General features: G+C 57.6%; 77 protein-coding genes and 5 tRNA genes. 21 read left to right on the top strand and 61 right to left on the bottom strand.

Translation table 11 applies throughout. From position 1 onward, the window contains the following. Positions 1–29 precede the first annotated feature (29 nt). Genes hemG through pepQ form a run of 4 tightly spaced genes read right to left on the bottom strand, consistent with a single transcriptional unit; the run spans position 30 to position 4,020 of the window. Entirely contained in the window at positions 30–572 is a 543-nt protein-coding gene (hemG, locus tag ACOI7D_RS25785) for a menaquinone-dependent protoporphyrinogen IX dehydrogenase (RefSeq protein WP_023291587.1), read from the bottom strand. Between the two features lie 11 nt (positions 573–583). Then, positions 584–2,035 carry a Trk system potassium transporter TrkH gene (gene trkH / locus ACOI7D_RS25780; RefSeq protein ID WP_004886724.1) on the bottom strand — a complete coding sequence of 484 codons (1,452 nt, stop codon included), beginning with the start codon at positions 2,033–2,035 and terminating at the stop codon, positions 584–586. A 39-nt stretch (positions 2,036–2,074) separates the two neighbouring features. Then, positions 2,075–2,689 carry an IMPACT family protein gene (locus ACOI7D_RS25775; RefSeq protein WP_109546759.1) on the bottom strand — a complete coding sequence of 205 codons (615 nt, stop codon included), beginning with the start codon at positions 2,687–2,689 and terminating at the stop codon, positions 2,075–2,077. Then, the gene (gene pepQ / locus ACOI7D_RS25770) at positions 2,689–4,020 is read right to left on the bottom strand and encodes a Xaa-Pro dipeptidase (protein WP_060591366.1); all 1,332 of its coding nucleotides are present in this window, start codon (positions 4,018–4,020) and stop codon (positions 2,689–2,691) included. Before pepQ ends, ACOI7D_RS25775 begins: the two co-directional genes overlap by 1 nt. Before the next feature lie 191 nt (positions 4,021–4,211). Here pepQ and fadB point away from each other — a divergent pair, with 191 nt between their 5' ends. Continuing rightward, a complete protein-coding gene (fadB, locus tag ACOI7D_RS25765) occupies positions 4,212–6,401 on the top strand; it encodes a fatty acid oxidation complex subunit alpha FadB (protein ID WP_023291585.1) in 2,190 nt (729 codons plus the stop codon). A gap of 9 nt (positions 6,402–6,410) precedes the next feature. Next, complete coding sequence (gene fadA / locus ACOI7D_RS25760; protein WP_004886733.1) at positions 6,411–7,574, top strand: acetyl-CoA C-acyltransferase FadA; 1,164 nt, start codon at positions 6,411–6,413, stop codon at positions 7,572–7,574. Positions 7,575–7,767: 193 nt separating this feature from the next. Here the strand turns inward: fadA and fre are convergent, their stop codons facing one another. Together fre and ubiD are read right to left on the bottom strand one after the other, a co-directional pair. Continuing rightward, positions 7,768–8,469: an NAD(P)H-flavin reductase gene (gene fre, locus ACOI7D_RS25755; protein ID WP_004886735.1), complete on the bottom strand. Its 702-nt coding sequence runs from the start codon at positions 8,467–8,469 to the stop codon at positions 7,768–7,770. A gap of 49 nt (positions 8,470–8,518) precedes the next feature. Then, positions 8,519–9,994: a 4-hydroxy-3-polyprenylbenzoate decarboxylase gene (ubiD, locus tag ACOI7D_RS25750; protein WP_064155687.1), complete on the bottom strand. Its 1,476-nt coding sequence runs from the start codon at positions 9,992–9,994 to the stop codon at positions 8,519–8,521. A gap of 178 nt (positions 9,995–10,172) precedes the next feature. Here ubiD and rfaH point away from each other — a divergent pair, with 178 nt between their 5' ends. Beyond that, complete coding sequence (gene rfaH, locus ACOI7D_RS25745; RefSeq protein ID WP_004886742.1) at positions 10,173–10,661, top strand: transcription/translation regulatory transformer protein RfaH; 489 nt, start codon at positions 10,173–10,175, stop codon at positions 10,659–10,661. On the opposite strand, the gene tatD is transcribed toward rfaH, so the two are convergent. The 9 genes from tatD to udp all read right to left on the bottom strand — a co-directional run bounded on the left by tatD (position 10,658) and on the right by udp (position 18,609). Then, on the bottom strand, positions 10,658–11,449 hold the full coding sequence (gene tatD, locus ACOI7D_RS25740) for a 3'-5' ssDNA/RNA exonuclease TatD (RefSeq protein WP_060591375.1): 792 nt from the start codon (positions 11,447–11,449) through the stop codon (positions 10,658–10,660). The genes rfaH and tatD overlap by 4 nt on opposite strands. Positions 11,450–11,492: 43 nt before the next feature. Beyond that, a complete protein-coding gene (gene tatC / locus ACOI7D_RS25735) occupies positions 11,493–12,272 on the bottom strand; it encodes a Sec-independent protein translocase subunit TatC (RefSeq protein ID WP_004886745.1) in 780 nt (259 codons plus the stop codon). A 2-nt stretch (positions 12,273–12,274) separates the two neighbouring features. Next, positions 12,275–12,799, bottom strand: coding sequence for a Sec-independent protein translocase protein TatB (gene tatB / locus ACOI7D_RS25730; protein WP_048296407.1), 525 nt, complete (start codon positions 12,797–12,799; stop codon positions 12,275–12,277). A gap of 3 nt (positions 12,800–12,802) precedes the next feature. Beyond that, a complete protein-coding gene (gene tatA, locus ACOI7D_RS25725; RefSeq protein ID WP_002883425.1) occupies positions 12,803–13,054 on the bottom strand; it encodes a Sec-independent protein translocase subunit TatA in 252 nt (83 codons plus the stop codon). A 129-nt stretch (positions 13,055–13,183) separates the two neighbouring features. Further along, positions 13,184–14,824 carry a ubiquinone biosynthesis regulatory protein kinase UbiB gene (ubiB, locus tag ACOI7D_RS25720; protein WP_032454523.1) on the bottom strand — a complete coding sequence of 547 codons (1,641 nt, stop codon included), beginning with the start codon at positions 14,822–14,824 and terminating at the stop codon, positions 13,184–13,186. After that, positions 14,821–15,426 carry a ubiquinone biosynthesis protein UbiJ gene (ubiJ, locus tag ACOI7D_RS25715; RefSeq protein WP_032454522.1) on the bottom strand — a complete coding sequence of 202 codons (606 nt, stop codon included), beginning with the start codon at positions 15,424–15,426 and terminating at the stop codon, positions 14,821–14,823. Before ubiJ ends, ubiB begins: the two co-directional genes overlap by 4 nt. 13 nt (positions 15,427–15,439) lie before the next feature. After that, positions 15,440–16,195, bottom strand: coding sequence for a bifunctional demethylmenaquinone methyltransferase/2-methoxy-6-polyprenyl-1,4-benzoquinol methylase UbiE (ubiE, locus tag ACOI7D_RS25710; RefSeq protein WP_023291579.1), 756 nt, complete (start codon positions 16,193–16,195; stop codon positions 15,440–15,442). A gap of 70 nt (positions 16,196–16,265) precedes the next feature. Beyond that, positions 16,266–17,714: a DNA recombination protein RmuC gene (gene rmuC / locus ACOI7D_RS25705; RefSeq protein WP_109546760.1), complete on the bottom strand. Its 1,449-nt coding sequence runs from the start codon at positions 17,712–17,714 to the stop codon at positions 16,266–16,268. Between the two features lie 133 nt (positions 17,715–17,847). After that, positions 17,848–18,609, bottom strand: a complete 762-nt coding sequence (gene udp, locus ACOI7D_RS25700; protein WP_002883419.1) for a uridine phosphorylase — start codon at positions 18,607–18,609, stop codon at positions 17,848–17,850. A 272-nt stretch (positions 18,610–18,881) separates the two neighbouring features. Between udp and ACOI7D_RS25695 the strand changes: the two genes are divergently transcribed. Then, the gene (locus tag ACOI7D_RS25695; protein ID WP_023291577.1) at positions 18,882–19,694 is read left to right on the top strand and encodes a dienelactone hydrolase family protein; all 813 of its coding nucleotides are present in this window, start codon (positions 18,882–18,884) and stop codon (positions 19,692–19,694) included. 59 nt (positions 19,695–19,753) lie between these two features. Here the strand turns inward: ACOI7D_RS25695 and metE are convergent, their stop codons facing one another. Next, the gene (gene metE, locus ACOI7D_RS25690; protein WP_109546761.1) at positions 19,754–22,018 is read right to left on the bottom strand and encodes a 5-methyltetrahydropteroyltriglutamate--homocysteine S-methyltransferase; all 2,265 of its coding nucleotides are present in this window, start codon (positions 22,016–22,018) and stop codon (positions 19,754–19,756) included. A gap of 231 nt (positions 22,019–22,249) precedes the next feature. Between metE and metR the strand changes: the two genes are divergently transcribed. After that, complete coding sequence (gene metR / locus ACOI7D_RS25685) at positions 22,250–23,203, top strand: HTH-type transcriptional regulator MetR (protein ID WP_032454519.1); 954 nt, start codon at positions 22,250–22,252, stop codon at positions 23,201–23,203. On the opposite strand, the gene ACOI7D_RS25680 is transcribed toward metR, so the two are convergent. From ACOI7D_RS25680 to pldB, 3 genes are all read right to left on the bottom strand, one after another. Further along, complete coding sequence (locus ACOI7D_RS25680; RefSeq protein WP_109546762.1) at positions 23,091–23,990, bottom strand: carboxylate/amino acid/amine transporter; 900 nt, start codon at positions 23,988–23,990, stop codon at positions 23,091–23,093. The two genes, metR and ACOI7D_RS25680, sit on opposite strands and share 113 nt — an antisense overlap. A gap of 88 nt (positions 23,991–24,078) precedes the next feature. Next, positions 24,079–24,879, bottom strand: coding sequence for a sugar/pyridoxal phosphate phosphatase YigL (yigL, locus tag ACOI7D_RS25675; RefSeq protein WP_017899394.1), 801 nt, complete (start codon positions 24,877–24,879; stop codon positions 24,079–24,081). A 44-nt stretch (positions 24,880–24,923) separates the two neighbouring features. After that, positions 24,924–25,916, bottom strand: coding sequence for a lysophospholipase L2 (gene pldB / locus ACOI7D_RS25670; protein WP_008807942.1), 993 nt, complete (start codon positions 25,914–25,916; stop codon positions 24,924–24,926). 109 nt (positions 25,917–26,025) lie between these two features. Here pldB and rhtB point away from each other — a divergent pair, with 109 nt between their 5' ends. Both rhtB and ACOI7D_RS25660 read left to right on the top strand, forming a co-directional pair. Next, positions 26,026–26,646 carry a homoserine/homoserine lactone efflux protein gene (rhtB, locus tag ACOI7D_RS25665; protein ID WP_002883411.1) on the top strand — a complete coding sequence of 207 codons (621 nt, stop codon included), beginning with the start codon at positions 26,026–26,028 and terminating at the stop codon, positions 26,644–26,646. A gap of 162 nt (positions 26,647–26,808) precedes the next feature. Beyond that, a complete protein-coding gene (locus tag ACOI7D_RS25660; RefSeq protein WP_023291573.1) occupies positions 26,809–27,741 on the top strand; it encodes an Rpn family recombination-promoting nuclease/putative transposase in 933 nt (310 codons plus the stop codon). A gap of 44 nt (positions 27,742–27,785) precedes the next feature. Here ACOI7D_RS25660 and rhtC read toward each other — a convergent pair whose 3' ends face one another. From rhtC to pldA, 3 genes are all read right to left on the bottom strand, one after another. Then, a complete protein-coding gene (rhtC, locus tag ACOI7D_RS25655; RefSeq protein ID WP_048336567.1) occupies positions 27,786–28,406 on the bottom strand; it encodes a threonine export protein RhtC in 621 nt (206 codons plus the stop codon). Between the two features lie 61 nt (positions 28,407–28,467). Beyond that, on the bottom strand, positions 28,468–30,294 hold the full coding sequence (gene recQ / locus ACOI7D_RS25650) for an ATP-dependent DNA helicase RecQ (protein ID WP_032454515.1): 1,827 nt from the start codon (positions 30,292–30,294) through the stop codon (positions 28,468–28,470). A gap of 67 nt (positions 30,295–30,361) precedes the next feature. Then, positions 30,362–31,222, bottom strand: coding sequence for a phospholipase A (pldA, locus tag ACOI7D_RS25645; protein WP_044521760.1), 861 nt, complete (start codon positions 31,220–31,222; stop codon positions 30,362–30,364). Positions 31,223–31,374: 152 nt separating this feature from the next. Between pldA and yigI the strand changes: the two genes are divergently transcribed. Both yigI and rarD read left to right on the top strand, forming a co-directional pair. Continuing rightward, positions 31,375–31,839 (top strand): acyl-CoA thioesterase YigI, encoded by a 465-nt coding sequence (gene yigI / locus ACOI7D_RS25640; RefSeq protein WP_002883404.1) that lies wholly within the window; start codon positions 31,375–31,377, stop codon positions 31,837–31,839. Positions 31,840–31,887: 48 nt separating this feature from the next. After that, positions 31,888–32,784, top strand: coding sequence for an EamA family transporter RarD (rarD, locus tag ACOI7D_RS25635; protein ID WP_023291570.1), 897 nt, complete (start codon positions 31,888–31,890; stop codon positions 32,782–32,784). A gap of 84 nt (positions 32,785–32,868) precedes the next feature. On the opposite strand, the gene corA is transcribed toward rarD, so the two are convergent. The 8 genes from corA to lptM form a co-directional block, all read right to left on the bottom strand. Further along, on the bottom strand, positions 32,869–33,819 hold the full coding sequence (corA, locus tag ACOI7D_RS25630; RefSeq protein WP_002883400.1) for a magnesium/cobalt transporter CorA: 951 nt from the start codon (positions 33,817–33,819) through the stop codon (positions 32,869–32,871). 150 nt (positions 33,820–33,969) lie between these two features. Next, entirely contained in the window at positions 33,970–34,026 is a 57-nt protein-coding gene (gene ysgD, locus ACOI7D_RS25625; RefSeq protein ID WP_349815745.1) for a YsgD/CorL family protein, read from the bottom strand. A gap of 148 nt (positions 34,027–34,174) precedes the next feature. Next, complete coding sequence (uvrD, locus tag ACOI7D_RS25620) at positions 34,175–36,337, bottom strand: DNA helicase II (RefSeq protein WP_004886784.1); 2,163 nt, start codon at positions 36,335–36,337, stop codon at positions 34,175–34,177. Between the two features lie 63 nt (positions 36,338–36,400). Then, positions 36,401–37,117 (bottom strand): 5-amino-6-(5-phospho-D-ribitylamino)uracil phosphatase YigB, encoded by a 717-nt coding sequence (yigB, locus tag ACOI7D_RS25615; protein ID WP_101976475.1) that lies wholly within the window; start codon positions 37,115–37,117, stop codon positions 36,401–36,403. Next, positions 37,117–38,019, bottom strand: a complete 903-nt coding sequence (xerC, locus tag ACOI7D_RS25610; RefSeq protein ID WP_101976474.1) for a tyrosine recombinase XerC — start codon at positions 38,017–38,019, stop codon at positions 37,117–37,119. Before xerC ends, yigB begins: the two co-directional genes overlap by 1 nt. After that, the gene (locus ACOI7D_RS25605; RefSeq protein ID WP_044521756.1) at positions 38,016–38,723 is read right to left on the bottom strand and encodes a DUF484 domain-containing protein; all 708 of its coding nucleotides are present in this window, start codon (positions 38,721–38,723) and stop codon (positions 38,016–38,018) included. The genes xerC and ACOI7D_RS25605 overlap by 4 nt, the downstream gene beginning before the upstream one ends. Then, positions 38,720–39,544: a diaminopimelate epimerase gene (gene dapF / locus ACOI7D_RS25600; RefSeq protein ID WP_002883394.1), complete on the bottom strand. Its 825-nt coding sequence runs from the start codon at positions 39,542–39,544 to the stop codon at positions 38,720–38,722. The genes ACOI7D_RS25605 and dapF overlap by 4 nt, the downstream gene beginning before the upstream one ends. A gap of 35 nt (positions 39,545–39,579) precedes the next feature. Next, positions 39,580–39,783 carry an LPS translocon maturation chaperone LptM gene (gene lptM / locus ACOI7D_RS25595; protein WP_004886794.1) on the bottom strand — a complete coding sequence of 68 codons (204 nt, stop codon included), beginning with the start codon at positions 39,781–39,783 and terminating at the stop codon, positions 39,580–39,582. Positions 39,784–39,921: 138 nt separating this feature from the next. Between lptM and cyaY the strand changes: the two genes are divergently transcribed. Then, positions 39,922–40,242: an iron donor protein CyaY gene (cyaY, locus tag ACOI7D_RS25590; protein ID WP_023291566.1), complete on the top strand. Its 321-nt coding sequence runs from the start codon at positions 39,922–39,924 to the stop codon at positions 40,240–40,242. Between the two features lie 133 nt (positions 40,243–40,375). On the opposite strand, the gene cyaA is transcribed toward cyaY, so the two are convergent. After that, positions 40,376–42,928, bottom strand: a complete 2,553-nt coding sequence (gene cyaA / locus ACOI7D_RS25585; RefSeq protein ID WP_002883383.1) for a class I adenylate cyclase — start codon at positions 42,926–42,928, stop codon at positions 40,376–40,378. A gap of 357 nt (positions 42,929–43,285) precedes the next feature. On the opposite strand from cyaA, the gene hemC reads away from it, so the two are divergent. From hemC to hemY, 4 genes are read left to right on the top strand one after another with little or no spacing between them, the layout of a single operon-like run. Then, positions 43,286–44,227 (top strand): hydroxymethylbilane synthase, encoded by a 942-nt coding sequence (gene hemC / locus ACOI7D_RS25580; protein ID WP_032454513.1) that lies wholly within the window; start codon positions 43,286–43,288, stop codon positions 44,225–44,227. Further along, positions 44,224–44,964 (top strand): uroporphyrinogen-III synthase, encoded by a 741-nt coding sequence (hemD, locus tag ACOI7D_RS25575; RefSeq protein ID WP_023291564.1) that lies wholly within the window; start codon positions 44,224–44,226, stop codon positions 44,962–44,964. The genes hemC and hemD overlap by 4 nt, the downstream gene beginning before the upstream one ends. A 21-nt stretch (positions 44,965–44,985) precedes the next feature. Then, entirely contained in the window at positions 44,986–46,167 is a 1,182-nt protein-coding gene (gene hemX / locus ACOI7D_RS25570) for a uroporphyrinogen-III C-methyltransferase (RefSeq protein ID WP_080901785.1), read from the top strand. Positions 46,168–46,170: 3 nt separating this feature from the next. After that, a complete protein-coding gene (gene hemY, locus ACOI7D_RS25565) occupies positions 46,171–47,367 on the top strand; it encodes a protoheme IX biogenesis protein HemY (RefSeq protein ID WP_023291562.1) in 1,197 nt (398 codons plus the stop codon). A gap of 462 nt (positions 47,368–47,829) precedes the next feature. Here hemY and ACOI7D_RS25560 read toward each other — a convergent pair. From ACOI7D_RS25560 to trxA, 19 genes are all read right to left on the bottom strand, one after another. Then, positions 47,830–47,906 (bottom strand) — tRNA-Pro (locus ACOI7D_RS25560). 42 nt (positions 47,907–47,948) lie between these two features. Beyond that, positions 47,949–48,035: transfer RNA gene (locus tag ACOI7D_RS25555), tRNA-Leu, on the bottom strand. A 23-nt stretch (positions 48,036–48,058) separates the two neighbouring features. Next, a tRNA-His gene (locus tag ACOI7D_RS25550) sits at positions 48,059–48,134 on the bottom strand. 55 nt (positions 48,135–48,189) lie between these two features. After that, positions 48,190–48,266, bottom strand: a tRNA-Arg gene (locus tag ACOI7D_RS25545). Positions 48,267–48,368: 102 nt separating this feature from the next. Next, positions 48,369–49,754 carry a bifunctional threonine/serine APC transporter ThrP gene (gene thrP / locus ACOI7D_RS25540; RefSeq protein ID WP_012969196.1) on the bottom strand — a complete coding sequence of 462 codons (1,386 nt, stop codon included), beginning with the start codon at positions 49,752–49,754 and terminating at the stop codon, positions 48,369–48,371. 205 nt (positions 49,755–49,959) lie between these two features. After that, a complete protein-coding gene (gene wecG / locus ACOI7D_RS25535) occupies positions 49,960–50,700 on the bottom strand; it encodes a lipopolysaccharide N-acetylmannosaminouronosyltransferase (protein WP_023291561.1) in 741 nt (246 codons plus the stop codon). An 11-nt stretch (positions 50,701–50,711) separates the two neighbouring features. Then, a complete protein-coding gene (gene wzyE / locus ACOI7D_RS25530) occupies positions 50,712–52,058 on the bottom strand; it encodes an ECA oligosaccharide polymerase (RefSeq protein WP_032454510.1) in 1,347 nt (448 codons plus the stop codon). Continuing rightward, on the bottom strand, positions 52,055–53,131 hold the full coding sequence (locus ACOI7D_RS25525; protein WP_109546763.1) for a TDP-N-acetylfucosamine:lipid II N-acetylfucosaminyltransferase: 1,077 nt from the start codon (positions 53,129–53,131) through the stop codon (positions 52,055–52,057). The genes wzyE and ACOI7D_RS25525 overlap by 4 nt, the downstream gene beginning before the upstream one ends. Beyond that, the gene (gene wzxE / locus ACOI7D_RS25520) at positions 53,128–54,378 is read right to left on the bottom strand and encodes a lipid III flippase WzxE (protein WP_032454508.1); all 1,251 of its coding nucleotides are present in this window, start codon (positions 54,376–54,378) and stop codon (positions 53,128–53,130) included. The genes ACOI7D_RS25525 and wzxE overlap by 4 nt, the downstream gene beginning before the upstream one ends. A gap of 1 nt (position 54,379) precedes the next feature. Continuing rightward, the gene (gene rffA, locus ACOI7D_RS25515) at positions 54,380–55,510 is read right to left on the bottom strand and encodes a dTDP-4-amino-4,6-dideoxygalactose transaminase (protein WP_109546764.1); all 1,131 of its coding nucleotides are present in this window, start codon (positions 55,508–55,510) and stop codon (positions 54,380–54,382) included. 4 nt (positions 55,511–55,514) lie between these two features. After that, complete coding sequence (rffC, locus tag ACOI7D_RS25510) at positions 55,515–56,189, bottom strand: dTDP-4-amino-4,6-dideoxy-D-galactose acyltransferase (RefSeq protein WP_023291556.1); 675 nt, start codon at positions 56,187–56,189, stop codon at positions 55,515–55,517. Then, a complete protein-coding gene (gene rfbA / locus ACOI7D_RS25505) occupies positions 56,167–57,048 on the bottom strand; it encodes a glucose-1-phosphate thymidylyltransferase RfbA (RefSeq protein ID WP_023291555.1) in 882 nt (293 codons plus the stop codon). The genes rffC and rfbA overlap by 23 nt, the downstream gene beginning before the upstream one ends. Positions 57,049–57,066: 18 nt before the next feature. Then, a complete protein-coding gene (gene rffG, locus ACOI7D_RS25500; protein WP_044521750.1) occupies positions 57,067–58,134 on the bottom strand; it encodes a dTDP-glucose 4,6-dehydratase in 1,068 nt (355 codons plus the stop codon). Beyond that, positions 58,131–59,393, bottom strand: a complete 1,263-nt coding sequence (gene wecC, locus ACOI7D_RS25495) for a UDP-N-acetyl-D-mannosamine dehydrogenase (RefSeq protein ID WP_064155694.1) — start codon at positions 59,391–59,393, stop codon at positions 58,131–58,133. The genes rffG and wecC overlap by 4 nt, the downstream gene beginning before the upstream one ends. Further along, positions 59,390–60,520: a non-hydrolyzing UDP-N-acetylglucosamine 2-epimerase gene (gene wecB, locus ACOI7D_RS25490; protein WP_071997580.1), complete on the bottom strand. Its 1,131-nt coding sequence runs from the start codon at positions 60,518–60,520 to the stop codon at positions 59,390–59,392. The genes wecC and wecB overlap by 4 nt, the downstream gene beginning before the upstream one ends. A gap of 56 nt (positions 60,521–60,576) precedes the next feature. Then, a complete protein-coding gene (gene wzzE, locus ACOI7D_RS25485) occupies positions 60,577–61,623 on the bottom strand; it encodes an ECA polysaccharide chain length modulation protein (RefSeq protein WP_032429045.1) in 1,047 nt (348 codons plus the stop codon). Positions 61,624–61,636: 13 nt separating this feature from the next. Beyond that, on the bottom strand, positions 61,637–62,740 hold the full coding sequence (gene wecA, locus ACOI7D_RS25480) for a UDP-N-acetylglucosamine--undecaprenyl-phosphate N-acetylglucosaminephosphotransferase (RefSeq protein ID WP_004886849.1): 1,104 nt from the start codon (positions 62,738–62,740) through the stop codon (positions 61,637–61,639). Positions 62,741–62,980: 240 nt separating this feature from the next. Then, positions 62,981–64,240 carry a transcription termination factor Rho gene (gene rho / locus ACOI7D_RS25475; RefSeq protein WP_002883293.1) on the bottom strand — a complete coding sequence of 420 codons (1,260 nt, stop codon included), beginning with the start codon at positions 64,238–64,240 and terminating at the stop codon, positions 62,981–62,983. A gap of 331 nt (positions 64,241–64,571) precedes the next feature. Continuing rightward, on the bottom strand, positions 64,572–64,901 hold the full coding sequence (trxA, locus tag ACOI7D_RS25470) for a thioredoxin TrxA (protein WP_002883224.1): 330 nt from the start codon (positions 64,899–64,901) through the stop codon (positions 64,572–64,574). A gap of 342 nt (positions 64,902–65,243) precedes the next feature. Here trxA and rhlB point away from each other — a divergent pair, with 342 nt between their 5' ends. Together rhlB and gppA are read left to right on the top strand one after the other, a co-directional pair. Next, positions 65,244–66,509 (top strand): ATP-dependent RNA helicase RhlB, encoded by a 1,266-nt coding sequence (gene rhlB / locus ACOI7D_RS25465; RefSeq protein ID WP_023291550.1) that lies wholly within the window; start codon positions 65,244–65,246, stop codon positions 66,507–66,509. 117 nt (positions 66,510–66,626) lie between these two features. Next, on the top strand, positions 66,627–68,117 hold the full coding sequence (gene gppA, locus ACOI7D_RS25460; RefSeq protein ID WP_162543102.1) for a guanosine-5'-triphosphate,3'-diphosphate diphosphatase: 1,491 nt from the start codon (positions 66,627–66,629) through the stop codon (positions 68,115–68,117). 51 nt (positions 68,118–68,168) lie between these two features. Here gppA and rep read toward each other — a convergent pair whose 3' ends face one another. Beyond that, on the bottom strand, positions 68,169–70,193 hold the full coding sequence (gene rep / locus ACOI7D_RS25455; protein WP_004886858.1) for a DNA helicase Rep: 2,025 nt from the start codon (positions 70,191–70,193) through the stop codon (positions 68,169–68,171). A gap of 112 nt (positions 70,194–70,305) precedes the next feature. Here rep and ppiC (ACOI7D_RS25450) point away from each other — a divergent pair, with 112 nt between their 5' ends. Both ppiC (ACOI7D_RS25450) and ppiC (ACOI7D_RS25445) read left to right on the top strand, forming a co-directional pair. After that, complete coding sequence (gene ppiC / locus ACOI7D_RS25450) at positions 70,306–70,587, top strand: peptidylprolyl isomerase PpiC (RefSeq protein WP_032454495.1); 282 nt, start codon at positions 70,306–70,308, stop codon at positions 70,585–70,587. 50 nt (positions 70,588–70,637) lie between these two features. Continuing rightward, a complete protein-coding gene (ppiC, locus tag ACOI7D_RS25445; protein ID WP_004886861.1) occupies positions 70,638–70,919 on the top strand; it encodes a peptidylprolyl isomerase PpiC in 282 nt (93 codons plus the stop codon). Positions 70,920–71,122: 203 nt separating this feature from the next. On the opposite strand, the gene ilvC is transcribed toward ppiC (ACOI7D_RS25445), so the two are convergent. Continuing rightward, positions 71,123–72,598, bottom strand: a complete 1,476-nt coding sequence (gene ilvC, locus ACOI7D_RS25440) for a ketol-acid reductoisomerase (RefSeq protein WP_023291546.1) — start codon at positions 72,596–72,598, stop codon at positions 71,123–71,125. A gap of 152 nt (positions 72,599–72,750) precedes the next feature. On the opposite strand from ilvC, the gene ilvY reads away from it, so the two are divergent. Then, a complete protein-coding gene (gene ilvY, locus ACOI7D_RS25435; RefSeq protein WP_012543253.1) occupies positions 72,751–73,641 on the top strand; it encodes an HTH-type transcriptional activator IlvY in 891 nt (296 codons plus the stop codon). Here ilvY and ilvA read toward each other — a convergent pair. The 7 genes from ilvA to ilvL all read right to left on the bottom strand — a co-directional run bounded on the left by ilvA (position 73,638) and on the right by ilvL (position 80,181). Further along, positions 73,638–75,182, bottom strand: a complete 1,545-nt coding sequence (gene ilvA, locus ACOI7D_RS25430; protein WP_017899412.1) for a threonine ammonia-lyase, biosynthetic — start codon at positions 75,180–75,182, stop codon at positions 73,638–73,640. The two genes, ilvY and ilvA, sit on opposite strands and share 4 nt — an antisense overlap. Before the next feature lie 2 nt (positions 75,183–75,184). Beyond that, on the bottom strand, positions 75,185–77,035 hold the full coding sequence (gene ilvD, locus ACOI7D_RS25425; RefSeq protein WP_023291545.1) for a dihydroxy-acid dehydratase: 1,851 nt from the start codon (positions 77,033–77,035) through the stop codon (positions 75,185–75,187). A 60-nt stretch (positions 77,036–77,095) separates the two neighbouring features. Then, positions 77,096–78,025: a branched-chain-amino-acid transaminase gene (ilvE, locus tag ACOI7D_RS25420; RefSeq protein WP_002883171.1), complete on the bottom strand. Its 930-nt coding sequence runs from the start codon at positions 78,023–78,025 to the stop codon at positions 77,096–77,098. 16 nt (positions 78,026–78,041) lie between these two features. Beyond that, the gene (gene ilvM, locus ACOI7D_RS25415; protein ID WP_004886870.1) at positions 78,042–78,299 is read right to left on the bottom strand and encodes an acetolactate synthase 2 small subunit; all 258 of its coding nucleotides are present in this window, start codon (positions 78,297–78,299) and stop codon (positions 78,042–78,044) included. Next, entirely contained in the window at positions 78,296–79,942 is a 1,647-nt protein-coding gene (gene ilvG / locus ACOI7D_RS25410) for an acetolactate synthase 2 catalytic subunit (RefSeq protein WP_023291544.1), read from the bottom strand. The genes ilvM and ilvG overlap by 4 nt, the downstream gene beginning before the upstream one ends. Positions 79,943–79,944: 2 nt before the next feature. Beyond that, a complete protein-coding gene (gene ilvX, locus ACOI7D_RS25405; protein ID WP_175426296.1) occupies positions 79,945–79,995 on the bottom strand; it encodes a peptide IlvX in 51 nt (16 codons plus the stop codon). An 87-nt stretch (positions 79,996–80,082) separates the two neighbouring features. Beyond that, positions 80,083–80,181, bottom strand: a complete 99-nt coding sequence (gene ilvL / locus ACOI7D_RS25400) for an ilv operon leader peptide (RefSeq protein WP_001311244.1) — start codon at positions 80,179–80,181, stop codon at positions 80,083–80,085. Positions 80,182–80,535: 354 nt separating this feature from the next. On the opposite strand from ilvL, the gene ACOI7D_RS25395 reads away from it, so the two are divergent. Next, entirely contained in the window at positions 80,536–82,056 is a 1,521-nt protein-coding gene (locus ACOI7D_RS25395) for a YifB family Mg chelatase-like AAA ATPase (protein ID WP_032454493.1), read from the top strand. Positions 82,057–82,080: 24 nt separating this feature from the next. Here the strand turns inward: ACOI7D_RS25395 and ACOI7D_RS25390 are convergent, their stop codons facing one another. Beyond that, positions 82,081–82,419: a DUF413 domain-containing protein gene (locus ACOI7D_RS25390; protein ID WP_004886877.1), complete on the bottom strand. Its 339-nt coding sequence runs from the start codon at positions 82,417–82,419 to the stop codon at positions 82,081–82,083. 118 nt (positions 82,420–82,537) lie between these two features. Here ACOI7D_RS25390 and hdfR point away from each other — a divergent pair, with 118 nt between their 5' ends. Beyond that, positions 82,538–83,359 (top strand): HTH-type transcriptional regulator HdfR, encoded by an 822-nt coding sequence (hdfR, locus tag ACOI7D_RS25385; protein ID WP_023291542.1) that lies wholly within the window; start codon positions 82,538–82,540, stop codon positions 83,357–83,359. Positions 83,360–83,468: 109 nt separating this feature from the next. On the opposite strand, the gene ACOI7D_RS25380 is transcribed toward hdfR, so the two are convergent. Then, positions 83,469–83,544: transfer RNA gene (locus ACOI7D_RS25380), tRNA-Trp, on the bottom strand. Positions 83,545–83,593 lie beyond the last annotated feature (49 nt).

Below are 83,593 nucleotides of genomic sequence, written 5' to 3'. Positions count from 1 at the left end.
GTTCGCTCGCTTTTCCATCAAGACGCTGTTTAAACGCCCTGTTTGCGGATCATTTGCGCGATTTCTCGGGCAAATCGGGAGACCTGTTGCCAGTCGGTATAGACCACTTCTTTACGGGTATCCGTTTCGCCCCCGGTCATTTTCATAATCAGGCGGATCATAAACCGATCGTACCAGCGGTAACGCGGGTAACGTAGCGCCCCGGCAAACACCGCGCAGCTCTGCGGCTGCCACGGCGAGTTGAGCAGAAACTTGCGCGTATAGCTGTTGGTCTGCGGCGTGCGCTTCTCGGGTTTGCGCGCAACCAGGTTCACCGAAAAGAATGCCCCCGGCAGCGCCTGCAATGCTGCAAGGTGCTTTTTCACAAAGCGGTCCACCGCCGGATGAAAGTGTCCGTAGCGAATCGACGCGCCAATCACCACGCGATCATAATGATGCCATTCCACGTCATCGGTACGGTTCAGATTCAGGGTGTCCGCATCGATACCCAGCTCTTTAAGCTCAGAGGCGAGAAACGAAGCGATTTCACGTGTCTGCCCGTCGCGGGTGGAAAAGAGAATTAAAGTTTTCACGAGCACTCCTGTTATTCGCGCCAGAAAGTGGGAGTAAAGAGCACCAGTAAGGTGAACACTTCCAGACGACCAAACAGCATATTAGCAATCAGGATCCATTTCGCGACCGGGTTCATGGTAGCAAAGTTGTCCGCGACGACGCCGAGCCCAGGCCCGAGGTTGTTCAATGTCGCCACCACAGAGGCGAAAGCGGAGAAGTCATCCACCCCGGTGGCGATAATAGCCAGCATACTAATGATAAAGACCAGCGCATAGGCAGAGAAGAATCCCCATACCGCTTCCAGAATACGTTCCGGCAGCGCGCGGTTACCTAATTTAATGCTATACACCGCATTCGGGTGAACCAGACGCTTAAGCTCACGGTTGCCCTGCTTGAACAGCAACAGGATACGGATAACCTTTAAGCCACCGCCCGTGGAGCCTGCGCAGCCGCCGATAAATGCGGAGCACAGCAGAAGCACCGGCAGGAACAGCGGCCAGCGCGCAATGCTATCGGTGGTGAATCCCGCGGTGGTCGCCATCGACACCACCTGGAAAAACGCCTGATTCAGCGTCGTCAGCACCGAGCCGTACACGTTATGAAGCCATAGCACCAGCGTACAGACGATGACCAGCGTCAACTGGACGCCAATGAACATTCGAAACTCAGGGTCGCGCCAGTACACCTTCAGGCTGCGCCCGCTCAACAACGAAAAATGCAGACCGTAGTTACAGCCGGAGATCAGCAGGAAGATGGCAATGATGGAGTTGATCATCGGGCTGTTGAAATAGCCGACGCTGGCATCGTGAGTCGAGAAACCGCCGATGGCGATGGTGGCGAAGCTGTGCCCTATCGCATCGAAGGCCGGCATACCGGCAAACCAGAGCGCCAATGCGCAGGCGACCGTCAGTAACACATAGATGAGCCACAATGTTTTTGCCGTCTCGGCGATGCGCGGGCGCATCTTGTTATCTTTCAGCGGGCCGGGCATTTCCGCACGGTAGAGCTGCATCCCCCCGACGCCGAGGATAGGCAGAATCGCCACCGCCAGCACAATGATCCCCATGCCGCCGAACCACTGCAGCATCTGCCGGTAAAAGAGGATAGCGTGCGGGAGCGAGTCCAGCCCCACCAGGGTGGTCGCCCCGGTCGTCGTCAGGCCGGAAAATGACTCGAAGAAGGCATCCGTCACCGTCAGGTTCGGCTGTTCGGCGAAAATAAAGGGCAAGGCCCCTACGCTACCCAGCACGGTCCAGAACAGCACCACGATGAGAAATCCTTCACGGGATTTCAGTTCGCCCTTTTGCTTACGGTTCGGCCACCACAGCATGGAGCCGATCGCCAGAGCGACAAAAAAAGTTTGAGTGAAGGCCCGTCCCGCGCCATCGCGATATATCAGGGCCACTAATCCCGGGACGATCATCGTCCCCGAAAACAAGATGACCAGCAGTCCAACGATTCGGGTTATGGCGCGAAAATGCATCTCTGGCGCTTCCTTTGATAGGCAAAAAAACAGAGGGGATTATTCGTTAATCTTCAGCAATTGCAATGAACCGCGACTAAAATCAGCCAGTTTTGCTGAAAAAGCCGCCACTTCAGCCTGGGGAAGCGCCACGCGCAGCCGAACCGACGCCAGATATTCGCTTTCAACGACGTTGCCGGAAAATTGGGCGAGCAGCGCTTCGACGCCGGCCAGTTGCCCATATTCACATTGCAAAGTATATGCCGTTAACGGCGTCTTGCGCAGTGTCGTCAACTGCGCCAGCGCCTGATGAACACCGCCGCCATAGGCTTTCACCAGGCCGCCGGTGCCCAGCAGGATACCACCGTAGTAACGCACGACGACAGCGGTTATCTCGCCGACGCCGCTTCCCATCAGCTGCGCCAGCATCGGTTTACCCGCCGTTCCCGCCGGTTCGCCATCATCAGAAAACCCAAGCTGTTGCGAATCATCAGGCGGTCCGGCGACCCACGCCACGCAGTGGTGACGGGCATCGGGGTGATCCGCTCTGACGGACTCGACAAAGGCTTTCGCCGCCGCCACGCCTTCGGTATGCGCCAACAACGTGATAAAACGGCTCTTTTTGATCTCCTCAACGACGGAAACGGGCGCCGCCGGGATTAACCAGCTCTCCATTAGGCCAGCTTCAGATCGCGCGTCATGTTTTCGATACTGTTTTCGTGAACCACCACATTATCTTCGATACGGATCCCGCCGAATGGCTTCATGGCGTCAATTTTTTGCCAGTTGAAGTGTTTGCTGAACGGGCCTTCACGCCACGGCGCCAGTAACGACTCGATAAAGTAGATGCCGGGTTCAATGGTCAACACCATACGCGGCTCGATAATACGGGTGCAGCGCAGATACGGGTATTTCGCTGGCGCCGCCAGATGCGTACCGGAGTCGTCTTGCATAAAGCCAGCAACATCATGCACCTGCAGACCCAGCGGATGACCAATCCCGTGCGGCATAAATGGCCCGGTCAGATCGTTTTCCACCATCGCCTCTTCGCTCATGTCAGTGACTAACTGGTGTTTACGCAGCAGCTTCGCAATACGCTGGTGGAACTGGATATGGTAATCGACATAGCGAGTCCCGGCTTTCATGGTGCTAATCAGCGCCAGCTGCTCGTCGTTAACGTCTTTAATCAGATGGGCGAAATCGTTATCGCTGTGTGCCGCCCAGGTCCGCGTCAGATCCGCAGCATAGCCGTTATATTCCGCACCGGCGTCGAGCAGGAAACTGCGCATTTCCGCCGGAGCGCGGTGGTCCAGTTTAGTGTAGTGCAGGACAGAAGCATGCTCGTTCAGCGCCACGATGTTACTGTAAGGCACGTCGGTATCGCGGTGTCCGGTTGCGGTAAGATAGGCCTGATTGATATCGAATTCGCTCATCCCGGACTGAAAAGCTTCATAGGCCGCACGATGACCATTCACCGCCGACTTCTGCGCTTCACGCATACAGGCCAGCTCGTAATCGGTTTTGTAAGCCCGGTAGTAATGCAGATAATCGATAACCCCTTTCGGGTTGATCTTATCCGCGGCGATTCCCAGACCCAGCGCGCGCTCCGGCACCGGCCCGATATAACCAATATTTCCGCGAGCGGCAGGCAGTTGGCTGCCGATGCCATCGGCCTTCGGCAGCGCGACCACATCGACCTCTTCGGTCCAGAACGAGGTCGGCAGAGGCTCAACGTTATGCCAGTAATCAACCGGCAGATAGAACCACAGCTTCGGTTTATTCACACCGTCCACCAGCAACCAGCAGTTAGGCACCTGAGTCACCGGCACCCAGGCTTTGAACTGCGGATTGACCTTGAACGGGTATGGATGGTCATCAAGGAAGACGTTAACCAGCTCGCCGGAGTGAATCAGCAGAGCATCCATCTGAAAATGGGACAGGACGTCGCGGGTACGTTCTTGTAGGGTAACAATATGATTTTTATAGAGCGCGGCCAGGGATTCCATCTTTTGTCCTTTGCTTTTATGGGATCGTGATACTCCGCATCTTAGCACATCGACCTGCGTGCGGGTGATTTCCACCGGATGTGATCCGACCAGCAATTATTTAAAGAGTAATTTGCAATTCTTTAACATAAATTCCACACTCCGTTTCATCTGGTATGACCAGATCATATTGCTGGATTCAGGAGACTGACATGCTCTACAAAGGCGACACCCTGTACCTCGACTGGCTGGAAGATGGCATCGCCGAACTGGTGTTCGATGCCCCAGGTTCGGTCAACAAGCTTGATACCGCAACCGTAGCCAGCCTCGGTCATGCGCTGGACGTACTGGAAAAACAAAACGATCTCAAAGGCCTGATGCTGCGCTCTGAAAAAGCGGCGTTTATCGTCGGCGCGGATATTACGGAATTCCTCTCACTGTTCCTGGTCCCTGAGGAGCAGTTAAGCCAATGGCTGCATTTTGCTAACAGCGTCTTCAACCGTCTGGAAGATCTTCCGGTCCCCACTGTCTCCGCCGTCAACGGTTACGCGCTGGGCGGCGGTTGTGAATGCGTCCTGGCGACCGATTATCGCCTGGCGACGCCGGATCTGCGCATTGGTCTGCCGGAAACCAAACTCGGCATTATGCCAGGCTTCGGCGGCTCAGTCCGTTTGCCGCGCCTGCTCGGCGCCGACAGCGCGCTGGAGATCATTGCTGCCGGGAAAGATGTCGGTGCCGATCAAGCGCTGAAAATCGGCCTGGTGGATGGCGTAGTTGCTGCCGACAAACTGCGCGACGGCGCGCTGGCGATCCTGCGCCAGGCGATTCAGGGCGACCTGGACTGGAAAGCGAAACGTCAACCGAAGCTGGAGCCGCTGAAGCTCAGCAAAATTGAAGCGACGATGAGTTTCACCATCGCCAAAGGCATGGTCGCGCAAACCGCCGGGAAGCATTATCCGGCGCCGATCACCGCGGTGAAAACCATTGAAGCCGCCGCGCGTCTTGGTCGTGAAGAGGCCCTGGTGCTGGAAAATAAAAGCTTTGTCCCGCTGGCTCATACCAATGAGGCCCGCGCGCTGGTCGGTATCTTCCTCAACGACCAGTACGTCAAAGCGAAAGCGAAAAAACTGACCAAAGATGTCGAAACGCCGAAGCAGGCCGCCGTCCTGGGCGCGGGCATTATGGGCGGCGGCATCGCTTATCAGTCGGCGTGGAAAGGCGTGCCGGTCATCATGAAGGACATCAACGATAAATCGCTGACGCTCGGCATGACCGAAGCGGCGAAGCTACTGAATAAACAGCTGGAACGCGGCAAAATCGACGGTCTGAAGCTGGCCGGAGTAATAAGCACCATTCAGCCAACGCTGGAGTATAGCGGTTTTGATCGCGTGGACGTGGTCGTTGAAGCGGTGGTGGAAAACCCGAAAGTGAAGAAAGCGGTGCTGGCGGAAACGGAAGATAAAATCCGCCCGGATACCGTGCTGGCGTCCAACACCTCAACGATCCCCATCAGCGAGCTGGCCAGCGTTCTGCAGCGCCCGGAAAACTTCTGCGGCATGCACTTCTTTAACCCGGTACATCGCATGCCGCTGGTAGAAGTGATCCGCGGCGAAAAAACCTCGGATAATACCATTGCCAAAGTCGTCGCCTGGGCCAGCAAAATGGGCAAGACGCCAATCGTGGTCAATGATTGTCCCGGTTTCTTCGTCAACCGCGTGCTGTTCCCCTACTTCGCCGGCTTCAGCCAGCTGCTGCGCGACGGGGCGGATTTCCGCAAAGTCGACAAAGTGATGGAGAAACAGTTTGGCTGGCCGATGGGCCCGGCCTATCTGCTGGACGTGGTCGGCATCGACACCGCGCACCATGCTCAGGCGGTCATGGCGGCGGGATTCCCGCAGCGGATGCAGAAAGATTATCGCGACGCCATCGACGCCCTGTTTGACGCCAACCGTTTCGGCCAGAAGAACGGCCTCGGCTTCTGGCGCTATAAAGACGACAGCAAAGGTAAGCCGAAGAAAGAAGAAGATGCCGCCGTCGACAGCCTGCTGGCCGACGTCAGCCAGCCGAAGCGCGATTTCAGCGATGAAGAGATTATCGCCCGCATGATGATCCCGATGGTTAACGAAGTCGTCCGCTGCCTGGAAGAAGGCATTATCGCCAGCCCGGCGGAAGCGGATATGGCGCTGGTATACGGCCTCGGCTTCCCTCCGTTCCACGGCGGCGCCTTCCGCTGGCTGGATACCATCGGCAGCGCGAAGTATCTCGATATGGCGCAGCAGTACCAGCACCTTGGGCCGCTGTATGAAGTCCCTGCCGGTCTGCGTGACAAAGCGCGCCATAACGAAGCGTATTATCCCCAGGTAGAGCCAGCCCGTCCGGTTGGCGCTCTGAAAACGGCTTAAGGAGTCACAATGGAACAGGTTGTCATTGTCGATGCTATTCGCACCCCGATGGGCCGTTCAAAGGGCGGCGCATTTCGCCACGTGCGCGCGGAAGACCTCTCCGCGCACCTGATGCGTAGCCTGCTGTCGCGCAACCCGTCGCTTGAGGCAAGCGCAATAGACGATATCTACTGGGGCTGCGTGCAGCAAACCCTCGAGCAGGGTTTTAACATCGCCCGTAACGCGGCGCTGCTGGCGGAGATCCCGCATTCGGTACCGGCAAACACGGTTAACCGTCTGTGCGGTTCTTCCATGCAGGCGCTGCACGATGCCGCACGCATGATCATGACCGGCGATGCCAGCGTTTGCCTGATTGGCGGCGTGGAGCACATGGGCCATGTGCCGATGAGCCACGGCGTCGATTTCCACCCGGGCCTGAGTCGCAACGTGGCGAAGGCGGCAGGGATGATGGGGCTGACCGCTGAAATGCTGGCGCGTCTGCACGGCATTAGCCGGGAAATGCAGGATCAGTTCGCCGCGCGCTCCCACGCCCGCGCCTGGGCTGCGACCCAGTCCGGCGCATTCAAAGCCGAGATTATCCCCACCGGCGGCCACGATGCCGATGGCGTACTGAAGTCCTTTAACTATGACGAAGTGATCCGCCCGGAAACCACCGTCGAGACGCTGTCTACCCTGAGGCCGGCGTTTGACCCGGTGACCGGTACGGTAACGGCGGGTACCTCTTCCGCCCTTTCCGATGGCGCGGCGGCGATGCTGCTGATGAGCGAAAGTCGCGCCCGCGAACTGGGGCTGAAGCCACGCGCCCGCGTCCGTTCGATGGCGGTGGTCGGCTGCGACCCGTCCATTATGGGCTATGGCCCGGTTCCCGCCTCGAAGCTGGCGCTGAAAAAAGCGGGCTTATCCACCAGCGATATCGACGTCTTTGAAATGAATGAGGCCTTTGCCGCGCAGATCCTGCCGTGCATTAAAGATCTGGGCCTGATGGAGCAGATCGATGAGAAGATCAACCTTAACGGCGGGGCGATCGCGCTCGGTCATCCGCTGGGTTGTTCCGGGGCGCGTATTAGCACCACGTTGATCAATCAGATGGAGCGTAAAGATGCCCAGTTCGGCCTCGCCACCATGTGCATTGGCCTGGGACAAGGGATCGCCACCGTGTTTGAGCGGGTGTAAATTTACAAAAGGGTATCTCACAGCCAATGGCGTCAGAACAAGGCGGCAAGCGAGCGAATCCCGATAAGCTTACTGAAGTAAGTGATTCGGGTGAGCGAGCGCAGCCGACGCAGTTATGACGTCATTGGCGAAGAGAGACAGTTTAGTTGCCGTTCTTCCCGCCTGTCAGGGGCGGGTTTTTTATTTGCAGATATCAGATAAAAGCAAACGCGTCGCCAAACAGGCGATCTTCGCGCGCGCCGCGTTCATTGCAGAACAGGTCGCGAGCAATCTTGGCCATCTCAAAACGCCCGGCAATATAGATATCGTGATCGGCCAGGGTACCGTAATCCTGCAGCACCGCGGTCAGCACGGTGCCGGAACGCCCACGCCAGCCCTCTTCCGGCTGCTCAACCACCGGCTCAATGCGCAGATTCGGATGTTTGACGCTCAAGGCTTCCAGCTCAGCCAGATCGTACAGATGTTTGGTCTCGCGGCCGCCCCAGTAAATCGCGATATCGCGCTGAGGATTGCGTGACAGCGCGGTCAGCAGAATAGAACGCACATAAGAGAAGCCGGTGCCGCCGGCAATCAAAATCAGCGGGCGGTCTTCATCTTCACGCAGCCAGGCTTCGCCATGCGGGATATCAACCTCAATTTCGCGCTCTTTCAGGATGCGATCCATGACCGCCATCGCGTACAGATTGAGCTCCGAGGCGCCGATATGCAGTTCGATAAATTCCTGTTCCGCCGGCGTGGAGGCCATGGAGAATGGGCGTTTGTCGCGCTCATCCATTACCACCATCAGATACTGGCCAGCGCGGAAAGAGAATGCCGCTTCCGGTACTAATCGAACACGATACACGGTATCGGTAATCGCCTCCACCGAGGTCACTTTACAGCTTAAGGTTGTCATGCGTCCCCTCTGTCGGGTCTATAGAGCAAAACAGCGGCGTTAGCCCCGCTTACTGTTGTTTAAAGATGGCCAGATCATCCCAGATGGCGTCAATGCGCGCCGTGACGGCAGGATCTTTTTTGATTGGGCGACCCCATTCACGCTGGGTTTCGCCAGGCCATTTATTGGTGGCATCCAGCCCCATTTTTGAACCCAGGCCGGAAACCGGCGAGGCAAAATCCAGATAATCAATTGGCGTATTCTCTACCAGTACCGTATCACGAGCCGGGTCCATACGGGTAGTGATCGCCCAAATCACATCGTTCCAGTCGCGGGCGTTGACATCGTCATCGCAGACAATCACGAATTTGGTGTACATAAACTGGCGCAGGAACGACCAGACGCCCATCATCACGCGCTTGGCATGGCCTGCATACTGTTTTTTCATCGTCACCACTGCCAGGCGGTAGGAGCACCCTTCCGGCGGCAGATAGAAATCGACGATTTCCGGAAACTGTTTTTGCAGGATCGGGACGAAGACTTCATTCAGCGCCACGCCCAGCACCGCAGGCTCATCCGGCGGACGGCCGGTATAGGTCGAATGATAAATGGCGTCTTCACGTTGGGTAATATGGGTGACCGTAAACACCGGGAACTGGTCTACTTCATTGTAGTAGCCGGTATGGTCGCCATACGGACCTTCCGGCGCCATCTCCCCGGCCTCGATATAACCTTCCAGCACAATCTCTGCGCTGGCAGGCACTTCAAGATCGTTCGAGACGCATTTCACCACTTCGGTTTTGGTACCGCGCAGCAGCCCGGCAAAGGCATATTCCGACAACGTATCCGGCACCGGGGTCACCGCGCCAAGAATGGTCGCTGGGTCGGCGCCGAGCGCCACAGAAACCGGGAAGCGTTCGCCCGGACGCGCCGCGCTCCACTCCTGGAAATCCAGTGCGCCGCCGCGATGAGACAGCCAGCGCATAATCAGTTTGTTTTTGCCAATCAGCTGCTGGCGATAAATCCCCAGGTTCTGCCGCTCTTTGTGCGGCCCGCGGGTCACCGTCAGCCCCCAGGTGATCAGCGGCGCGGCATCGTCCGGCCAGCAGGTCATAATCGGGATTTTCCTCAGGTCGACGTCATCGCCCTGGATGATTTTTTGCTGGCAGGGGGCGCCGCGCAGACGTTTGGTCGGCATATTCAGCACTTGCTTAAACTGCGGCAGCTTATCAAACAGATCGCGGAAACCTTTGGGCGGCTCAGGCTCTTTCAGAAAGGCTAACAGCTTACCCACCTCGCGCAGCGAACTGACGTCCTCCTGACCCATCCCCAGCGCCACGCGCCGCGGCGTGCCGAACAGGTTGCACAGCACCGGCATGCTATAGCCTTTCGGATTCTCAAACAGCAACGCCGGACCGCCAGCGCGCAGGGTGCGGTCGGCAATTTCGGTGATTTCCAGGTGGGGATCGACCGGCAGAGTGATACGTTTTAGTTCGCCCTGTTGTTCCAGGAGTGTCAGAAAGTCGCGAAGATCGTGATATTTCATGAAAGTGTTATTGACCTCTCTACAGGCGGCTAATTATACGGTGTTCAACGGCGAGATGCTGTAATTTTGTTAAATTAGCGTGAAAGAACGCTGAAATTTGGATTTCAATTATAATGGCTTTCGCGATTACACCAGCCATTTGTTATGCTTGCCGTTATTAGAAGTGGAATGAGTCATTATGCAAGCCTGGTACTTACTGTATTGCAAACGTGGGCAGCTACAACGAGCCCAGGAACATCTGGAACGTCAGTCAGTTAACTGCCTGATGCCGACGATTGCGCTGGAAAAAATCATTCGCGGTAAACGCACCATGGTCAGCGAACCGCTGTTTCCGAACTACCTGTTTATTGAGTTCGATCCAGAGGTGATTCATACCACCACCATCAGCGCCACACGCGGGGTTAACAACTTCGTGCGCTTTGGCGCCCTACCCGCTATCGTCCCTTCGGCGGTCATCCATCAGCTCTCTATCTATAAACCGGAAGGCATCACCGACCCGGAAACGCCGCATGAGGGCGATAGCGTACTGATCACCGACGGCGCGTTCGAAGGCTTACAGGCTATCTTTACCGAGCCGGACGGTGAAGCACGCTCTATGTTGCTGTTAAACCTGCTGAATAAGCAAGTCCTGCAGAGCGTAAAAAACACCGATTTCCAGAAAATCTAAGCGCCGATAACGTCGACGCCAAACAGCGCTCTGACGTTTGCGTCCGTTTGCGCCTCAAGCCACTGCGCCTCCTCGCCGCGCCAGGCCGCGACGCTGGCCAGGATATGCGGCAAATACGCGGGCTCGTTACGACGCGAGGTGGGTTTCGGCTTGAGGTCGCGCGGCAGCAGATAGGGCGCATCGGTCTCCAGCAGCAGACGTTCCGCCGGGATCGCCGGCAGTAGCTCTCGCAGCTCGAGCCCGCGCCGCTCATCGCACACCCAACCGGTAATGCCGATAAACAGCCCCAGATCCAGACATTCCTGCACCTCGCTGCGGCTGCCGGTAAAGCAGTGCAGCACCGCGCCCGGGATCTTCCCAAGCCAGGGTTTAAGTAGCGTCAGAAACCGGTCGTGGGCGTCGCGGCAGTGTAAAAACACCGGCATCGACAGCTCGGCGGCCAGCGCCAGTTGGGCGCTGAATGCCGCCTCCTGCTCCTGCGGCGTGGAGAAATTACGATTAAAATCCAGACCACATTCCCCTATCGCCACCACCTGCGGCTCGCGGGCAAGGACATAAATCGCCTCGGCGACCGCTGGCGTCCAGCTGCTGCCGTCATGGGGATGAACCCCCGCCGTGGACCAGCAGCCGGCGTAATGGCTCGCCATTCTCTGCGCCTGCTGGCTCTCCGGCAAATTTGTGCCGGTCAGCAGCATGCCGTGGACCCCCGCCGACCGGGCGCGCGCCACCACCTCATCATGGTCGCGGGCAAACTGCGAACTGGTCAGATTAACGCCGATATCAAACATGATCGCTCCATATGACAACCGCCCTGACGGGCGGTTGGCGGTATTACTCTTCTCTGTGCTCAGCGGCTTCAGCTTCGGCCGCGGCATCGTCATCGCGCGTCAGGCGCTTCCCGGTGTAGAAGCGGGCGAAGAACACCCCGACTTCAAACAGACAGTACATCGGAATGGCCAGCAGCGTCTGCGAGAACACGTCCGGCGGCGTCAGCAGCATGCCCACCACGAAGGCGCCCACCAGCACATACGGCCGTTTTTTGCGCAGCTCTTCCGGCGTAGTGACGCCCATCCAGCAGAGCAGCACAATGGCGACCGGCACCTCAAAAGAGACCCCGAACGCCATAAACAGCGCCATCACGAAGTCGAGATAGCTGCGGATATCGGTCGAGACCAGCACCCCCTCCGGGGCAGCATGGGTCAGAAAGCCGAACGCCAGCGGAAACACGACAAAATACGCGAAAGCCATGCCGATATAGAACAGCAGCGTGCTGGAGACCAGCAAGGGCACCACCAGCCGGCGCTCGTGCTTATACAGCGCCGGCGCGACGAAGGCCCATACCTGATACAGAATAATCGGCACCGACAGGATCACCGACACCATAAAGGTCAGCTTTATCGGCGTAAAGAAAGGTGAAGCGACATCGGTGGCGATCATCGTCGCGCCTACCGGCATCTTGCTGATAAGCGGGGCCGAGACCAGCTGATAGATATCATTGGCGAAATAGACCAGCGCCAGGAAGATCACCAGGATAGCAATGATGCTGTTGAGCAGACGCTTGCGCAGCTCAATCAGATGCGAAATTAGCGGTTGTGTATCGTCTACGCCCATGTTTACGGTTTATCACTCGATGCGGGGGAAGAATGGGGGGCAGCCGCCGTAGCGGATGTTTTCTCTGCCGGTGAAGCGGGTTGCTCGTCGGCCACGGGCTCTGGCGCATGAGCCGGAGCGCTGGCCTGATGTTCGGCCGTCGCCGGCGTGACGTCCTGCCGCTGCGCTTCGCTGCCTTTCACCACCGGATTATGGATGGTATTCGCTTCGTCGCTGGCCTTTTCCGGATCGTGGGCGCTATAGGAGCGCTTCATCGACTCCGCGGCCTCGCGCAGCTCGTCCATAGAGGCTTTCAGCTCCGGCGTCAGGTTATTCAGGCTGGCCTTTTCCACCTTCTTGAGGCTCTCCTGGAACTCCTGCAGTTTTAGCTCCTGAGCCAGCTCATTCTGCACCGTGGTCGCCAGCGACCGTAGCGTACGGATCCAGCCAACCACCGTTTTAACCGCGACGGGAAGCCGCTGTGGCCCCAGAACAATGAGGCCAATTACAAACACCAGCAGTAGTTCACTAAAACCAATATCGAACACGAGTTACACCTGCTCTTTGTCGTGGCGTTTTGTCTCGTCTTTTTTTGCATCATCCTGTTTGTCGGCGATAGTTTTCGCCGTGAAATCTGCGTCTGGCGCCGACTTTTCGGGTTTATCATCATCACTCATGGCTTTTTTAAAGCCTTTGATGGATGCCCCTAAGTCTGACCCCAGTGAGCTCAGCTTCTTCGTCCCGAAAAGCAGAACTACGATGACGACAACAATTAATAACTGCCAAATACTGATACCACCCATACACGTTCCCCTATGACAGATGATGAATTATGTGGACGCATTATACACGCCATCCTGCCAGCCGCCTCGCCGTCAGGCCACCGGCATGATTTTGCGCAAATAAGCCTGCGTCATGAAGTGGCGAACCGATCAGCGGGTTTTTCGCCAGCCAATCAGCCAGGTCACGACACCGCCGGCCATCAGCCAGCCGGGCATCATTCCCCACTCAGGGCGATGGATAAAGAGCAGCGTACCACTGAGCAATAAAACCGCGCCTATACCAAACAGATAACGGGATTGGCCCTGGCGCACATGACGCACATGCATATCCCGCACGATAGTATCGACGCTGGTCTGCAGCTGTTTGCTCTGCTGCAGGCTCTGATACACCAGCTCAGGTATTTCAGGCATTCTTTCGATCCAGAACGGCGCTTTGTCTTTAAACGCGCGCACCAGCGCCGGAATACCGACCTGATCTTTGATCCACGACTCAAGGAAAGGCTTCGCCGTTTTCCACAAGTCTAACTGAGGATAGAGCTGCCGGCCTACCCCTTCTACGTAAAGTAATGTCTTCTGTAGCAAAACAAGCTGCGGCTGGACTTCCATATTGAAGCGCCGCGCGGTGTTGAACAGATTAAGCAGCACGTGGCCGAAGGAGATCTCCGCCAGCGGCTTCTCAAAGATGGGCTCGCAGACCGTGCGGATCGCGAACTCAAACTCTTCGACATTGGTGTCCGGCGGAACCCAACCGGAGTCGACGTGCAGTTCGGCAACCTTACGATAATCGCGGTTGAAAAAGGCGATAAAGTTTTCCGCCAGATAGCGCTTATCTTCTTTGTTCAGCGAGCCGACAATGCCGCAATCGATGCCGATATACTGCGGATCTTCCGGGTGCTCGTAGCTGACGAATATGTTGCCAGGGTGCATATCAGCATGGAAAAAACTGTCGCGGAACACCTGGGTGAAGAAGACCTGCACGCCCCGCTCCGCCAGCAACTGCAGGTTGGTTCCCTGAGCCTCCAGCGCCTCGACGTCGGACACCGGAATGCCGTAGATGCGCTCCATCACCATCATGCTTTCGCTGCAGTAGTCGGGGTACACCTCCGGCACATACAGCATCGGGCTGTCTTCGAAATTACGCCGCAGCTGAATGGCGTTAGCGGATTCCCGCAGCAGGTTCAGCTCGTCCAGCAGCGTTTTTTCATACTCACGAACCACCTCCTGCGGGCGCAAACGGCGGCCGTCAGGCAGCAGACGCGGCACCCAGCGCGCCAGGCGGTAGATGAGCTTCATGTCCGCTTTAATGATCGGCAAAATATCCGGACGGATAACCTTGATCACCACCTCTTTGCCGTTCTCTTTCAGACGCGCGGTATGCACCTGGGCGATAGACGCCGAGGCTAACGGCTCAACGGAGAAATCATCAAACCAGGCCTCCACCGGCAGGCCACCCATCGCTTTCTCTATCTGCTGCTGCGCGAGCTTCCCGTCAAAGGGCGCCACGCGGTCCTGCAACAGCGCCAGCTGATCGGCAATATGCGGCGGAAAGAGATCCCGCCGCGTGGACAGCATCTGGCCGAATTTAATCCACACCGGCCCCAGCTCCTGAAGCGCCAGCCGCAGACGGGCGCCAAGGGGTTGATCCTGATGGCGGTTTGGCATCCAGAACAGCATCCGCCGCCAGATACGCAGCGGCAGCGTGATCCGCATTTTGGGGATGAGCTCATCGAGCCCGTAGCTCAAAAAGGTGTGGACGATGAAATACAGGCGCCGTAATTCTCCTGGCGTCATTTGCCCTCCAGCGTTTCCAGCCGTTTTTCCAGTGCGGCCAGCGCGCGTTCAATAGCCGTCGTCTCTTCAGCAAACCAGGCCAGCTCCAGCGGCCCCGGCGCCAGGCGCCACTCTTCAGTGATCGCTTCCGCGACATAGCGCTGCTGGCGCTGCGCCCCTTTCAGTAAAAACTGAGCGCCGCCGCGGAGGACTTTACCGACGCCTTCGGCCACGATGTCGCCGGTGTAAGGCGCCAGCAGTTCAGCGGGATCGAACTCCGCCAGATCGCACAGGGTGACCATGTTCTGCACCACCTGCAGATCGCCCTGCACTTCCAGCTCGCCGCTGCGGATAAGCGCCGTGAGCTGCTGACGGTTGCGCAGTTTTGGCAGTACGCTGAGCCGGGTAATCACGGTGCAGTCGGCCTCTCCCTCCCAGGCGCTCAGGACATCAACCTGGCGTTCGCTGAACACCAGCACCACGGGCGTGGAGAAGTCCTGCAGCTGTACCCGCAATACCTTGCCCAGCAGGCGCTGGCGGGCGGGTTTTAGCGCTTTGTCGCGCCAGAGGAAAGTATTCAGCGCCGTTTCAATGCCAGCGGTCACCAGGGGTGTGAAAGGCATAGCGTCCCTCCTGTCAGAACTTGTAACCGCGATGCAAAGCAACGATACCTGCCGTCAGGTTGTAGTAGTCCACGCTTTCGAAGCCTGCATCCTGCATCATCCCTTTCAGGGATTCCTGGTCCGGATGCATACGGATCGACTCCGCCAGGTAGCGATAGCTGTCGCCGTCTTTTGCCACCAGCTCGCCCACCTTCGGCAGGATATGGAAGGAGTAAGCGTCGTAGGCTTTGCTCAGCGGTTCAATAATGGGTTTAGAAAACTCCAGCACCAGCAGACGTCCGCCCGGCTTCAGCACGCGGTACATCGAACGCAGCGCTTTCTCTTTGTCGGTCACGTTACGCAGACCGAAAGAGATGGTGATACAGTCAAAGGTATTATCAGCAAACGGCAGGGCTTCCGCGTTGGCCTGAACATACTCAACGTTACCCACGATGCCGATATTGCGCAGCTTTTCGCGGCCCATTTTGAGCATTGAATCATTGATATCAGCAAGCATAACGCGGCCGGTTTCCCCTACCAGACGGGAAAACTTAGCCGTCAAATCACCGGTACCCCCCGCCAGATCCAGCACGGTCTGCCCGCGACGTACACCGCTGCAGTCGATGGTGAAACGCTTCCACAAACGATGGATACCAAACGACATTAAGTCATTCATCACATCATACTTTGCGGCGACAGAATGGAATACATGTGCCACCATGTCCGCTTTCTGCTCTTTAGCGACCGTCTGAAAGCCAAAGTGCGTCGTTTCTTGTGAATCCTCAACCATCTTTATGCCTGCTTGCTTTTCAAGAAAATGTTCACTGAGTGTATCAGACTCAGCGCATTTCCCATACGTTTCAGCGTGGCGGAGCCGCCTCCCGGCTGTGCACCGCCTCGGCAGAGTCGGGCGAAAATGCGTCATTTTCCGGCAGGTTATCCTCCTCTTCGAGACGATATTGATCGTCCTGAGCAGTGGCTTGTTCGACTAAATCAGGATTAATCCCGCGCTTGACCTCCACGCCCAACCCGCGAAAAGCCTCCGCCTGAGCCAGCAGATTACCGCGCCCGGAAGCGAGCTTTTTCATCGCCTGGCGATAGTTCTCTTGCGCTTTATCCAGACTCTGGCCGATAGCGGACATATCGTCCACAAACAGGCGCATTTTGTCGTAAAGGCGCCCCGCCCGCTCGGCGATCTTCTGCGCGTTGCGGCTCTGGTGCTCATAACGCCACAGATTGGCGATGGTGCGCAGGGCCACCAGCAGCGTCGTCGGGCTGACCAGCATAATATTATTTTGCAGCGCCTCGCTGATGAGCTCGGGTTGACGATCAATGGCCAGCAGAAATGCCGGCTCGACGGGAATAAACATCAGCACATAGTCGAGGGAGCGCAGGCCCGGCAGTTGCTGATAATCCTTGCGTCCCAGCAGGCGAATATGATTACGCACCGAGGCAAGGTGCTCCTGCAGCGCGACTTCGCGGGTGTAGTCGTCCTCGGCGTTGAAATAGCGCTCATAGGCGACAAGGGTCATTTTGGCGTCGATAACCACGTCTTTACCCTGCGGCAGGCGCACGATGACGTCCGGTTGCATCCGCGAGCGGTTGTCGGTCTCGATGCTGACCTGGGTCTGGTACTCATAGCCTTCCCGCAGGCCGGAGGCTTCCAGCACGCGGGTGAGAACCACTTCCCCCCAGTTGCCCTGAGTTTTGTTATCGCCCTTCAGCGCTTTGGTCAGGTTCAGCGCCTCCTGCGCCATCTGCGCGTTCAGCTGCTGCAGGTTGCGGATCTCATGCGCCAGGGTGTGCCTTTCCCGCGCCTCCTGGCCGAAGCTCTCCTGCACCTGGCGGCGGAACCCGTCCAGCTGTTCGCGCAGCGGTGTCAGCAGGCCATGCAGGCTCTGGCGATTTTGCTCATCGACGCGTCGGTTGCTGTGTTCGAAAATGCGGTTGGCGAGGTTTTCAAACTGCTCGCTCAGGCGCTGCTCGCTGTTCACCATCTGGCGGATCTTATCTTCCGCATGCAGCTGGGTGGATTCGAGCCGGGTGGTAACCTCCCGCAGATCGGCCTCCAGCGAGGTATTGATATCCCGCAGGCTGCGCAGCTCGTTGTTCAGCAGCTCGCACTCTTCACGCCAGTGGGCTTCCTGTACCAGCTGCTGACGGGCGGCGCTCAGCTCAATATCCAGCTCTCGCCGCTCCTCGATAAGATCGGCCCGAATTTGATCGGCGCGCGCTTTGGTCGCCAGCCAGCCGACGATTAATCCAGCGGCCAGTGCGATAACCGCGCTGATAATAATGGAGAGATCCACGACGCCCCCTGCGATAACCTGATGACACAAAATAGAATTGTGCTGTACAAACGTCCAGTTTAAAAGGAATTTCCTGCGAGAGGCGACGCAAAAAAAAGGCCGGAGGATCCGGCCTGACAGGGAAAGCGTTGAATTACAGCAGACGGCGCGCCGCCTCCACGACGATTTTCACCGCGTGGCTTTCGGTTTGCTTCATGGTTTCGGCGTTAGGGATCTCTTGCTGGGTACGGTTAACGATAACCCCGGCTACCATCCCGGCGCGCAGACCCTGGCTGGCGCACATGGTCAGCAGCGTAGCGGATTCCATTTCATAGTTCATCACGCCCATCGCCTGCCACTCTTCCATGGAGCCTTTGAAGCGGCTCACTACGCGGCCGGAGAAGGTGTCGTAACGCTCCTGTCCCGGGTAGAAGGTATCCGAGGAAGCAGTCACGCCGATATGGGTGGTGGCGCCAATGGATTTCGCTGCTTCCACCAGCGCGGTGGTGCAGGCGAAATCTGCGACGGCCGGGAATTCCATCGGCGCGAAGTGCAGGCTGGCGCCGTCCAGACGAACGGAAGCGGTAGTCACCAGCACATCGCCAACATTGATGTGCGGCTGAATGGCGCCGGTGGTGCCAATGCGCAGGAAGGTACGCACGCCAAGCTGCGCCAGCTCTTCCACAGCGATAGACGTAGACGGGCCGCCGATGCCGGTGGAGCAGACGATCACCGGTTTGCCGTCCAGTTCCGCGCGCCAGGAGGTAAATTCGCGGTGAGATGCCAGCTTAACCGGCTTATCCATCAGCGCGGCGATCTTTTCCACACGCTCCGGATCGCCAGGGACGATAGCCAGCGTAGCCCCTTGTAAATCGTTCTTGGTGAGGCCGAGATGAAAAACATCAGACTTGGACATAAAAAACTCCTCTGTGGGTCGAATTATCAGCAGAAGCAAAACGGTACTGTACAGAAGCCCCTGGCAACATTTTGTGATGTTAGTCACCAAGAACAATAATGATTGCAGTTGTTTTTCAGTAAATAGTGATAAACATCACATTAACAAGTTATATTCATCGTCACTGAACAAAAGATAGCCGCTTTCAGGCACTGTGCTTTATTACCGCCCGAACTAAAGGTAAAGGGTCTATAGTTACTGATGCGCTAATAAATAAGGGTACGGAGAATACCATGACCACCACCAAGCAACCTGGATTCGCACCTGCAGCCTCGCCGCATGCCGCAACCGCCGTTCATACGCCGGAAGAGCATATTGTCGCCGGAGAGACCTCTATTCCCTCTCAGGGGGAAAACATGCCGGCTTACCATGCCCGCCCGAAAAACGCCGATGGCCCATTGCCGATCGTCATCGTGGTGCAGGAAATCTTCGGCGTGCATGAGCATATTCGCGATCTTTGTCGTCGCCTGGCGCAGGAAGGCTATCTGGCTATCGCGCCTGAATTGTACTTCCGTCAGGGCGATCCGAATGAGTATCACGATATCCCGACCCTGTTTAAAGAGCTGGTTACGAAGGTGCCGGACGCGCAGGTGCTGGCGGATCTCGACCACGTCGCCAGCTGGGCGGCGCGCCATGGCGGCGATGCCCATCGTCTGCTGATCACCGGCTTCTGCTGGGGCGGACGTATCACCTGGCTATATGCTGCCCATAACCCGCAGTTGAAGGCGGCGGTAGCCTGGTACGGCAAACTGGTAGGAGAAAAATCGCTGAATTCGCCAAAACACCCGGTGGATATCGCCGTCGATCTCAACGCCCCGGTACTCGGCCTGTACGGCGCTAAAGACGCCAGCATTCCACAGGACACCGTCGAAACCATGCGTCAGGCGCTGCGGGCGGCCAACGCCACGGCGGAAATCGTGGTCTATCCTGAAGCCGATCACGCCTTTAACGCCGACTATCGCGCCAGCTATCACGAAGAGTCAGCCAAAGACGGCTGGCAGCGGATGCTCGACTGGTTTGCTCAATATGGCGGTAAAAAAGGGTAATCGTCCGAAGCAGGAAAAAAAGGAGGCAAATGCCTCCTTTTTGCTTTTTCGGGTGACGATCAGGCAGATTGACGCAGGTTACGCGCCGCTTGCACCATATTCGCCAGCGCGGCGCGAGTCTCCGGCCAGCCCCGGGTTTTCAGGCCGCAGTCCGGGTTAACCCACAGCCGCTCCGCCGGGATACGCTGCGCGGCTTTTTCCAGCAGCGCTTCGATCCACTCCACGCTCGGTACGTTTGGTGAGTGAATATCATATACCCCCGGCCCGATTTCATTGGGATACTCGAACACTTCGAACGACTCCAGCAGTTCCATGTCGGAACGCGAGGTTTCAATGGTGATCACGTCGGCGTCCAGCGCGGCGATGGAGTCCATGATGTCGTTGAACTCGCAATAGCACATGTGGGTATGGATCTGAGTGTCGTCTTTGGCCACCGCGGCGTTAAGGCGGAAGGCTTCCACACCCCACTGCAGATAGGCATCCCAATCGCTGCGCTTCAGCGGTAACCCTTCGCGCAAAGCAGGCTCATCAATCTGGATGATGCCGATACCGGCCGCTTCCAGATCCGCCACTTCATCACGCAGGGCCAGCGCAATCTGTTTCGCGATGGTTTCACGGCTGACGTCTTCCCGCGGGAAGGACCAGCACAGAATCGTCACCGGTCCAGTGAGCATCCCTTTCACCGGCTTGTCGGTCAGCGACTGTGCGTACTTCGCCCATTCGACGGTGATCGCCTGTGGACGGCTGACGTCGCCGATCACCACCGGCGGCTTCACGCAGCGGGAGCCATAGCTCTGCACCCAGCCGTTTTGCGTGAAGATGAAACCGTCCAGATGTTCACCGAAGTATTCCACCATATCGTTCCGCTCGGCTTCCCCGTGCACCAGTACGTCTAATCCTAACCGCTCCTGCTCGACGATCGCCTGCTTAATATGTTCCGCAATGCCGGTACGATAATGACTGGCGTCCAGATTGCCCTTTTTGAAGTCCAGGCGCAGGCCGCGGATCTCGGTCGTCTGCGGGAATGACCCGATAGTGGTGGTCGGCCACGCCGGCAGGTTAAAGCGTTGACGCTGCGCCTGAGCGCGAACCTCATAGGGGCTGGCGCGCTGGCTGTCCTGAGCGGTGATCGCCGCCAGCCGTTTTTCCACCGCCGGGTTATGTACGCGCGTCGAATGGCGACGGGCATGGACTGGCGCGCTCCACTCGGTAATCGCCGCGGTATCGCCGCTGTTCAGCGCATCCCGCAGCAGCGCCAGCTCACCGCATTTTTGCAGCGCGAAGGCAAACCAGCTCTTCACTTCCGCATCAAGGCGCGTCTCCACGCTCAGGTCGATCGGGCTGTGCAACAGAGAGCAGGATGTCGCGACCCACAGTTCGCGCTTACCGACGAGGTTTTTAATTTGCGCATATTTTTCGGCGAGATCGGCGCGCCAGACGTTACGCCCGTTGATCAGGCCGGCGGACAGCAGCCAGTCGGCAGGAAGACATTTATGCAGTTCGGCGACATAATCTTTACCGTGGACCAGATCGACGTGCAGCCCCTGGACCGGCAGCGCAGCAATGGTCGCGAGATTGTCGCTAACGCCTTCAAAATAGGTAGTCAGCAGCAGTTTGACCTGGCCCTGCAGGGCGTCATAAGCCGGTTTAAAGGCCTCCAGCCACGCTGGCGGCAGCTCCAGGACCAGCGCCGGTTCATCAATCTGCACCCACTCAATGCCGCGCTTCGCCAGTTCGGCCAGCACCTGCTGATAAACCGGCAGGATGTCATTCAGCAGGCTCAGACGGTCAAACGGTTCGCCTTTCACTTTGCCCAGCCACAGATAGGTCACCGGCCCCAGCAGCACGGGCTTGATCTTGTGGCCCAGCGCCAGCGCTTCGTCCACTTCATCCAGCAGTTGGGTCCAGGTCAGTTTGAACTGCTGGCCCTTCACGAACTCTGGCACCATGTAGTGATAGTTGGTGTTGAACCACTTGGTCATTTCCGCAGCGGCCGCTGGCTCGCCGGTGGGAGCGCGGCCGCGGCCAATGCGGAACAGGGTATCGATATCGACAGAGCCGTCTTTGTTCTGATGACGAGCCGGCACGTTGCCAAGCAGCAGGCTGGTGGTCAGAACATGGTCGTACCAGGCGAAATCGCCCACCGGCAGCAGGTCAATACCGGCCTGCTTCTGCTGCTCCCAGTGACGGGCGCGCAGTTCCCGGCCTACCGCCAGCAGCTCCTCACGAGTGGCATTGCCCGCCCAGTAGCTCTCTTGCGCTTTTTTCAGCTCGCGGCGCAGGCCAACGCGAGGAAAACCGAGGGTGTGGTTAATAATTGTCATTTTTTGAGCCTCATAATTGCAATCCGAAAGATTTCGGATTTAGGGAAGGCGGCAAACTTGCTCATCCCCAAGAGCTTACTGAAGTCCGTGACTGGGGTGAGGAAGTGCAGCCAACGCACCATAAATTCGAAAGATAAAGGATTTAGCCATCCAGATGTTTACACATCCATAATTGGCAGTTACTGTATATTCCTCAAGCGCAAATTGCTCATGGCGAAGTGAAGGACTTTCATGATCGAAATTAAACATCTGAAAACGCTACAAGCGTTGCGGAACAGCGGTTCACTGGCGGGCGCAGCGGCTGCCCTGCATCAGACCCAGTCCGCCTTGTCTCACCAGTTCAGCGATCTGGAACAGCGCCTCGGCTTTCGTCTCTTTGTGCGTAAGAGCCAGCCGCTGCGTTTTACTCCTCAAGGGGAGATCCTCTTACAGCTGGCCAACCAGGTGCTGCCGCAGATCGCTCGCGCCCTGCAGGACTGTAACGAACCACAACAGACCCGGCTGCGGCTGGCTATCGAATGCCACAGCTGTATTCAGTGGCTCACGCCGGCGCTGGAGAATTTCCGCGCCCGCTGGCCGCACGTGGAAGTCGACTTCCATTCCGGCGTCACCTTCGACCCGCAGCCTGCGCTGCAGCAGGGCGAACTGGATCTGGTCATGACCTCAGATATCCTGCCGCGCAGCGGTCTGCACTACTCGCCAATGTTTGATTATGAGGTGCGCCTGGTGCTGGCGCCTGAGCACCCGTTAGCCATGAAGACGCTGATTACGCCGGAGGATCTGGCCACGGAAACGCTGCTGATTTATCCCGTGCAGCGCGGACGCCTCGACATCTGGCGTCATTTCCTGCAGCCGGCCGGCATCAGTCCCCAGCTGAAAAGCGTCGATAACACGCTGTTGCTGATCCAGATGGTGGCAGCCCGGATGGGTATCGCCGCGCTGCCGCACTGGGTGGTGGAAAGTTTTGAACGCCAGGGTCTGGTGGTGACCAAAACCCTGGGCGAGGGATTATGGAGCCGGCTGTACGCGGCCGTTCGCGATGGCGAACAGCGTCAACCGGTCACCGAAGCGTTTATTCGCTCTGCGCGGAACCACGCGTGCGATCATCTGCCGTTTGTCCGGAGTGCGGAGCGACCCAGCGTCGATGGACCCACAGCGAGGCCAGGATCACCAACGCTCCGCTAATAAAGCTCGGCCAGTGCGGCTGCTCCTGCCAGATGGCAAGGTTAACCAACAGCCCGGCGGGGACATGGACGTTATTCATGATCCCCAGCGTGCCGGCATCCACCTGAGTGGCGCCATAGTTCCACATAAAGTAGCCCAGCCCGGAAGCCACGACGCCAAGCCACACCAGCACGCTCCACTGCAGCCTGGTGGTCGGCAGCTTCTGTGGGTTGCCCAGCATAAACCATGCCGCCACCGCCACGATAAAGGCCCCGACATAGAACCAGGCAAAGGCATTGTGCTGCGGCATCGGTCGCACCTCCATCAGGCGCTTGTAACCCACCATCCCGATGGCGAAGCAGAGGTTTGACAACTGCACCAGTAACAGCCCGGTCCAGAAATGATCGCTGACTTTGTCGTAACGGATAATCGCCGCCCCCAGCACCGCCAGCGCGGCGCTCAGCAGATAGCCCCAGCGTAGTTTACGTCCGCTGAGAAAATCGTAGATCAGCGTGATATACAACGGGGTAAACACGGTAAACAGCAGGAATTCCGAGACCGTCAGATAGAGATAGGCGCGAAAGGCCAGCAGGTACATGATGCCAAGCTGCATCGCGCCCACCAGCATATAGAGTACGATCGTGCGCGGAGACTGGCCGCGCGTCCGCAGGAAAGGCAGGAACACCAGCGCCGCCAGGCCCACGCGCATCAGCACCGAAAAATAGCTGTCGACGCTACCGGCCAGGTACTCGCCAATCAGGCTGAAAGAAAAGGCCCACAGGATAGTGGTGATAATTAACAGCGCCACAATGGTCGTCTCGTTGGATAAAGAACAGGCATTGTAGCGAAGAGTCAGGTTGACGACTGGACAGTTATTCGCCAGTCGTCAATCTTTTTCAGTCGAGGTACAGCTTACGCAGATAGTGCGGGACCGCATCGTCGGCGTTGCTGCCGATCACTTCCAGCTCCGGATGCAGATCCTTCAGCCGCTGGTGGGCGTTGGCCATAATGCAGCCTTTACCGGCCATCGACAGCATCTCGGCGTCGTTCATGCCGTCGCCGAAAGCGATGCAATCGGACAGACTGTAGCCGAGCATTTTCGCCACCGCCTCCAGCGCATGCCCCTTCGATACCCCGCCCGCCATCACCTCCAGGCAGGTTAAGGTGGAGAAGCTGACGTTCACGCGATCGCCCCAGCGGGCGTTCATCGCCTGCTCAAGCGGCAGTAGATGTTCGTGATCCTCACAGGTAAAGAACACCTTGCTGATCCCCTGCGGATCCAGTTCGCCCGGCTCATACAGCTTGTAGTTAAACACCGCCTCTTTGAAAAAGCGCATCTCTTCCGGGCGATGGCGGTTCATATACCACTCATCTTCCCGATAGACGTTAGTGACGATTTTCGGGTCGTTGCGCACGATTTCAAACAGGTCGGCGGCAATATCGCGGTCGAGGTTATGGGCGAAAATTTGCTGGCCATCGCTATCGTGAACGCGGGCGCCGTTAGAGGTGATCATGTACGACCGGATGCCGAGATTATCGCGGATCTGCCCGACGTCGATGTAGTGTCGGCCGGTGGCGAAGACGAAATTGATCCCACGGGCGGTAAGCAGCTTCAGCGTCTCTTTGGCATACGGGGTCAGGAAATGATCGGGGGAAAGCAGCGTGCCGTCTAAATCAGACGCAACAACCTGGTACATAAAAAAGTTAACCTCTAAGCAGGGCGACGAGCGTTATCGTCGGATTAAGTATGTCGATTGAAAAACTCGACGATGGCATTGAGCGCGACTGAGCGCATAGCGTCCTTTTCAAAAAGGATCTCATGGTATGCCCCTTCAATGACGAGCGGCTTTCCGCCCTCACAGGGATGGCCGGCGGCGGCCCGTAATTCACAATAGCGGTCGTGCATCAGATTATCGACCACCCGCTCCTCTTCCGCCTGCAGCAGCAGCGTCGGGGCCGTATCTTTCTCCACATTCGCCAGCACTTCGTCACCGGCCAGCATGCCTTCGCGCACCCAGTGCCAGGTCGGGCCGCCGACCTGCAGTCGCGGCTCGTCGGCATAGAAGCGCAGGTTACGACGATAGCGTTGTCGACTGTGCGTCAGCACGTTAACGGCAAAAGGCAGCGCCCGCCAGCGTCCGGTGCCGATGGCATACTCTTCGCGAATGCGCTGATGGCCCTCAGCCCAGTCGAGAATATGCCGCACCATCCAGTCCGGCAGCCGAATGATAATCCCGAACATCGGCGCGCAGAGCGCAATGGCATCGCAATGCGCCTGGTAGCGTTGCAGAAAAAGCGTGGCAATCGCCCCGCCCATAGAGTGAGCGAGGATAAACCGTTTTCGCCAGTGGCCCGGGACCACCTGCTGCTGCCAGAGCGCAGCCAGGTCATCAACATAATCGCTGAAGTTAACCACGTGCCCGCGGTGGGTATCAGAGAGCAGACGACCCGAGCGTCCCTGGCCGCGATGATCAATGATCATTACGTCAAAGCCGCTGTGAAAGAGATCGTAGGCCACTTCAGCATACTTCACGTAGCTTTCAATGCGCCCGGGGCAAATCAGCACCAGCCGATCGTTATTTTGCGCGCAAAAGCGAACAAAGCGTACCGGTACATCATCGACGCCTTTAAATTCAGCCTCTTCGCGCTGTCGCCAGAAATCCGTCAGCGGCCCCATGCTAAAGGCCGCAAACGCGTTTTCTCGTGTTTCCCAGTCCTTTTTCTGCCCAAACATCGGGTTTACACCCCTGTTAACCGCTGAAAATCGTTTTTTTGCCGTGTATCACACAATGCTGACACAATAGCGTATTGTGGCATAAAAACAGACAATCAGGGAGTTTCTCATGACCATTGAGTGGTGGTTCGCCTACCTGCTGACATCAATCATTCTCAGCCTGTCCCCGGGTTCTGGAGCGATTAATACCATGACCACCTCCATTAACCACGGTTACCGCGGCGCGGCGGCGTCGATTGCCGGTTTGCAGACCGGGCTGGCCATTCATATCGTGCTGGTCGGCGTCGGCCTCGGCACTCTCTTCTCTCGCTCGGTGCTGGCCTTTGAGGTGCTGAAATGGGCCGGCGCAGCCTACCTGATCTGGCTGGGTATCCAGCAATGGCGCGCGGCAGGGGCCATCGACCTGAATACGCTGGCGAAGGCGCAGACCCGCGGCAAACTGTTCCAGCGGGCGGTGTTCGTGAATCTCACCAATCCTAAAAGCATCGTTTTTCTGGCCGCCCTGTTTCCACAGTTTATCCTGCCCCACCAGCCCCAGGTGATGCAGTATCTCGTTCTGGGCGTCACCACCATCGTCGTCGATATCATTGTGATGATTGGCTATGCAACCCTCGCACAGCGCATTTCAGCATGGATTAAGGGGCCAAAGCAGATGAAGGCGCTGAACAAAGTCTTTGGTTCACTGTTTATGCTGGTTGGGGCGCTGCTCGCCTCCGCCCGTCACGCCTGAATGATGGAATCTCGCTCGCAAAGAGAGGTTCGCCTGGCTGGCGAAGCCATCTCTCTGCGCGAGCCGGCGCGCAAAGCGGGAAATTAATCTTTTTGCCCGCTGTCGACGCTGAGCCCGCCGTGCCAGGATGCCGCCAGAGACGTGATTCACGGATGAACGGCGATGGCAGAAACGGCGACCCCACATGATGCGGTATTTAAAACTTTTCTGTCGCGGGCTGAGACAGCGCGCGATTTTATCGAGATCCACCTGCCACCGTCGTTAACAGCGATCTGCAAACTGGATACCCTGCGTCTGGAATCCGGCAGCTTTCTTGAAGACGATCTCAGGCCCTACTACAGCGATATTCTCTATTCGCTGGAAACCACCCGCGGTAAAGGGTATGTCCATGTTCTGATCGAGCACCAGAGCGCCCCCGATAAACTGATGGCCTTTCGCTTAATGCGCTATGCCGTCGCCGCCATGCAGCGCCATCTGGAGAGCGGCCATAAAACGCTGCCTCTGGTTATTCCGGTCCTCTTCTATCAGGGACGACGCAGCCCCTATCCCTGGTCTATGAGCTGGCTGGATAATTTCGCCGATCCCGAGACCGCCCGCCAGCTCTATAGCGGGGCGTTTCCGCTGGTCGATATCACGGTGATCCCCGACGACGACATTATGCAGCACCGCAGCATGGCGGCCCTGACGCTGGTGCAAAAACACATCCGCCAGCGCGATATGGCGCAATTGCTGGATAAGTTGACCCAACTCTTAATGCTGGAGCAGATGAGCGGACAACAAATCACCGTATTGGTAAACTATATGGCTCAGGCAGGGGATGCCGAGGATACTCGGGCACTCTTATACGGGCTGGCACAGCGCGTGCCGCAGCATGGAGGATTACTGATGACGCTGGCGGAAACATGGCTCGCAGAAGGTATGGAAAAAGGCATCAGGAAAGGCGTACAGCAAGGCATAAAGGAAGGTATAAAGGAAGGCAAACATCAGGCCTTGCTGCAGGTTGCCGAAGCGATGCGCAAACGCGGGATTGATGACGAAGCGATTATGGAAATGACCGGTCTGTCTGAAGACGAGCTGCAGCGGCTTCGCTATTGACACTTTCTCCACCCGGATATAGCCGGGTGGAGCATCGCGCCAGGTTAACGCGAGATAATCAGGTGGATGCCGAAGCCCGCAAACAGCGTGCCGGCGATACCGTCGATCCACTTCGCCATCCGCTGATAGCCGCGGCGCATCCCCGGCAGGGCGAACAGGCTGGCAACCACCAAAAACCAGGCCAGCGTCTCCATGATAATCAGCAGAAAAATGCCCCAGCGCGCGCCGGCGCCAACGCTGTCACCGACGAACAGCGAGAACACCGAGCCGAAGTAGATAATCGCTTTCGGGTTCGCCAGATTGGTCAGCAATCCCTTCAGGAAGCTGCGTCCGCTGCGGGCCAGTTCAACCTGCGGTTCTGCCGGGGACACCGCCTCTTTTTTCAACGCGCCGCGCAACATCTGATAGCCCATCCAGCACAGGTACAAGCCACCGCCGATCATAATGATGTTGTGCAGCCATGCCATTCTGGCGAGGATCAGGTTCAGGCCGAGCAGCGCAACCCCCGCCCAGATCATCACGCCGCAGGTGATCCCCAGTACGCCCATCATCGCCTCTCTGCGCGAGCGGCTGATGGCCGTTTGTGAGACAAAGAAAAAATCCGGCCCCGGGCTCATTAGCGCAATGATATGCACCAGCGCCACGGTGAGGAAAAGCATCAGCATAGTTAACTCGCAGGAAAATAATGAAGAGGATAACTATTCTGGCACTTTTATAGCCAGCTGACTACTCATCGTCGCCATCGACATGCGACCGGATCAGCGCCATAAACGGCTTGCCGAAACGCTCGAGTTTACGTGTCCCTACGCCGTTGACGCTGAGCATTTCGCCAGCGGTTAGCGGCGACTGCTCCGCCATCTCAATCAGCGTCGCGTCGTTGAAGACCACGTACGGGGGAATGTTTTCTTCATCGGCAATCGCTTTACGTAACTTGCGCAGCTTGGCAAATAGCTTACGATCGTAATTACCGCCGAAGGATTTCTGCATCGCCTTCGGCTTCAGCGCCACGATACGCGGTACGGCAAGCTGCAGCGGAACGTCGCCGCGCAGCACCGGGCGTGCGGCTTCGGTCAGCTGCAGCGCGGAGTGCTGGGCGATATTCTGCGTCACCAGCCCAAGGTGAATCAGTTGGCGGATCACGCTCACCCAGTGCTCGTGACTCTGTTCCCGGCCGATGCCGTATACCGGGAGCTTATCGTGGCCCATCTCGCGGATGCGCTGATTGTTGGCGCCACGCAGGACTTCCACCACGTAACCCATCCCGAAGCGCTGGTTAACCCGATAAATAGTGGAGAGCGCCTTGCGGGCGTCCATTAAGCCATCATACTGCTTCGGCGGATCAAGACAGATATCGCAGTTACCGCACGGCTCCTGGCGTCCTTCGCCAAAGTAGTTCAGCAGCACCAGACGACGACAGGTCTGGGCTTCAGCAAACGCCCCCATCGCGTTCAGCTTATGCCGTTCGATATCCTGCAGCGGTCCGGCGGGCTTCTCTTCCAGACAGCGGCGCAGCCACGCCATGTCCGCCGGATCGTAAAACAGCATCGCTTCCGCCGGCAGGCCGTCACGCCCGGCGCGGCCGGTCTCCTGATAGTAGGATTCAATATTGCGCGGGATATCAAAATGCACCACAAAGCGGACGTTCGGCTTGTTGATGCCCATCCCAAAGGCCACTGTCGCCACCACAATCTGCAGATCGTCGCGCTGGAATTTCTCCTGCACGTCGGCGCGCACGTCGTTTTCCAGGCCGGCATGGTAAGCCGCCGCGCTGATGCCGCGGCTCTGCAGACGCGCGGCGGTATCTTCCACTTTCGAACGGCTGTTGCAGTAGATAATGCCCGATTTGCCTCGCTGATCCTGGACGTAGCGCATCAGCTGGTCGAGCGGCTTGAATTTCTCCATCAGCATATAGCGGATGTTCGGCCGGTCGAAGCTGCTGACCTGAATCAGCGGATCGTTAAGTCCCAGCAGACGGACGATATCGCGGCGGGTGGTGTCATCGGCGGTGGCGGTCAACGCCATAAACGGGATCTGCGGCATCCGCTGACGCAGCTGGCCCAGCGCGGCATATTCCGGGCGGAAGTCATGGCCCCACTGAGAGATGCAGTGCGCTTCGTCCACCGCCAGCATCGCCAGATTCCAGTTCGCCAGATGCTCAAGGAAGTTGTCGAGCATCAACCGTTCCGGGGCGATATACAGCAGACGAACCTGCCCGCTGCGGCAGCCGGCCATCACGTCCTGCTGCTGTTCGCGGCTCTGCGTCGAGTTCAAACAGGCCGCCGCCACGCCGTTGGCCAGCAGCTGATCGACCTGATCTTTCATCAGCGAGATCAGCGGCGAGACCACGACCGTCAGGCCGCCCATGACCAGCGCCGGTACCTGATAACACAGCGACTTGCCGCCACCGGTCGGCATAACCACCAGGCAATCACGGCCCTCGAGCGCCGTCTCGATAATCGTCTCCTGGCCAGGACGGAACTGCTGGTAGCCGAAGGTCTCTTGTAAAACCTGCTTAGCCAGCGATTCCTGATTTAATACTTCCGCCTGTGCCACGTTGACCCCATTTGCCTGAAAAGAAAACAGGCGCTATTTTCAGCGCCTGCGAGCCAGAGTGCAACGATTAAAACAGATCGTTAAGCATTAGCCCGACGCCGACGCGCGTTTGATTAAAGTTGTAGTCGATAAGCGATTCGCCGTAGCCGCTGTAGATCTGGGTGTAAGCGCGAACATGTTTGGTGATGGGATAGCTCACCCCAAGTTCCGCCCCGCCGTAGCCAGTATTCCAGTTGTATTGCCCCTGCGCGCTAAGGATCGCCTCGCCCAGCTGGTAGCCCACCTTCAGGCGGTAATAACCCATATATTTGGTGATGTCCGGGTTATCATCGGTGCTGCCCACCACATACCAGGGTTTCACTTCCACCAGCCAGTTGCCATTTTGCGCCATCAGGCGGGCATAAAGCCGGTTCCAGCTGCGCGAGGTGGGATCGGAACGGCCATTCGAGTCGTGGTTATATCCCATTTCGATATCGCGCAACGTCCAGCCGGCAAACTGATAGTCGGTCGCAAAACCAAGAAACAGCTGGGGTTCGTAGTTGGTTTCGCGAAACGGCGCCGACTCTTTGCTGTTGGAGAGCTGCCACCAGGATTTCTGGGTATAGGACGCGCCGAGCAGCGAATTATCCCCCAGGATGCCGCGCCACAGCGGGAAGGCGAGGCTCAGCTGAAACTTCACTTCATCTTTACGGGCATTTTCGGCCCAGTCATAGCTGCGAATCGCCTCTTTATTGAGATCGCTGGTCCACGTGTAGAGCAGATAGTTGCTTTCATAAGGGTAGAGCAGAAAAGGATTATCATGATCCTGTAGCAGGTTGGCGATAATACTGCCGCGCACTGCTGGTTTGTCGTGTACCGACGCATCCTGCGCCATAGCACCAGCCGGTAGCGCGCACAGCGCCGCCAGGCAGGCCAAAGAGATACGCATGCTGGTCTCCTGATAAATAGTTTTTATTTTTGTTTAACCTGAAGACATTCTACCTGTTTATTAATCCCCTGCCCCCTAATCCACTCCGAAAGTGGAAATCAATATTTTAGAAGCATAAAATCAACATTTTATTAACGAATGGAACCGGTGTTATGTCCGAACTTACTGCCGAAGCAGCTCTGAAACTGGTGGGGGAGATTTTCGTCTATCACATGCCGTTTAACCGCGCCCTCGGCCTCGAACTGGAGCGCTATGAAAAAGCGTTTGCCCAGCTCAGCTTTAATAATCAGCCGATGATGGTCGGCAACTGGGCGCAAAGCATTCTGCATGGCGGAGTGATCGCCTCCGCGCTGGACGTCGCCGCAGGGCTGGTCTGCGTTGGCAGCACCCTTACCCGCCATGACACTATCAACGAAGAAGAGCTGCGCCAGCGGCTTTCCCGCATGGGAACCATCGACCTGCGCGTGGACTACCTGCGTCCGGGCCGCGGCGAACGTTTTACCGCGACCAGCACCCTGCTGCGCGCCGGCAATAAAGTGGCGGTAGCCCGTGTGGAACTGCATAACGAAGCGCAGGTATATATTGCCAGCGCAACAGCGACCTATATGGTGGGTTGATTGGCCAAAATCGAGTAACATCACTCTCTTTGGCAATGGATTTTACCGATGGATGCGAAACAGACGCGGTTGGGGATTATTCTGGCCCTCGCCGCCTACTTTATCTGGGGTATCGCGCCGGCGTACTTCAAACTTATCTACTATGTTCCCGCCGATGAAATTCTGACCCATCGCGTGATCTGGTCTTTCTTCTTCATGGTGGCGCTCATCAGCGTCAGCCGCCAGTGGCCGCAGGTGAAAAAGCTGCTGAAGACGCCGCGCAAGATCTTCCTGCTGGCGCTCTCTGCAGTGCTGGTCGGCGGCAACTGGCTGCTGTTCATCTGGGCGGTGAATAACCACCATATGCTGGAAGCCAGTCTCGGCTACTTTATCAACCCGCTGGTGAACATTCTGTTAGGGATGATTTTCCTTGGCGAACGTTTCCGTCGCCTGCAGTGGCTGGCGATGATTCTCGCCTTTTGCGGCGTGCTGGTGCAGCTCTGGACCTTTGGTTCGCTGCCGATTATCGGCCTTGGGCTGGCCTTCAGCTTTGCCTTTTATGGTCTGGTGCGCAAGAAAATCGCTGTCGATGCGCAGACCGGCATGCTGGTGGAAACGCTGTGGCTGTTGCCGGTGGCGGCGATTTGGCTGTTCGGCATCACCGACAGCCCCACCAGCCATATGGGGCAGAACCCCTGGTCGCTCAATCTGCTGCTGATGGCGGCGGGCGTGGTGACCACCATCCCTCTGCTGTGCTTCACCGGGGCGGCAACGCGTCTGCGGCTATCCACGCTGGGCTTTTTCCAGTACATCGGCCCAACGCTGATGTTCCTGCTGGCGGTGACGTTCTACGGCGAAGTGCCGGGCAAGGATAAAATGGTCACCTTTGGCTTTATCTGGGTGGCGCTGGCGATATTCGTGATGGATGCGGTGTATACGCAAAGACGGGGGCGTCGGAGCCAGTAGATTGCCGGATAGCGTCTGTGCCCTATCCGGCTTACAAAAGTCCAGCACCCAGGCCGGATAAGCGAAGCGCATCCGGCACAACAACTACAGCCAGTTTTTACGCTTGAAGTAGAGATACGGCGCCAGGCCGGCCAGCATCATAAAGACGATCGCCCCCGGGTAGCCGAAGCTCCAGTGCAGCTCCGGCATAAATTCAAAGTTCATTCCGTAGCTGGAGGCCACCAGAGTTGGCGGCAGGAACACCACCGACACCACCGAGAAGATCTTAATGATGCGGTTCTGTTCGATATTGATAAAGCCCATCGCCGCCTGCATCAGGAAGTTCACCTTCTGGAACAGCGATTCGTTGTGCGGCAGCAGGGATTCGATATCGCGCAGGATCTCCCGCGCCTGCTCCAGCTGACCCGCCGGCAGGCGCGCCTTACGTACGAGGAAGTTCAGCGCGCGCTGGGTATCCATCAAACAGAGGCGGACCTTCCAGCCGATATCTTCCAGTTCCGCCAGCGTCGACAGCGCTTCGTCGTACTCATCGCCCTGGTGGCCTTCCATAATCACGCGGCTCAGCTTTTCCAGGTCGCTGTAGATGTTTTCTATCTCATCCGCCAGCTGTTCGATTTTGGTCTCGAACAGATCTAACAACAGCTCGTAAGCGTTGCCGTCCACCAGCGTCTGGTTACGCACGCGCATGCGGTAGAGGCGAAAAGCCGGCAGTTCACGCTCGCGCAGCGTAAACAGGCGCCCTTCGCGGATAGTAAACGCCACGGTAGAGTTACCCGCGTGATCGTCGGCATCTTCGAAAAAGAAGAAGGAGTGGATATGTAACCCGTCTTCATCTTCAAAGAAACGTGCGGAGGCTTCGATATCTTCCAGTTCCGGGCGCGTCGCCAGGTTCTGACCCAGTTCCGTCTGCACGCGGCTTCGCTCATCATCGTCAGGCTCGACCAGATCGACCCACACCGAGCTGGCGAGGTGCTTGATCTCATCGGCTTCCAGGCGCGTTAAACGATTGTTTTCCAGTTGAAATGCGCTCAGCATGACCGGGACTCCCAATGCAAAAAAATTATCGGACAGTTCGGTGGGCACACAGAAACAAATTGGGTTTCAGACCATTAAGCCTGACTCAGCGCGACGGGAATGGGGCAGGTCGCTGACAACCGCTAAGGCTATCAGCATAAGAGGATAGCCTTAGGAGTTGTTCCTGAATGACAGGAAGTTGAGCCAGCATCTACTGGGTGTGTCCAAGGCGAATGTCCTCTTAGCGTAATCGTGCGCGCATGTTACGCCAGCGCAAAATCGGCGTCAACACGCAACGGAACGCGAAAGCGCAAATCAGGCGCCTTAACGTATAAAGGTAGCAGAATATTACAAAATAATGATATTTTTCTTAAAGTTACACTTCCTCGAGCCGGGCGTAAGCCGCTACCAGCCATTTGATCCCCTGACCCTGAAAAGCCACCTGCAGCCGGCTGTGCTCGCCGCTGCCTTCGAGGTTGACGATGGTGCCTTCGCCGAACTTCGGATGTCGTACGCGCTGGCCTAATTTGTAGCCGGTATCGCTCTCGGCAATCGGCGCGCCCAGTCGCTGATGGTTTACCGGGCGGCTTACCGTGGCCCGCAGACGCACCTCTTCTACGCACTCCTGCGGCAGTTCTCCAATAAAGCGCGACGGGCGATGGTAAACCTCTTTGCCGTACAGACGGCGGGTTTCCGCGTAGGTCAGCGTCAGCTTCTGCATGGCGCGCGTCACGCCAACGTAGGCCAGACGACGCTCTTCTTCCAGGCGGCCGCCTTCATCAAGGGCCATCTGGCTCGGGAACATCCCCTCTTCGACGCCGACGATGAACACCTGCGGGAACTCCAGCCCTTTCGCCGAGTGCAGGGTCATCAGCTGAACCGCGTCCTGCCAGGTGTCCGCCTGCCCTTCGCCCGCTTCCAGCGCGGCGTGGGAGAGGAACGCCTGCAGCGGCATCAGATCTTCATCTTCTTCGTTGTAGCTGAACTGGCGCGTCGCCGTCACCAGCTCCTCTAAGTTTTCAATACGGGTCTGGCCCTTCTCGCCTTTCTCCTGCTCGTACATCGCGCGCAGCCCGGAGTCTTTAATCACCCGATCGGTCTGGACGTGCAGCGGCATATCGGTGGTCTCCTGCGCCAGCGCGTCAATCAGCTCCATAAAGCGCTGCAAGGCGCTGGCGGCGCGACCGGCCAGCGCTTTATCTTTCAGCAGCTCGCGGCTGGCCTGCCACAGCGTCAGCTGACGATCGCGCGACGTCTGGCGCACCACGTCCAGCGTGCGGTCGCCGATGCCGCGGGTCGGCGTATTGACTACGCGCTCAAACGCCGCATCGTCGTTACGGTTGGCGATCAGACGCAGGTACGAGAGCGCATCTTTGATTTCCTGGCGCTCGAAGAAGCGCATGCCGCCATAGATGCGGTACGGCATGCTGGCCTGCAGAAGCGCCTCTTCCAGCACGCGCGACTGGGCGTTGCTGCGATAGAGGATGGCGCACTGCTCCAGCGCCCCGCCGTTCTCCTGCCAGGTTTTTATCCGGTTCACCACGAAGCGTGCTTCGTCGAGATCGTTGAAAGCGCAGTACAGCGAGATCGGCTCGCCGTCGGCGCCGTCGGTCCAAAGCTTCTTGCCCAGGCGACCGTTGTTGTTTTCAATCAGGGCGTTGGCGGCGCTGAGGATGTTGCTGGTCGAGCGATAGTTCTGCTCAAGGCGGATGGTTTCCGCACCGGGAAAATCGTTAAGGAAGCGCTGAATGTTCTCGACCTGCGCGCCGCGCCAGCCGTAAATCGACTGATCGTCATCGCCGACGATCATCACCTTGCCGGTATCGCCCGCCAGCAGGCGGATCCAGGCGTATTGAATGTTGTTGGTATCCTGGAATTCGTCGACGAGGATATTGGTGAAACGCTCGCGGTAGTGCTGGAGGATATGCGGCTTATTCAGCCACAGCTCGTGGGCGCGCAGCAGCAGTTCGGCGAAGTCCACCAGCCCGGCGCGATCGCAGGCTTCCTGATAGGCCTGATAGACCTTCTGCCAGGTCTGCTCGACCGGGTTGCCGTAGCTCTGAATATGATGCGGACGCAGCCCTTCATCTTTCTGGCTGTTGATGTACCACATCGCCTGACGCGGCGGCCACTGCTTCTCATCGAGGTTCATCGCCTTAATCAGACGCTTCAGCAGGCGCAACTGGTCTTCGCTATCAAGGATTTGGAAATCCTGCGGCAGGTTGGCGTCCAGATGGTGCGCGCGCAGCAGGCGGTGGGCCAGGCCGTGGAAGGTGCCCACCCACATGCCGCCCTGGGTGGTGCCCATCAGCTGGCCGATACGATGGCGCATCTCTGCCGCCGCTTTGTTGGTAAAGGTCACCGCCATAATAGAATACGGCGAGCAGTTCTCTACGCTCAGCAGCCAGGCGATACGGTGCACCAGAACGCGCGTCTTACCACTGCCCGCCCCTGCCAGCACCAGCATGTTGGTGCGCGAGGCCGCTACGGCTTCACGCTGTTTGTCATTGAGGCTGTCGAGCAGGTAAGAAACGTCCATTGGCACCGCCGGAAGAGAAGGGGTTCCACGAACCCCTGTTAATATATACAGAGTGACTGGTGATTATATCAGCGAGGTCAGAGATGCCAACCGTGAAATTTCAATATGCGGCAGCAGGCGGCTGTCCGCGGTGTGCATCAGGTCCGCGCCTTGCGGTTTGATCCAGCATGCCTGCATGCCACAGCGCAGCGATCCGGCGACGTCAGTGGTCAGGTCATCGCCGACGTGCAGAATATGCCCGAGCGGTAAGTTCAGGCGCTCCGCCGCCAGATGGTACATGTCGGCAAACGGCTTGGAGCGGCCATCCGGCCCGGCGCGCAGCACAAAGCGGAAATAGTCGCTCAGGCCGAACAGCTCTGGTCGGGCGTTGCCGTTGGTAATCGCCACCAGCGGCCACTTCTCCGCCAGCTTCGTCAGCGTATCGTGGGTCTCCTGCGGGACATCGACGCGGCTACGCCAGTGGGCGAAGTGTTCCATCGCCGCATCGGCCCCCGCTTTCGCCGCGTCGGCGGAGAGGCCGGCGTTACGCATGCCTAACTCCAGCGCACGGTGGCGCCAGACGGTCACGTCGTGATAGATCTCAGGCTCGGATGCCAGCAGCGTCTGGCGCAGCTGATTAAGCTCATGGGCGTCGAACTGGCTGAGCGACGGATGGTAGCTGCGCACAAAAGCCAGCGACTCGTGCATCGTCCGGTCAATTACCGGGCGGTTATCATAAAGGGTATCGTCCAGGTCAAACGTCAGCGCGGAAATCTGGCCCAGAGGTCGGTAAAAACGCATTATTTCCCCCGTTTTGCGCGCGGATGCGCGGCATCGTACACCGAGGCAAGGTGTTGAAAGTCGAGATGGGTATAAATTTGGGTGGTGGAGAGGTTAGCATGACCCAACAGCTCCTGCACACCGCGCAGATCGCCGCTGGACTCCAGCATATGAGTGGCAAAGGAGTGGCGAAGCTTGTGCGGATGCACATGGCTGTTCAGCCCCTGCTTAATGCCCCACTCGGCGAACCGCTTCTGTACGTTGCGCGCCGAAATGCGCTTGCCCAGTTTCGACAAAAACAGCGCGTCGTCGTCGGTACCGAACAGGCCGCGTAAATCCAGCCAGTGCTCAATCCACATCACGGCGTTGCGACCGATCGGCAAACGGCGCTCTTTGCTGCCTTTGCCCATCACCCAGACCTCGCCGCTTTCGAGATCGAGATGTTTGATATCAAGGTTGACCAGCTCGGACAAACGCAGCCCCGCGCCGTACATCACCTCCAGCATCGCCCGGTCGCGCACCGCCAGCGGATCGTTGAGATCGATATCCAGCAGCCGATTGACGTCATCGACATCGATATTTTTCGGCAGGTGACGGGGAATTTTCGGCGCGGCGATCCCTTTCGCCGGGTTGGCGCTGAGCTCGCCCTGGCCGACCAGCCAGTCGAAGAAACTGCGCAGCGCCGACAGGCGAAGCGCCAGGCTCGCCGGGCCTAACCCCGCGCGGCGACTGCGCACCGCAAAGCTTCGCACCTGAGCGGCATCGCACTGCGACCAGCTTTTCAAACCCGCCTCATCCGCCAGGGCGATCAGCGTGTCCAGCTGTCGCTGGTAATTCAGTAACGTGATCGGGCTGAGCTGGCGTTCAACGCCCAGGTGGCGCAGAAAGCGGGAGACGGCGGAGAAGAGAGGAGAATCGGTCATGCGCGTTCAATCCAGCGCTCCAGCAGGCCGGGCAGCATCTGGGCAATCTCCTGCAGCAGCTGCGTCCCCTGTCCTGGCTGATAATGCTGCGCATCGCGGCTGCTAAAGAGCATCACGCCGGGGGCATTATCGCCGCCCAGCAGCGACATCGCCACTGACCCAATGGCTTTCGCCTCCGGCAGCACCACCAGCAGCTCCGGACCGTTGAGCGGCCCAAGGTAGTGGCGCGCCTGGCCCAGACGTTGAATACGGATCGGCTCAAACGCCTGCCGGCTTAACGCCAGATGGGTAAACTTCGAAGGCGCGCCGAGGCGCCAGCTGTCAGGGAACAGGCGCACCGTGGCGCCCGCCAGCCCCAGCTCGCGCGCCCAGCGGTGAAGGCGGTTGAGCATATCGTCGAGGCTCTCCGCCGCCGCCAGCCGCGTTTGCAGCTGCAGCAGGCGCTGGAACAGGCTTTCATTGGCGACCGCCTGCTCCATCAGCAGCGACATATTCTCTTCCAGCACATGAATATGGTTACGCGCCCGCATCATATGCCACTCCACCAGCGAAATCGTACCGCGTACCGGATGCGGGACGCGGAGGTGTTCGACCTGGGCGGCATTACGAATAAAAAATTCAGGATGTTGCAACAGATAGTCCACCACGGCGCGATCGTTCAATGCGCTGGCGACCTCCTGTTGTTCTTCCCCGATTGGTTTCATAAATGAATAAATCCATCATAGACATGGGCCGCCGGGCCGGTCATAAACAGCGGCTGGCCCGGGCCTTTCCAGGCGATATCAAGACGACCGCCGGGTAATTCCACACGTACCGTTTCAGCGAGCAGCCCCTGCTGGATCCCCACCGCCACCGCGGCGCAGGCGCCACTACCGCAGGCCTGAGTTTCCCCGGCGCCGCGTTCGTAGACGCGCAGACGGATATGGGACCGGCCAACCACCTGCATAAAGCCGATATTGGCGCGCTCCGGAAAACGCTCATGGCTTTCCATTACCGGGCCGAGGGTTTCCACCGCCGCCGTATCCACATCATCCACCTGGATAACGCAGTGCGGGTTCCCCATGGATACCACGCCGCACAATACTGTCTGCTCGGCGGCACGCATGATATAGGTCTTTTCCGCTTTGTTGGCGCGGAACGGCACCTGGGAGGGCTCGAAGTTGGGCTCGCCCATGTTCACCCGCACCAGATCGTCTTCCGTTACGCTTAATACCATACGGCCGTTGGCCGTACTCACGCGGATGTCACGTTTATTGGTCAGGCCTTTCAGCCGGACGAAGCGTGCGAAACAGCGCGCACCGTTGCCGCACTGCGACACTTCGCTGCCGTCGGCATTAAAGATCCGGTAATGGAAATCCAGATCCGGATCGTAGGGCGGCTCCACCACTAACAGCTGATCGAATCCGACGCCAAGGTGGCGATCCGCCAGGCGGCGAATCAGCTCCGGCGAGAAAAAAACATTCTGCGTTACCGCGTCAACGACCATAAAATCGTTGCCAAGGCCATGCATTTTAGAGAACTGCATCATCTACTCCAGTTGCGCGGAACAGAACGTTATCGTTAGTAATTGACCTGGCTCGGACCACCGGTATCGCCACGATCGTTACGATCCGGCGTTGAGCTCTGAATGCCCGGGTTAACCGGTTTGGTCGGCGGCGGCGCAGTTTTGTCAGCCGGCGGGAAATAGAGAGGCCCTTTCAGACCGCAGCCGGTCAGGCTGAAGATCGCAAACAAAACGGCAAGCGTAGGAAAAACGTTTTTCATTGATAGTTGCCCGTGATTCATTCTTTCTGCTTTCTATCATCGCAGGAGAAGGCGTAAAAGCAAGCCTTTAGCATCTGACTGCGCGCGCTTTTGTTTCGCGCTATACTGCCGCCAATCTCAAAAATGCGGGACAGAATCATGAATGACAGTGAATTTCATCGCCTTGCCGACAGCCTGTGGATGACCATCGAAGAACGCCTGGACGACTGGGACGGCGATAGCGACATCGACTGCGAAATCAACGGCGGCGTGCTGACCATCAGCTTTGAAAACGGCAGCAAAATCATTATTAACCGTCAGGAGCCGCTGCACCAGGTATGGCTGGCCGCCAAACAGGGCGGCTACCATTTCGATCTCAAAGGCGACGAGTGGATCTGCGATCGCAGCGGCGAGACCTTCTGGGATCTGCTGGAGCAGGCGGCAAGTCAGCAGGCCGGTGAGACGGTGAGATTCCGTTAATGACGTGTTTCCCGGATGGCGGCGCATCGCGCCTTATCCGGGCTACCCGACGTCTTAGAACCGTAGCCCTGCTAAGCGCAGCGCAAGCAGGGAATATCTCCGGATAGCGGCTCACGACTTATCCGGGCCAACTCTACGAGTAGCGCTGCTGCAGCACCGGCGAGGCGGTAACGTCCTGGCTGGTGGGTATCGCGGCGGCAATCGCCTGAGTGCGGAAAGGGATCACCTGGGTGCGCCCATCCACCTCGACAATCTGATAGAACTGCGGCAGGTTGAAGTTGATAAAGCTGGAGCCGTAGGTAAAACGATCGTGCGATGACGAATAGAAGCGGCTGACGTCGCGCACCAACTCCTCTTTGCTGCCCTCGCAGTGGTGATACACCTCAGCGCGGTTGCTCTCATCGAGAATATAGATGTTAAAGCCGCTGTCGTTGTTATCCGCGTCTTCAAAGAAGAACTGAATAATCCCTTCGCTGGCGAAGCCGTCCACCACCGCCGGCAGCTTAACATGATTGGTTTCCACCTGCACCGACAGGCCGTGGAGCTTGTTGTGCGAGATAGCGCCGTAGAATTCAATGGCGTTTTCCAGCTTCTGCACCGAAACATTGAGACGCTCGAAGAACAGCCCCCAGGTCTGGCCGGAGACGCGCAGCGCTTTAAAGCGCCCGGTATCCTGGCGGGTACTGGAGAGACGCAGTTCGATGCACTCGGAGATCATCTGCTGTACGCGGGTACGGATCAGGCCGCGCAAGTGCTGGCTATAGCAGAACACCTCCACGCTGTCCGGCGGCGCGGCGTCCTGATGCATTTTACCGAGGATCGTTTTCAGCGCTTCGATCATCGCCTGCTCGCCGTTGAAATGCAGGGTACGCACTTCGTTCCACGAGTTGCGATACAGCAGGTCGACGCTGCCGATCAGGCATTTTTGCTCTTCGCCGAAGCTGAAAACATCAAGCTTACGGAAATCAAAGTGCACCACCTGATTGCGGAAGGCCGCCGTCGGGTCATATTCGAGGTTGACGATAATCGCCAGGTGGCGAATTTCGCATGGGCTGTATAGCGCTTTTGGCGTCGGCGCCGGCAGGCGCAGCGGGAAGTGGTGCGACACGTCGGCCACCATCTCCTGCAGCTTCGCCAGATCGACGATGCCGTTGCCCTTAATAAACAGGCGGGTGCGTGAGGTCAGCAGGCCGTTAAACCAGGCCCAGGCCACCAGCTTATTAAGATAACGGTTATATTCCAGCGGCTGATGGCTGATGATCGATTCCATATCCGGCGCGCGGTTGTACAGATACCAACCGGTACGGTTGGCGCGACCCGGCGGCACGTGGATAAAGGTCAGATTCGGTTCCGACAGGTCCGGCGATATTTGCGGGTTCACCAGCGTCACTTTGCCCGGCAGCGCTTCAAAAGCCGCATACAGCTTACGCGTCAGCACGCCAATATCCTGCGGACTGGCGGAGACGCTGAGGTTATTGCGCCGCGCGAAGCGGATCAGATTACGATAGCTCTGCATCATCGCATCGAGCAGTTCGTTGTGCGCCTTGCGCACTTCATCAATTTTCCAGTTCGCGCGGTTGTCGAGCATCATCAGACGCTTTTCATCCCAGCCCCACGCGTTGACCAGCTGGCTGACGACTTCGCGACGCCAGCCGACGCAGGCGCGTTCGCGGCTGAGTTTTTCACACACTTTCAGATAGAAGCAGCGGCGCACCAGGTCGAGACGGGTTTCATCTTCGATGGCCTGCAGGTAGGTGGTGACGCGCTCCAGCATCATGCAGTACGGGTCGAGGCCGAAGGAGACGATCTCGCCATCGTGCAGGCGCTGTTTGATATCTTTCGCCAGCAGGCGGTTATTGGGGTATTCCCAGGAATAGGCTTCCAGCAGCAGCGTTTTCAGCACCGCTTTATAGGGGGAGTCGATACTCTTATACAGCTGCCACAGGCTGGCGCCGAAGTACTCTTCCGCCGACAGCGAACTGAGGCCGCCGAGATCGAGCCACTCGTTTGGCGTCAGCACGCCCTGGGCATACAGCCCCATGACGTAATCGTCGTAATGCTCTTCTTCATCGCACGGCACCATATTCCACAGAATACGCTTGCCGGCGAGACGGACCGCGGTGCGGTAGAACTCATCGAGCAGTAAAATATGCTGGGTCGAACCGCAGTCTTCGCCGCCGAGGCTGCCGCTTTCGTTATGGCGGAAACGGTTTTCGTCGATCAGGAAGAAGCTGACTTCCACACCGAGCGAGGCCGCCCAGCTCTCAAGCAGGCTGCATTTTCGCTGCAGCAGCTGGCGCTCTTCGCTATCCAGCCAGGCCTGGTGACATACCCAGATGTCCAGATCGGAAGAACAGCTCTGGCCGACGGAGGAGGTACTGCCCATCGAGTAGACGCCGGTGATCGGCAGCTCGCCTTTCGGCGGCTCCTGGGTCTGCATGCCGCGATGCAGTTCCAGTTCTTCAAGATAGTGGCGTTGGGTTTCATCAGGCGTGTAGAGGCAAATGCCACGGGGAACGTTACCGTCAAGGTAACCCGGCATCAGCGGGTGATGATAATGTAATAACGTTGGCAGTAGACTGTAAACCTGCTGGAAAGCGGGTCCCATGGCAGCAAGCGCGCGATCCACGCGCAGTTGGTTGATGGCATCCAGTCTCTGTTTCAGTGTCTCAATATAGAGGTACAAGACATATCGCCTGATGTTCAAAAACCCGAGGTACAATAGTACGGAGGATTTCAGTATTTCAACAAAAACCGTCACCATTCGTCGTCGGTGTGGTTGTGAAGAGCAGCGGACAGACAAATGGTTTAAAACGTGATCAATTTAACACCTTGCTCATTGACCGTAAAGAAAGATGCGCTACATACAAGTGTAGCACCGTTTATTACCTGTAAATTCCTCACTACGCCTCCGGCAACCGCCACGCGCATGAAAGGTTAAAAAAGAGTGGGCCGGAGCTATCTCCCACATAAACCGTGAAAACTAACATCCGTAAGACAACAATGTTAGGATGGTTAGTGGTCGACAATGACGGTAACAAGCATGTTAGACAAAGTTTTGAAAATTGCCACACGGCAAAGCCCGCTTGCGCTATGGCAGGCGCAATATGTTAAAGCGCGCCTGGAACAAGCGCATCCCGGACTGAAGGTCGAGCTGGTGCCGATGGTCACTCGCGGGGATGTCATCCTTGATACTCCCCTGGCAAAGGTGGGTGGCAAGGGCTTATTTGTGAAAGAGTTAGAGCTTGCCATGCTCGAAGGGCGCGCCGATATCGCCGTTCATTCGATGAAAGATGTGCCGGTGGAATTCCCGGAGGGGCTGGGGCTGGTGACTATCTGCGAGCGCGACGATCCGCGCGACGCGTTTGTCTCCAATCGCTATGCCTCGATTGATGAACTCCCGGCCGGCAGCGTCGTCGGCACGTCAAGTTTACGCCGTCAGTGCCAGCTGGCCGCCACCCGTCCGGATCTGGTGATCCGCTCTCTGCGCGGTAATGTCGGTACCCGACTGAGTAAGCTGGATAACGGCGAGTATGACGCCATCATCCTCGCCGCCGCCGGCCTGAAGCGCCTGCAGCTCGAGGCGCGAATTCGCCAGCCGCTGTCGCCTGAGCAATCTCTGCCGGCGGTCGGCCAGGGCGCGGTGGGCATCGAATGCCGTCTCGACGATGCATGGACCCAGGGGCTGTTAGCGCCTCTCAACCATACGGAAACGGCAGTGCGCGTTCGCGCCGAGCGGGCGATGAACACGCGTCTCGAAGGCGGCTGTCAGGTGCCGATTGGTAGCTATGCGGAACTGAAAGACGGTGAATTGTGGCTGCGGGCGCTGGTTGGCGCCCCGGATGGTTCGCAGATGGTACGCGGCGAACGGCGCGGGCCAGCAGAGCAGGCCGAAGCGCTTGGCATCTCGCTGGCGGAAGAGCTCCTGGATAACGGCGCCCGCGATATTCTCGCGGCAGTTTATGATGGAGAAGCCCCACGATGAGCATCCTGGTCACTCGTCCACTACCGCAAGGAGAAGCGCTGGTCAGCCGTCTGCGGGCCATGGGACGCGTGGCCTGGAGCTTTCCGCTGATAGAATTTACGCCCGGTCGGGAGCTTCCCGCGCTGGGCGACGCGCTTGCCCGCCTGGGGCCTGACGATCTGCTGTTCGCGCTGTCCCAGCATGCGGTGGAGTTCGCCCATGCCCGTCTGCAGCAACAGGGTATGCCCTGGCCCACTTCCCCGCGTTATTTTGCCATTGGCCGCACGACGGCGCTGGCCCTGCATACGGTCAGCGGGCAGCACATCCATTACCCGTTAGATCGGGAAATTAGCGAAGTCTTGCTACAATTACCTGAATTACAAAACATTGCCGGGAAGAATGCGCTGATCTTACGCGGCAATGGTGGGCGGGAACTCTTAGGCGCGACGCTGACCGAGCGCGGCGCCAGGGTCACATTTTGTGAATGTTATCAACGTAGTGCAAAGCATTACGATGGCGCAGAAGAAGCGATGCGCTGGCAATCTCGCGGGGTCACCACGCTGGTGGTCACCAGCGGCGAGATGCTGCAGCAGCTATGGTCGTTAATACCGCAATGGTATCGCGAACGGTGGCTCCTGCACTGCCGCGTTGTCGTTGTCAGCGAACGTCTGGCCCTTCAGGCCCGGGAGCTGGGCTGGCAGGAGATTCAGGTTGCCGATAGCGCCGACAACGATGCGCTGCTACGCGCATTACAATAACTCTCAACATTGGAAGCCATAATGACGGAACAACAAAATCAATCCGCCGTGGTTGAAGAGACCAGGGAGGCCGTGGAGACCACACCACAGCCAGAGAACACTGATAAGAAGAAGGCTGGCAACAAAACCAGCCTGGCGCTCAGCGCGATCGCTATCGCCATTGCGATAGCCGCCGGTATCGGCCTGTATGGCCTGAACAAACAGCAGGCCTCGCGTCAAAACGAAACCACCTCTGAATTATCAAGCCAGGTCGCGGCGCTGCAAAAAGCGCAGGAAAGCCAAAAAAGCGAACTGGAAGGCATTATCAAACAGCAGGCCGACCAGCTAAACGAAGCCAAACATCAGCAGGAGACGCTGGCCAAACAGCTGGACGAAGTCCAGCAAAAAGTGGCGATCATTTCCGGTAGCGACGCCAAAACCTGGCTGCTGGCCCAGGCCGACTTCCTCGTCAAGCTGGCGGGACGTAAGCTGTGGAGCGATCAGGATGTCACCACCGCCGCCGCGCTGCTGAAAAGCGCCGACGCCAGCCTCGCCGACATGAATGACCCAAGCCTGATCGGCGCCCGCCGGGCGATCACCGACGATATCGCCACCCTCTCCGCGGTGAACCAGGTCGACTACGACGGCATGATCCTCAAGGTTAATCAGCTGGCGAACCAAATCGATAACCTGCGGCTGGCGGATAATAACGATGACGATTCGCCGATGGATTCTGATAGCGATGAGCTCTCCAGCTCCATCAGCGAATGGCGCGTCAATCTGCAGAAAAGCTGGCAGAATTTTATGGACAGTTTTATCACCGTGCGCCGCCGCGATGAAACAGCGGTCCCGCTGCTGGCGCCGAATCAGGATATCTATCTGCGGGAAAATATTCGCTCTCGCCTGCTGGTCGCCGCGCAGGCAGTGCCGCGCCATCAGGAAGAGACCTGGAAACAGTCGCTGGATAACGTCTCGACCTGGGTACGCGCCTATTACGATACCGATGACGCCACCACTAAAGCCTTCCTTGAAGAGGTGGATAAGCTCAGTCAGCAAAGCATTACCATGACGGTGCCGGAAACGCTGCAGAGCCAGGCGTTGCTGGAAAAACTGATGCAGACCCGGGTGCGTAATCTGATGGCGCAGCCTGCCGTTTCCGCAGGCGGCGCGCCCTCGCCTGCACCTGCAGCACCGGCCGCCCCCGCTGCGCCGCAAGGAGAGTAACGCATGCTGAAAATTCTTTTACTCTTCGCACTGTTGATCGCCGGGATCGTGCTTGGCCCGATGATCGCCGGGCATCAGGGCTACGTCCTGATCCAGACCGATAATTACAATATCGAGACCAGCGTGACCGGGCTGGTGATCATCCTGATCCTCGCCATGGTGGTGCTGTTCGCCATTGAATGGCTGCTGCGCCGTATTTTCCGCACCGGGGCGCATACGCGCGGCTGGTTTGTCGGCCGTAAACGCCGTCGCGCGCGTAAGCAAACCGAGCAGGCGCTGCTTAAGCTGGCGGAAGGTGATTACCAGCAGGTTGAGAAGCTGATGGCGAAAAACGCCGATCACGCCGAACAGCCGGTGGTGAACTATCTGCTGGCGGCGGAAGCGGCCCAGCAGCGCGGCGATGAAGCGCGGGCTAACCAGCATCTGGAGCGCGCCACCGACCTGGCGGGCGATGACCTGATCCCGGTGGAAATCACCCGCGTTCGCCTGCAGCTGGCGCGCAATGAAAATCACGCCGCGCGTCATGGCATCGATAAGCTACTGGAAATCACCCCGCGTCATCCGGAAGTGCTGCGCCTCGCCGAACAGGCTTATACCCGTACCGGCGCCTGGCAGTCGCTGCTGGATATCATTCCGTCGATGGCGAAAGCTAACGTCGGCGATGAAGAGCACCGCGCCGCGCTGGAACAGCTGGCATGGGTTGGCCTGATGGACAAAGCGCTGGCCGACGGCGGCAGCGAGGGGCTGCGCGAATGGTGGCGCAACCAGAGCCGTAAAACGCGGGCGCTGGTGCCGCTGCAGGTGGCGATGGCCGAGCGCCTCATCGAGAGCGACGATCACGATACCGCGCAGCAAATTATTATTGATGGTCTGAAGAAACAGTATGACGACCGTCTGGTGATGCCGATCCCGCGCCTGAAGACCAATAACCCGGAACAGCTGGAGAAAGTACTGCGCCAGCAGATCAAAGCCGTTGGCGATCGTCCGCTGCTGTGGAGCACCCTGGGCCAGTCGCTGATGCGGCACGGCGAATGGCAGGAGGCCAGCATCGCCTTCCGCGCCGCGCTTAAGCAGCGTCCGGATGCCTTTGATTACGCCTGGCTGGCGGATGCTCTGGATCGCCTCCATCAACCGGAGGAAGCGGCTACCATGCGCCGCGATGGTCTGCTGCTGACGCTGCAGAATAACCCTCAGCAATAACCTCACCTGGCTGTCGCCTCCTGCGGGGCGATAGCCCTTCTCCCCCGCCTTCCCGTTGACGCTCCCCCTGAAAGAAAAAAACGCCTGCGCTGAAATCAGGGCAGGCGTTAAAACAGGTCTGTTTGACAACAAATTGGGTGCTTCACTCAACGTAATGTCCATGGTGTTTGATGAGGCATAAATGCGACATCTGTCAGTGGACGATAAGCACCGTAAGAACGGCTCTGCATCATTCCGGAGTTTATGAGGCACAAAGGCGAACATAAGAGATGGAATGAGCATCTACCCGATTATTATCGCACAGGATCCAGGGAAATTGCATCTACCACAGTGATGAATTGAGAGTTTTCCTGACGCGTATTCTTAAGCAAAGAGAAGATTTTTTATCAGCAAGATCAGGGGAATAAGTCATGGCAGGAAGTCACAGAAAACAAAAAACCCCGCCGAAGCGGGGTTCAAAATTGGTCGGCGAGAGAGGATTCGAACCTCCGACCCACTGGTCCCAAACCAGTTGCGCTACCAAGCTGCGCTACTCGCCGAAATACTGCTTTTTGAATTTTTAGTTCAATTCGTTAAAGTCGTGGTGCGAGGGGGGGGACTTGAACCCCCACGTCCGTAAGAACACTAACACCTGAAGCTAGCGCGTCTACCAATTCCGCCACCTTCGCAAATTCACAACTCTATCAAATAATGGGGTGGCTAATGGGATTCGAACCCACGACAACTGGAATCACAATCCAGGGCTCTACCAACTGAGCTATAGCCACCACTGCAAACCTTTTACGCGGTATTAAAACCACCGCAGCTCCAGCACCGGGTTAATGGTGCGCCCGACAGGATTCGAACCTGAGACCTCTGCCTCCGGAGGGCAGCGCTCTATCCAGCTGAGCTACGGGCGCTTAGCGCCGTTGCGGGGTCGGATAATACGGACTTCCTCCCCCGCTGTCTAGTGCCTTTTAAAAGAAAATTATCGTTTGCTCATGCTTTGTTCGTTTTGGCGCTTATTCAGCCGTATTATTGACTTGCCCCTGCCTTCCAAGGCCAAACACCTTATAAATCAGGGTAACGGCAGCAAGGAAAATAATGCCGACAAAGAGCGACATCCGGGTTTCATCATTCAGCCCCATCCCGACCAGCACGCAGATCAGGAAAGCCATGGTGAAATAGTTGGCCCACGGAAACAGCAGCGAACGGAACGGATGGCTGGCTATCGCTGCCCGATGTACGCGACGGAAACGCAGCTGACTAATCAGGATCACAAACCAGGGCACCATCCCCGGCAGGACGCTGGCGCTATAGACATAGACAAACACCCGCTGCGGATTAGGAATGATGTAATTCAGGCAGGAGCCTACCAGCAGGATCAGAATAGACAGCGCCACGCCGACGGCCGGAACGCCGTTGCGCGATACCTTACCGATCGCCGCCGGCAGCTGACGGTTCTTCGCCAGGGCGTACAGCATACGTCCGCAGCTGTACATCCCGCTGTTGCAGCCGGAAAGCGCCGCCGTCAGCACCACAAAGTTGATAATCCCCGCCGCGGCGGTAATACCGATTTTGGCAAACGTCAGTACGAACGGGCTGCCGTTGGAGCCGATTTGATCCCATGGGAAGATGGTGACGATAACGAAAATCGCGCCGACGTAGAAAATCAGGATCCGCCACAGCACTTTGCCCACCGCGCTGCGCAGTGTGACCTGCGGATTTTTCGCTTCACCTGCGGTAATGCCGATGAGCTCCACGCCCTGATAGGACGCGACCACGATACACAGCGCCGTCAGGAAGCCCTTCCAGCCGCCGGCAAAGAAGCCGCCATGTTCGGTCAGGTTGCCAAAACCGATGGAGTGGCCGCCGTTGCCAAAGCCGAAGAAAATGACGCCCAGGCCCACGACGATCATCACGATAATGGTGGTCACTTTAATCATGGCGAACCAGAACTCGATTTCACCGTACAGCCGGACCGCCGCGAGGTTAGCCAGCGCCACCAGCCCCACGGCAATTAACGCCGGGATCCACTGCGCCATCTCCGGGAACCAGAACTGCACATAGACGCCGATGGCGGTAATCTCAGAGATGCCCACCGCCATCCACATAAACCAGTACGACCAGGCGGTCAGGTAGCCGAAGAAGGGGCTCATATAGCGATGCGCATACACCGCGAAGGAGCCGGTGACGGGCTCAAGGAACAGCATTTCGCCCATTGAGCGCATAATGAAAAAGACGAACAGGCCAGCGATAATGTACGCCAGCAGCACGGAAGGCCCAGCCCACTTCAGGGTACTGGCCGCCCCCATAAACAACCCCACGCCAATCGTCCCCCCAAGGGCGATCAGTTCAATATGCCGGGCCTCCAGTCCACGCTGGAGCTCCGCTTTTTTCTCAGTCATATATCCTCTTGTGTTTGCCGTATTCCGGGTACACCCGGTTATTGTTATTAACTGAACTCATAGCCTTGCCGACGCGCAGGTCTCCCCCGCGCGTATGAAGCCTGCGAATGGTTAATGAATTTTATGGAAATGGCAAATAAAGTATCAGGCGAGTAAAGACATTAAACAGAAAATGGGCACAAACTCGCCAGAATGCAGAGGAATATTAGAGTTTATTGGTGTAATGCCAACGTAAATATCGTAGCAGCCGGGCCTGCCTTTTAATCCGGCTCGGCTGGGAAACCAGGCGGTAAAACCACTCCAGCCCCAGATCCTGCCAGAACTTCGGCGCCCGATGAACGTGCCCGGTGAAAACATCGTAAGTGCCGCCGACGCCCATATACAGCGCGTGCGGGTACAGGCGCCGACAGTCGCGCATAAAGATCTCCTGACGCGGGGACCCCATGGCGACGGTGACGATTTTCGCCCCGCTGTCGCGAATGCGTTCGAACAATGCCTGCCGTTGCTCAGGCGCAAAATAGCCGTCCTGGCTGCCGACGATATTCACCTGCCAGCGCTGGCGCAGGCTGGACGCCGTCTGCGCCAGGACTTCAGGTTTACCGCCGACCAAAAACACCGGAGTGCCTTCAGCGCCGGCGCGCTGCATTAACGCTTCCCAGAGATCGGCTCCCGCCACGCGGGACACCTGGGCCTGCGGATATTTTTTACGCAGCGAACGTACCACGCTGATGCCATCCGCATATTTAAACTCCGCCGCCTCAATCAGCGCCCGCACCTCGGGGTTATCCTCTACGGCCAGCATTTTCTCGGCATTAATCGCCACCAGCGTCCCCTCCCGGAGAACGCCGTCGGCATACAAATAATCCAGAGCGTGCTGCATATCGCGCCAGCCTATGAGCTGCAGCCCTCTTAACAGGTACAACGGCGCGGAAATGGTCCCAGTCATGTCCATCCTTCTCAGACTTGCGGTTGCGAAAGCGGTTTTACGCGCTTATGAATCAGTCCCACGCTATCCAGGAACCAGTACAGCAGTTTCGCCGCCAGCAAGCAGATACCAAAGATCACGAGGAAAAACACCACGCGGGAGCCGAACGAATCCAGCCCCTCGCGCGCCAGCACTATCATGTTGAAGATAGCGCCGAAACAGAAACTATGCAGGATTGCCGCTTTATAGCGATTGCTCTCCCGGTTGCCGAGCTCATACAGCCAGTCGAACCATTTAATAATCAACCCGACCGCCACAGCGCCCAGCGGCACAAACCAGACGCCGCCCATCACCACCAGCGAGCCAATCAGCGTCGGCGAAATCGCCAGCCCCGAATGGTTGTTTAACACTTCCCAGGTGAAGTAGTTGGCGGTATTGAGCACCATCGTCGGACGACCGTGCCACATCCAGCTGGGGATAAAGACGTAGAAGTCGCGGATCATCGGCGCCAGCCCCTGGAAATCGATCTTGTCATAGTTTTGCAGCAGCAGCGCCAGGTTCTCCCACGGCGAGAAGGTATCGCGTGTGAGATAGAGGAAGGTATAAAACGCTTCGTCGCCGCTGACGTTCATCCCGTAGCGCTTCAGCGCCAGCCAGAACATGCCGACGATGCCCAGCACGCCCGCCGCAGCCAGCATCCACAAGCTGATCCAGCCGCGAATAATGCCGATAAACAGGAAGATGGCGAAGGCGATGATGATATTGGCGCGAGTCCCGCCGACGATAGCGTAGGTCAGCAGACCAAAGGCCACGGTGCTGACGAGGAAGAAAATCCACGCCTTATAATCCTGGCGCAGGAAATAGACCACCAGCATCGCCGGAATAAAGAAGTAGAAGAAGCGCTTCAACGCCACACCGGAGACTTCAGCAGAGAAAATCTGGCTGTAAGAGTTGAGCTTAAACAGCAGGAAACCGTTGTGGGCGAAGAAGATGCCGACGCACAGCAGCGCCAGCCCCATCAGTATGCCCCACGCCAGATGGGTTTCCACCCGGTTCATGGTAAACAGCGGCCGACGCGTAACCTCACGCGATGCCGGACGCAGCCGCGTTTTATAGGTCACGTAGTAGATCGCGTAGAAGCACACCGCAATCAGCAGCGTCTGCAGCAAAATCTCCGGCGGCGCCACGCTGACGTCAAAGCGGAACACCAGAATACTGGTCAGCGGGAAGCCGAAGAAAAAGGTCAGCAGAAACAGCAACGAGAAAAAGACGTTGAAGTTGAAGCGTACCCGACGGAACTCAAACCAGGTGGCGGTGGCGATAAACAGCGTCGACAGCAGCCAGACCACCAGCAGCCCGCTAAATTGCATTAACGTCATGCCTGCCCCTCCGCCGCTAACCGTAGCGCTAGCTGCCAGCCCGTCAGATAGTTCGGCCGGAAGAAAGCGATACCCGACTTATCCACGCTCGCCAGCTGGCGCTGCGCTTCGCGAACCACGCTGACGTCCAGCGCATCGCTGGTGAACAGCACCGGCACATGCTGCTCGGTCATATCCTGCCAGAATGGGTTTTCGCGGTTGAGCACGCAGGGAATGCCCGCCTGAATCAACAGGCACAGGGTGCCGATCCCCTGCTGACGCGCAAACAGGAAATAGCCCAGATCGCAGCGGCGCAGCAGCGCCAGATAATCATGAAACTCAAGCTTCTCGCTGAGGATCTGCAGATGCTCGCGACTAAACAGCGCCGCCCCCGCCTCACGAACCTCATTGATATAGGCCTCGTTATTCGCCGGATAGCCCATCGGCACGATGACGTTTACCGTATCGCCAAACTGCTGATGGATAGCCTTCAGCGCGGCAATATGTTCATTGCTGCGATCCCCGGAGTTGCCCACCAGAATGGTCAGCGTGTCGCCGCGCGGTGCGTTTTCGGCCAGGGTATTCAGCGCCGGATCCATACGGGTCGGGAAGTAGAGCAGTTCGCCCGGAACGCGCGGATGGCGGTTAGCGAACCAGCTAAGATCGCCGCGGGTGGCGAAAACGCGCCCTACCCGCCCCTGCGCCAGGCGGCGCAGCGGATAGAACAGGCGGAACTTCAGGCTGGTCGCGTTTTCATACAGATCCGCCCCCCAGATATGCCAGTTAAACTGCGATGGGCGGATACCGCCGCTCAACAGCGCCAGCCACAGACCGGTATTGAACTGGCCGTGGAAGAAAAAGCGCTGCTGACGGTTGGCTTTGGCTTGCGCAATCACCGCCTGCGCCAGCGACTTCTTCCCCGGATAGCAGGTGATGTCCAGCGCCGGATACCCATCACGCACGCTGGCCTCATCACCGACGACCATAAATCTCCTGGCCTGCGGATCGGCGGCCAGTTCGTCGTTAAAGAACCGCAGTACGGTCTGGTTATGATGCGGGATATCCGATCCCAGTACATGTATCAGTGCTGTCATGCCCGTTTACGCCAGAGTAAAAACACGCCACTACAAAGGGCGAAATAAACAATATAAGTGGCCATATACGCCTGCGCCGCGCCAACCGCGCCGTGCGCCGGTATAAGCCAGTGTGAGAATGCGGTCAGCAGCGTGAACTGGCTGATTTCCGTCAGAATATAAAAACGCAGCGACGCTTTAGCGATCACCAGATAGCCATAGACGTAGGCGCCTACTTTTAAAACGTCGCCCACCAACTGCCAGGCGAACAGGTCTCGCATCGCGGTAAAGCGATCGGAAAACAGCAGCCAGATGGCAAAATCGCGCAGCAGCCAGACCGTCAGGCTCGCCGCCGCCACTGCCGGCAGGACGAATTTCAGCGACTTGACTATCTCGCGGGTGATATCCGTTTTGGCGCTCAGCCGCGACAGCGTCGGCAGGAGATAGACGCTGAACGAGGCGGTAATAAACTGCAGATAGGCATCGGAGATACTGCTCACCCCCTGCCAGATACCGACCGCCTCCCAGCCATAATGCGCCGCCAGCAGATTACGCATCATCACATAAGCTACCGGCAGGGTCACTGAGGTTATCAGCGCCATCAGGGTAAATTTCGATAGCTGTCCCGCCAGACCGTTATCCCAGCGCGGACGCAGGGCGCTCAGCGGAATATTACCCCGCCGCCAGAGCATGATGCCCGCCGGGATCACCACCAGCGCCGGCACTAACGCCAGCCCCAGCAGCGCCCCCTGGTAACCACCGAAGTAGTAACAGGCATAATAGGCCGCCACGCCAATCAGGCTGCCGGCAATCAGCGAGAAGGCGTTTCCCGCCGCATCGCGAAAGCCTTTCATCAGCGCCAGCAGGAAGTTCGCCCAGGCGATCCCCATCTGCACCAGCGCCACCAGCCGTACCAGATTCTGATAATGAGTATGACCGAACAGCCCCTGGCTTATCGGCGCCGCCGCCAGTAAAAACACCAGAGCCAGCAGCGTGGAAAAGCCAAGCACCATCGCCGACGAGGTGCCCACCACCTGCTTCAGGCGCGGGGGATCGTCGTGATGCTGAGCCACCAGCTTCGTGACGCCGTTAAATATCCCGGCCCCGGCCAGCACGCCGAGCACGGTGACCAGTTGCCGGAAGTTACCGGCCTGGCCAACGCCCGCGGGCCCAAACGAGACGGCCAGCAGCTTGACGACCAACAGCCCGGCGCCGATTTTGACCAGCGTCGAGGCCGCCGTCCACAATGAGGCTTTTGCTAACGACATATCAGGAGAAGTAGCTCAGCAGTGAGTTAATCACCGTCCGCTGGTTCACCACAGACAGATTGTAAAACAGCGGCAGGCGCACCAGGCGCTCGCTCTCCTGGGTGGTATAGCGGTCTTCACCGTGGAATTCGCCGAAGTGTTCGCCTGCCGGACAGCTGTGCAGGGGAATGTAATGGAATACCGCGAGGATCTCCGCCTCTTTCAGCCAGGCGATAAGCCTGCTGCGATCCTCGATATCGCGCAGCTTAATGTAGAACATGTGCGCGTTTTGCCCGCAGTCAGCCGGGACCGTCGGCAGTTCAATACGTCCCGCGCGGGCCAGCGGCAGCAGCGCGTCATAGTAATTCTGCCACAGCGCCAGACGCTGCTGGTTGATGCGCTCCGCCGCTTCCAGCTGCGCCCACAGATAGGCGGCCTGCAGGTCGGACATCAGATAGCTGGAGCCAATGTCCCGCCAGGTATATTTATCCACCAGGCCACGAAAGAACTGGCTGCGGTTGGTGCCTTTTTCGCGAATGATCTCCGCACGTTCCACCAGCGTGCGATCGTTGATCAGCGTCGCCCCGCCCTCACCGCCGGCGGTGTAGTTTTTGGTTTCATGGAAGCTGAAACAGCCGATATGGCCGATGGTGCCCAGCGCGCGCTCCTTGTAGGTGGACATCACCCCCTGCGCGGCGTCTTCCACCACGAACAGGTTGTACTTGTCGGCGATGGCCATGATGGTATCCATCTCGCAGGCTACGCCAGCATAGTGCACCGGGACGATCGCCCGGGTTTTATCGGTGATAGCGGCTTCGATTAACGTTTCATCGATATTCATCGTATCGCGACGGATATCGACAAAGACGATTTTCGCCCCGCGCAGCACAAAGGCATTGGCGGTGGAGACAAAGGTATAGCTGGGCATAATCACTTCGTCGCCCGGCTGGATATCCAGCAGCAGCGCGGCCATCTCCAGCGAAGCCGTGCAGGAAGGGGTTAGCAGGGCTTTTGCCGTGCCAAAACGCTGCTCCATCCACTGCTGGCAGCGGCGCGTAAAGCCGCCGTCGCCGCACAGCTTGCCGCTGTTCATCGCAGACTGCATGTAATCAAGCTCGGTTCCAACCACCGGCGGCGCGTTAAATGGGATCATGGGGTCACCTGTATAGCCAGTAGGCGGTGCTTTCCACATTAGCACCGCTGAGAATATAACGTTTAAGCGCGGCGGTGTTGCCCATCTGGGTCGCCACCCGCAGTGTAGAAAGTCCGCGCGAAGCGGCCCAGTACCGCGCCGCCTGCATCAGCTGCGCCCCGGCGCCGCGTCCGGCCAGCAGGCCGATACGCGCCTCGGTGGCATTGAGCTGGCGCAGAGAGACAAAGGCGCGAATATCGCCCTCTGGATGGCGGTAAATCAGGCACTGATGATCGAAGGTGCCGCGCACCGCATTTTCAATCCACTGGGCATAGAAGCGGCCGCTGGCGTCGGCAGCATACCAGGGCGCGCGAAAGCGGCTCATCGCAAAGGCCTGCGCCGCCTGCTCGCGCAGTGGCGCAATATCCGCCTCCACGGCGACGTCGGCGCCCGCATCCGCAGGGTTGCCCACCGGTAGCGCCAGATCGACCTCGCCTTCCACCAGCTGAAAACCCAGCTGCTGCAGCGCGTCGAGCCGGACGGTGTCGCTGGCGGCTACCTTCGCCTGCACTCGCGACCACCCCGCCAGCGCCTCAGGCGTCAGCCGCGGCGCATGCTCGTCAAAGTGAACGACGGCGCTGTTAACGGCAAAGAAGCGGTTCTCCCACTCCAGGGGATCAATACTGGCGCGGACGGGCACGGAGCAGATCCAGCAGATATTGGCCGTAGCCGGTTTTTTCCAACCGCTTCGCCGCGTGTTTGACGCCGTCGTCGTCCAGCCAGCCGTTGCGCCAGCCGATCTCTTCCAGACAGGCGATTTTGAAGCCCTGACGCTTCTCGACGGTCTGCACGAACATGCTGGCCTCGATCAGGCTATCGTGGGTGCCGGTATCCAGCCACGCAAAGCCGCGTCCAAGCAGTTCGACGGTCAGTGCGCCATCTTCAAGGTACATCTGGTTGATGGAGGTGATTTCCAGTTCGCCGCGCTCGGATGGCTTGACCCGTTTGGCGTACTCCGCCACCTTGCCATCGTAGAAATAGAGACCGGTGACCGCCCAGTTCGACTTCGGCTGCTTCGGCTTCTCTTCCAGCGACAGCGCGCGAAAGTTGTCATCAAACTCCACCACGCCAAAGCGCTCAGGATCCATCACCTGATAGCCAAAAATCGTCGCCCCTTCCGTGCGGGCAGCCACGCTGCGCAGCTTGGGGCTGAAGCTCTGGCCGAAGAAGATATTGTCGCCTAACACCAGGCACGCCGGTTCGCCGTTAAGAAAGGCTTCGCCGATGATAAACGCCTGGGCTAAACCATCCGGCGTCGGCTGTACGGCATAGTGCAGCGCAATGCCAAACTCTGAGCCATCGCCGAGCAGGCGCTGGAAATCGCGCAGATCGTCCGGCGTGGTGATGATCAGGATCTCACGGATCCCGGCCAGCATTAATACCGACAGCGGGTAGTAGATCATCGGCTTATCGTAGATCGGCAACAGCTGCTTCGACACGCCGCGGGTGATGGGATGCAGTCGCGTTCCGGAACCCCCCGCCAGAATAATACCTTTCATCATTCCCCCCAGAGATGATTAGCCTTGCAGTCCAAGACGCTCGCCCTGATAGCTTCCGTCCTGAACCTGGCGCCACCATGTCTCGTTCGCCAGATACCACGCCACGGTCTTACGCATACCGGAAGTGAAGGTCTCAGCCGGCGTCCAGCCCAGCTCACGGGCAATCTTCGAAGCATCAATGGCATAGCGCAGATCGTGGCCCGGGCGATCGGCAACAAAGGCGATCAGGTCGCGATAGTGCGCCACGCCCTGCGGCTTATGCGGCGCCAGCGCTTCGAGCAATTCGCAAATGGTTTCCACCACCTCGATGTTTTTACGCTCGTTATGACCGCCGATATTGTAAGTCTCGCCCGGTTCGCCGCGGGTCGCCACCAGATACAGCGCTCTGGCGTGATCTTCCACGTACAGCCAGTCGCGGATCTGCTGTCCATTGCCATACACTGGCAGCGGCTTGCCTGCCAGCGCGTTGAGGATGGTCAGCGGGATCAGCTTCTCGGGGAAGTGATATGGGCCGTAGTTATTCGAGCAGTTGGTGATAAGCGTCGGCAGGCCATAGGTCCGCAGCCAGGCACGCACCAGGTGGTCGCTGCTGGCTTTCGAGGCCGAATAGGGGCTGCTTGGCGCATAGGGCGTGGTCTCGGTAAAGAAATCATCGCTGCCGTGCAGATCGCCATACACTTCATCGGTAGAGATGTGATGGAAGCGAAACGCCGATTTTTGCGCCGTAGCCAGCGTATTCCACCAGCTACGGGCCGCCTCCAGCAGCGTATAGGTGCCCACGATATTGGTTTCAATAAATGCCGCCGGGCCGTCAATCGACCGATCGACATGGCTTTCCGCCGCCAGGTGCATCACTGTATCCGGTTGATACTGCACGAAAATACGGTCCAGCTCGCCGCGGTCGCAGATATCCACCTGTTCAAAGGCGAAACGCGCATCCTGCGCCACCGGCGCCAGCGACATTAAATTGCCGGCGTAGGTCAGTTTATCCACCACCACCACGCGATCGGCGGTGTGCTGGATAATCTCCCGCACTACCGCCGAACCAATGAAGCCCGCGCCGCCGGTGACCAGAATGGTTCTCACCGCCACACTCCTTTGGTGTCGATGATATACGCCTGGGTGACGCTGTCGCCGCTAACGGCTTTAAATTCATTGTGATCGACCAGCATCACCAGCACGTCGGCGCTGGCCAGCGCCGCATCGAGAGTCGCCAGCGTACACAGACCGTCGAGTTTCTGCGGCAGCGCGTGAATGTTGGGCTCAACTACCTGCGTCGTGCCGCTGTGCCAGCGGGCAATCTGCGCGGCAATTTCCATTGCCGGGCTTTCGCGCAGGTCGTCAATATTCGGCTTAAAGGCGAGGCCAAAACAGGCAATGGTCAGCTCGCTGGCCCGTTTGTTGGTGGCATTCAGGCAGTCAGCTACCTGCGCCTTCACCTGTTCGATAACCCATTCCGGCTTGTGGTCGTTGACCTCACGGGCCGTGCGGATCAGACGCGCCTGCTGCGGGTTTTGCGCCACGATAAACCACGGGTCGACGGCGATACAGTGGCCGCCGACGCCCGGTCCCGGCTGCAGGATATTCACTCGCGGATGGCGGTTCGCCAGGCGGATCAGTTCCCAGACGTTAATGGCCTGATCGGCGCAAATCAGCGACAGCTCGTTGGCAAAAGCGATGTTGACGTCACGGAAGCTGTTTTCCGTCAGCTTGCACATCTCGGCGGTACGCGAGTTGGTCACCACACATTCGCCTTCGAGGAAGATTTTATACAGCTCGCTGGCGCGAGCGGAGCAGACCGGCGACATGCCGCCGATAACGCGGTCGTTTTTAATCAGCTCGACCATCACCTGGCCGGGCAATACCCGCTCCGGGCAGTAGGCGATATTCACGTCCGCCGCTTCACCCACCTGCTGGGGAAAGCTGAGGTCCGGGCGCATCTCCGCCAGCCACTCAGCCATCTGTTCGGTCGACCCGACCGGCGAGGTAGACTCAAGGATCACCAGCGAGCCTTTCTTTAACGTCGGCGCAATGGATTTAGCCGCCGACTCGACAAACACCATATCCGGCTCGTGGCGATCTTTAAACGGCGTCGGCACGGCAATCAGGTAGGCATCCGCTGCCACCGGGGTGGTGGTGGCGCTTAAATATCCCTGCTCGACCGCGGTCTTCACCACGCTCGCCAGATCCGGCTCCACGATATGAATCTCTCCACGGTTAATGGTCTCCACGGCATGTTGATTGACATCAACGCCGACCACCCGCTTCTGCCGGGAGGCGAACGCGGCAGCGGTTGGCAGCCCGATATAGCCAAGGCCAATCACTGAAATGGTAGAAAAACTCATAGCGTTACCTGATTATTTTTAAGTGCAGACAAAATTCGACGACATGCTTCGCCATCGCCATAAGGATTATGCGCGCGGCTCATCGCCTGGTATGCGGCATCATCCTCCAGCAGTCGCGTGACTTCCGCCACGATGCGCTGGCTGTCGGTGCCCACCAGACAGACGGTACCGGCGGCCACCGCTTCCGGACGTTCGGTCATATCGCGCATGACCAGCACCGGTTTCCCCAGGGAAGGCGCCTCTTCCTGAATACCACCGGAATCGGTCAGGATGAGCCAGGCCCGATCCATCAACCAGACGAACGGCAGGTAGTCCTGCGGTTCAATCAACATCACGTTGTCGATATGGCCGAGAATACGGTTCACCGGTTCGCTGACGTTAGGATTCAGGTGAACCGGATAGACAATCTGCACCTCAGGGTGGGTATGGGCTATCTCCGCCAGCGCCTGGCAGATCTGCTCAAAGCCGAGCCCAAAGCTTTCCCGCCGATGGCCGGTAACCAGAATCATTTTTTTACCGTGGCTAATGAAAGGATAGCGCTGCAGCAGGGTCTCCCGTAGCGCTTCATCGCCCAGAACGCGATCGCGCACCCAGAATAGGGCATCGATGACCGTATTCCCGGTCACCGTGATGCGACTGTCGGCAATGTTTTCCCGCAGCAGATTCTGCCGCGAGGTTTCCGTAGGGGCGAAATGGTACGTCGCCAGATGCCCGGTCAGCGTACGGTTGCCCTCTTCCGGCCACGGCGAACTTAAATCGCCGGTCCGCAGACCCGCCTCTACATGGCCCACCGGTATGCGCTGGTAAAACGCCGCCAGGCTCGCCGCCATCGTGGTGGTGGTATCGCCATGCACCAGCACCACGTCGGGTTTAAACGACTCCAGAACCGGCTTCAGCCCTTCAAGAATACGGCAGGTGATCTCGGTGAGCCCCTGCCCCGGCTTCATGATGTTGAGATCGTAGTCCGGGGTGATGGAGAATAGTTTCAACACCTGATCGAGCATCTCCCGATGCTGCGCAGTCACGCATACTTTCGCCTCAAAATGAGGATCCTTTGCCAGCGCATGGACCAGAGGAGCCATCTTGATGGCTTCCGGCCTCGTGCCAAATACAGTTAGTACTTTCACATCGATTCTCTTCGATTAGGCGATGAAGGTCATTTGCCCTTCACCACAGGCCGCAATCACAGGACACGACGACGCGATAACGCCACGCCTGCGCCGATGAGCGCACCCACAATCCCCCACATCACCATCAGAAATACACGGCGCGGGCTATCGCGTTTTACAGGTTCTTCCGGCGTTCGCAAATACCGGTAAGTCTGAAAACGCGGATCCAACGTTGGACCGACGTTCAACGTGCTCAGCATGGCGCGATTCTGGTCGTAATCGAGGTCATATTCCGGTCCGACGGCCTGCAGGTTTTCCAGTCTGGCCTGCAGCATCGGCCTGCCCAATAAAAATAGCTCTGAATCCGGCAACTGATCGGCAGGAACATCCGTTTCGCTGCGCGAGATATTATGCTGCTGAGCGACCTTCAACGCTTGCTCCACGCTGTGGGTCCGGCGGTTGAAAATAGCCTCGGCCACCTCTTCCTGGCGCTTCACCTGCGCCTTCATTTGTACCGTCCGCGCCGCCCAGGCGCCTTTGAGCTCGTCGTTAAGATGGCCGGCCGCCCGCTGGCTGGCGAAAGCCACATACTGGCGCAGCAAATTATTGGCATCCTGCCCGGTCTCGGCGGTCAGTTTGACGCTGTCGTTGACGCTCTTGGCCGCATCGCCTGGCATAAACTGGATATTGTTAATTAAATCATCCAGCATCGCCGCATCGGCGCGAGCATTGCCCGACTGTCGCTGCTTGTAGTAGTCCGTTTGCAGCCAGAAATCACGCCGGGTATCCCAGGAGGCCAACTGCATGATGAACTCTTTATACGCTTCATCCATGGCGGAAGGCTGATCCACCGAGGCCAGGTCGGCTTTGATATCCAGATTGCGTAAGAACTGCTGCTGGGAATAGTACCCCCCCAACATGTTGACAGTAGGCCGATCGGTGATCGCCGTGGCGCTCCACTCCTGGCGAGCAAAGAAGGTGTACACCAACACGATAGCGGCGAAGAGTACAGCACCGCCGACTATCCAGCCTTTTCCTGCCCATAAAGCGCGAAACAGCCCGCGAATATCCAGCTCGTTCTCAACGTTCACTGATTGTGCTCCCGGTAATGGTTGAGTCATCACATCCCCAGCTTTACTTGGTTAGTTTCGGATTATTGCCGCTGTGTCGCCGAATTCTGCGTCTGATGCGCTTAACCAGACGCGCCACTTTCCAGGCGCGCTTAATACAGTAGCCATAAAGGAAGAAGGCCACCAAAAAGAGAATTAACATCACCCATTCCGGCACAATGCGGGTATATTCCGCCGCGACGCCAACCAGCGCCAGCAGGGCAGCGGCCAGGGTGATCAGGACGAACGCCTGGCGGGAAGTAAACCCGGCGCGCATGATCAAATGATGAATATGCTGCCGGTCCGGTGAGAAAGGACTCATGCCTTTACGCAGGCGGCGATACATAATCGCCACCATATCCATCAACGGGATAGCGATAATCCACAGCGCGGTGACCGGGCTGATGGGATGCGTTTTACCTTGTGTGGTTTCCAGCAGGATCCAGATGATGGTGAAGCCAATCATGGTGCTGCCGGCGTCACCCATAAAAACTTTATAGCGGCGGCCGAGGGCGCCAAGATTAAGAAGAATATAGGGTAGAATGGCGGCGATCATCGCAAAACACCACATCGCCAGGCTGTACTGACCGTCAAACCAGAGGATGATCCCGGTCGCCGCAAAGGAGACGGATGACAGGCCGCCGAGCAGGCCGTCAATCCCATCGACCATATTAAACGCGTTGATGGCGGCCCAGACGGCAAACAGAGTGAGGAAGAAGCCGAAAGGCCCCAGCACCAGCTCCCACGAGCCAAAAATAAAGCCCAGACTACTCAGATGCAGATTCCCTGCCATCATCATAATCACGGCGATCGCGGCCTGAATGACCGCGCGAATTTTCACGCTGATGTCGAAGCGATCGTCCAGCGCGCCAACCAGCACCAATACCCCCGCACAGGCCAGATACAGCGAGGCGTGAGGAATATAATAATCGGCGATGGCGAAGGTGAAACAGATGCCTGCATAAACTGAGATACCACCGACCAACGGAATCAACCCCTGATGCCGTTTGCGATAGTTTGGTTTATCCACTAACCCAATCTTTTTTGCCACTTTCCGCGCGACAAAAATAAAGAGGGTCGTGAATAAGAAAATACTGATTAATTCAGTAATAGCAGTGAGTAAATTCACAACGCATGTGCTCTCAGCATAGTTAATCCGGGAAGTATAGCGATGATGCCCCAACTCCAGAAGGGGAAAAGCAGAACATTACAAATTTATTGTATAGATTTTAGTCTGTTAAAGCTGTCTCCGCCTGCTGTCCGGCGCCATTATACGACAACTTTCGTCCCGCTTTCTCTGTCTCTGGATCATACAAATCCCAAAATGAAAACGCCACGCAAAGGCGTGGCGTTTTTGGCTTTTTTTACCTTACGAGCGCTTCATCATATCGAAGAAGTCATCATTCGTCTTAGTCATTGCCAGTTTATTAATGAGGAATTCCATCGCGTCGATCTCACCCATCGGATGGATAATTTTGCGCAGGATCCACATTTTCTGCAGCTCTTCCTGAGTGGTGAGCAGCTCTTCTTTACGCGTACCGGAACGGTTGTAATCGATAGCCGGGAAGACGCGTTTTTCAGCAATCTTACGAGAGAGGTGCAGCTCCATGTTACCGGTGCCTTTAAACTCTTCGTAGATAACTTCATCCATTTTGGAGCCGGTGTCGATCAGCGCCGTGGCGATGATGGTCAGGCTGCCGCCCTCTTCGACGTTACGCGCCGCACCGAAGAAACGCTTCGGACGGTGCAGGGCGTTGGCGTCCACACCACCGGTCAGCACTTTACCGGAAGCCGGGACCACGGTGTTGTAGGCGCGCGCCAGACGGGTAATGGAGTCAAGCAGGATGATAACGTCTTTCTTGTGTTCAACCAGACGTTTCGCTTTCTCGATAACCATCTCAGCAACCTGAACGTGACGGGATGCCGGTTCGTCGAAGGTGGAAGCAACCACTTCACCTTTCACCAGACGCTGCATCTCGGTCACTTCTTCCGGACGTTCGTCGATCAGCAGCACCATCAGCACGCAGTCCGGATGGTTGTAAGCGATGCTCTGCGCGATGTTCTGCAGCAGCATGGTTTTACCGGCTTTCGGCGGCGCGACGATCAGACCACGCTGGCCGCGGCCAATCGGGGAAGCCAGATCCAGTACGCGAGCGGTTAAGTCTTCGGTAGAACCGTTACCACGCTCCATACGCAGACGAGAATTCGCGTGCAGCGGCGTTAAGTTCTCGAACAGGATCTTGTTACGGGCGTTTTCCGGCTTGTCGTAGTTAACTTCGTTAACTTTCAGCAGCGCAAAGTAACGCTCACCCTCTTTCGGAGGACGAATCTTACCGGAAATGGTGTCACCAGTGCGGAGGTTGAAACGGCGGATTTGGCTGGGGGATACGTAGATGTCGTCAGGGCCGGCGAGGTAGGAGCTGTCTGCGGAGCGGAGGAATCCAAATCCATCCTGCAGTATCTCCAGTACGCCGTCGCCAAAGATATCTTCGCCACTCTTCGAATGCTGCTTGAGGATGGCAAAAATAATATCCTGCTTACGCATACGAGCCAGGTTTTCCAGCCCCATATTTTCGCCGAGAGTAATCAGCTCAGAAACCGGCGTATTCTTTAATTCGGTAAGATTCATAGTGGTGTGGGTTCTTAAACTCGGGGTAAATCTCGAACTTAATGTTGTGAATGGTATGGCAGGAACTTCCATGCCTGTTAACGGCCTTCATCTCGTGTCTGTACGTCGCCTGGTCACAGGAAAGAACGCAGAACTGAAACGACTAGACGGAATGAGTGAAAAGCCCGGAATTAATAGCTTCACGCGCATTTTTTGCGGGATGCTTCGGGTAAAACAAGATTCAAACAAGGTATGTTTAAAACGAAGTCTGTGGATTAACTTAGCACGACTCCAGCCGGGCGTCCAGAGTTCCGCAAAAAATAGGAATCTGGACGCCGGAACAGCAATTCGCTTACGCCAGGTTGGCGTCGAGGAACTCTTTCAGCTGACCCTTGGACAGTGCGCCGACTTTGGTGGCCGCCACTTCGCCGTTTTTGAACAGCAGCAGGGTTGGGATGCCGCGAATGCCGTACTTCGGCGCGGTGCCCGGGTTCTGGTCGATGTTCAGCTTAGCTACGGTCAGTTTGCCCTGATACTCTTCAGCGATCTCATCCAGAATCGGGGCGATCATTTTGCACGGACCACACCACTCTGCCCAGAAATCGACGAGGGTCAGCCCGTCAGCCTTGAGTACGTCCGTGTCAAAACTGTCGTCAGTCAGGTGAATAATTTTATCGCTCATATTTAACTCCACAGGAATAAGCCTGGTGTGTTGGTGTCGTAGCCATCAACGACGCGCTGCGGCTACGTTATGCACGCTATTCTTCAGGATACCTCAATTCTCTGGTCTGCCAACTGGCGCGATCCCTCATGGACCCACCCTTTGACGCCAGGGTCACCTGAACGCGCACTGCATATTGCAGATTTATCGCTCCCGGCTCGCTTAGTGGTCTAAGCTATCCTGGATTCGTTCAGTTACCGTAGACGTACCTTGAATAATTTCGTACACCGCCAACGAAAGGTTGACGTTATTTCACCGGATACGCTTTCTTAATGCAATAGTTAGCTGATATTCTACCACACTATGAGCAAAACACATTTAACAGAACAGAAGTTTTCCGACTTCGCCCTGCACCCGGCAGTCATTGAAGCCCTTGAAAAGAAAGGGTTTCATAATTGCACACCTATTCAGGCCCTCGCCCTTCCGCTGACGCTGGAAGGCCGCGATGTCGCCGGGCAGGCGCAAACCGGTACCGGTAAAACGATGGCGTTCCTGACGTCGACGTTTCATTATCTTCTCTCTCACCCGGCTATCGCCGATCGCCAGGTTAACCAGCCGCGCGCGCTGATTATGGCGCCGACGCGTGAACTGGCGGTACAGATCCACGCAGACGCTGAACCGCTGGCGCAGGCCACCGGTCTGAAGCTGGGTCTGGCTTACGGCGGCGACGGCTACGATAAGCAGCTGAAAGTGCTGGAAAGCGGCGTCGATATTCTGATCGGTACCACCGGTCGTCTGATCGATTACGCGAAGCAAAACCACATTAACCTCGGCGCCATTCAGGTCGTCGTGCTGGACGAAGCCGATCGCATGTACGATCTCGGCTTTATTAAAGATATCCGCTGGCTGTTCCGCCGCATGCCGCCGGCCACTCAGCGTCTGAACATGCTGTTCTCCGCGACGCTTTCTTATCGCGTACGCGAACTGGCGTTCGAACAAATGAACAACGCCGAGTACGTTGAAGTCGAGCCGGAACAGAAAACGGGCCACCGTATTAAAGAAGAGCTCTTCTACCCGTCCAACGAAGAAAAAATGCGCCTGCTGCAGACGCTGCTGGAAGAAGAGTGGCCCGATCGCGCCATCGTCTTCGCCAATACCAAGCATCGTTGTGAAGATATCTGGGGCCATCTCGCCGCCGACGGCCATCGCGTAGGTCTGCTGACCGGCGACGTGGCGCAGAAAAAACGTCTGCGGATTCTCGAAGAATTTACCCGCGGCGACCTTGATATTCTGGTCGCGACTGACGTTGCCGCTCGTGGCTTGCACATTCCGGCCGTGACCCACGTCTTTAACTACGATCTGCCGGACGACTGCGAAGATTACGTTCACCGCATTGGCCGTACCGGTCGCGCTGGCGCCAGCGGTCACTCCATCAGCCTCGCCTGCGAAGAGTATGCGCTGAACCTGCCGGCTATCGAAACCTATATTGGTCACTCAATTCCGGTCAGCAAGTACAACCCGGACGCGCTGATGACCGACCTGCCTAAGCCGCTGCGCCTGACCCGTGCGCGTCCAGGCAACGGCCCGCGCCGCAGCGGTCCACCGCGCAATCGTCGTCGTTCAGGTTAAGAACTCTATGCTATACGCTCAATCATTCAGAATCTGCCAGGGCGCGTTTCCCCGGCAACCCGCTCAGTTACACGGATTGGGCACAAGCGCCCCGTCGACCAGGGAGCCTTCTGAACGATGAAGAGCATGAGCTCCACCTCGCTGTATGCCGCCATTGATTTGGGCTCCAACAGTTTCCATATGTTGGTGGTGCGCGAGGTGGCTGGCAGTATCCAGACGCTGAGCCGGATTAAGCGCAAAGTTCGTCTGGCCGCCGGCCTGAATAGCGACAACACGCTCTCCGCAGAAGCGATGGAGCGCGGCTGGCAGTGCTTACGCCTGTTTGCCGAACGCCTGCAGGATATTCCGCCGGCGCAAATCCGCGTCGTGGCCACCGCCACGCTGCGTCTTGCCGTTAATGCCGGCGAATTTCTGGCGAAAGCGCAGGAGATCCTCGGCAGTCCGGTACAGGTCATTAGCGGTGAAGAAGAAGCGCGCCTGATTTATCAGGGTGTCGCCCACACCACCGGCGGCGCCGATCAGCGTCTGGTGGTCGATATCGGCGGCGCCAGCACCGAACTGGTGACCGGCACCGGCGCGCAAACGACCTCGCTATTTAGCCTGTCGATGGGCTGTGTGACCTGGCTTGAACGCTATTTCGCCGACCGCAGCCTGACGAAAGAGAATTTCGATCTTGCCGAGGCGGCCGCGCGTGAGGTGCTACTGCCCATCGCCGATGTGCTGCGCTATCACGGATGGAAAGTGTGCGTTGGCGCCTCCGGCACCGTTCAGGCTCTGCAGGAAATTATGATGGCGCAGGGGATGGATGAGCGGATCACCCTGAGCAAACTCCAGCAGCTTAAACAGCGCGCCATCCAGTGCGGACGCCTGGAAGAGCTGGAGATCGAAGGCTTAACCCTTGAGCGAGCGCTGGTGTTTCCGAGCGGGCTGGCGATCCTTATCGCTATCTTCAGCGAACTGAATATTCAGTGTATGACCCTCGCGGGCGGCGCATTACGGGAAGGGCTGGTGTATGGCATGCTGCATCTCTCCGTTGAACAGGACATCCGCAGCCGCACTCTGCGTAATATTCAGCGTCGTTTTATGATCGACACCGAACAGGCCCAGCGCGTCGCTGGTCTTGCCAGCCACCTGCTCAGCCAGCTGGACGGCTGCTGGGAACTGGATCCGCTGAGCCGCGATTTGCTCCTCAGCGCCTGTGCGTTGCATGAGATTGGCCTGAGCGTGGATTTTAAGCGCGCGCCGCAGCACGCGGCCTATCTGGTCAATAATCTCGACCTGCCCGGCTTTACCCCAGCGCAGAAGAAGCTGATTGCGACGCTGCTGCTTAACCAGACTAACGCCATCGACCTCTCATCGCTTCATCAGCAGAACGCCGTCCCGCCGCGGGTTGCCGAACATCTTTGTCGCCTGCTGCGACTGGCGATACTCTTTGCCAGCCGGCGGCGTGACGATTTGCTGCCCGCCATCAATCTGGTGGCCGATGATGAAAAACTGTCCCTGACGCTGCCGGAAAACTGGCTGGATAATCACCCGCTTGGGGCTGAGCTGATCGAACAGGAATGCCAGTGGCAAAGCTATGTGCACTGGATGCTTGAGGTGAAGTAATACGCTGAACATTGCCGGGCGGCGGCTTCGCCTTACCCGGCCTGCTTATCGCTATCCTTTCTCTTTAGCTTTTGCCAGCATGGCGCGAATGTTCGCCACGTTAGCCTGTCCTTTATGCATTCGCTCTTCAGCGGTAATCACTTTGCGCGCCTGCTCCCAAATCAGATCGTCCTGGGGTAGCTCGAGCAGGAAACGGCTCGGTTCCGGGCGCACCACCTCACCATACTGCCGGCGCTCCTTACAGAGCGTAAAGGTCAGCTCTTTCTGCGCACGGGTGATGCCCACGTAGGCTAACCGGCGCTCTTCATCGACGTTATCTTCATCAATGCTGCTCTGGTGCGGGAGCAATCCCTCCTCCATGCCCACCAGGTAAACATACGGGAACTCCAGCCCTTTTGAGGCATGGAGGGTCATCAGCTGCACCTGATCCAGCTCTTCATCCGATTCGCCGCGCTCCATCATGTCGCGCAGCGTAAAGCGGGTGACCACCTGCGTCAGGGTCATCGGCTCATCGATTTCGCTGCCTTCCAGCATCTCGGTCATCCAGGTGAACAGCTGGTTGACGTTTTTCATGCGCATTTCCGCGGCTTTCGGGCTGGGCGAGGTTTCATACAACCAGGATTCGTAATCAATCCCGCGGATCAAGTCGCGCACGGCGTTGACCGGCTCGCGTTCGGCCAGTTGCTGGATCTCGCGCAGCCAGTGGGTGAAGCGGGTGAGTGATTCATAGCCGCGCCCGGTCAGCGTCTGGCTAAGACCCATATCAAAGCTGGCGGTGAACAATCCTTTGTTGCGGCCCATCGCCCACTCACCGAGCTTTTGCAGCGTCGCCGGGCCGATCTCGCGCTTCGGCGTGTTGACGATACGCAGAAAGGCGCTGTCGTCGTCCGGGTTGGTCAGCACGCGCAGATAGGCCAGCAGATCTTTAATTTCCGGGCGCGAGAAGAACGACGTGCCGCCGGAGATTTTGTACGGGATGCGGTTCTGCATCAGCATCTTTTCAAAGACCCGCGACTGGTGATTGCCGCGATAAAGGATCGCGTAGTCTTTGTAATTGGTTTTATTGATAAAGTGGTGGGCGATCAGTTCCCCGGCCACGCGCTCCGCTTCATGATCTTCATTGTTGGCGGAGAGCACTTTCAGCTCAGCGCCGTATCCCAGTTCGGAGAACAGACGCTTTTCAAAAACGTGCGGGTTGTTGGCGATCAGAATGTTAGCGGCTTTCAGAATACGCCCGGAGGAGCGATAGTTCTGCTCAAGCTTGATAACCTGCAGCGCCGGGAAGTCCTGGCTGAGCAGCACCAGGTTCTGTGGCCGCGCGCCGCGCCACGAGTAGATCGACTGGTCATCGTCGCCTACCACGGTAAAACGCGCCCGCTGGCCCACCAGCAGCTTCACCAGCTCATACTGGCTGGTGTTGGTATCCTGATACTCATCCACCAGCAGGTAGCGGATCTTATTCTGCCAGCGTTCGCGCACCTCCTCGTTGCGCTGCAGCAGCAGCGTCGGCAGCAGGATCAGATCGTCAAAATCGAGGACATTGCAGGCCTTCATATGCGCATCGTACAGTCCATAGCAGTGGGCGAAGATGCGGTCCCGTTCGCCTTTCGCACCCGCGGCGGCCTGGGCCGGGGTTTTCAGATCGTTTTTCCAGTTGGAGATCGTCGAGATCAACTGCTGGAGCACCACTTTGTCATCTTCGATCAACCCTTCGGTCAGCTCTTTGAGCAACGCCACCTGGTCGGTATCGTCGAATAAGGAGAAGTTAGACTTCATGCCCAGCGCGGCGTATTCCCGCTTGATGATATCCAGCCCCAGGGTGTGGAAGGTGGAAATCATCAGCCCGCGCGCCTCTTTGCGCCCCAGCGTTTGCCCAACGCGCTCTTTCATCTCGCGCGCGGCTTTGTTGGTAAAGGTCACGGCCGCGATATGGCGCGCCTGATAGCCGCAGCCGCGGATCAGGTGGGCGATTTTATTGGTGATCACGCGGGTCTTACCGGAGCCGGCGCCCGCCAGCACCAGGCACGGTCCGGTTACAAATTCGACGGCTTGTTGTTGGCCAGGGTTTAAACGCATGGGAGTCTTGCTCAATCTTCGAACGGGGTGGGGATTGTAGCAGAAAGCGGAGCCGAGATTTACCGACTGATGGTAAAGTGAAGAAATCGCGATTAACCCATAGAGCAGAACCATGAAAAAGACCGCAGCAGCCCTGCATATCCTGGTCAAAGAAGAAAAACTGGCCCAGGAGATCCTCGCCAAACTGGAGCGGGGCGTTAGCTTCGATCATCTGGCGAAGCGCTATTCCCAATGTCCGTCGGGGCGCAACGGCGGCGACCTGGGCGAGTTTCAGCAAGGCGCGATGGTCGGCCCATTCGATCAGGCGGTCTTTAGCTGCCCGCTTCTCAAGCCCTACGGTCCGGTAAAAACCAAGTTTGGCTACCATATCATTAAGGTGCTTTATCGCCGCTGACGCGTGGTATATTGCGCCCCGATTTATCTCAACCTATTCAAGGCACGATCATGGCAAAAACAGCAGCAGCACTGCATATTCTTGTTAAAGAAGAGAAACTGGCTCTGGATCTTCTGGAGCAGATTAAAAACGGCGCCGACTTCGGTAAGCTGGCAAAGAAACACTCTATTTGCCCATCAGGTAAACGCGGCGGTGATTTAGGTGAATTCCGCCAGGGCCAGATGGTCCCGGCGTTCGATAAAGTGGTCTTCTCCTGTCCAGTGCTGGAGCCAACCGGACCGCTGCATACCCAATTCGGCTACCACATCATCAAAGTCCTGTACCGGAAATAATAAAAAAACCCGGGGATCTTAATCTCCGGGTTTTTGCCTGATGGCGCTTCGCTTATCAGGCCTACTAAACAAATTCATTCCTCTATGGATTTCAGCTTGCCGGAAGGCGGCCAGGAAGTACACCCCCAGGAACATAGATAACTATGTGACTGGGGTGTACGTACCGTAGCCAACGCATCGGCCAGTCGAAAGACGACGAGGAATTAGCCGGCAACCGCAATACGCTTCATATCGGTCATATAGCCACGCAGTTTGTGACCCACTTTCTCGATCTGGTGGCTGCGGATGGCTTCGTTGACATCACGCAGCTGGGCGTTGTCTACCGCGCCTTCGGCAATCGCCGTACCCAGGTCGCCAGTCTGCAGGGTGGTCATGAACTCTTTCAGCAGCGGTACGCAAGCGTAAGAGAACAGGTAGTTACCATATTCAGCGGTATCGGAGATAACCACGTTCATCTCGTACAGACGCTTACGGGCGATGGTGTTGGCGATCAGCGGCAGCTCGTGCAGTGATTCGTAGTAAGCGGACTCTTCAATGATGCCGGAATCGACCATGGTTTCGAACGCCAGCTCAACGCCTGCTTTCACCATCGCGATCATCAGAACGCCTTTATCGAAGTACTCCTGCTCGCCGATTTTACCTTCATACTGCGGCGCGGTTTCGAACGCGGTTTTACCCGTCTCTTCACGCCAGGTCAGCAGTTTCTTATCGTCGTTCGCCCAGTCCGCCATCATACCGGAGGAGAATTCGCCGGAAATGATGTCGTCCATGTGTTTCTGGAACAGCGGCGCCATAATCTCTTTCAGCTGCTCGGAGAGCGCATAAGCGCGCAGTTTCGCCGGGTTAGAGAGGCGATCCATCATCAGGGTGATGCCGCCCTGCTTCAGCGCTTCGGTGATGGTTTCCCAGCCGAACTGAATCAGTTTTTCTGCATACGCCGGGTCGGTACCTTCCGCCACCAGCTTGTCGAAGCACAGCAGAGAACCCGCCTGCAGCATGCCGCAGAGGATGGTCTGCTCGCCCATCAGGTCAGATTTCACTTCTGCCACGAAGGAAGACTCCAGGACGCCCGCACGGTGGCCGCCGGTCGCCGCTGCCCATGCTTTCGCAATGGCCATGCCTTCGCCTTTCGGGTCATTTTCCGGGTGTACCGCGATAAGCGTCGGTACGCCGAAACCGCGTTTGTACTCTTCACGCACTTCGGTACCCGGGCACTTCGGCGCCACCATCACCACGGTGATGTCTTTACGGATCTGCTCGCCCACTTCCACGATGTTGAAGCCGTGGGAGTAGCCCAGCGCCGCGCCGTCTTTCATCAGCGGCTGTACGGAGCGCACAACGTCAGAGTGCTGTTTGTCCGGGGTCAGGTTAACCACCAGGTCCGCCTGTGGGATCAGCTCTTCATAAGTGCCGACTTTAAAACCGTTTTCGGTCGCTTTACGCCAGGAGGCGCGCTTCTCGGCGATCGCTTCTTTGCGCAGCGCATAGGAGATATCCAGGCCGGAGTCACGCATGTTCAGACCCTGGTTCAGACCCTGCGCGCCGCAGCCGACGATGACCACTTTTTTACCCTGAAGGTAGCTGGCGCCATCTGCGAATTCGTCGCGCGCCATAAAGCGGCATTTGCCCAGCTGTGCCAGCTGCTGGCGCAGGTTCAGTGTATTAAAGTAGTTAGCCATGTCTGTAACTCCGTGATGTTGTGTCGTGCTTATTGTTCGGTTCGCTTTTGCGAGAATGAACTTACTATATGACAGGAATTTTATTGCGGAAATTGATATATTCACAACGTCACGTTGCATTTTATGAAATACAAAACCGGGGAGTACGCGCCGTGGATTTACGCGATCTGAAAACCTTTCTGCATCTGGCGGAAAGCCGCCATTTTGGCCGCAGCGCGCGGGCCATGCACGTCAGCCCGTCGACGCTTTCGCGCCAGATCCAGCGCCTGGAAGAGGACCTCGGCCAGCCGCTGTTCGTGCGAGATAATCGCACGGTGACCCTGACCGAAGCCGGGGAAGAGTTACGCACCTTTGCCCAGCAGACTTTACTGCAGTATCAGCAGCTTCGCCACGCCATCGATCAGCAGGGCCCTTCGCTCTCCGGCGAGCTACACATCTTCTGCTCTGTCACCGCCGCCTATAGCCATCTGCCGCCGATCCTCGACCGCTTTCGCGCCGCGCATCCCTCGGTAGAGATCAAGCTGTCGACCGGCGACGCCGCCGACGCCATGGAGAAGGTGGTCACCGGCGAAGCCGACCTGGCGATTGCCGGTAAGCCGGAGACCCTGCCAGGGTCGGTGGCGTTTTCGATGCTGGAGAACCTCGCCGTGGTGTTAATTGCCCCGGCCCTTCCCTGCCCGGTGCGCAACCAGGTGACCGTCGAGCGTCCGGACTGGTCGACAGTGCCGTTTATCATGGCTGATCAGGGGCCGGTACGTCGGCGTATCGAGCTGTGGTTTCGACGGCATAAAATCAGCAATCCGTCGATCTACGCCACCGTCGGGGGCCACGAAGCGATGGTGTCGATGGTCGCCCTGGGATGCGGCGTGGCGCTGCTGCCGGAGGTGGTGCTGGAGAACAGTCCGGAGCCGGTACGCAACAGGGTGATGATTCTGGAGCGCAGCGATGAGCAAACCCCGTTCGAGCTCGGCGTTTGCGCACAAAAAAAGCGGCTGCATGAGCCGCTTATTGATGCTTTCTGGAAAATCCTGCCGAACCACTAGCCCGCGAGGAAAAAGCGGAATGCCGGGTTATGGGTCTCATCGTGACATTCATAGCCCAGCTCATTGAGACGAGTTTCAAAGTCCGGCTCGTGCTCGCCCAGCTCGAAGGCCGCCAAAACCCGACCATAGTCGGTGCCGTGGCTACGGTAGTGGAACAGCGAAATATTCCAGTGGGTGCCAAGGGTGTGCAGGAACTTCAGCAGCGCCCCCGGGGACTCTGGAAATTCGAAGCTGAACAGCCGCTCCTGCAGCGCTTTGGACGGTCGGCCGCCAACCATATAGCGCACATGGAGCTTGGCCATTTCGTCATCGGAAAGGTCAACGACGCTGTAGCCGCCATCGTTCAGTAACTGGAGGATCTCTTTCCGCTCCTCCAGCCCACGACTCAGACGCACCCCCACAAAGATGCAGGCGTCTTTGGCATCGGCAAAGCGGTAGTTGAACTCGGTCACCGAACGCCCCCCCAGCAGCTGGCAAAACTTCAGAAAGCTGCCTTTCTCTTCCGGGATCGTCACCGCCAGCAGCGCTTCGCGCTGTTCCCCGAGCTCGCAGCGTTCAGACACGTAGCGCAGACCGTGGAAGTTGACGTTGGCCCCGGACAGAATGTGAGCCAGTCGCTCGCCGCGAATATTGTGCTGGGCGACATATTTCTTCATCCCCGCCAGCGCCAGGGCGCCGGAAGGCTCTGCCACCGCCCGCACATCTTCGAACAAATCCTTCATCGCCGCGCAAATAGCGTCGCTGTCTACGGTGATGATGTCGTCCAGATACTCCTGGCACAGACGGAAGGTTTCATCGCCGATGCGTTTGACCGCCACGCCTTCGGCAAACAAGCCGACGCGCGGCAGATCCACCGGATGACCGGCATCCAGCGCCGCCTTCAGGCAGGCCGAATCTTCCGCTTCCACCGCTATCACTTTAATCTGCGGCATCAGTTGCTTGATCAACACCGCCACGCCTGCCGCCAGGCCGCCGCCGCCCACCGGGACGAACACGCGGTCGATGTGGGCATCCTGCTGCAGCAGCTCCAGCGCCAGGGTTCCCTGACCGGCGATGACCATCGGGTGATCGAACGGCGGCACCCAGGTAAAGCCCTGCTGCTGCGCCAGCTCAATCGCTCTCGCCTTCGCTTCGTCAAAATTGGCGCCATGCAGCAGTACTTCGCCGCCAAAGCCGCGAACGGCATCCACTTTGATGTCGGCGGTCGCTACCGGCATCACGATCAGCGCCTTAACGCCCAGCCGCGATGCGGAGAACGCCACGCCCTGGGCATGATTGCCCGCCGAGGCGGTGATCACCCCGTGGGATTTCTGTTCCGCGGTCAGGCTGGACATCATCGCGTAGGCGCCGCGCAGCTTAAAGCTGTGTACCGGTTGGCGATCTTCGCGCTTCACCAGAATAACGTTATCCAGGCGAGAAGAGAGTTTGTCCATTTTTTGCAGCGGCGTTTTCTGCACCGCTTCATAAACCGGCGCGCGCAGCACTGCTCTCAGGTATTCGGCGCCCTCGGGGGCGCCGGAGAGGGGTTGTGAATCCGCCATGATTAGCCACCCAGTTTCGATTTATCGCGAACCGCGCCTTTGTCAGCGCTGGTCGCCAGGCTGGCGTAGGCGCGAAGGGCAAAGGAGACCTGACGCTGGCGATGCTTCGGCGTCCACGCCTGGTCGCCACGCGCTTCCTGGGCTTCACGACGCGCCGCAATTTCCGCATCGCTCAGCTGCAGCTGGATGCTGCGGTTCGGAATATCAATCGCGATCATGTCGCCATCTTCAATGAGCGCAATGTTGCCGCCGCTCGCCGCTTCCGGTGAGACGTGACCGATAGAGAGCCCTGAGGTGCCGCCGGAGAAACGGCCATCGGTGATCAGCGCGCAGGCTTTGCCCAGCCCCATCGACTTCAGGAAGCTGGTGGGGTAAAGCATCTCCTGCATCCCCGGCCCGCCTTTCGGCCCTTCGTAGCGGATCACGACGACGTCGCCTTCAACGACTTTACCGCCGAGGATGGCCTCTACCGCATCGTCCTGGCTCTCATATACTTTCGCCGGACCGGTAAATTTCAGGATGCTGTCGTCCACGCCGGCGGTTTTCACGATACAACCGTTTTCCGCGAAATTGCCGTACAGCACCGCCAGGCCGCCGTCCTTGCTGTAAGCGTGTTCCAGAGAACGGATACAGCCTTCGGCGCGATCGTCATCCAGCGTATCCCAGCGGCAGTCTTGCGAGAACGCCTGGGTGGTACGGATGCCCGCCGGGCCGGCGCGGAACATCTTTTTCACCGCATCGTCCTGAGTCACCATCACATCGTACTGTTCCAGGGTCTGCGGCAGCGTCAGGCCGAGGACGTTTTTAACCTCACGATTCAGCAGCCCGGCGCGGTCCAGCTCGCCCAGAATGCCCAGCACGCCGCCAGCGCGATGCACATCTTCCATATGGTATTTCTGCGTGCTCGGCGCCACCTTACACAGTTGCGGCACTTTGCGGGAGAGCTTATCGATATCGCTCATGGTGAAATCGATTTCAGCTTCCTGCGCCGCCGCCAGCAGGTGCAGAACGGTGTTGGTGGAACCGCCCATGGCGATATCCAGCGTCATGGCGTTCTCAAAGGCCGCCTTGCTGGCGATATTGCGCGGCAGCGCGGAAGCGTCATCCTGCTCGTAATAGCGTTTGGTCAGCTCAACGATACGTTTCCCGGCGTTAAGGAACAGCTCCTTACGATCGGCGTGGGTCGCCAGCAGAGAGCCGTTACCCGGCTGCGACAGGCCCAGCGCTTCGGTCAGGCAGTTCATGGAGTTGGCGGTAAACATCCCGGAACAGGAGCCGCAGGTCGGACAGGCGGAGCGTTCCACCTGATTACTCTGCTCGTCGGACACTTTCGGATCCGCCCCCTGGATCATCGCATCCACCAGGTCGAGCTTGATGATTTTATCTGACAGCTTGGTTTTCCCGGCTTCCATTGGGCCGCCGGACACAAAGATCACCGGAATGTTCAGGCGCAGGGAAGCCATCAACATCCCCGGGGTGATTTTGTCGCAGTTGGAGATACAGACCATCGCATCCGCACAGTGGGCGTTAACCATGTACTCCACCGAGTCGGCGATCAGCTCGCGGGATGGCAGTGAATAGAGCATACCCCCGTGGCCCATGGCGATCCCATCATCCACTGCGATGGTGTTGAATTCTTTGGCCACGCCACCGGCGGCTTCAATCTGCTCGGCAACCAGTTTGCCGAGGTCGCGCAGGTGCACGTGCCCGGGAACAAACTGGGTAAAGGAGTTAACGACGGCGATAATCGGTTTGCCGAAATCGGCATCGGTCATCCCGGTTGCGCGCCACAACGCGCGGGCGCCCGCCATATTGCGGCCATGTGTGGTGGTGGCGGAACGGTACTTAGGCATGCTCTTTTTACTCCCATCTGTGTTTATTAAATGGGACGGTGCGTGCCGTCCCATTTTTAATTACTTACTTACCGGATCCAACCAGCCCCATTTATCTTCTGTTTCACCGGTGAAGAGGCCAAAGAAGGCTTCCTGAATGCGTTTGGTGACCGGACCGCGACGGCCTGCGCCGACCTGGATGCCATCCACGCTGCGTACCGGGGTGATTTCCGCCGCGGTGCCGGACATGAAGACTTCATCCGCCAGGTACAGGGATTCACGGGACAATACCTGCTCGCGGACTTCAATACCGAGATCTTTCGCCAGCTTGATGATGGCGTCGCGGGTAATGCCCGGCAGCGCGGAAGAGGTAAACGGCGGGGTGAACAGCACGCCGTCCTTCACTTCAAACAGGTTTTCGCCTGCGCCTTCCGAGATATAGCCGTTAACATCGAGGGCGATACCCTCCTGGTAGCCATGGCGACGCGCTTCGCTGCCAACCAGCAGCGAGGAGAGATAGTTGCCGCCGGCTTTCGCCGCCGTCGGGATGGTGTTCGGCGCCGCGCGGTTCCAGGAAGAGACCATTGCATCGATCCCCTGCTCCAGCGCTTCTGCGCCGAGGTAGGCTCCCCACGGGAACGCCGCGATGATCACGTCAGTGTTGTAACCCGGAGGCGGGTTTACCCCCATGCCGACATCGCCAACAAACACCAGCGGGCGGATATAAGCGCTGGTCAGATTATTGGTGCGAATGACTTCGCGGCAGGCTTCCATCAGTTCGTCGACGCTCTGGGAGACCGGAAAACGATAAATTTTGGCTGAATCATGCAGACGCTGCATATGTTCGCGATGACGGAACACCACCGGGCCTTTGTGCGAGTCATAGCAACGGATGCCCTCGAATACCGAGGTGCCATAGTGCAGCGCATGGGACATCACATGAACTTTCGCTTCGCCCCACGGAACCATCTCGCCATTGAACCAGATGTAATCAGCTTTTTTCGTCGTCATTTTTCTTCCTTTGCGCTCAGGCGCGGATTTGTTGTGATGTGGGTTGCTGGATCTCGACGCAGGCAACGTCGACCAGTTTGCTTAATTGACTAAACAGTAATTCGACGGGCCGCGGGCTGGCAACGGTCAATTCGATATTTATGTTCTGTGCGTCCGCCGCGGTTTCCATGTTCATTGCGCAGATTTGGAAACCACGGTGGCGGACAACGCGCAGCACGCGCTCTAAGGTTTCCGGGTTGAAACGTGCCTGTAAAGCGACCTGATGTTGCATCATGATAATTTCTCCAGCATTTCAGAGTTACTGGCGCCGGGCGGCACCAACGGCCAGACATTCTCAAGTTCGTCGATTGAGACATGAAGCAGGTATGGCCCCTGGCTCGAAAGCATGGTGTCGAGTGCCGCTTCAACCTGGTCTTTACGGGTGATGTGTTGGCCAGGAATACCGAAGGCGCTGGCCAGCGTGAGGAAATCAGGGTTATCAGTCAGAGTGGTTTCGCTATAACGTTCCTGGAAAAACAGCTGCTGCCATTGTCGAACCATCCCTAACCGCTGGTTGTCGAGTAATACGATCTTAAGCGGTAACTGCTTGCGTTTAACGGTGCCCAGCTCCTGCACATTCATCATGAAGGAGCCGTCACCGGAGATACAGATCACTGTATCGTTAGGGCGCGCCACCTGGGCGCCAACGGCGGCCGGCAGGCCAAAGCCCATGGTGCCTAAGCCGCTGGAGGTGATGAAGTTTTCCGGGCGGGTATAGGTCATATGCTGAGCCGACCACATCTGATGCTGACCAACGTCGGTTGTCACCACGCTGTCCGCCGGCTTGCGGTCGGAAAGCTGTTTCAGCAACAGCGGCGCGTAGATTGCCTCACCGGGATGATCGTAACGCCAGGCGTGATCGGCACGCAGCGCGGCACTCCGCTCGCGCCAGCCATCGATAGCTAACGGCTGCTGCAGCGCCGGCAGCAAGCGGTTCAGGTCGCCGGTCAGACCGATGTGCGCCTGGCGCAGCTTGTTCAGCTCCGCCGGATCGATGTCCATATGGATCACTTTGGCATGCGGCGCGAAGGTGTTGAGCTTGCCGGTCACGCGATCGTCAAAGCGCGCGCCGACGGCAATCAGCAGATCGCACTCCTGTACCGCCAGGTTGGCCGCCTTGGTGCCGTGCATTCCCAGCATGCCGAGATAATACGGGTAATCGGCGTCCACCACGCCCAGCCCTTTCAGAGTGCAGGTCGCCGGCATCCGGGTTACGGCGAGGAATTCACGCAGCGCCGGTACCGCCTGCGCCATGCCGACCCCGCCGCCAACATACAGCATCGGTTGCTGCGATTGAGCCAGCATCTGCAGAGCCTGAGCCACTTCCGCCTGCGGAAATGCCATCTCATCGGCGACCGTAGAGAAATGGGGATCGAGATCGCCCTGCGCCATCTGAATATCCTTAGGGATATCAACCAGCACCGGGCCTGGACGGCCTGAGTTTGCCACCTGGAAAGCTTCAGCAATGACCCGCGGCAGCTCGTCCAGAGACTGCACGAGGAAACTGTGCTTAGTACAGGCCAGTGACAAACCGAGAACGTCTACTTCCTGAAACGCATCCGTGCCGATGAAGGGTGCGGCCACCTGGCCGGTGATGGCGACAATGGGGATGGAGTCAAGCAAAGCGTCCGCCAGGCCGGTGATCAGATTGGTCGCGCCCGGGCCGGAGGTCGCGATACACACTCCGGTTTTACCGGTTGCTCGCGCATAACCAATGGCCGCCATGGCTGCCCCTTGCTCATGCCGGCACAGCAGGTGCTCCACGCCGCCGTCATACAGTGCATCGTAAACCGGCATAATTGCGCCACCCGGATAGCCAAAAACGGTGTCGACCCCCTGTGTCCGCAAAGCATGTACCACCCACTGCGCGCCATTCATAGTTAGTTCCCCGTCATAAATCGGGAGAAACAGAATTTTATGCTAAAAGTCATCATCTGCTCCTCGCTTAGGTTATTTCAGTTATAAAAAAACCCCCGGACCTTTCGGTGCGGGGGTCTTAGTTCGTTAAGGCTTGATTCTTAAGCCTTTCCTCGTCCAAGTGCAGCCCCGCACGGTGGGATAATAATCACCACCACGCTAATCACGACCAGGCTAATCACTCGTAGAAGGGCTGTCATTTTCTGTACTTTCTGGCTTCTTGTTCGAAGGAATACCTAAAGAGGTACCACAGACATCACATAAAACACAAGATTTTTTTATATCTCCGTTGCTGAGCAGCCTAACAGTTTCAGCAAAAATAATTGTTTTATATGAAAAAAATCAGAAATGAAAAAAATTCAGTTTTCTCTCGCCTGGCGCGCGCTTTTGCGCGTGCCTTTCCCATGCCACTCTCTTTTGCGAGCGAAATTCCATTTTCGGCTAAATGTAACGATATAGCGCGAAAAGTATGGATGTATGGTCCTAAATTCTCACTATTACCGCTCCCGTTTTACCACAGGTCAGCCATAATCCTGCCTGGTCCAGGAGGTTTTATGTCGCTCGCCATCGTCTATACTCGCGCGGCGCTCGGTATCGAAGCGCCATTGATTACTGTCGAGGTTCATCTCAGCAACGGTCTGCCCGGCCTGACTATGGTCGGACTGCCGGAGACTACCGTGAAAGAGGCCCGTGACCGGGTCCGTAGCGCCCTGATCAACAGCGGCTACGCTTTCCCTGCCAAGAAAATAACCATTAACCTGGCGCCAGCGGATCTACCTAAAGAGGGCGGACGATACGATCTGCCTATCGCTCTCGCGCTTCTCGTCGCCTCAGAGCAGCTCAATACGACGCGACTGAATCACTATGAGTTTGTGGGCGAACTCGCCCTCACAGGTGGGTTACGCGGCGTTCCAGGGGCGATCCCCAGCGCAATGGAGGCCATCAAAGCCGGCCGGCGTATCGTCGTCTCCGCTGATAATGCGGCTGAGGTCGGCCTGATCGGCGGCAGCGATTGCCTGGTCGCCGACCATCTGCAGGAGGTGTGCGCTTTTCTCGCGGGGCAGACATCGCTTTCACCGCCTCTTGCCGAGGCACCCATTGTTGATGAACGCGGCGAAGATTTGCGCGATGTTATCGGCCAGCAGCAGGGAAAACGAGCGCTGGAGATTGTGGCCGCCGGGGGTCACAACCTGCTCCTGATAGGCCCGCCCGGCACCGGGAAAACCATGCTTGCCAGCCGGCTACCCGGTCTCCTGCCGCCATTAAGCAATCAGGAAGCACTGGAGAGCACCGCCATTCAGAGCCTGGTCAATCTGCATACCGCGAAGACCCGGTGGCGTCAGAGGCCGTTTCGCGCGCCTCACCATAGCGCCTCGCTGGCAGCGATGGTGGGCGGCGGCTCAATACCGGTCCCCGGTGAGATTTCCCTGGCCCATAATGGCGTGCTGTTTCTTGATGAACTGCCTGAGTTTGAGCGGCGTGTACTGGATGCGCTGCGCGAACCCATTGAGTCAGGCAAGATCCACATATCACGCTCGCGCGCCAAAATTGACTATCCGGCGCGCTTTCAGCTTATCGCGGCGATGAACCCAAGCCCGACAGGGCATTATCAGGGCAAACATAATCGTACATCGCCTGAGCAGACATTACGTTATCTGGGACGTCTGTCAGGCCCCTTCCTTGACCGCTTCGATCTCTCCTTAGAGATCCCGCTGCCGCCGCCAGGGATACTCAGCCAGGGCACGCAGGGCGAAGAGTCTAGCGCAACGGTCCGGCAGCGGGTGCTGGCGGCGCGCGAACGGCAAATGCTCAGGCAAAATAAGCTCAATGCTCATCTTGAGAATCGTGAAATGAAGAGCTGCTGCCACTTACGGCGGGAGGACGCCGTCTGGCTGGAACAGACGCTAACGCAGTTGGGGCTCTCTATTCGAGCCTGGCAGCGTCTGTTAAAGGTGGCGAGAACCATTGCCGATCTGGCAGAGGCTGAAGAGATTGAACGCCGTCATTTGCAGGAGGCGCTCAGCTATCGGGCGATAGACCGGATGCTAAACCATCTGCAGAAAATGATGGCGTAAAAAAAGGGCTTACGCCCTTTTTTCTTAGTCATCGCTTTCGGTGTAATCGTCAGCGCCTTCCATCTGCGGTTTGCCGCCGGAAAGGGTATGGAAACGCTTCGGCCGCTTGATGCGCGCCATATACTTAATCCATACGCGTTCTGCTTCCGTTACCGGCTCACGCTCACCACGGCACACCGAGACAAACTGTTTTTCATCATCGGTAACAGGTTCGCGTTTACCCAGTTCCAGTTCGTTAAAGGCATAACCATGACGTTCCAGCAGTTGCGCCTCTTTGATGGTGAAATCACCGTGACGGGAGAACCCGCGTGGATAATTTTTATTGTCGAAAAAACGATTAGTCGTCGTAAAGCTTTCCGCCATCCTACACGCTCCTGATTCTTTGGCCGAGCTATTTATGGCGCGGAGTATTAGTTACGCTTGACAGAGCGTCAAACAAAACATTTAAATCATCACGACAAATAATTTTGTGGAGAACGGTGTGGATACGGAATTGCTCAAGACTTTCCTGGAAGTGAGCAGAACTCGTCACTTTGGGCGAGCAGCAGAGGCGCTTTACCTGACGCAGTCAGCGGTCAGCTTTCGTATTCGTCAGCTGGAAAATCAACTTGGTGTGAACCTGTTCACCCGACATCGTAATAACATTCGCCTGACGACCGCCGGAGAAAAGCTCCTGCCCTACGCCGAAACGCTAATGAATACCTGGCAGGCTGCGCGCAAGGAGGTCGCACACTCTTCGCGACATAATGAATTCTCCATCGGGGCCAGCGCCTCGCTGTGGGAATGCATGCTTAATGGCTGGCTCGGCACCCTCTACAGCGCACCTTACAATCTCCAGTTTGAAGCGCGTATCGCGCAGCGGCAGTCGCTGGTTAAACAGCTTCACGAACGCCAGTTGGATCTGCTGATCACCACCGAATCGCCGAAGATGGATGAATTAAGCAGCCAGCTGTTGGGTAATTTTACCCTTGCCTTGTATTGCGCATCCCCTGCAAAAAACAGAAATGAATTGAATTACTTGCGCCTTGAATGGGGGCCTGATTTTCAGCAAAACGAAGTGGGTCTGATAGGAAGCGATGATGTTCCGCTGCTCACTACCTCTTCAGCTGAATTGATCTACCAGCAATTATCACGCCTGAACGGCTGCTGTTGGCTACCTGTTCGCTGGGCGAAAGAGAAACATGGGTTACATACGGTCATGGACAGCGCTACGCTTTCCCGCCCACTCTATGCGATCTGGTTACAAAATAGCGATAAGCAGGCGCAGATCCACGAGATCCTGAAAAGCCCTATCCTGGAATAAGCGGTACTCTCCATGGACGGAGAGGAGCAAGGTATTTTGAATAGGGATATTGCAGATGGATAGTAGAGATGAAAAAAAATCCTTTGCCTGAGCAAAGGATTCTTATAAATGGCAGGGGCGGAGAGACTCGAACTCCCAACACCCGGTTTTGGAGACCGGTGCTCTACCAATTGAACTACGCCCCTAAAGCTTTCTTACCACTAAGCCTGCTATCTGAGCAGGCTTAATGTTAAA

This window comes from Klebsiella sp. C360, assembly GCF_048822415.1.
Taxonomy (GTDB): domain Bacteria; phylum Pseudomonadota; class Gammaproteobacteria; order Enterobacterales; family Enterobacteriaceae; genus Klebsiella; species Klebsiella quasipneumoniae.
This window is presented reverse-complemented; position numbering and strand designations above follow the sequence as displayed.

Excerpts from the sequence above, each read along its gene's own strand:
- trkH (WP_004886724.1), bottom strand. The coding sequence starts at position 2,035 with ATGCATTTTCGCGCCATAACCCGAATCGTTGGACTGCTGGTCATCTTG.
- ACOI7D_RS25775 (WP_109546759.1), bottom strand. The coding sequence starts at position 2,689 with ATGGAGAGCTGGTTAATCCCGGCGGCGCCCGTTTCCGTCGTTGAGGAG.
- pepQ (WP_060591366.1), bottom strand. The coding sequence starts at position 4,020 with ATGGAATCCCTGGCCGCGCTCTATAAAAATCATATTGTTACCCTACAA.
- fadB (WP_023291585.1), top strand. The coding sequence starts at position 4,212 with ATGCTCTACAAAGGCGACACCCTGTACCTCGACTGGCTGGAAGATGGC.
- fadA (WP_004886733.1), top strand. The coding sequence starts at position 6,411 with ATGGAACAGGTTGTCATTGTCGATGCTATTCGCACCCCGATGGGCCGT.
- fre (WP_004886735.1), bottom strand. The coding sequence starts at position 8,469 with ATGACAACCTTAAGCTGTAAAGTGACCTCGGTGGAGGCGATTACCGAT.
- ubiD (WP_064155687.1), bottom strand. The coding sequence starts at position 9,994 with ATGAAATATCACGATCTTCGCGACTTTCTGACACTCCTGGAACAACAG.
- rfaH (WP_004886742.1), top strand. The coding sequence starts at position 10,173 with ATGCAAGCCTGGTACTTACTGTATTGCAAACGTGGGCAGCTACAACGA.
- tatD (WP_060591375.1), bottom strand. The coding sequence starts at position 11,449 with ATGTTTGATATCGGCGTTAATCTGACCAGTTCGCAGTTTGCCCGCGAC.
- tatC (WP_004886745.1), bottom strand. The coding sequence starts at position 12,272 with ATGGGCGTAGACGATACACAACCGCTAATTTCGCATCTGATTGAGCTG.
- tatA (WP_002883425.1), bottom strand. The coding sequence starts at position 13,054 with ATGGGTGGTATCAGTATTTGGCAGTTATTAATTGTTGTCGTCATCGTA.
- ubiB (WP_032454523.1), bottom strand. The coding sequence starts at position 14,824 with ATGACGCCAGGAGAATTACGGCGCCTGTATTTCATCGTCCACACCTTT.
- ubiJ (WP_032454522.1), bottom strand. The coding sequence starts at position 15,426 with ATGCCTTTCACACCCCTGGTGACCGCTGGCATTGAAACGGCGCTGAAT.
- ubiE (WP_023291579.1), bottom strand. The coding sequence starts at position 16,195 with ATGGTTGAGGATTCACAAGAAACGACGCACTTTGGCTTTCAGACGGTC.
- udp (WP_002883419.1), bottom strand. The coding sequence starts at position 18,609 with ATGTCCAAGTCTGATGTTTTTCATCTCGGCCTCACCAAGAACGATTTA.
- ACOI7D_RS25695 (WP_023291577.1), top strand. The coding sequence starts at position 18,882 with ATGACCACCACCAAGCAACCTGGATTCGCACCTGCAGCCTCGCCGCAT.
- metE (WP_109546761.1), bottom strand. The coding sequence starts at position 22,018 with ATGACAATTATTAACCACACCCTCGGTTTTCCTCGCGTTGGCCTGCGC.
- metR (WP_032454519.1), top strand. The coding sequence starts at position 22,250 with ATGATCGAAATTAAACATCTGAAAACGCTACAAGCGTTGCGGAACAGC.
- yigL (WP_017899394.1), bottom strand. The coding sequence starts at position 24,879 with ATGTACCAGGTTGTTGCGTCTGATTTAGACGGCACGCTGCTTTCCCCC.
- pldB (WP_008807942.1), bottom strand. The coding sequence starts at position 25,916 with ATGTTTGGGCAGAAAAAGGACTGGGAAACACGAGAAAACGCGTTTGCG.
- rhtB (WP_002883411.1), top strand. The coding sequence starts at position 26,026 with ATGACCATTGAGTGGTGGTTCGCCTACCTGCTGACATCAATCATTCTC.
- ACOI7D_RS25660 (WP_023291573.1), top strand. The coding sequence starts at position 26,809 with ATGGCAGAAACGGCGACCCCACATGATGCGGTATTTAAAACTTTTCTG.
- rhtC (WP_048336567.1), bottom strand. The coding sequence starts at position 28,406 with ATGCTGATGCTTTTCCTCACCGTGGCGCTGGTGCATATCATTGCGCTA.
- pldA (WP_044521760.1), bottom strand. The coding sequence starts at position 31,222 with ATGCGTATCTCTTTGGCCTGCCTGGCGGCGCTGTGCGCGCTACCGGCT.
- yigI (WP_002883404.1), top strand. The coding sequence starts at position 31,375 with ATGTCCGAACTTACTGCCGAAGCAGCTCTGAAACTGGTGGGGGAGATT.
- rarD (WP_023291570.1), top strand. The coding sequence starts at position 31,888 with ATGGATGCGAAACAGACGCGGTTGGGGATTATTCTGGCCCTCGCCGCC.
- corA (WP_002883400.1), bottom strand. The coding sequence starts at position 33,819 with ATGCTGAGCGCATTTCAACTGGAAAACAATCGTTTAACGCGCCTGGAA.
- uvrD (WP_004886784.1), bottom strand. The coding sequence starts at position 36,337 with ATGGACGTTTCTTACCTGCTCGACAGCCTCAATGACAAACAGCGTGAA.
- yigB (WP_101976475.1), bottom strand. The coding sequence starts at position 37,117 with ATGCGTTTTTACCGACCTCTGGGCCAGATTTCCGCGCTGACGTTTGAC.
- xerC (WP_101976474.1), bottom strand. The coding sequence starts at position 38,019 with ATGACCGATTCTCCTCTCTTCTCCGCCGTCTCCCGCTTTCTGCGCCAC.
- ACOI7D_RS25605 (WP_044521756.1), bottom strand. The coding sequence starts at position 38,723 with ATGAAACCAATCGGGGAAGAACAACAGGAGGTCGCCAGCGCATTGAAC.
- dapF (WP_002883394.1), bottom strand. The coding sequence starts at position 39,544 with ATGCAGTTCTCTAAAATGCATGGCCTTGGCAACGATTTTATGGTCGTT.
- lptM (WP_004886794.1), bottom strand. The coding sequence starts at position 39,783 with ATGAAAAACGTTTTTCCTACGCTTGCCGTTTTGTTTGCGATCTTCAGC.
- cyaY (WP_023291566.1), top strand. The coding sequence starts at position 39,922 with ATGAATGACAGTGAATTTCATCGCCTTGCCGACAGCCTGTGGATGACC.
- hemC (WP_032454513.1), top strand. The coding sequence starts at position 43,286 with ATGTTAGACAAAGTTTTGAAAATTGCCACACGGCAAAGCCCGCTTGCG.
- hemD (WP_023291564.1), top strand. The coding sequence starts at position 44,224 with ATGAGCATCCTGGTCACTCGTCCACTACCGCAAGGAGAAGCGCTGGTC.
- hemX (WP_080901785.1), top strand. The coding sequence starts at position 44,986 with ATGACGGAACAACAAAATCAATCCGCCGTGGTTGAAGAGACCAGGGAG.
- hemY (WP_023291562.1), top strand. The coding sequence starts at position 46,171 with ATGCTGAAAATTCTTTTACTCTTCGCACTGTTGATCGCCGGGATCGTG.
- thrP (WP_012969196.1), bottom strand. The coding sequence starts at position 49,754 with ATGACTGAGAAAAAAGCGGAGCTCCAGCGTGGACTGGAGGCCCGGCAT.
- wecG (WP_023291561.1), bottom strand. The coding sequence starts at position 50,700 with ATGACTGGGACCATTTCCGCGCCGTTGTACCTGTTAAGAGGGCTGCAG.
- wzyE (WP_032454510.1), bottom strand. The coding sequence starts at position 52,058 with ATGACGTTAATGCAATTTAGCGGGCTGCTGGTGGTCTGGCTGCTGTCG.
- ACOI7D_RS25525 (WP_109546763.1), bottom strand. The coding sequence starts at position 53,131 with ATGACAGCACTGATACATGTACTGGGATCGGATATCCCGCATCATAAC.
- wzxE (WP_032454508.1), bottom strand. The coding sequence starts at position 54,378 with ATGTCGTTAGCAAAAGCCTCATTGTGGACGGCGGCCTCGACGCTGGTC.
- rffA (WP_109546764.1), bottom strand. The coding sequence starts at position 55,510 with ATGATCCCATTTAACGCGCCGCCGGTGGTTGGAACCGAGCTTGATTAC.
- rfbA (WP_023291555.1), bottom strand. The coding sequence starts at position 57,048 with ATGAAAGGTATTATTCTGGCGGGGGGTTCCGGAACGCGACTGCATCCC.
- wecC (WP_064155694.1), bottom strand. The coding sequence starts at position 59,393 with ATGAGTTTTTCTACCATTTCAGTGATTGGCCTTGGCTATATCGGGCTG.
- wzzE (WP_032429045.1), bottom strand. The coding sequence starts at position 61,623 with ATGACTCAACCATTACCGGGAGCACAATCAGTGAACGTTGAGAACGAG.
- rho (WP_002883293.1), bottom strand. The coding sequence starts at position 64,240 with ATGAATCTTACCGAATTAAAGAATACGCCGGTTTCTGAGCTGATTACT.
- trxA (WP_002883224.1), bottom strand. The coding sequence starts at position 64,901 with ATGAGCGATAAAATTATTCACCTGACTGACGACAGTTTTGACACGGAC.
- rhlB (WP_023291550.1), top strand. The coding sequence starts at position 65,244 with ATGAGCAAAACACATTTAACAGAACAGAAGTTTTCCGACTTCGCCCTG.
- gppA (WP_162543102.1), top strand. The coding sequence starts at position 66,627 with ATGAAGAGCATGAGCTCCACCTCGCTGTATGCCGCCATTGATTTGGGC.
- rep (WP_004886858.1), bottom strand. The coding sequence starts at position 70,193 with ATGCGTTTAAACCCTGGCCAACAACAAGCCGTCGAATTTGTAACCGGA.
- ppiC (WP_032454495.1), top strand. The coding sequence starts at position 70,306 with ATGAAAAAGACCGCAGCAGCCCTGCATATCCTGGTCAAAGAAGAAAAA.
- ppiC (WP_004886861.1), top strand. The coding sequence starts at position 70,638 with ATGGCAAAAACAGCAGCAGCACTGCATATTCTTGTTAAAGAAGAGAAA.
- ilvC (WP_023291546.1), bottom strand. The coding sequence starts at position 72,598 with ATGGCTAACTACTTTAATACACTGAACCTGCGCCAGCAGCTGGCACAG.
- ilvA (WP_017899412.1), bottom strand. The coding sequence starts at position 75,182 with ATGGCGGATTCACAACCCCTCTCCGGCGCCCCCGAGGGCGCCGAATAC.
- ilvD (WP_023291545.1), bottom strand. The coding sequence starts at position 77,035 with ATGCCTAAGTACCGTTCCGCCACCACCACACATGGCCGCAATATGGCG.
- ilvE (WP_002883171.1), bottom strand. The coding sequence starts at position 78,025 with ATGACGACGAAAAAAGCTGATTACATCTGGTTCAATGGCGAGATGGTT.
- ilvM (WP_004886870.1), bottom strand. The coding sequence starts at position 78,299 with ATGATGCAACATCAGGTCGCTTTACAGGCACGTTTCAACCCGGAAACC.
- ilvG (WP_023291544.1), bottom strand. The coding sequence starts at position 79,942 with ATGAATGGCGCGCAGTGGGTGGTACATGCTTTGCGGACACAGGGGGTC.
- ilvL (WP_001311244.1), bottom strand. The coding sequence starts at position 80,181 with ATGACAGCCCTTCTACGAGTGATTAGCCTGGTCGTGATTAGCGTGGTG.
- ACOI7D_RS25395 (WP_032454493.1), top strand. The coding sequence starts at position 80,536 with ATGTCGCTCGCCATCGTCTATACTCGCGCGGCGCTCGGTATCGAAGCG.
- ACOI7D_RS25390 (WP_004886877.1), bottom strand. The coding sequence starts at position 82,419 with ATGGCGGAAAGCTTTACGACGACTAATCGTTTTTTCGACAATAAAAAT.